The following is a 108,993-nucleotide window of genomic DNA, read 5'->3' as shown; positions in this document are numbered from 1 at the left end:
TATCGCCGCTGTGGTTGACGGTGTAGGTGTCGTTGCCGGCGAGGCCCTTCATGACATCACCGCCGGTGGTGCCCTTGAGGGTGTCGTTGCCGCTGGTGCCGACGATGTCGCCCGGCGTCGGGGTTGGTGTGGGTGTCGGATCCGGGGTCGGGGTGGGCGTTGAGCCGCCGGCATAGCTGTCGGGGGCCTTGTCGGGAGAGAGACCACCCGTGACCATAGTGTTGTTGGTCATGGTCGGCATATGACCCTGGCTGTCGGCGCGAATATACTCATAGCCGTAGTAGCCCTTGACCACATAGTTGTTGGACCAAGTCACGTTGGTGATCGGCGAATTGGTGTAGGTGCCGAGGTTGTAGATCGGGTAATTTCCGGGCGACGACAGGTAGTTGTCGTGGATGTTGACCTTGTCGACGGCGCCGAAGGTATTGGCGACGAACACGGCGGAGACGCCATTCGGCGAACCGTTGTTGATGATGGTGTTGTGCACGACTTCGACATTGGAATTGCCGCCGAAGATCTGAATGCCGTCGAAATGGCCGCCATTATCGGACCGGAAGTCGTGAATGTAGTTGCCTTCGATCTTGGTGGCGACGTTACCTTCGACATTGATGCCGTTGGTGATGCCATAGATGTCATTGTTCAGGAAGGTGCCGGCGCCGGAAATCCCTCCGAGTGCCTTGCCCATGCCGTCGATATCGCAATTCTTGACGACGGCTCCCTGGATGCCTTGATCGACGCGAACAGGAGCGTAACCATCGAAGGTGATCTTGCAGTTTTGTACGGTAACGTTCGCGGCCCTGATATAGACCTGCCCCTTGATGTCTAGGCCATCGAGAACCGTACCGGCCTTCGTGACGATGATGCCGCCCGACGCGGTGAGCTTGACGCCATCAGGAAGTCCGGCAGTCGCTGCTGTAGGAAACGTCATGATAAATCCTTCTTGGTGAGTTTAAGGATGGCTAAATGAGACAGGTCGAGAGAATGGGCTGACGCGACTTATGCAGACAGCGCCGTTGTTGACCTGATTGGGAAAATGCGCCGGCCAATGTGGCCTTCGATGCTACTTGGAATGCCAGCATTCCGTCGGCCGATATGACAGCCGAAAGGATCCTGAAGCCGGACGTTTCGAGACGAACAGCTGAGACACGGTGACGTCAGACGCGCCCCGCATCGGACATTTCAAGAATTAATCTCAAGCAGTGACTTGCCGGTGCACGAACGCCAGAGAACATCGCAAAGAAGATCCGGCGACTTCCATCCCTTGATCGCTGTTCGGAAAAGCGAACAGCGAATTGCTAGTTAAGAGATGAGAGGAGTGTGTTGATTAGCAGGCAGGTGAATGGATGGTCATGTTTTCCCCTTTTATAGAATCGTTCTTGCAATATACGCATCGTTAATTTGCCTTATGATGCGTATATTTTCCCCTTAGAAACGCCTACATTCAATTCGTTGCTTTACTATTGTTATTATATTTTGTTTTATAATTGATAGTCCGCATGAAAATGACTTGGTATTTACATGCGGTCTATGGCCCTTGCTTATCAAGCTGGTCGTGGTGCGGTCTTGTGATGGTCGGACACTTCGTTGATAAAATCTGCCAGCGATGGGAAAATGAGCGGTCAATACGGGAAGCAGATCCAATAATGTCAACAATATGACGAATAATTGTTCGAATTCTAGAGATAAAAATGGCTTTGTCTTGGTTCTGTAAGCCCGGTTTGGACGTATATAGTGGCGAATGACTTGGCGTTCAGTTTTGAAGTATCTTCATCGCGAGTGATGTCCCACTTTCGCTGCATCTAGAAAGCGCTCGTCGGATCTTGAAGGCTCGCCATCGGCATGGCTTAAGTTGGCAGATGGTTGTACTTCGACGACCAAGTTATCCTTGAGTTTGTCATTGCCTTTATAGGCTATCGCGAGGGCCTCGCAGACTGACGGTAAACAGTGCAGGCGCGGGAATCGGCAGCTTCGCACGCCAATTGGGGAGCGGAAGAGCGGGGTGGTGACACCGTCACCGAAAGCACTGATTGAACACAACCGCGCAATAAGACAAAGCGTTGCTCATATGTCTGTCGCTGGTCATCATGATGCTCCGAAGAAGCGCATATCCTGCTTCCGCCGCAGTTGAAGCAACGGAGATTCCTCGGACAGCTCCAATTGGCCAACGCAAATTTCCTCTCCCTTGTTCACGTGCGCCGTCAGCTTGCAATCTGCAGCAAGATAGAATGGAGCCGGCGCCCTGGAGCTCAACGAGGCGGCGGGCCGGAACTCTGCCGTGACTCCGGAAATCGTGTGATGATGCCCGCCCATGCTCAGGACCGTCCCGGCGGAAAGATCCTCTGTCGCAACAGCGACTAGGTCATAGCGGGGCTGATAGTCCGCGCCATATCCGGAGGCGTGATGAATCGCGGCATCGAGGATGCTTGTGGCTGCTTCGAGGCCAAGGAGATGACGTGGCAAGTAAATCATCGCGGTCTCGGCGGTGCGGCTGACGATATGGCCTTTCTGGGCAAGAATGTCCCAGCTATTCGCGTCATCGCAACAGACGACAACGAAGACGCCGCCAGCGAAGCTAATTTCGTCAGGCTTGCGCAGACAGTGGAACACGTCCAGGCGTCTGGTTCCCGTCAGGATTCCGCCAGCATCGCGTTGCGAAAAAATGGTCGGCACTTCGCTGATCCGTGCGAGGGGAGCATGCAGATCGTAGCGATCAGGCTGCAGTCCAGTGGCGTTGGCAACAACCATGAGCTCGCATAGATCAGGCACAGCTCTTTGGGGAAAACCGGAAATAGCCGCGTGTCGTGCGCTGAGTATCTCTCTGACGTCATGGTTGCCGAGATCCCAATGACGGGCAAGATCGATATCGTCCGCCAAGCGTCCATTGCTGCTCAATTGTCGCGACGAAGGGTCGAACACGAAATCGTACTCGCTGGATTTCCCCGCCGCGACAATCTGAAAGCCCATAACCTCCGCCCATGTCGCCAAGCCGATGAGCAGACTGGGTTGATCCCCGTCAACGGTTGTGACAATCCGGCCACGATCTTGTGCGAGAGCCTTCAATCCGGGCCCGATGACGCTGTCCAGCTCCTTTGTCACAAGGGCGAGGTGCTTGTTCGCCTCGATGGCGATAAGCGCATGACGCGCCGCGGCGACTGGCCGCCCGGTCGCCTCCACGACAACATCGAAGGGCAGGTCAGCTACAAGTGCGAAATCGGATGCGGCGATGTAATCCCCTCGATCCCAGGCAATTCTCGCATCCTTGGCGGATGTGCAATTATGAATTCGTCGCGCCTCTATGCCAGCCCCCTTCAAGCTCAATGCCGCGCTTTCTGCAGTCAGGTCGACGGCGACCCGGGCATTCATGAGAGGCACCCGCTGTGCTTGACTCAGAAAGCTTTGCCCAAATCCGCCGGCTCCAACGATACATGTTTCGACAGGACATTTAGCTTTTGAATAATAGGCATGATAATTCATGGCGCGTTCCCTTGAGCGCGATCCGAACGTGGCATCGACGCATCTTGTTATGTTGGGTGGAGAGTGAAATCAGCCTGAGACGTTACCGCAGCATGCGGTAGGCGTTCAGGAAGAAGTTCGGAGCTCCAAAGTTTCCGGATTTAAGCGCGAGTGCGAGATCAGGACCTGAGAGTGTCCGCGTCCAAGGAACACCTGGATCAATTTCCGGCCCAATCGCGAGAGCTTTCGCTCCAAGTGCATTCACAACGGCGCCCGACGTTTCTCCACCGGCGACGATGAGACGTGTGAAGCCGCGTGGGGGCAGGGAGCGCGCAATCTCGGCAAGAGCTTCTTCCACCATCTCGCCGGCCTTCGCGCGACCGAGGCGATGTTGGACTTCCCGCACCTCATCGGGTGCCGCTGTCGAGTAGATTAGCATGGGCCCATGAGCCTGCTGCGTGCCGATCCAGTCGAGTACGGTCCGTGCATTGAGAGCGCCGGATGCGAGCGCCAGAGGATCGATCCGGAATGCCGGTATGCCATTCGCCAGAGCTACTTCGACCTGCTGTTTTGTGGCACTGGAACAGGAGCCGGCCAAGATAATCTCTCTACCCGCGGGCGCTTCGAAGGTATTGACGCCAGGCGCAAAGAGATTTGCGCCAGCGAGATAAGCTTCTGGCAAGCCCATGGCTACGCCGGATCCGCCTGTGATCAAAGCGAGATCCGCACTTGCCAGACCGATGGCGCGAAGATGGCTGTCAGTCAAAGCGTCGACAACCACGACCTGATGACCCATCGACTGCTCTCGCATGAATGCCGCTCGAATCGCTTCAGGTCCAGCCTCGACGTCCTCAAAAGGAACAAGACCCACCGAAAGCCTTGTCTGCCGTTGCAATACTCTGACCAGATTGGAGTCCCGCATTGGTGTCAGCGGGTGATCCTTCATGCTGCTCTCATGCAGTGGCATTCCGTTGACGAACAGGTGTCCTTTGTAAACTGTTCGTCCATTGGCTGGGAATGCAGGACATGCGACGGTAAAACCGCTGTTCGTGAAGGCGAGAAGCGCCTCGGCCGCCGGCCCGATATTGCCCTCGTCGGTGGAATCGAAGGTGGAGCAGTACTTGAAGAAGAAGTGCTGTGCCCCGGCATTACGGAGAGCTTCGGCCGCTGCCAACGTCTGATCGACGGCCTCTTGGACCTGAATCGTTCTGGACTTGAGTGCAACGACGACGGCATCAGCCGCGGAAAGTTCTAGACTGCGATCAGGCACACCAATGGTTTGAATGGTGCGGAGCCCCTCACGTGCGAGCATGAGAGCCAGGTCGGTCGCTCCAGTCAGGTCATCCGCGATGCACCCTAATCTCATGCCCTGCTCCTATCGGGGTTGGACGACGCGCAATCTCGTGACCACGTCGCAAGCCAACCCAATCCACCCTCCGTGAGATGGCGCGGCTTGTATTCGGCGCCCACCCAGCCGTCATAGCCTATCCGATCGAGCGCTCGACAGATCTCGGCATAGTTGACTTCGCCCTCATCCGGTTCTGCTCGGCTGGGAACCGCGGCAATCTGCACGTGACCAATGAGCTCGCGATGACTTTCGAGGCGTCGAATGAGATCACCCTGCATGATTTGCGTGTGATAGCAGTCGAACATGATCTTCACATTGGATCGGCGGACCTGTCCTATGATGAGTGCTGCCTGTTCGACGCGTGAAAGGAAGTACCCGGGCCTATCGCGGTGATTGATGGGCTCGATCAATACCGTCACCTGGGCCTGGGCAGCTTTGTCGGCCGCAATTCTCAAGTTTTCGATGAACGTACGCTCTGCCGTTGCAAGCTCATCCGGGGACACGACCCCGGCCATGCAGTGAACGGCATCGGCACCGATTTCCATTCCATACGATAGAGCCTGATCGACAGCCTGCTGAAATTCGTCTTCTCGACCTGGCAGAGCTCCCAGTCCGAAATCGCCTGCAGGAGCGTTACCGACGGGCGTATTGAGCCCAAGCATGGTCAGTCGGTTCTGCATGAGTGCATCACGCATGGCAGCAGCAGGCACCTGGTAGGGCCAGTGCATTTCGACGGCCTTAAATCCAGCAATGGCCGCGGCAGATACCCGGTCGAGCTCGGGGCGGTCGGAGAAGAGAAAGCCGAGATTGGCCGAGAAGCGGGGCATCGATCTATCTGCACGTGTGAGAATGGTTGTGGGAGATCGTGCATGACTCTTCGTCGGCGGTGTCGCCTAAAATGGCCCGATCGAGTTTGAAATGATGCACGAGATCACGGACCTGAGCACGGCTGAGAAGTCGTGGATTGAGGCCATGCAAGAGAAGGCGAAGTTTCGCTGTTTCTTCCAGTTCCTCGGTTGCATAGACCGCAGATTCGAGATCCTTGCCAGCTACAACCGGCCCGTGGTTCGCAAGCAGGACTGAGGTATATCGCCCTGCAAGTCCGCGGATGGCACCCGCTACCGCAGGGTCTCCCGGGCGATAGTATGGGACCAGCGCGGTTCGACCCACGCGCATGACGTAATAAGCTGTCATGGGAGGGAGAGCGTCCTCCGGATTGACGTCCGGGAGCATCGAGACCGCGACCGAGTGTGTGGAATGCAGGTGGACGATAGCCCCCGCATCCTTACGTGTAGCGTAGAGAGCTGTGTGTAGCGGAAGTTCTTTTGTTGGCGCGTTACCTGAAATGAGGCGACTGGAAGCATCGAGACGGCTCAGTTGCGCCGGGTCAAGGTTGCCGAGCGAACTGTTCGTTGGCGTCGTCAGCCAGCCCCCATCACTGAGACGCACCGAGATGTTGCCAGACGAGCCGGCAGTCAGTCCGCGATCGAACAAAGAGCGGCCAAATCGGCAGATTGCTTCGCGCAACTGGCTTTCGTCACTCATATGGACGGCCTCGGCATTGGGGTGAAACGGTTCGCGGTTATCGTCCGAGGCTCATGACCAAGGAGTCGGCGTGGGAGGCTAGATAGCGTTTCTGACGCGCTCCCAAGTTCTTGCCATGTGGGCCGTCAGCACTTGGGACAGGCGGTCCGCATCGCGGGACTCGAGGGCGGCGATCATCTCCTCGTGCTCAGCGACGGCTCCTGCCCATTTTTCGGGCCCTTCGTTTCCGATGTACCGGATGCGGCGCAGCCGAGCCTGTAGAATTCCATGCACGTATGCCAGCGCCTCGTTCTTCGAGAGGCGAAGAATGGCCGAATGGATGTTCTGGTTGAGCTTGAAATAGGGGAGGCGGTCGCGCTTTGCATACATCTCCATCATCTGGTCGTGCAGCTGCCGGACCTCTTGAATATCCGCATCGGTCGCATTTTCGCAGGCGAGCCGGCCGGCCAGACCCTCAAGGTTCCCAAGCACGATAAGGCTGTCCTGTACGTCTTTGGGGCTGAACTGGCGCACCACGGCGCCACGACCCGGCGACAATTCGACAAGACCCTCGCTGGCGAGGAACTTAAGCGCTTCTCTCAACGGCGTCCGCGAAACGCCAAGGCGGGCGCCCAAATTCCCTTCATGGATGCGGGTTCCAGGTGCGAGTTCGCCTTCGATGATCATGTCGCGAACCCGAGCCACGATCGCATCATGCAGGCTGAGCCGTGCGATCGGGCCACGCTCTTCGGTATCTGAGGTTAGCGCGGCGGGGGAGGAAAGTGTTGGGTGATCCATTCTCTGGCCATCCATTTGCTCGTTCCGGTGGAATATAGGCCGTAACGGGGCGCTTCGCATCTTTTATAGTTAAATGCTGAATTGACGTAAACTAAATTCTGCATACAGAATGCTTGCGTGCAGAAATTGCCATTGTTAGTGTCCTAAGGTCATTTCATATGAGGTCGTCGTGACTCCTCCCTCCCTCCAGAAGCCGACCATTGCGTTTGCCATGGGCGACCCCGCGGGGATCAGCCCGGAACTGGCTGCCAAGCTCATTGCATCAGAAGAATTTCGTGCCGACGCGAACTTGGTCGTCTATGGCGACCGAAGGATCCTGGAGGAGGGGGCAAGGGTCGCAGGGGTCCAAATAGATGTGGACGTGGCTTCCTCGGATGATGTTATTCCGGAAAGCCCTCGTCGCCCGATCTTCGTTGATCTCGGGAATCTCGCTCTAGAGCAGGTCGTGCCTGCAACAGCGACCCTTGAGGGCGGGCAGTTCGCGACTGCGAACTTCCGCCATGCGCTGCTTCTGGCGGCTTCCGGCCGGGCCGATGGCGTCTTCTTCACGCCCTTTAACAAGAAGGCGATGCGCTTAGCCTATGAAGGTTATGACGACGAAATCCGCTTTGTGCGGGACGTTCTCAAGTCGTCAGCGGATGCAAGTGAATTCAATGTTCTGGGGCGGCTCTGGAACGCTCGCGTGACTTCACACATACCGCTCTCCAAAGTGGCATCTGCTATTTCCGAGCGGTCGATCCTGCGCGCGCTCACTCTGGCTGATGGATGCATGCGCGCTGCGGGGTTCAACCCACCACGGATCGCTGTTGCAGGTCTCAACCCTCATGCCGGCGACGGCGGAAATTTTGGGCGCGAGGAAATCGATGTCATTGAGCCAGCTGTTCTCAAGGCGGCAGAGCAAGGGCTTGCTGTTCAAGGGCCGTTCCCATCTGACACTGTTTTTCTGAGAGCAAAGAACGGCGACTTCGATGCGGTTCTGACCATGTATCATGATCAGGGCCAGATCGCGATGAAGCTGATGGGCTTTGATAGGGGTGTCACGTTGATCGGTGGCTTTCCATTTCCGATCTGTACGCCTGCTCACGGCACGGCCTACGAGATTGCCGGTCGCGGCATTGCCAATCTTGGAGCGAGTCAAGAGGCGCTTCGTCTGGCTATCCGTATGGGCTCCGAAGTTCGTGCACGCAGACAGAGCACGGGAGGCCCAAGAAATCAGCTGGAAGGAGTTGCGTAGCAAACACTGTAATCCTTGAACCGACGCCATCGGTTGGATTTCAACACTAAGGGAGGAAACAATGCCAAAGAAGACACCGTGGATGATTGCGACCGCTATCACGGTTGCAGTCGGCAGTATGGCTCATGCGGACTGGAAGCCGACAAAGCCAGTCGAATTCATCGTAACTTCCAGTCCTGGAGGCGGCACCGACAACTTCGCTCGTGTCGTCCAGTCGATCATCTCCAAAAACAATCTGATGGATCAGCCGGTCGTCGTCACCAACAAGGGTGGTGGCAGCGGCGCTGAAGGCTATGTCTATGCGAAGGTCGCCACTGGGGACGCATATAAGCTCACGTTCGGCACGAACAATGAGTATCTTTTGCCGTACGTCGCAAAGCTCGCCTATAAGGCCAGCGATTTGACGCCTGTCGCTGCGATGGCCATGGATGAGTTTCTTATATGGGTTAACGGAAACTCTGAATACAAGGACGCAAAGAGCTACGTTGAAGCGGCAAAGGCGAAGCCGCAGACCCTGAAAATGGGGGGAAGTCAGTCGAAAGATACTGACCAGACACTCACGAGTTTGATTGAAGACGCGACGGGCGCGAAATTTATATATGTTCCCTTCCAGGGCGGCGGCGCAGCCGGAGTGCAGCTTGCTGGCGGCCATATCGACTCGAACACGAACAATCCGAACGAGAATGTCGGACAATGGAAAGCCGGGGCGGTCAAGCCGCTCTGCGTTTTTAGCCCCACACGCTTGGCAGAGGGGCCGAAGGTGACCGCCGATATGGGTTGGGCGGATATTCCGACTTGCAAGGAGGCCGGCGTCCCGATCGATCAGTTCCAGATGCCGCGTACAGTATGGCTTCCGAGCAATGTTCCTCAGGATGCGGTTACCTTCTACGCCGATCTCCTTAAGAAGGTCAGCCAGACTCCCGAATGGAAGGAGTATATCGAGCGTACGTCTCAGACAAACCGCTTCCTTGTCGGCGAGCAATTGAAAAGCTTCATCGCCGACGACGACGCCAAGAACAAGAAAGTCTTCGAGCGGGAAGGCTGGATCGTCAAATAAGTTCGATTGATCGGAAGGGCCGGCGTGGCGGTGTCCTCGCCGGTTCACCGAATAGGGAACAGGCAGAGGACGATACCATGATTTCTCGTTTCAAGGCTGAGATCGCCACTGCAACTCTGACGGCCAGTCTCGGACTCGTCACCGTCATTGGTGCTCTTGAATTTGGGATCGGCTGGGGAGATGCAGGGCCGGAATCCGGCGCATTTCCTTTCTATATCGGACTGCTCGTTATAGGTGCCAGCCTCGGCAATCTCGCTCAGATGGCAAGAGACAGAAGCGCTCTGCAAGCCGTTTTCCTGGATCGAGAGCAGGCTCATCGTGTTGGATCGTTCCTGGTCCCGATGCTCGCGTTCGTCATCCTCGCCGTAACTCTCGGACTATATGTGGCGACCGCCCTCTATTTGGCGTTCGTGATGTGGCGACAGGGTGGCTATCACTTGATTGTGTCGGCCGCATCGGGCGTCGCAGCTGCGATCCTTTTCTACGTCGTGCTCGAATACGCGTTTCAGGTCCCCTTGTTGAAAGGCCCACTCGAAAGCGCACTGGGCCTTTATTGATACGACAACGTTCTGGCGGAGAAAGCCCGTGGAAAATTTTGCTTCGCTTTTGCATGGCTTCAGCGTCGCGCTGACGACGTATCACATTGCGCTGATGATCGTTGGCGTTCTGCTTGGCATTCTCGTCGGAGTGCTGCCTGGCCTAGGAGCCCCGAACGGCGTCTCGCTCCTGCTGCCGCTGACATTCACGATGGATCCGGTCTCGGCCATCATCCTTCTCACGAGTATGTACTGGGGCGCGCTCTTCGGCGGCTCTACCACGTCAATCCTATTCAATATTCCGGGAGAGCCTTCGTCCGTCGCAACGACCTTCGATGGATATCCGATGGCGAAGCAAGGACAGGCGGCGCAAGCGCTCACTCTGGCCTTTCTGTCCGCCGGATTCGGAGCGCTTGTAGGCGTCATTCTGATTACGGTTCTGTCGGGTTGGGTCGCCAAGTTCGCTCTTAAATTCAGTTCGCCTGAGTATTTCGCTGTCTATTTTCTCGCTTTCGCCAGCTTTGTAGGTCTCGGCGGAACGTCTCCTTTCAAGACGATCGTATCGCTGGGCCTTGGTTTTGCCTTTGCCGCAGTCGGGATGGACACCGTGTCAGGTGCATTGCGTCTGACATACGGTTTCAGCGACCTGCTGGGTGGCATCAGCTTTCTGATTGCAGTGATTGGCCTGTTCGGCATCGGAGAGCTCATGCTGACGATGGAGGAGGGACTTCGTTTCGATGGAATTCGCGCGCGGGTTCGGCCGCGCGATGTCATCAAGACCATTGCGACAATGCCGCGCTACTGGGTCGCGCTTCTGAGAAGCAGCGCGATCGGATGCTGGATGGGGATCACGCCGGGCGGGCCGACTGCGGCATCCTTCATGAGCTACGGTCTCGCCAAGCGTTTGTCTCGCCGGAGGGACGGATTCGGCAAGGGAGAGCCGGAGGGCGTTGTCGCTCCCGAAACGGCGGACCATGCTGCAGGAAGCAGTGCGATATTGCCTATGTTGGCGCTCGGTGTTCCTGGCTCAGCGACGGCAGCGGTCATGATGGGCGGCTTAATGATCTGGGGCCTGAATCCGGGACCGATGCTCTTTATCGAGCGTCCGGACTTCGTCTGGGGTTTGATCGCCAGCATGTATCTCGGGAATATTGTGGCCGTTTTGGTTGTGCTGACGACCATCCCGCTGTTCGCATCTATCCTTCGCATTCCGTTTGCCATCATCGGACCCATCATCGTCGTGGTCTGCTTTATCGGTGCCTATACTGTTGCGGGTCGCTCTTTCGATCTGTGGCTGGCATTGGTTTTCGGGCTTGTCGGCTACCTCTTCAAGAAGCTCGACTACCCCATAGCGCCGCTCGTCTTGGCGATGGTGCTGGGAGACAAGGCTGAGGACGCTTTCCGACAGTCGATGATCATGTCGAGAGGGTCCTTGTCCATCTTCTGGTCGAACGGGCTTGTCGGCACGTTGATCACTCTGGGTTTGGTGCTGGCGTTCTGGCCCTTGGTGAGTGCCGCTCTCAGAAAGCGTGCGAAATCTGATGCCTCGTCCGTCATCGCTTAAGTCGGAAGCGGCTTTTGGCGTTGGAGCACGGCACAGGAGCTTTGGAAATGCTAGCTGATTCACGTGCGGTCGCGTTCCTCGGCATCGGCCTTATGGGATCTCGACAAGCTAAACGGCTGCTCGATGCAGGTCACAAGGTCATTGCATGGAATCGTTCCCGCGAGAAAGCCGAGGCACTTCGGTCCTTTGGCGCCGATGTCGTCGATACCGCCGCTGAGGCAGCCCGTTCCGCTGATGTTCTGATCCTCATGCTCGAGAACGGGCAGATTGTAAGGGATGTTCTATTCCTGCAGGGCGCTGCAGATGCGTTGCGACCCGGCTGCACCGTGATCGACATGAGTTCGATCAAGCCGTCAGAGGCCAAAGACCACGCTCGGCGCCTGGCCGATCGAGGCGTCCACCATATCGATGCTCCCGTTTCCGGCGGAACACTCGGGGCGGAGCAGGGGACGCTGGCGATCATGGCAGGAGGCGACGCCGACGTATTTGCCAAGGTGATGCCGATCTTGAGCGTCATGGGGCATGCGGTGCATGTCGGACCGCATGGAGCAGGCCAGCTAGCAAAGCTCGCCAATCAGGTGATCGTGGGGGTTACGATCGGGGCGGTTGCCGAAGCGCTTCTTCTGGCGGAGCGAGGCGGTGCAGATCCGGCCAAAGTTAGGGAAGCTCTCCGTGGCGGATTCGCCGAAAGCCGAATTCTCGAACTCCATGGCCGACGGATGGTTGAGCGGGACTTCGAGACCAAGGGACGCTCTGTCACGCACTTGAAAGACCTCGATAATGCCCTCGACGCTGCAGAGGGAATTGGCATCGAGACACTGCCTTACACGGCCATCACCGCCGACCTTTTCCGATGTCTCATTCAGAATGCGGGGGATCTGGACCATAGTGGCCTACTCGTTGAACTCGAACACCGGAACAGCAAGGCACAATAGCTGGTCGAGCGAATGAACGTAGCCTGCGTCCCGGATTGCTCTTTGGAAGCCAAAGGTGGGCTGTGCTTAGGGCAGGGGAGGGTACAGTGGTGAGGTCCAGCGCCTAGCCCTCGTCGTGCAGACAATGCTTGCAAGGTCGGCTCGATCGTAGTTTTAGATGACCCATGAATGAGATACGGGCCTCTGTTCCTCTCTTATCGATCTTCCTGGTCTTCTTTCGCATCGGACTATTCAGTTTCGGTGGCGGCTTATCAGGTTGGATTTACCGAGACGTCGTCACGGTTCGAGGCTGGATGAGCGATGCGGATTTTCTATCCGGCTTGGCGCTAGGACAGATCTTGCCTGGGGCAAATGTCACAAATCTCTCGATTTACATTGGACAACAGCTTCGTGGATCGACCGGGGCCCTCTGCGCCCTGCTAGGTCTCCTGGTAGGTCCGTTTTTTGCAGTGATCGGTCTGGTGACAGCCTATGATCGGATCGTCGGTCTGTCGTGGATTCAGAATGCGATGAGCGGCGCCGCCGCCGCGGCAATCGGGCTTTTACTGATCGTTGCCGTTAAAGGGGCCGCTCAAGCCAGCCGGCGAGCTTCCTCATTAGTGATCCTTGCCGCGACTTTCGTCGCCGTTGGGCTTCTTCAATGGCCATTGGTTCCTGTGGTGCTCTGTCTCGCACCCGTTTCGATAGGCCTGGCATGGCTGAGGGTGGGCTCGGATGCGTGACAATCCACTCTGGGCCCTCATCGTCGTTTTCGTGCCGTTCTCCCTGGTCTCTGTGGGAGGCGGGCCGAGCATCTTTGCGGGTATTCAGCATCAATCTGTCGAAGTGTATCATTGGGTTACGGCCCGCGAATTCGTCGAGCTGTTTGCCATTGCGAGGGCCGCCCCAGGGCCTGGCTCCATGCTCGTGACCCTTTTGGGCTGGAAGGTTGCTGGCTGGACTGGCGCCATCGTCGCTACGCTTGCCCTGTTCGTCCCATCATCTGTTCTATGTTATGGCGTGTCTCGTGTATGGAACCATTATCGGGGGCGCAATTGGCATACGGCCCTTGAAAATGGGCTTGCGCCGATTGGCGCTGGTTTGATCCTGGCAGGCGTTTTTGCCATCTTCAGGATTGCCGGAGCAGGCATTCTGTCCTGGGCTGTGGCTGGAAGTTCAGCGATTGTCCTGGCATGGCGACCCAAGCTGAATCCTCTGCTGATACTCTTGGCGGGAGCAATCGTTTTTGTCGTCATCCAGGCGAGAGTTCCGGGACCTTAACGTTGACTTGGTCGACGGCAAGCTGCCTGAGAGGCCGCTCTCATAAAGGGCGGCTCTGCAGAAACCTCCATCCAGTAATTTTGCAGGAGTGGCTTGGGCCCTACGAGCCTTCTAAAGTAAAACCAGCTTTAAGCACGACCTGAAAGTGACGGATCTCGCCATTCTCAACATGGCCACGCGTCTGCATGACTTCAAACCAGCGCAAATTTCTTAGTGTCTGATCTGCACGTTTGATCGCAGTCTGGATTGCATCTTCGATGCTGTCTTTCGATGAACCGACTAGCTCAACCACCTTATAGACGTGTTCTTCAGACATCGGATGCTCCCTGATGTGCCAACCAGGGAAGCTAGAGCGGCAAAGAAGGATGTCCATCAATGTGAGAAGTCATCGTTCGGCAGAGAGGTCACCATGAATAACTGGATGTAAAACATATCGACACAATTGATGCACCTGACAACATATTATCGGAAATTTCGGGATGTTATACGAAGAGTTGGGGTCCGGTCCCACTCCGATATGTTTGCCGAATCTTGGTTATCATAGCCCTTGGGATTTTTAGAGAGCATGTCGTTCGGTATAGTTCCAGGCTCTCCTTGAGATTCGTGCGCCTTATACAAGGGCTCATCACGTTCGCTGACACTGCGCAACAAATCCGACAGATCGAGGAAATACTCGGCGACAAGATGCACGACGTCTCCCTCGCGCTGGACCTTGCCCCGGCAGCCAATCATTCGAGACGAGAGGAGGAGCCGCCGCTGTTTTTCGAACAAAGCTGACCAGATCACAATATTGGCCACGTCGGTTTCGTCCTCGATGGTCATGAAGGTGACGTCCTTAGCGGAGCCAGGTCTCTGGCGTACCAGGACGAGGCCTGCCACAGTCACTCTTTGCCCATCCCGAACCTGCCGAAGATCGGCGCAAGTCACCATGCGGCGTAGGGCGAGTTCCTGCCTCAGGAAGGCGAGGGGATGCTGGCGTAGAGTCAGCCCCTGCGCACGATAGTCTTCCACGACTTCACGACCCTTGGTCATGGGCGTGAGCGCGACAGCCGGCTCAGTCGCCTCCAACCGGACAGCACGATCGCGTGTATCGGCGGCCGCAAAAAGCGGCATTACCTGATCCGCGAGCCCTCGGATTGTCCATAGTGCGTCACGCCGGTTCAAACCAATCGATCCAAAGGCATCTGCATCGGCTAAGTGCTCGAGAGCTTGAGCTGGAATACCTGTCCGCCGCCACAGATCCTCGATTGAGGCGAAGACCTGTTTGTCTCGCTCCGATGGGATCAAGTCTGCATCGACATTGGCGAGACCCAGGACCAGGCGAAAGCCGAGGCGCACGGCAAGGAGCGACTTCTGAGACGGTTTCTCTAACGTGCAGTCCCAATGAGAATGATTGATATCCACGGGCCGAACCTCGACACCGTGATTGCGCGCATCACGCACGAGCTGTGCGGGCGCATAGAATCCCATTGGTTGTGAATTGAGAATCGCACAGCAGAAGACGTCAGGGTGGTGGCGTTTCACCCAGGCCGATGCATAAGCGATCTTTGCGAAGGATGCTGCATGACTCTCAGGAAAGCCATAGGAACCGAAGCCTTCAAGCTGCTTGAAGATGCGTTCGGCGAAATCTCGGCTATAGTTCCGCGCCAGCATGCCGTCGATCAACTTTTTCTGAAATTTCGCGATGTCTCCACTGGCTTTGAAAGTCGCCATGGCGCGCCTGAGCTGATCTGCTTCCGAAGGCGTAAAGCCTGCACATACGATGGCGACACGCATCGCCTGCTCTTGGAAAAGCGGCACGCCCAAAGTTTTACCGAGGACATCTTTGAGTTCCGGCGTGGGATAGTCAGGTTCCTCACGACCTTCCCGGCGGCGCAGATAGGGATGCACCATGTCACCCTGGATCGGGCCAGGACGGACAATTGCCACCTGAACGACGATGTCGTCAAAATTTCTCGGCTTGAGCCGCGGAAGCATTGACATCTGCGCGCGGCTCTCGATCTGAAAGACGCCAATGGTGTCGGCTTTCCGGATCATTTCATATGTTGGGTCATCATCGTCAGGGATTGTAGAAATATCATATTTCTTATCCTTGTAGGTGCACAGAAGATCGAAGGCGCGCCGCAAGCAGCTGAGCATTCCCAATCCTAAGACATCGACCTTCATGAACTTGACGGTCTCGATGTCGTTCTTGTCCCATTCGATGACTTGCCTATTGTCCATCGCAGCCGGTTCGATCGGCACCAGATCGTCGAGACGATTCTGTGTCAGCACAAAACCGCCTGGATGCTGAGAAAGATGACGCGGAGCACCGATGAGTTCCCTAGCCAATTCCAGCGTCATTCGTAACCGCGGATCTTCGAGATTGAGGTTGAGATCAAGCGCTTCTTTTTCGGATACGTCGCTGCTGCCCCAACCCCAGACGAGCCCAGACAATCCTGCCGTCACGTCCTCGGACAAACCCAGTACTTTTCCGACTTCACGCACAGCGCCACGAGCGCGATAGCAGCTTACCACCGCCGTGAGAGCAGCTCGGTTCCGACCATAGGTATCATAGATCCATTGAATGACTTCCTCACGGCGGTTGTGCTCGAAGTCGACATCGATATCTGGCGGCTCGTCTCTCTCTTGCGAGACGAAACGCTCGAACAGAAGTCTGCGCTCAGTTGGATTAATCGCTGTAATGCCAAGCACGTAGCAGACAGCGGAGTTTGCAGCTGAACCACGCCCCTGACATAAAATGTCGGCTGACCTAGCGTATGAGACAATGGCGTGGACTGTGAGGAAGTAGGGGGCGTAATTCAACTCCCGGATCAGACCGAGCTCATGCTCGATGGCTTTTGCTACGTCGCTAGGAATTTCGCTGGAATAGACGCGACGTGCACCTTCCCAAGTCAGGCGCTCAAGTTTCTCGTAAGCTGTTTCGCCTGGTACAGTTTCCGATGGATACTGGTAACGTAGCTCGCTCAGTGAAAATGAGCAGCGGTCAAGAATGTCCCGGACGCGATGAAATGCTTCGGGGTGCCGCTCGTAGAGGCGCTCCATCTCAACTGGATCCTTGAGGTAGCGGTCGGCATGACGCTCCAATCTATAGCCCGCCTCATCGATAGTGCACCCTTCGCGGATACAGGTGACGACATCTTGCAAGCGTCGACGGTCAGGATGATGATAAAGCACATCTCCAATAGCGATCGTTGGCACTCTGTTCGCTTTCGCAGCCTGTTCAACATGATAAAGCCGCAGATATTCGTTGGGCGCGAAGCGGCGGATCAGGGCCATGTAAGCCCGATCGCGAAATGTATCTTTCAGCCTCTTGAGATTGGCGACAAGAGTTTCATTCTCCTCATCACCGAGCAGAATTGCGAGCAGGCCTTCATTCCAGATAACGACGTCCTCCCAGGCCAGATGGCATTGCCCTTTGCCTCCGCGGCTCTTGCCTAGGCTCAGCAATCGGCACAGTCGCGAATAGGCTGGACGATCGGTCGGATAGACGAGGAGTGACGTGCCATCTGTGAGATCGAGCCGACACCCAACGATCAAGCGAACACCAGTCTCTCTTGCCGCCTCATGAGCACGCACAATGCCGGCCAGTGAATTGCGGTCGGTAATGCCTAGTGCGGAAAGGCCAAGGAGCCTTGCCTGCTCGAACAATTCAAGCGGGCTTGAGGCGCCGCGCAGGAACGAGAAATGTGTCGTGACCTGAAGTTCAGCATACATCATGAAAACAGCCCGTGCAGCCACCAGCGTCCACCTTCGCTCGCGGGTGCATCACGGAAGATCCAGAAACGACTGCCATGCTCCGCTTCGATCCGGTAATAGTCGCGGATGATCGAGCCTTGGTTGCCATTCCACCATTCCATTGTGATGCGCTCGGGCCCATCCGCCTTGATCACCTTGTGACGGATTTTGCGCCAGACAAAAAAGGCAGGTGGGTGATCCGGGAGGAGGGCCATGGCCACAACTTCCTCAGGCGGATCGAGAAGGCGCGTTGGGTGTGGCAGGGATTGTGGCCAGTCTGCTCCCGTGGGAGGTGCCAGAGCGGGTATTTTCCGTACCATGCGCTCCGGAACAAGGCTCTGCACCGGAGATATCCGGTAAATATTGCTGCCTCCCACCTTGACGGCGAGGCGGTCTATCAGCTCTCCCATATCAAAATCGGAATCATCGCTTTCAGTCATGCCATGCGTTTCTGTCTGCTGTTCCGCAAGTGGTTCGACCTTGCTGGCCAGAAGAGCGATTTCTTCAATGCCGAAGCCGGGATCGATGGTCTCCAGTCGTTCGCTGAAAAGCTTTGCAAGATGGACAGGCGCGCGCGTTGCTCGAGCCGTACCAAATCTTAAACATGCCCCTTGCTGATCGATGCGCCGTACCATGAGGTCGAGACGACGTACGCCTTCGCTGCGCAGCTCCAGCTGTTTGCAGAGCGTCTCGCAGAGATGCAGCACGACGCGCTTGAGGTCGTCCAGGTGGCCGATAGGTTCAGCAAACACCGTCGAGACAACCGGCAGGTCTTTCGGAATGATGGGATTGATCGGCTCGAAGATATGGCCCATGGCCTGATCTAGGCGAAGGGCCACGTCCTGCCCAAAGCGCCGTACCATGGGAGCGCGCGGTAGGTTTTCAAGCTGTCCGATACGTTCGATACCGAGGCGATGCAGGGTATCGAGCTTGTCGGCGGAAAGCCGCAGCGCCCGGACATGGAGCGACCTGATCGTGTCATCGGCCCGTCCGGATGGTACGATACCGCCCAAGCCGCAGCGCGCGACAGCCCACGCTGCTCCAGGGACGTCGGCAATGGCTCCTTTCGCAGCAATGCCCTGGCCGTCGAGACGGTTGATCAGATCGCGGAGCAGTGCCTCTTCGCCTCCGAAGAGATGGGTCGTGCCGAAAACGTCAATCCATAGCCCGTCAGGGAGATCCAATCCGACGATCGGCGAATAGCCGATCGCCCACTGGGCCAAACTGCGCAAGGATGCGTCATCCTCTTCCGGTTTCGCATCGATCGTATGCAGATTGGGCACCATGGCCTGCGCTTGGGCTAGAACCATGCCGGCATAGATGCCGAGCTTCTGAGCGGTCTGACAGGCCGCATGCACGACGCGACGCGATCCAACAGCATGAACGGTCACAAGCGGTTTATCGCGTGGCGGATCGCCGAATTTGCGCCTGATCCGGTCGGTCGGCCAAGTCGGCAGGTAGAGCGAGACGACCCTTCGCATCACAGGCCTCCAGAATCCAAGAGCGCGGCTCTGCACCACGACAGCGCAGGAGTTCGATGTGCCATCGAGAAGGGCCCAGCCCCGGAGCTGGCAAAGCCTGGGACATGCAGGGTGAGATCCGCCAGCGGGTAGTCGCCGCAGTCGGCAAATGGGTCTGTTCCTTCTCCGCCACGGTTCGCCAGCGACGTAATGCGAGAGCTGTGACACCAGAGGATTCTGCAGCGAGTTGAAGCCGTCGTGACGAAGTCAGGCCGAGCCGAGTGACTTCACCGATGACAGCGGCAAGCCCCTTTTTGCGCAGTCCTTCCTCCATACTCGGCAGGATGTCGCGCTCGCGAAAAGCTTCTGCATAGATCACGCGGTCAGGATGAAGACCGGCTCCGGCCAGGCTTGGGGCAAACAAGTCACGCCGGTTAAGGCACCATAGCACCGGCCCCTTGAGCCGGGCCGCAATGCCGGCCACGAAGAGCGTCGCAGAGCCGGCAAACTCAGCTGCCATTCCGCCATCTAGCACTTCATGAAGGGTGCCCTGGGCAAGCCCATGGCCAGGAAGGTGTTGGTCGAGTTCAGCCAAGCCAAAGGGCACATGAAGTTTACGCTCATGCCTCGTCGCTAGGCTTTCGAGCGTCTGCCGTAACTCAGCCAGCACTGTCTGTTGCCCGGCACGCATGCGCCTTGCCTGTCCCCATTCGCTTTCGAAGATGTTCCTATTATGTTCTCATTTACCGCAGAGTCAATCTGTCGCAGAAGGGCTGTTAATTCTGGGGAGAAGACTGTAACTTTCACGGCAAAGGAGCCAAGCTCAAGAGGGAAGGGGCTGTGCGAGTTCATCAAAGCGTGACGGGATCAGATTATAAACCGGGCGCCGCTCGTCAGCCCTCCGTTTCGGAATTTTCGCGCTGAAGCGGATGTAGCTGATCTATGAATTCCCTGGTTGTCAGTCTGCTCACTTTCGCCGCCATCTTTGGCGGGGCTCTACTGGGCATAGGTCTAGCCCGAGTGTTGCCAGCACCTCATCTCAATACCGAGACACGTACGGCGGTCTCGGTATCCATGGCAGTCGTCGGCACTTTGGCGGCGCTCGTTCTTGGGCTGATGATCACGACCGCAAGTTCGGCTTTCTCTGCGCGGTCAAACGCGATCGACACGCTCGCGGTCGATATTGCCAAACTCGACCGGATTCTGTCGAGGTTAGGGCCGGGGGCCTCGAGTATCCGCGAGGATTTGCGGAGTTATGCAAAGGCAAAGGCCGAGGAACTCGCCGCCGTCGTGGACAAACGCGACATTGCCTTGCGAAATTTGACCGTTCTCGAAGGGATTAGCGATCAAGTCAGTCAACTTTCAGCAGAGGATGCGCGCTTCCGCCATAACCAATCGCAAGCGCTTCTCCTCGTCGATTCTATTGCTGATGCAAGGTGGCGCCTCGTCGAAGATGCAAGCATTTCGATTCCGCTCCCCTTTCTGATCATCGTTATCTTCTGGCTTTCATTGCTGTTCGCAAGTTTCGGTCTCTTTGCGCCAAACAATGCAACCGTAGTGATTGCACTTTTCCTATGCGCAGTCGCCATATCGGGGGGCATCTTCCTCATTCTCGAACTTGGCACTCCAACTCGCGGCTTTATTCGAGCATCTGTTGAGCCGCTTCAGTTGATGATCAAAGATCTAAGCAATTAACCTGCGTATTTAGCACATACCATCGAAGGCGAGGGCATGACCTCTTTTCCGCACAGACCTCCCGTGCACGTGCCACATGAGATATCCGAAGCTGCTGTCAGTACCTGATGGAACCTAGGCCACTTATAAGCATTGTTTGGCCTCTGTCAGATATCTTGGAGTTTCCCCATGCGTCGGATCCTGATTGCCTTTGCCGCAACCACCTTATTGGCGGGAACGGCTGCTGCACAAACGGCTGTGACCACGACAACGGAGAACTTCGTGACAGCCAAGCCGACCGATGTGCTCAGCTACAATCTGATTGGTTTGAACGTCACCAACGAGGCCAACGAGACGATTGGCGAGATCAAGGACCTCATCCTCTCGCAGGGTAATCTCGAGGGTTACATCGTCTCGGTCGGAGGCTTCCTGGGAATAGGTGAGCACTATGTCATCGTGCGCCCGAGCGCCATTAAGGTCAGCTATGCCGAAAACGATGGGAAATGGCACGCGGTGATGAACGCCACGAAGGACCAGCTTAAAGCGGCACCCGAATTTAAGTACGAAGGTCGCTGGAAGCGTTAATCTCGGCAATTCGCTGCCATAGTGACAGAAAAGGCCCCAAACGGGGCCTTTTCTCATTCACATTCTACCACGTTTGCCGATTGTACCAATCATCGACGTCGCGACGGATCTGGTCTCGCGCAAGGCCATAGCGCTCCTGGATCTTGCCCTCAAGCTGGTCGCGCTGGCCATTGATGACGTCAAGGTCATTGTCGGTGAGTTTGCCCCATTGCTCCTTAACGTTGCCCTTAACCTGCTTCCAGTTACCCTGAACACGATTCCAATCCATTATGTAGCTCCTTTGCGTTCTCGCACACTGAAGCTTTAACGTCATAGAGCGGACAAGGTTTCTCCATTCGCGGCAGATCAGTACCCTATGCTCTGCTGCTCGAAGGCAGACAATCCGCACGGTAGCTCATGCCGTCGTGAGCCGCCGCCGCCGGCTACTTCAATTTTGCCTGTACTTTCGCGAGGCCGGCATTCGCGCATTCTTCATCCAGATGTCCGCCTGGAGCGCCACCAACGCCTACGGCCCCGATCACTTCGTCGCCGGCTTTCACCGGAACACCGCCGCCGAGCAGCAGGAAGCCTTCGATGGCTGCCAAGTGCCGAGCCCCCGGATTCTTGTCGGCATTCTCCATGATGGTGGTCGTGTTGGTACGAGCGGATGCCGCCGTGTAGGCCTTGGCGCGGCTCGCCTCGACCGTATGAGGACTAGCCCGGTCCGCCCGAAGTACCGCTCGGACGAGACCAGCGCGGTCCACGACAGTTGCGGTCACGTTGAAATTCTTGGCTGCGCAAGCCTCAACAGTGGCCTGGGCAAGTTCCTGCGCAACACCGAGGGAAATATTCTTCTCCTGGAGAATCTGGGCGCTCGCGGCGGCCGGAACAAGGACAAGAGCCGCGACAGCGGCAAGGCGGATTTTCGACATGAAGCTTCTCCGTTGGAACCTCGTCGGTCCCGGCTTGTTCGACAATCCGACCTTAACCAGATGATCCGTGGCGGGTTATCCGTTTGAGTCCCGAGCTGCTTCCGTAGGACTACGGAGGCATATCGCCCACACCGCTGCTGAGAACCAAGCGCACCATTTCGGCGACGGAGGTCGTACCGAGCTTTTCTGCAAGATTGGCACGGTGGGTATCGACGGTGCGTGGCGAAACACTCATAGCCCGCGCGATCTCCTTCGTTGTCCATCCACGGGCTATCAGATCGAGGATCTCGCTCTCTCGCTGAGTCAGGCGGGCTAGGAGCGTGCGTGCCTCGTTCGACTCGTCGATCTCGCGCCGCTGCAACTCCAGCTGCGCAAACCCGGCTTCAATGGCTTCGATCAGGACCTGTTCATCGACAGGCTTTGTCAGGAAATCGACGGCACCGCCTTTGAAGGCGCGCCGACACGCATTCACGTCGCCGTGGCCGGTGATGATGACAACCGGCATGCGCTCTCGCTCAGCCGCGAGCCGCTCCAGGAGCTGGAGACCGGAAAGTCCCGGCATCCGCACATCGACAACGATACATCCGATGGACTCCCTATTCCGGCGTTCCAGAAAGGCGAGGGCGCTCGGAAAAGGCTCAACGACGAACCCGACCGTCTTCAGGAGAATCTGGAGCGCCTGACGGACATCCTCATCATCGTCGATCAGAAAGACAGTGCGGCGAGGCGTTTTCATTCGGCGGCCTCTTTCGGGCTTTCTGCAAGCAGTGGCAGGTGCACTGTGAATATTGCGCCATCCACTGGGCCGTTTGCTGCCGTGATCCGCCCGCTGAAATTCTCGACCAGGCGCTCGCAAAGGGGCAGACCGAGCCCCATACCCTCGGGCTTGGTGGTGAAAAACGGCTCAAACAGGCGCGGCAGGTCGGCAGGGGGGATGCCTAGCCCCCTGTCCGTGACGATAATCGCGGCCCCGTTGCTATCGATGGCCGTCGCCATCAGCACCGTCCGCCGCTCCTGCGGCATGGTTTCGATGGCATCTGCGGCATTCCGGACGAGATTGTGCACGACCTGTTCGATGGAAACCCTATCGATCATGGAGATCGGCTCATCCGGGGTGAGGGCAAGTTGCAGGATAATGCCTCGTCGTCCCAGATCGCTCCGTACGAGATCTGCGACGTTGCGGACGAGCTGATTGAGGTTCGTAGGTTCGGGCATCGGCCCACTGTTCGACACATAGGCGCGAAGCCGGGCAAGGATATCGCCGGCCCGCTTGGCAAGGTGGACATTTGCCTCTAGCGCGTCAACGATCTCGCTGCGCTCCCAAAACTCGGAGCGCGCGACCCGAAGTCCCGCTTGGCTCCGACTGAGGATCGCGGTCAGAGGCTGCGTGAGCTCATGGGCGATGCCGGAGGCCATTTCTCCCACGGTGTTCACGCGCATGGCATGCGCGAGGCGGGCCTGATGCTCATGGAAACTTGCCCGTTGGCGGGCCTCTTTGGCGGCTCTGCGCTCGCGCAGGACGACACCCGCGAGCAACACCCCGATTCCGGTGATGGCCGCCACGAGCACGGCGGAGAGTGGTGGCAGAAGCTCGCCTAAAGTTGGGCGTCGGACAACCTGCAGCAAGAGCGGCTGTGACCGACTGCCGAGCGCCTTTTCGAAGGCCAGACCTGGCACGAGCCAGGCAGAAGGGCGTGTCACGCCTAACTGGACGAACTCTCGTCCCGAAGGGTCGCGCAAGGCGAGGCGGGTTTCTGGTGGCAGTTCTCCTTCCGTATCCACAAGCCGCCGCCCATCGACAGTCATAATCAAGGCACTGGCCCGCGACCCGTCGCCAGGAAGCCTTTTAACCAGATGGTAAGATGCATCGTCGTCAGGTTCGGTCGTCACGGCGGTCTGACCCGGAACCAGCTCGGCCGCGATTGTTGCGAATTTGCTGCTCTTCAGCTCGTCGAGCCAGGACCTGCGCGTGCTGAACACGAGGTCCGAAGGAGAGACGATACGGACCACGTCGATAGCGGTAATTCGAGGATAGAAGCGCAGAACTGCCTCGGAGACGGCATCCAGGGTCGCAGACGACCGATCAGGGGTTGCCAGCACGGCTGCCAAGCTCGTCAGGTGCGCATCATGCTGGTCCGCTCGCTGGGAGACAATGCGGTGCAAAGTGCGGGCTTCAGTCTCGAAGTCGTCGCGAAGCCGGACGAAGTTCACAGCGGCCACAGCAACGGCCGCTGTGGCCGCCAAGGCCAACCAAGTCGCGAGAGCGCCTGCAACACGACTATTCACGAACATGGATGAAGGCATGGGCGAAAAAGGAACATCCTGGGAGCCTAACGTCATGGTATCTTTTAGTCGACGGAAGGGTCAGAGCGTCGTCAGGGTGTGTTCGCAAAAGAAGCGTCCATAATGTCCAGCTGACAAGAAAGGTACGGCCGTAGCGAGGAGTTTCACGGATATCAATGCAGGTTCCATAATATATCTTATGCGAAATGGGTCTAATGCTGCAACCTTCCCCAGCCCAAATTGGATTGGCTCCCCTCCATAGCTGCTGTGAGTATCATAGTAGGTCCGTTAGGTGATGATGAGCTTGTCGCCAGCGATACGCTGCCCGACCTCGACCGTATCGGTCCTATGCATTTTCCAAATCCATACGGTTCAGTGGCTGCACGCTTTGGTCATCCAGATACCGCTCCAACGCGCCCGGGTTGGCACCCGCGTCCACCAAGCCGATATAGCCGTCCGGACGCACCAGATATACGGCGCCGCGCCTGATACCTGCATCGGCTGTTGCGGGCCGCCAGGAGAAGACGTGCAGCGCCAACCCCCGTCTCTCGCAAAGCTCCGCGATTCCGGCACTGCACGTGCCATAGACGTGAACCTGCCAATCGCACGATCGCAGCGGTGCAAAGTTATCGCCCCGCCCGTTCGATCCATCACCGGTCGCGACCCAAGGCAGGCGGTCGCCGCCTTTAACATGTCCAGCGTCGCCCATGCTCAAGCGGCTGCAGCGATAATTCACCCCAATTTGCGAGATCGTTCGGAACATGAAGCGACGGATGAATGAGAGCGAGACCAACGCAGGCAGCAGGCGTGGTACCACCTTGATGCGAACAAACCGCGCTAGGGAGCCGGGGCTGTTCACAAACGTAAAGGCTCGATCGGTCGTCGCCACCAAGCGACGAGCGAAGGCGATCCGCTCCGGCTCATAGGTGTGCAGCAGGGACACATTTGCTCGCTCCTGCAGGACAGCCACCAGTTTCCATGCCAGGTTTACGGCATCTCCGATGCCGGTATTCATGCCCTGCCCGCCGACCGGACTGTGAATATGCGCCGCATCGCCGAGCAGAAACGCGCGGCCCTGCTGGAAGCGGTCTGCTACTCGATGATGGACATGGTAGGTTGAAAACCAATTGACCTGTTTGACCTGGATGCTCAGCCGCTCGAACAGGCGCTGGCTCACATCATGCCAGGACGGCGCCCCGTGCCGAGCTTCCGCCTCAGCTCGCACCGTACCGATCAGACGAGCTCGTCCTGAGCCCGCCATCGGAAAGACGGCCAGGAGATCGACATCATCCAGGGCCACGTGCAGTTCGTGGTCCATCACCGGTCCTGTCGCATCGACGTCCGCTACGTAAAACAGATACCTGTATGTGCCGCCTGGAAAGCCGATTTTCAGAGTTTCACGCACTGTGGAATGCGCCCCGTCACAGCCGGCGACGTATGCCACCTCGCACGCCTCTTCAATCCCGTTCGGTCCGCGCAGGCGTGCAAGCACATGGTTGCCACGCTCTTCAAAACCAAGGAGTTCAGTTTCGCGTTCGACCTTGGTGCCTGCTTCAGCCAAGCGATCGATCAGAAGTTGCTCGTGTTCATCCTGCGGAAAGATAATCAGATAAGGAAAGGGGCTGAGCCCCTGCCCGATTGCGCCGAGGCTAACGTGCGCAGCTTTCCGGCCTCTCACCCATAGATTTACAGCGGCGAACTTCAATCCCCGCGTGACAACCGCCTCCGCCAAGCCAAGTTGATCATAAAACTCGAGCGTCCGCGCGTGGACCACCAGAGCGCGCGAAGTCGTGCCGGGACCTGCCGTTTTGTCGATGATACGCACGCGCAGACCGAACCGGCGCAGGCATAGGGCCAGGATCAGACCCGTCGGCCCCGCGCCCACAATGAGTACTTGCGTATCAGACATCGGCGGACCTCTCGTAGTCGGTGTTCGTCCAAATATCCACCTCCGTAGGCGGATCGTCTCTTCCTTCGACCAAGAGCATGTCTGGGCAAGTGTACCCTTTTCAGGAAGTTAAACCGGACACGAACACGCGATCATACAACGTAGATTTTCAATAGATGCGACAGATCGACAAGTCCGGCGGCGGGTGGGAACCAAGGGGGGATATAGGTCTCTTCTTTCAGCAGATATCGCGAATTCGTTCTGGGGAGAGGTTGCCATGCGTACACTCTCGCTTATTGCAGTGCTTACCGCCGTTACGCTAACCGCCACGACAGCCAGGGCTCAGACCAGCCAAACGACCCAACCGGATCAAACAGGCGCTGCAGCCTCGTCTTCTACGGCGCCCTCGACTGTTCCCAGTCCGAGCGAGCAGAATGTGCTGACCATCGATAACTCGCTCTTGCAGCTGGATCAGACGCTGGGATCCGCTGAGCAGTCCGAATTCGATGCTGATCAGCAGCTGCTCGCCCCGGTCCCTGCCTTGGTCCCTGCTCCACCGCAGATCCCGATCGGATCGGACCTCGGGTGTCCAAAAGGCTCTATCGGTTGCTGAGCACAGCCTATGCAGAACATAGTTCCGGTCGACAGACCAGAACGAGGTGGTCCCAATACACGCCCTCGCCCAGGACGTGGTGAGAAATCTCAAACTTGGCTGCTCTCATCTCATCCAGAATTTCGTCAACCGGCTTGAGAGTTCGATAAGGCCGCCCTTGATCGACGAGTTGCCGCATCTGCGCGTCGTAATGCTCGCGAAGGGCCTCGATCTTCGGCTCGCCGCACATCGTGCTGACCACGAATACACCGTCCGGCCGCAGAACCCGGTGGATTTCGGCGAGGCATTTCGACCTCGTTTCACCGAGAAGACAGTGAAAACAGTTTCCGTCGACAACGAGATCGAATGTCTCGTTTTTGTGGAAGGGCATCGCACCGACCGTGCCCTGCCTGAACTGGCCCTCCATTCCCGTCTTCTCGAATATCTCCCGGGCCCAGGAGATGGCCGTCGCGGAGAGATCGATCCCATCGATCCGATAGCCTTGCGCGGCAAAAAGAGCAGATACCATGCCGTTCCCGCAACCCAGCTCGAGCAGTCGAGCTGGAGGCTGCGGAAAATCCGGGAGTTCCCGAAGATGTGCGATCGAGTCGATCCACCCGGCCTGACGTCGCGCGTGATTTGGGCCGCCCCAGCCCGGCTCATTCGTGAGACGTAGACGAAGGTACTCGACCTCCGGATCGGCAACCATGCGTCCGTCGAAAACAACTTCCGTCATAAAGTGCCTTCCGCAGCCTTATCCCTGCCTGGCCCCGGGGAAACCGGATACTAAAACTGCTTACTCGCAAATTCGATAACGGTCACTCGATCCATGCTTCTGAATATCGACATGAAGGTGATCGGTATGCGCTGGGTCGGAACCTGGTCCAAGGATGGTCGTAAACCAGCCGCACGCTGCCTTCCGCAACACTGCCATCGCTTGGTTCCGCCTGCCATCGCTTCCAGGCTTGATCTCGAGCTTCGATCCGTCGGCGAGGTCGAACGAGGAAATATCGATGGCCTCGCCCTCTGCATGAGCGGACAGCTTGCCGGATGGGGAACCGTTCCGGTTTCTGCACTCGAAGCCAGGCCCCGTGCTGACGGACAGCAAATCGCTGCCCAAGCTGCCGCTGATCGCTGCTGCGGCAAGCTCCCCGATCCACTGCCCGAAATTTTCGGCGAAGGCGCAAGCAAGGATAGGACGCTGAGCCAGGCTGACAGTTCTCCCAGGGCGAGTTGCAACGGGGACGGATATCAAGCGAACTGGCTCATCGATTCGGCAGAGCTGGTTTCCAGTTTTTGGTGGCTCGACATGCTCGACACCAAAACCAGCTTTCTTCAGGCGATCCAGGCAGCCTCCGATATCGATCGCTGGCGTTTCCGCAGATGCCGCTTCCGGCGTGTTGGGTTTCGGTGTCCCGGTCGGCGAAGGTTCAGGAGAAATCGGTCGGGGAGGCGGCAAGGGAACTTCGGCCGCGGAGACGGAGACCGCCGATGCCCAGACGAGAAACAGGCCTGAAAAGACTGACAGGAGCGGGGTTATGGCCCCTCGCCCGCTGGAACCGATACAACCGATCATATGGTTGTTTATAGGTCGATCCAGCCCGATCTCGACTCCGATGCCGGTGAAGTCTGCGGCCGATGCATTCGACATCTAGGAAAAATACGTGAGAAATATTGACGAAGTTTTTGAAAAGCTGAAGAAATCTTCATTTCGGCAAGGCTTCCACCTTCGTCCGGAGGAGCGGACGTACGTAACGGAGAAGGGGCTCGACCTCGTCAAGGCCCACGCAAGGGATTTCATCGATAAGCGCCTGGCGCCGGCTTACCCAGCGAGAGACGGAAAGCAGACCCCATTTCGCGGCCACCCGGTCTTCGTCGCGCAGCATGCGACGGGCACCTGTTGTCGCTCATGCCTGGAGAAATGGCATGGAATCCGGCACGGACATGCCCTCGACGATAGCCAGAAAGCCTATATCGCCGGAGTGGTGGAGCGATGGATCCGCGCCGAAATGGCTTCATGAAACTGTCCTACTCGCCTTGCACATACCTGACCATCGGTTGCTGCGGTTGATTGCCGCCTTCAAACGGCCGTAAGCAGAGCCATGATCCTGCGCGACTTTCTCCTCATGCTTTTGGTGTGCCTCACGTGGGCGGCACATACCGTCGTTAGCAAGATCGTCGTCTCGGGCATGGAGATCCCACCCCTTTTTTATGCCGCCATTCGCTACGGGATTGTCGCTCTTGCCACCGTTCCATGGCTTCTACCCATCCCTAAGCCCGGCTGGCGCATGGCTATCGTCGGATTTCTCATGGGTGGCGGCGGGTTTGCGCTGTTCTTCCTCGGCATCAAGACTGCAACGCCTTCGAGCGCTGCCATCGTAGGCCAACTCGGTCTCCCAATGACCGCTCTTCTCTCCGTCGTCATGCTGGGGGAAAAGATCCACTGGAGACGCGGCGCAGGCATCGCCCTCACCTTTCTCGGCGGCCTCATCGTCATGTGGAACCCAGGCGAGCGATTTCCCATCTCCGGCGGTCTGGCTTTCGTCCTTGGATCGGCTTTCGTGTCGTCCCTTGCCGCAGTCATGATGAAGCAGATTACCGGCGTGAAGCCATTGCAGTTTCAGGCTTGGGTCGGTTTGGCGTCGGCGGTCCCGCTCGCGGCTCTTTCATGGGGGCTGGAGACGAGCCAGATCTCGCTTGCATTTCACGCAGGCTGGCCTTTCGTTGCGGCAGTGATGTTTTCCGCTCTGATTGTCTCGCTCATTGGCCATACGATCTACTACGACCTGATCAGGAAGTATCCGGCCAACCTCATCGCACCGCTTCTCATCATGAACCCGCTGATGACGGTCGTCTTGGGCATTTTGATCACCGGCGACCACTTCGATCTCCGTATGGCGATAGGAACAACGCTTGCGCTGTGTGGCATTCTGATCATCACGCTCGGCGGCAATCGGCTCATGCCCTTAGCGAGGGGGTTCGCCAAACGGCTGCGGTGATGCGTCGGCAGGTCCCCTACTAGCCCGCGCCCTACTCTGTCGTTATGGCTGATGCGCAACGAGACCATCGCTGGAGCACGATCGATCCCATGAACGGCCCGATGAAGCCCTCCCGAGACGTTGCACGTCTGATCGAGATCATGGCCGCCCTGCGGACGCCGGGAAGCGGTTGTCCTTGGGACCTGGAGCAGACCTTCGCATCGATCACTCCCTATACTCTCGAGGAGGCCTATGAGGTGGCGGATGCCATCGAGCGTGGGGACCTCGGCGACCTCAAGGAGGAGCTGGGCGATCTGTTGCTTCAGGTTGTTTTTCACGCGCGTATGGCCGAAGAACAGGGGGCGTTCGCCTTTCCTGACGTCGTGGAGGCGATCACCCGCAAACTGATCCGCCGGCATCCCCATGTCTTCGGCAATGCCCGTGACCTCAGCCCGGCTGAGGTGAAATCACTTTGGGATGAAATCAAGCGCGAGGAGAAGTCCGAGAGGCAGGCGGATCGGATGCGTCTGGGATCGGCTCCGCTCTCCGCGGCGAGCGAATTTCTCGGCGATATTCCCTCAGCCTTCCCTGCCCTCACCCGTGCCCACAAGCTCACCACCAAGGCGGCAAAGGTCGGCTTCGACTGGCCCGATCCAGCCCAGGTGATCGACAAGATTCATGAGGAGCTAGACGAGGTGAAGGAGGCGGCCGCGTCGCAAGAGAAGGATCGGGTGGAGGATGAAATTGGCGATCTTCTTTTCGCCGTCTCCAACCTTGCCCGGCATTACGGCATCGACCCTGAAAGCGCTTTGCGCCGAACGAATGCCAAGTTCGAGCGCCGCTTCAGGCAGATCGAAACCGGCTTGCAGCAACAGAAAAGGACGCTCGATGAAGCGTCTCTCGAAGAGATGGAAGCCTTGTGGGTCGAAGCGAAGCGCCGCGAGCGGGATCCCGAGGCGTCATAACACCTTCGCCTGAGGGAACCGGTTCAGGAAGCGGGGCTCCTTGCCGGCTACGAGGCGCACCTGAAGGATCGAATGGCCTGTTTCGGTCGTCCGACGGTCCAGGATTTCGGTGTTCTCGTGGAGCCAGGCGAAGCCCTGCCCGTCTTCCGGCGCGATATCGACCTCATAGCTCGATCTGCCGGTTGCAAGATGCTCCTCGATGGCCGTGAGGAGGTCCGGGAGACCCTCCCCCGTCAAGGCCGAAATGAGAATAGGACGCCCCTCCTCCGATGTACGGTGAGAAGTCGTGTCCAACCGTTGGCGGTCATCGGGCGAAAGCAAATCGGCCTTGTTCCAGACCTCGACAATCCGTCTCGTATCGTCGGGATCGATGCCGAGCTCTCTCAGGACGAGCGCCACATCGTCGGCCTGCGCCTCGGTCTCACCGTGGGATACGTCTCGGACATGGAGCAGGATATCCGCCTCGATGACGTCCTCCAGGGTCGCTCGAAAGGCCGCGACCAGCATGGTCGGCAGTTCGGAAATGAATCCGACCGTATCGGAGAGGATCGCCTTCTCCCCATGCGGCAGATCGATGGCCCGTGAGGTAGGATCCAGTGTGGCGAAAAGCATGTTTTCCGCCAGAACGTCGGCAGCCGTTAGGCGATTGAACAGGGTCGATTTGCCGGCGTTCGTGTAGCCGACAAGGGCGACGATCGGATAGGGCACTCGGCGACGGCTGGCCCGATGGAGCGAACGGGTCTTTACGACCGTTTCCAATTCCCGCTCGATCCGCGTCATCCGCTCCTGAATCATGCGGCGGTCCGCCTCGATTTGCGTCTCGCCAGGGCCGCCAAGGAACCCGAACCCGCCTCGCTGACGCTCCAGATGGGTCCAGGACCGCACAAGCCGCCCTTTCTGATAGGAGAGATGCGCCAGCTCGACCTGGAGTGTGCCTTCCTTGGTCCGGGCCCGACGGCCGAAGATTTCGAGGATAAGGCCCGTGCGATCGATCACCTTGGCGCCCCAGGCTTTCTCGAGATTGCGTTGCTGGACGGGGCTGAGTGCGCAATCCATGACCACCAAGCCGATGTCCTCGGCCCGTATCAATCCGGCCAGTTCTTCGACCTTGCCGCTGCCGATATAGGTGGCAGGCCGAGGAGCAGCGAGCGGAGCCATGATCGAATCGACGATATGAAGGTCGATGGCCCCGGCCAATCCGGTCGCCTCATCCAGCCTTGCCTCGGGGGGGCGCGGATTATCCGCCCCCTCCGGTTGGTCAGAGCCGGCGGAAAACCGCCTTCTCCGGGTCAGGTATGGGCCGACGACGAGCGACCTCGTCCCTGCCGCAACCTCCTTTTCAGGCTCGGCAAGCTGCGCCAGACGCTGTTCACCCGGAGAAAGGGGTTCCGTCACTTCAAGCCTTTTCGCTCGCCTCGTCGATTTGGTCGAAGAGTTGAACAGGCTGTCCCGGCATAATTGTGGAAATGGCGTGTTTGTATACCAGTTGAGAATGACCATCCCTGCGCAGGAGAACGCAGAAATTGTCGAACCAGGTCACCACGCCCTGGAGCTTGACGCCATTCACGAGAAAGATCGTGAGAGGTACTTTGTTCTTTCGGACGTAGTTGAGGAAGGTGTCCTGAAGGTTCTGCGTGCGATCGCCCGCCATTGAAGTTGCCTCGTCAGCCCGTCGCCGCCGATCTTGGCTTTGGGGCCGCCTCTATATGGTTGTCCGCCCGAGGGCAGTGGTCGACCGGCGCACTTATTACAGGGCGAACCATAACGTTAAGCAAGAGGTCTCCCTCTTCTTATATTCAAACTTGACGTAATTTCCCGTGGATCGCGCCTATCCGCCAATTCCGAGCGACTTCAACTTACGGTGTAGCGCGGAGCGCTCCATGCCGATGAACTCGGCCGTTCGGGAGATATTTCCGCTAAACCGCGCGATTTGGGCGAGCAGATATTCACGCTCGAAAATTTCCCGTGCGTCGCGCAGAGGCAGACTCATCAGCTTCTCTCCCCCTGCCCCGCCCGGGGTGGAAGGCACCAAGGTCCCGATCTCGGACGGGAGCATGTCCGCGGTGACCGCGGCCTCCGGATCTCCAGAGATGAGAATCATCAGCCGCTCCACGTTGTTGCGCAGTTGGCGCACATTCCCAGGCCAATCGTGGGATTGAAGAACGGCCATCGCGTCATCGGCGATCCGGCGCTTCGGGAGGCCCGTGGCGGCGGAGATCTGGTCCATGAAGAACTCGATCAGTTCAGGGACATCCTCCCGTCGCTCTGCCAGGGACGGCACTCGAATCGGCACGACGCTGAGGCGATGAAACAGATCCTCCCGCAGACGGCCCGAGGCGATCTCGGCCGGCAGATCGCGGCTCGAAGAGGAGATGATGCGAACATCCACGTGGACGCGCGTGGTGCCTCCGACCCGTTGGAAATTCTGGTCCACCAGAACGCGCAGAATGCGGTTCTGGGTTTCACGGGGCATGTCCGCGATCTCATCGATATAAAGCGATCCGCCGTGCGCTTCCTCAAGCGCTCCGACCCTCCGCCCGCGACCGTCCTCGCCTTCCGTGCCGAAGAGCTCAGCCTCCATATTCTCCGGCGTGATCGTTGCGGCCGAGAGCACGACGAAGGGGCCATTGGCTCGCATCGATAGGCCATGAATGGTGCGTGCCGTCAGCTCCTTGCCGGAGCCGGGGGCCCCGGTCACCAGAATCCGGGCATTGGTCGGTGCTGCCCTCTCGACAGATTGGCGCAGCTGATTGATTGCGACGGAGCGCCCGGCGATTCGGCTCGCCTGCACTGACCGGGCGCGCAGGTCACGGACCTCACGCTTGAGCCGCGAGGCTTCGAGCGCGCGCTCTGCGACCAGCACGAGCCGATCAGCCTTGAAGGGCTTTTCAATGAAATCATAGGCCCCCAGTTTGATCGCCGAGACGGCCGTCTCGATATTGCCGTGGCCTGAAATCATCACCACTGGCAGATCGGGGTGCTGCTGCTTGATCAACTCCAGGACCTGAAGTCCATCCAGGCGACTGCCCTGCAGCCAGATATCGAGAAACACGAGATGTGGGCGGCGCGCCTCGATAGAGGCAAGGGCCTCGTCCGAGGTTCCGGCCGTACGCGTACGATGTCCTTCGTCCTCCAGAATGCCGGCGACCAGCTCGCGGATATCGGCTTCATCGTCCACGACAAGAATATCAGCGCTCATAGGCCCGCCCCCCGTGAATTGGCCGTGGCGGCCCCATCCGAAGTCTTTTCCAATGCAACATGTGTCGTCTTTGGTATCCACATACGAACCTGTCCACCCCGTCCGTGAGGGTTATCGACAAGGTCCATGCCTCCCCCGTGCTCTTCCAGAATTTTGGCAACGATCGGGAGCCCCAGTCCGGTTCCGCCGTCCCGGGTCGTCATGTAGGGCTCGAGCAGCCTTTGTCGGCCCTCAACCGGAAAGCCTTTGCCGTTATCGGTGATCGCGAGGATCAGGTAGGCTGGGTGCGTGTCGTCCAGAAGGACGGAAATCCGCCCGTCTCCGCGCTCTTCGTCCGGCACGGCCATGATCGCTTCCGTTGCATTCTTGACGATGTTCGTGACGGCCTGCGACAGAAGCCGCCGGTCGAATGGCGCGACGACCGGCCTTTGCGGCAACTCGTCCACGAACTGGATCTCAGGATGGGCGATCCGCATCATGAAGACGACCTGTCGGATCGTCTCGACAAGATCCTCGTCGCCGATGGTCGGCTTCGGCATTCGCGCGAAGGACGAGAACTCGTCCACCATCCGCTTGATGTCGTCCACCTGCCGGACAATGGTGGCCGTGCATTGGTCGAACACCTCCCGGTCTGTCGTGATGACCTTGCCGTATTTGCGGCGGATGCGCTCGGCGGAGAGCTGGATCGGCGTGAGCGGATTCTTGATTTCGTGTGCGATCCTGCGCGCAACATCGGCCCAGGCAGAGGTGCGTTGTGCCGATACGAGGTCCGTGATGTCGTCGAGGGTCACCACCAGTTCACGCTCCTCGCTGCGGATATGTTCGCTTGTGACGCGAACGTTGATGGTCCGCTCCTTGCCTTTGCGGGCCATCTGAATCTGCTTCTGGGTCAGGCGTTGACGGCCGTGCTGCATCTCCTCGATGAGGTCCGCTATCTCAGGGAGGACGGCAACGATCGGTCGTCCCAGCAATTCGTTCGCGGAGGCCGACAACAGGGCCTCTGTCGAGGGATTGACGATCGTGATCTGTCCCTGCCCGTCGATGCCGATGACGCCGGCCGAGACGCCGCCCAGAACGGCCTCCGTAAACCGCCGCCGGCGGTCGATGAGTTCGCTCGCTGCCGTCAGTCCATCATGTTGGTGGCGCAGCTCCGAGGTCATCTTGTTGAAGGTTTCGCCCAGATGCGCGAGGTCCCCCTCCCCGCGTCGGACTGGAACCTGAACATAGAAATTCCCGGTCGCCACCTGGTCGGTGGCATGGATGAGACGGCGGATCGGCGCGACGAGACGGTTGGCGAAGTTCAGGCCGAACCAGATGGCCGACAGGAGCACGATCAGGGCAATCAGCGCGAACATCGACGCGAAAGCTACTTGAATCCCGACCTTCTTCTGTTCCAACGCCTCGTAGAAGGCCACGCCCGCTTCGGCGACGGGGGGGAATTCCACCGCCCGTGGATCGACTTCACGGGCCACGTAGAGAATGCGCCCGCCGTGAGCCTGTAATTTCAGGATCGAACGAAACACGTTGCCGCTGCGAGGAAAGAGGCAGAGCGCCTCGTTCTCGCTCGCCTCGCGGAGATCGTCAGGCTCGGGAGGTTGTATCCCTTCGATGGGCTTCGCTTCGAGCTTTTCGACAACCGTGCCGTCGGGCTCCAGCAGCTCAACGAAGGGGAAGCCCAGGAAGACCGCGCGGGAATTCATGAAGTCTTTGAAGACCTTGCGGTCCGCATCGTAGAGGACCTTCGCGCGGTTCAAATCCGCCGCCATCAGCTGCGTCTCGCGCGCGAGGGTACGGCACTGGAGTTCGCGATAGGATCGCGCAATCTCCACCGTATTAACCATCAGATCCTTTATGGAGCCCGTGAACCAGGGATCGAGTCCCCGCTCCAGTGTGACTGTCGCGACAGCCGCCACGAGAATTGCCGGGAGGACCGCCACAAGGCTGAAGAGTCCCACGATCCTCACGTGCAGCCCGGCTGCGGCCGCTCCGGCGCGGCGCTCGTGCATCAGTCGCTTGGTTTGCCAGGCGACGATGCCCAGAAGCAGCAGAATGAGGACGCCATTAAGGATAAAAACCCAGATCACCACGTTGTGTGTGGGGAGAATCGGGGTCAATCCGGCAAGCACGAGGAACGTCGTGAGGGCCGATGCCAGAGCCAGCAGAACGGCGGTCGCGCCCAGCCATCCGAGACTGCGCTGGACCAGGTCGCCTGTCTGGCGTTGCGCTGGATTGTCTTGTTGTATCAAGACCGGTGCCCCACGATTGAGGCGCTTGAGAAGGTGCGCCTTACAGATGGGTGATGCACCAACACAACACTGTGGTCAAATTATTACATCCGAAGGGATGACCCAGCTCAGCGTCCGCCCGATCGCACGACCTGAAGCTCCAGGTCCCGGACTTTCTTCCGCAGGGTGTTCCGGTTGACGCCGAGAAGCTCAGCGGCGCGGATCTGGTTCCCCCGGGTAGCCGCCAGGGCGACGCCGATCAGCGGACCTTCGATCTCTCGGAGGATACGGTGATAGAGGCCGGGCGGCGGCAGAGTATCCTTGAAGCCGGAAAAATACTCGACCAGGTGGCGCTCAACCGCATCGGAAAGTCCTTCCGAGATGGCGGACGGTGTCGCGGGTTTGCCCGTGGGCTGCGGCATTGGCAGCGGCTGGGCATCGAGTTCCGCATCAATGATGGCGCCCGTGATCGTGTCCTGCGGATAGAGAGCCGCCAGCCGCCGGATCAGATTTTCGAGCTCGCGGACATTTCCCGGCCAGCGATAGCGCTTGAGACGATCCATGGCTTCGGGGTCAAGCTGCTTACGGGCGAGACCTTCCTTCTCGACCAGGGCGAAGAAGTGCCGGGTCAGATCCGGAATGTCCTCCACGCGTTCCCGCAAGGGCGGAAGTCGCAGCGGAACGACGTTGAGGCGGAAGAACAGGTCCTCTCGGAAAAGACCCTGCTGGATCAGCACCCGCAGGTCCTTGTTGGTGGCCGCGACGATGCGGACATTGGTCTTGATGGGAATGCGACCGCCGACGGTCGTGTATTCGCCTTGCTGCAGAACACGCAGCAGCCGCGTCTGCGCCTCCATGGGCATGTCGCCGATCTCGTCCAGGAAAAGCGTCCCGCCCTCCGCCTGCTCGAATCGGCCAGTGCTGCGAGCCATCGCCCCGGTGAAGGCTCCCTTCTCATGGCCGAACAGATCGGATTCGATCAGCTCTCGCGGAATTGCCGCCATGTTCACGGCCACGAACGGCCCTTGGCGGCGTTTGCCGTAGTCATGGAGGGCCCGGGCGACGAGTTCCTTGCCGGTGCCCGACTCGCCCGTAATCATGACCGTCAGGTCGGTCGGCATCAGCCTGGCAAGGGCGCGGTAAATATCCTGCATCGCGTGGGATCGGCCGACGAGGGGAATCTCCCCCTCCTCCGACGATTGCGGCTGATGGAGCGGGGTCCGGGGCTTGGCCAGGGCGCGTCCCACCACAGCGACAAGTTCCTTCAGGTCGAAGGGCTTCGGCAGGTATTCATAGGCTCCGCGCTCGGAAGCCTTGATCGCTGTCATGAAAGTGTTCTGGGCGCTCATGACGATGATCGGCAATTCCGGCCGCAGCTTCTTGATGCGCGGCAGGAGGTCGAACGCATTCTCATCCGGCATCACCACGTCGGTGATCACGAGGTCGCCCTCCCCTTGGGCGACCCACCGCCACAGAGTGGCGGCATTGCTGGTGGAGCGTACCTCGTAGCCGGCGCGGGACAATGCCTGGTTCAGCACGGTCCTGATGGCGGCATCGTCGTCAGCAAGAAGGATCTGTCCGCTGGGCATGGTCGGAGCCTCACAATTCGGCCTCGCGGCCATCATTGGCGCGATGCATGGGCAGGAGAATTCGGAAGGTGGTTCGGCGGGGCGCCGGGTCGCATTCGACGATGCCGCCATGGTCTCCGACGATCTTGGCGACGAGGGCGAGCCCGAGGCCGCTTCCCTGCGCTTTCGTGGTCACGAAAGGATCGAAAAGATCGCTCGCCAGATCGGGCGGGATGCCTGGCCCGTTGTCGCTGATCGAAAGGTCGATCGGCAGGCTGACCTTTTCCCGCGCGCCCGGGACCTGAAGGCGGACACCAGTGCGAAATGCGGTAGATAGAACAATTTCGCCGTCCGTCGCGTCGATGCCGATGGCCTCGGCGGCGTTCTTTACAAGGTTGAGGACCACCTGGATGAGCTGATCGCGATTGCCGAGAACCGGCGGCAAGGAGGGGTCGTAGTTCTCGACGAAGCGGATGTGACGGGCAAAGCCGGATTGAGCGAGGCGCTTCACGTGATCTAGCACGCCATGGACGTTGACAGGACCCCGCTCGACGGGGCGCTCTTCGCCGAAAAGCTCCATGCGCTCCACGAGTTTCACGATCCGATCGGTCTCGTCGCAGATCAGGCGCGTCAGCAGCCGATCGTCATCGGCAGCGGATTGCTCCAGGAGCTGTGCGGCGCCGCGGATGCCGGACAAGGGATTCTTGATCTCGTGGGCGAGCATCGCGCCGAGCGCCGTGATGGAGCGTGCAGCCCCGCGATGCGTGAGCTGACGATCCATCTTGTCCGCGATGGTGCGCTCCTGAAGCATGATGACCACATCGTCGCTGTCATCGCCGAGTGGAGTCGCGAAAACATCGACGATCCGCTCCGCGCCGATCCTGGGGCTGCCGATATCGACCCGATGCTCGCTGACGCTCGCTCCCCTCTGCCGGACATCCTCCGCCAGCCCCACGACGGGCGAGCCGAAGGGCACGAGATCGGCGAGCCTCTGACGCTGCATGACGCGCAGGCTGATCTCGAAAAAGGCTTCTGCGGCCGCATTGGCATGCCGGATGCGCCCGTCGATACCGATCGTCAGGACGGGCAACGGCAGCGCATTCATGATGTGATCGTTGATATTCTGTCCGATCATCACGCGGCCTCGCGGATTGGATCTGCGTAGAGACCACCGAGGATGTCGCTCACGACCTTCGGATCGTCCGACGTGACGAGAGCGAGCCGGCGCTCCGCATCCACATGGAAGCCGGCAGCCGATGCGACGTCGGCATAGGCTGCCAAGTGCTTGCGGGCATGACGGATACCGACGTGAAGGCCGTAGAGCGATAGAAGCCCGTCATAATGCTCGAGCGCGACTTCCGTCCTCGTTTCCGGCGTCACATCCGGGACAGGCTGTCCGTTCAACGCCGCGCCGATCTGCCCGACGAGCCATGGTTGCCCCATCGCCGCACGTCCGATCATGACCGCGTGAGCGCCGGAGGTCTTCAAGGCGCGACGGGCCTGGTCGAGGGAGCCGATATCCCCGTTGACAACCACCGGCAGACTGACCGAGGCGGAAACGCATGCGACGGCAGCCCAGTCGGCCTCTCCCTTGTAGAATTGCTGCCGGGTTCGGCCATGGATCGTTACAGCCTTTGCGCCGAGGGCTTCTGCACGCCGGGCCAGCTCCGGCGCATTGATCGTCGCCTCGTCCCAGCCTAGGCGCATCTTGACGGTAACGGGAACGTGGGCGGACGAGACGGTAGCCTCGATCAGCCGGCAAGCATGGTCGAGATCACGCATGAGCGCGGAGCCGGCATAGCCGCCGATCACCCGCTTGGCCGGGCACCCCATGTTGATGTCGATGATGTCGGCACCGGCATCCTCTGCGACGCGGGCTGCCTGCGCCATCCATTCAGGATCACAGCCCGCGAGTTGGATCACATGCGGCGTGATCCCGCCCCCTTCCGCTCGAAGGCGGGCTTCGGCTGAACCCTGGACGAGTTCGTCTGAGGCGACCATCTCCGAGACGACGAGCCCTGCCCCCATGCGCCGCGCAATCTTGCGAAAGGCCGCATCGGTAACTCCCGAAAGCGGGGCGAGCACAGCCGGAACCTCGACCAGTACCGGACCGATCGCCAGAAGAGCTTCGCCTAATTTTTGATCAGAATTCATTGTGCCTAATCAATAGCCAGAATCGAGAGCGATGCAAGCGCCTCGGTTGAGGCTGGATTGCGCCTCGTGGAGCCATCGCCTTGGTGAAGCACCTGATTTGCCTTATGAGCACAACGCCCTTACGACAGCTCATCTTTGATGGAGGCCACGAATCCGATGTCCGTTGCCGCCCTTATCGTCGCTGCCGGGCGTGGCTCTCGGGCGGGAGAAGGCGTTCCGAAACAGTACAGATCCCTCGCCGGACGATCGGTCCTTGCACGGACCCTCGAAAAATACCTGTCACATCCGGGCATCGCGCGGATCATCACGGTGATCCACCCCGATGACAGGGTTCCTTACGAGCGCGCGGTCGGCGAAGTCGGGTGCCGGACGGAACACCTATTGGCTCCTGTGGCGGGAGGTGACACCCGCCAAGTCTCGGTGCTCCACGGTCTGGAGGCGTTAGAGAGTTTGCGGCCCGAGATCGTGCTTGTTCATGACGCCGCTCGCCCGTTCGTCGATTCGACCCTCATCGACCGAGCAATCGACGCCGCGGGGCGTTTCTCTGCGGCGGTCCCGGGCATCGCGGTCACCGATACGATCAAGATCACCGATGACAGTGGCAAGGTCGTCTCGACCCCTGACCGGGCGAGGCTTCGCGCCATTCAGACGCCCCAGGCCTTCCGATTCCAGGCGCTGCTGGACGCCCATCGAAAGGCGCACGCTTCAGACCTGAAGGACTTTACCGACGATGGAGCCTTGGTCGAATGGGCCGGACGTCCGGTCCTCGTCTTTGAGGGCGATCCTCGCAATACCAAACTGACCCACAACGCAGACTTCATCAGCGCCGAGAGGCGCCTGACCGAGAAATCCATGACTTACCTCACACGCTTCGGTACCGGCTTTGACGTTCATGCCTTTCAAGAGGGCGACCATGTTTGGCTCGGCGGAATCAAGGTTCCGCATGACAAGGGTGTCGTGGCCCACTCCGATGGCGACGTGATCCTGCATGCCCTGACCGACGCCATCCTCGGTGCTCTCGCAGACGGCGACATCGGTACGCACTTCCCTCCGAGCGACCCGCAATGGCGCGGCGCCTCGTCGGACCGCTTCGTTGAGCATGCCGTCGCTCTCGTGAGGAAACGAGGTGGGATCGTCGATCACCTCGACGCGACTCTCCTTTGCGAAAAACCCCGCCTTGGCCCCTACAGGGAGGCGATGAGGCAGCGGATCGCCGGGATTTCAGGTCTCAGGCTCGATCAGGTTTCGCTCAAAGCCACGACCACGGAGAAGCTGGGCTTCACCGGTCGCGGCGAGGGGCTTGCCGCACAGGCGGCCGCAACCATTCGCCTGCCGGAGAACGATTGATGATGGGCAGCCTTAAGGAACGCGCCGGTCTGATCATTGCTGCCTATGCAAAGCGGGGATGGATGCTCGCAACAGCAGAATCCTGCACGGGAGGCCTCGTCGCCGGTGTTCTGACGGAAATCCCCGGATCATCAGCTGTCGTGGAGCGAGGTTTCGTCACCTATTCCAACGAAGCCAAGGCGGAGGCAATCGGTGTCCCCATGGACCTCATCATTGTGCACGGCGCCGTAAGTGAGCCTGTCGCGCGCGCGATGGCGGAAGGAGCTTTGGCCAATTCGAGAGCCCAGGTCGCGGTGGCAATCACTGGCGTTGCGGGGCCAACCGGAGGAAGCGCCGCCAAACCTGTCGGGCTCGTCCATTTCGGCCTCGCACGAAAGGGAGCATCGACGATCCACCTGGAGCGACGCTACGGGGATCTTGGCCGAGAGAATGTCCGCCATCGCGCCGTAGAAGATGCTTTGAGCCTGCTGGAGCAGGCACTGACCTGATCAGGCCTTGGCCGTGAGGGATGAGGGCCGGTAGATCTCGTCTGCTCGCTCCTCGAAGGCCTCCGCAAACTTGCGGAACGCCTTGTCGAAGACCGCACCCATCAGGACGCCGAGCGCGAAGCTCTTGAACTCGTAGGTGATATAGAACTCGACGTCGCAACCCGTCGGGGTTTCCCGGAAGGTCCAACGGTTTTCGAGATGTTTGAAAGGACCGTCAATGTATTCCACCTCGATGCGCAGTCTCGGGTGATCGAGCTCTACGCGGCTTATAAAGCTCTCCCGAATGGCCTTGTAGCCGACCGTCATGTTTGCGACGAGCGTCTCGATCCCCTCCCCGCTCTGGGCTCGGCGGACGATGCGAAGGTCCTCACAGAGAGGCAGAAATTCCGGGTAGCTTTCGACATCGGCTACCAGAGCGAACATCTGTGCAGGCGTGTGCTTGACGGATCGGGTCGAACGGAAGGACGGCATGTCAGGCGGCCTCAGGAAGAGTTGACGGCAGGCCGTCGGCAAGCTCCCGCACGGCGTGTGACGAACGAAGGATGATGCATTCCTGATCCGGTCTCAATGCCCGGAGGCGTGCCAGAATCCCCGGTCGGTTGCGGGATGGATATTTCCAGATGTCGCGGATGAAGGTCACGTAGTCCCAGTTGAAATATTCCGGACAGCCCTCGGCGAGATCGGAGCGTTCCTGGCGATAGTGGCGGGTCAGGCGTCCTAGTGCCCGATAGAGGCACAGCCAATTGGGAAGATCGAGCCAGATGATCGTCGTCGCTCGGGTGATCAGGCGGTCGGACAGATCGAAATACTCGCCGTCCATGACCCAGGCAGGTCGCGCTGCAAGCTCATCTGCCTGGCGATCCCATGCCTCGTCAGACGGCTTCACCCAACCTGGACGCCAATACTCCCGATCGAGATGGACGAGTGGGAGGTCAAGAGCCTCCGCAATGCGCCGGGCCAGTGTGGTCTTGCCCGCTCCCGGTGAGCCGATGACGAGGATTCGGCGCATCCGGAATGCCTCAGAGCTTGGAAGCCCCAAGGCGGGCGGCTTTCAGGCGCGCAAAATCATCACCCGCATGATGCGACGAGCGCGTGAGCGGCGTCGCCGAGATCAACAGGAAGCCCTTGGCATAAGCCGTGGTCTCATAGGCCTTGAATTCGTCAGGTGTGACGAAGCGGATTACGGGATGATGCTTTTTCGTCGGCTGGAGATACTGACCGATGGTCATGAAGTCGACATCCGCAGAGCGGAGGTCGTCCATGAGCTGAAGCACCTCGTTTCGCTCCTCGCCCAGGCCGACCATGATGCCGGACTTGGTGAAAATCGTCGGATCGAGCTCCTTGACCTGCTGAAGTAGGCGGATCGAGTGGAAGTACCGGGCACCGGGCCGGACCTTCAGATACTTGGACGGCACCGTCTCGAGATTGTGGTTGAAGACATCGGGCTTGGCTGCGACCACGACCTCCAGGGCGCCGGGCTTGCGGAGGAAGTCAGGCGTCAGGATCTCGATGGTGGTCTTCGGGGATCGCGCCCGGATCGCGTGGATCACGTCCGCGAAATGCTGTGCTCCACCGTCGGCAAGGTCGTCCCGATCCACGGACGTGATGACGACGTGCTCCAGACCGAGCTTTTCAACGGCCTTGGCCACATTCTCCGGTTCGTTCGGGTCGAGTGCGACGGGAAGACCTGTCTTCACGTTGCAGAAGGCGCAGGCCCGCGTGCAGGTGTCGCCCATGATCATGAACGTCGCGTGCTTCTTTTCCCAGCACTCTCCGATGTTCGGGCAGCCGGCTTCCTCGCACACCGTCACGAGCTTGTTCTCGCGGACAATGCGGTTGGTCTCGGCCCATTTCGGCGAGCCGGGCGCCTTCACGCGGATCCAGTCCGGCTTGCGCTGCTGGACAGGCTGGTCCGGCCGGTGCGCCTTTTCCGGGTGACGGGGACGGTTGTCCTTGTTCAGAAGGTCGAGAACGACGGCCATGAAACGGAACCTTGAGGGCAGAGCCTTATGCGAAAGGCATATGCCGATGACTTAAGGGTTTCGGCGCCCTTTCGCAAATGCCGCCAAGCGCAGCGGAGACCTTCGGCAGGAGCAACCCTTTTCTTTTCAGGGCGCCGCACCGTCATTCGCGGGCAATATGCCGGCTTTGAATGATATGAACACCGGCGCTTTTCAGGTCCTGAAGCGCCCGCTCAAGGGAGCCATTGGTGTCGATGGCCCGGCAGGCATCCTCGATGACGTAGGTATCGAAACCCGCTGCTTTTGCGTCGAGGGCCGTCCAGGCGACACAGAAATCGGTCGCCAGCCCCGTGCAGAAGAACCGGCTGAAGCCTCGCTCGCGCAGATAACCGGCTAGTCCCGTGGTCGTGCGGCGGTCGGCCTCGAGGAAAGCCGAATAACTGTCGATCGCCGGGTCAAAACCCTTGCGAATGACGAGCTGGGCATGGGGAATGTGAAGATCGCGGGAGATCTCGGCCCCCGGCGTATCCTGAACGCAATGGTCCGGCCAGAGAATCTGGGTTCCGTAGGTAAGTTCTGCCGTATCGAAGGGCTTCTTGCCGGGATGGCTGGACGCGAATGACGTATGCCCTTTGGGATGCCAGTCCTGCGTCAACAGCACGTGTCGGAACGCCTTGGCGAGCCGGTTGATCGGCTCGATCACCTCATTCCCGCCCGGTACCGCAAGGGCCCCACCAGGAAGGAAGTCGTACTGCACGTCGGTGACGATCAGAACGTCTCCGTCCGTCGGTTGGATCATCCCAGCCTCAGCCATGGCCACTCTCGCTTAAGAGACAGTCGTCCGAAAAAGAAAAGGGCAGCCGGATTGCTCGGCTGCCCGATTGCCATGAAAGCTTTGCCTATTGCGGCAGCTTGTCGTCGATGCCCTTCACATAGAAGTTCATGCTCAGAATCTGCTCGTCGGAGAGGGCGCCGTCGCCCTTGCACTCGACCTGCGAGCCATCCTGCTTCAAGACCGGGCATTTGAAGGGGTTGAGCTTGCCGGACTTAATGGCGGCCTCGGTCTCCTCAGCCATCTTCTTTACGTCGTCAGGCATGTTCTTGTAGGGCGCCATCACCACCATGTGGGCTGCGAGGCCGCCCCAGGTATCCTCGGATTTCCAGGTGCCGTCGAGAACGGCCTTGGTGCGCGCGATATAGTAATCCGACCAGTTGTCGACGATGGCGGTCAGTTGAGCCTTGGGAGCGAACTGCTCCATGTCGGAAGCCTGGCCGAACCCGAACTTGCCGCGCGCCTCCGCAGCCTGGAGCGGTGCCGGGCTGTCAGTATGCTGTGCAATGATATCCACGCCCTGGTCGAGCAGGGCCTTGGCGGCATCCGCCTCCTTGGCCGGGTCATACCAGGAGTTGGCCCAGACGACCTTGATCTTGATGTTCGGATTTACCGACTGCGCGCCGAGGAAATACGAATTGATGCCCGAAACGACTTCCGGGATTGGGAAGGCGCCGACATACCCGATGGTGCCGGACTTCGACATCTTGGCGGCAATCTGGCCGATGATGTAGCGGCCCTCGTGGAACTTCGCCGCATAAGTCGAAAGGTTGGGAGCCCGCTTGAACCCCGTTGCATGCTCGAACTTCACGTTCGGATACTTCTTGGCGACCTTCAGGGTCGGCTCCATGAAGCCGAAGGAGGTCGTGAAGATCAGCTTGTGGCCCGTGCGAGCGAGCTGTTCGATCGCGCGCTCGGAATCGGCTTCGGGAACGCTCTCCACATAGGTCGTCTCGACCTTGTCGCCGAAGGCCTTCTCGACCGCCTTGCGACCGATGTCGTGCTGGTGGCTCCAACCGTAGTCGCCGACCGGTCCCACATAGATGAAGCCGATCTTGAGCTTCTCCTGAGCTCCGGCGCTGCCAGCCGAGAGGGCCAAGGCGGTCACGCCCGCCACGGCGCCGAGGATGGATCGAAATGACATGTTAGCTCCCCTGGGTTTCGATATTCAGGCTTTCGTCGCAGGTCTCAAATCTTCCCGCAAGTGTCTCTGTGCTCACAATATCATCGCTTTGTTCACCGGTCAGGCACGAAAGGGGAACCAAGCGAACCGGGGGCACCGATGGCCCTGCCGTGGCGGATCGAGAGCAGCAGAAGAGCAAGGATCGTTGCGAGATACGGGACGGCGGAGAGAAGTTGCGACGGAACGCCGAACTGAGCCGCTTGAGCATGAAGCTGCAACACCGTCGCGGCGCCGAATATATAGGCACCGACCAATACCCAGCCGGGTCTCCATGCCGCGAAGACCACCAGTGCCAGGGCGATCCAGCCACGACCGGCGGTCATCCCCGAAGACCAGAACCGGGTATAGACAAGGGAAAGATAGGCCCCCGCCAATCCGGAGCAGGCGCCACCGAAGAGGATCGCGAGGAGCCGCATCCGGAGAACGGGAAGTCCCAGACCATGGGCCGAGGTATGGTTTTCGCCGATAGACCGAAGGGTGAGGCCGGAGCGAGTTTTGCTCAGGTACAGGGCAACCGCGACAGTGAGCAGCATCGACGCGTAGACGAAAAGATCCTGTTCAAAAAACAGGCGACCTATCAGGGGGATATCGCTAAGGCCCGGAATCGAAATCGGCTCGACCGGATTTCGACGGGCTCCCACGAACGGCGCGCCAATCAGGCCCGACAGCCCAAGACCCAGGATGGTGAGCGCCAATCCGGACCCCACTTGATTCGCGGCGAATCCTAAGACCGCAAGGGCGAACACCGCTGCCATCGCCACGCCTGCCAGCATGCCGGCGGCGACGCCCAGGAAAGTTGAGTCGAAGGTAACGGCCGCCGCGAAGCTGCAGGCCGCCCCCATGGCGAGCATGCCCTCGACCCCGAGGTTGAGAACGCCCGAGCGCTCAGTCACCAATTCCCCAATCGCGGCGATGAGGAGTGGCGTCGAAGCCGTGACGATTGTCAGGAGAATGGCCTCGAACATCGTCATTTGCCTCCTCCCCGACGAATGATGCGAACGCGATAGCTCACCAGAGCGTCGGCGGAGAGCACGCAAAGAAGAAGAATGCCCTGGAAGGCCTGCGTCAGGTCGAGCGGCAGCTTGAGCAGGATCTGCGCGCTTTCGCCACCAATGAACGTCAAGGCAACGACCAACGCTGCCACCAGAATGCCGAAGGGGTTGAGCCGCCCCAGAAAGGCAACGGTGATGGCTGTGAAGCCATATCCCGGCGAGATGGAGGGCTGAAGCTGACCGATTTGGCCTGCAACCTCCGAAATTCCGGCAAGGCCGGCCAAGCCACCGGAAATGGCGAAGACGGCAAGGGTGGTGTTCTTGGAGCTGAAGCCCGCAAAGCGCGCGGCCCGCGGTGCATCGCCCGTCAGACGGAGGCGATAACCAAAGAGGGTGCGTCCCACCACGACGGCCGTCACGATCACCGCCAGCACTGCAAAGACCGTGCCGTAATGGACCCGGCTCGCTTCACCGAGGGTCGGCAGGGTGGCTGCCGGATCGAACGTCACCGATTGCGGAAAATTGAATCCCTTCGGATCCCGCCAGGGACCACGGACCAAATAGTCGAGCAGGAGCTGTGCCACGTAGACGAGCATGAGGCTCGTCAGGATTTCATTGACGCCGAAGCGGGTTTTCAGGAAGGCCGGGATCAGACCGTAAAGGGCCCCGCCAATGATGCCGAGGAGGAGCATGGCCGGAAGGACCCAGATGCCGGCGTCCGTGCCGTGGGTCCGGAGCGCCAGCCAGCTGCCGAGGATTGCGCCGACCACGTATTGGCCCTCGGCACCGATGTTCCAGAGATTGGCGCGAAAGCAGTAAGAGAGGCCGATGGCGATGAGCGCCAGCGGGGTTGCTTTGACGAGCAGCTCCTGCAGCGCCCACGGATCGCTCAAGGGCTGAACGACGTAAACCTGAAACGCGGCGAGAGGGGACCGCCCGAGGAGCCAGATGACGAACCCGGCAATGAGAAATGCCGTGATGAAGGCGAGGATGGGAGCCAGAGTGCGCATGAACGGGGCAACGGACGCGCGCGGCGTCAACTCAAACCGCATGAGACGCCCCGTGCAACTGCGATTCTCCAAGCATTTCGAGACCTACGGCCTCCTTGGTCCACTCGGTAATCCCTCTCAGTGGACTTAAGCGTCCTTGATGGATGACGGCCATTTTGTCGGCGATCTCGAAAAGCTCGTCCAGATCCTGGCTGATTACCACGACCGCACTGCCCTCCCCGGCCAGATCGACAAGAGCCTGTCTGATCAGGCGCGCGGCGCCGGCATCGACACCCCAGGTCGGTTGATCGACCACAAGCAGTTTGGGGCGTCGGATGATCTCGCGACCGATGACGAACTTCTGGAGATTGCCGCCGGAGAGCTTGCGTGCCTGAGGATCAGGCTCGGGTGTGCGCACATCGAAACTCTTCACGATCGATTGCGCGAGACGCTTTGCTGCGTTCAGCAGAATGAAACCGGAATGGCTGACCTCTGCGGCAGCGTGCGAGATCAGCGTATTTTCACTCAGTCGATGGGTCGGCGCCGCCGCATGGCCGAGCCGTTCCTCGGGCACGAACGCAGCCCCGAGACGCCGCCGCGAGTCGATGTTGGATGTCCCGCAAACCTGGCCAGCGATCCGGATCGTTTCCGCAGCAGCAGCCAGCCGTTCTCCCGAGAGCGCGGCGAATAACTCGCTCTGGCCGTTGCCGGCTACGCCTGCGATACCCACTACCTCTCCGGCTTGGGCAAGCAGGCTAATGGCCTCCAGGGACTGACCGTGCAGACCTGGAGCCGATAGCGAAAGATCACGAACCTCCAGCATGCTGCCCTTCGGCTCATGAGGGGTGCCCGAGCGGACTTCCCCGATCTCCGTGCCGACCATCATGGCGGCAATCTCACGCGCGCTCTTGGCGCGCGGATCGAGGGTTCCGATCACACGTCCGCCTCTAAGAATGGTCGCCTGCCGGCAGAGGCGGCGCACCTCTTCGAGCTTGTGTGAGATGTAGAGAATTGAGCAACCGTCCGCCGCAAGCTTGTCGAGTGTAGTGAAGAGATGCTCGGCCTCCTGCGGGGTCAGGACCGAGGTCGGCTCGTCGAGGATGAGAAGACGGGGATTCTGAAGCAGGCAGCGCACGATCTCGATGCGTTGCCGCTCACCGGCAGAGAGTGTCCAAACGGCCCGATCCGGCTCGAGGGCGAGTCCGTAGGCACGGCTGATGTCGCCGAGACGATTCCGCACGCGGGACAGGGTCCAGTCGTCCGAGAGGGAGACAGCGATGTTTTCGGCGACCGTCAGTTCATCGAACAGCGAAAAATGCTGGAAGACCATTCCGATGCCGAGCGCCCGCGCCTCGACCGGAGACCCGATCGTGACGGGTTGGCCCTCCCAGAAGATCTCACCGGCACTCGGTTCGATCACGCCATAGAGGATCTTGACCAGAGTGGATTTTCCGGCGCCGTTTTCTCCAAGAAGCGCGTGGACTTCACCCCGATCGATCGCCAAGTCGATATGATCGTTGGCCAGAAGGTCCCCATAGCGCTTGCTGATGCCTCTAAGCGCGACGAGGGGCGGCGATGATGAAACGTCTGCCTTCACGCACTGCGACTCTGGCTGAGAGGGTTATGGGGCCGTCGACAGCGCCTACATGTCAGCTTGCTCCGCCTGGGACAAGCAGGTTTCGTCGTCGACTTCCGCCGGGTAAGGGATCATAGGGAGGAGCCGGGCCGGTCGGCAATGGCGAATGCTCGGTTTATTGTGGGTCCCGGTCCATAAAGTCCCGAAGGAGAGTACGTGTCCGAACGAACCCATGACATCATCGTCGTCGGTGCCGGCGCAGCAGGACTTTGCGCGGCCCTCGCCTTCGCCCGCGACGGCTACAGAACCGCGCTGGTCGGCACTCTCGATGCGCGGCGGGACGGCCGCACGGTGGCGCTGCTGAATGGATCCGTCCGCCTCCTCCTAGCGCTGGAGGTCTGGCCCGACGTGGCGGTGGATGCCGCCCCATTGGAAACCATGCGCATCATTGACGATACCGGGAGCCTCTTTCGGCCACCTCCGGCATCCTTCCGCGCATCGGAGATCGGGCTCGACGCTTTCGGCTGGAACATCGAGAACGCGACGCTTGTCGAAAAACTCGCCGGAGCCGCTAAGGCACAGGACGATCTCAGCCTCCTGCCACAACAGGCGTCAAGTTTCGCGGCCACCGAGGCCGAGGCAGCCGTCACGCTCGCGGATGGAACCATTCTGACGGCCAGTCTCGTCGTGGCGGCAGATGGGCGAAACTCGCGTTTGCGCCAGGCGGCAGGCATCGAGACCCGGACCTGGTCCTATCCCCAAGCGGCAGTGACCGCGATCCTGGCGCATGACCGCGATCATCGGGACACCTCGACCGAGTTTCATACCCGCCACGGCCCGTTCACGCTGGTCCCCCTGCCCGGTCGCCGCTCAAGTCTCGTGTGGGTCGCCCAATCCGACGAGGCAAAGCGCCTCCACGCCCTTGATGATGCGAACTTAGCCTTGGCCATCGAGCGTCAGGCCCAGTCGATCCTCGGTTCCGTCCGCCTCGACGGCCCTCGTGGCCTCGTGCCGATGAGCGGATTATCAGTCAATCGGTTCCAAGCGACGCGGCTCGCGCTTGTCGGTGAGGCAGCGCACGTTTTCCCCCCGATCGGGGCGCAGGGCCTTAATCTCGGACTCCGCGACGTGGCAGCTCTGCGCGATGCCGTCATCGATGCAGGTGACGAGGGAGGCGAGCCGGGTTCGGAGGACGCCCTGAGGCGCTATCAGCGAGGCAGGGACGTGGACGTGCGCCTGCGGACTGCCGCGGTGGACGGGCTGAACCGCACCCTTCTCGCTGGTTTCTTGCCTGCCGATTTTTTGCGTGGAGCGGGACTGTTGGCGATTGCCAGCGTGGGCCCGCTCCGCCGCGCACTCATGCGCGAGGGAGTGCTCCCGCGGATCGGCACCCCTCGTTTGATGCAGGATGCCTCTCCGAATCTAGCATGGGAGGAGCAGTCGGCCCGCGCGTGAAGGCCGCTGGTCCTAAGGGAATAAATCGTAAGGCGGTGCGCCGATGCGAATGACGTAGAGGAGTGCCGTCAGCGAGAACATGGATGCGACGGTGCCTACGAGGACGCAGGCTGAAGCACGCTCAACGCCCACGTTGTACTGCGTCGAAATGACAAAGATGTTCAAGGCCGGCGGCAGCGCCGCCATGGTCGCCGCTGCGTAGGTCCAGGCCGGACCAAAATCACCGAGCGCCGAGAGCAGGACCCAGACTAGGAAAGGGTGCAGAATCAGCTTGATGATGACGAGAGCTGGGACTTCGCCGGGAATGCGCCACAATGGCCGCAGGGCGACGGTGACGCCGAGAATGAACAGCGCGCACGGAGCGGCAGCTCCTGAAAGCCAAGTAACCATCAGATTCAGGGCAGAGGGCAGCTCCAGGTGGAGATAGCTCGCGGCGACGCCGAGTGCCGTCGCGACATTGAAGGGGTGCGTGACGACGCGCCATAGGATTCGGCGGATGGTCGCACCCAGGGACAGCTTGTCGAGGCCCGCGACCGACATCAGCAGGGGCACCAGGGAAAAGAGCAGAAGATTGTCGAAGACGAAGATCAGGACGACCGGCGCGCTGGCCGCCGGTCCGATGGCCGCCAGCACGAGGGGCGGCCCCATATAGCCGATATTGGAATAGGAACCAGCGACGCCCTGCATGACGGATTGCGCCACATCCTTCGTATGGCGCCAGCCGGCTGAGAAAGAGAGAAGAAAAGCGCAGAATGTCGACGTGGTCGTTGCTGCCACGAAAGTCCAATTCGTCAACTGGTCCAATGACTTGTCGGCGATGAGCCGGAAGAACAGGCAAGGCAGCGCGATATAGATGAGAAAGAATTGCATCCAGGCGAGCCCGGCCTCAGGCTGCTTGACGATCCTGCCACAGAAGAAGCCAAGGCCGATCAGCCCGAAAAAGGGCGCAAGAAGGTTCATCAGCCCGATCAGATCGGACATTGCAGGCTCTCCCCGGCATCTGTGTCAGGGGCCGTTCTGGCGGGATTCCCGAAGCTCGGCAATGCCGTGGGAAGCAAGCTTTGGGTTCCTAGATTGCAACCCTCGCTCCGTTCGGCAGTATCGGGAACGTGACGGCCATGGATTTGGCGTAACGGTCCGCACCCTTTATATGCAGGGCATGGAGTTCAAGTCATGAAAGCGGGTTTCGCCAAATTCACGATCGGCCAAGTGGTGAAGCATCGGCTCTTCGAGTTCCGGGGTCTGATTTTCGACGTGGATCCCGAATTCGACAACACCGAGGAATGGTGGCTTTCCATCCCCGAGGACATCAGGCCTCGGAAGGATCAGCCCTTCTACCACCTCTTCGCGGAGAACGCCGAGTCCGAGTACATCGCTTACGTCTCCGAGCAGAATCTTGTGCCGGATCCGTCGGCCGAGCCCCTCCGCAATCCACTCATCGAGGAGATGTTCGACCGAGACGAGCGCGGCCTCTATCGCGCGAAGCCTATTCTCGCCCATTGATGTCCCACCCATTGTTGCCCCTCCAGGCGGCAAAAGAAAACGCCGGGCCTTGAGCCCGGCGTTTCTGTCTTAAAAACAGGAAAAAGTCTTACGGCTTGGGAGCCGGCGTTGCGGGAGCTGCCGGGGCGGCAGGCGCCGCTGAAGCATCTCCGCCGAGCTTCTTGCGGAGCTCCTCGCTCTTCTTCTCGAGCTCTTCCTGAAGCTTCTTCTGCTGCTCTTCCAGAACCTTCGGGTCGATCGGAGGACCATCGAAGGCCTTGCCGAAGCCGGCGGCCGGCACGGCGAAGGTTACGAGGCGACCGGCCTGATTCTGGACGCTGACGTTGAGATTCTGGCCCTTCTTCATGGCAGCCACGAAGTCGTCCTTCACCTCGGCCTCGGCGAAGCAGCCGTTGGGGAAGCAAACCGCATACTTGCCATCGGTCGGCCCGCCCTGGTCCACGGCGAAGCGGATGCCGGGCTGCAGGAGCAGGCCGAGCGGCATCAGGAAGCGAACGATCTTCTTGTTCTGCGGACCCTTCACGTCATAGAGGGCGACGGCCAAGACCGGCTGCCCCTGATCCGACACGAAGTCGCGGGTCGTGTAGCAGATTTCGGAATTGGTGCCCTGGTCCTTGCCACAGACCTTCGTCCAGTCCGGCTGCGAAGGCTCGGCCTTCACCTGAACGACCATCGGTCCGTTGCCCTGGGGCGCCTGAGCTCCCTGGGCCGGCTGTCCTTGCGGGGCTGCCGCCGGAGCGGCAGGCTTCGCGGGTGCCGGGGCCGCCGGTTTCGTCTGCGCCAAAGCGGGCGCCGCGCTCAAGATAAGGGCAACGGCCGTGGCAAGGCTGCGGGTGCCCCCCAGGCTCGCGAAGCGGGTCGCGAATGACATGTCGTAGATCCTCTTTTCAGTCAAAAGGTCGGCTTCTGTATGGGCCGTATAATCGGCGCAGTATGGAACCTTCAAGGGAGCGGTTGAATCTTTGCCGATTAAGGCGAAGACATGACGTGTGGCGCTCCTTTAACCTTTCGCGGATTAGGTTTCCAGTCGCCCCGTTCAACTTTCTTTATAATATTCCACCCTTACGCTTGCTCCGGGACCGAGGGAGACATGAGCCGACAACGCTGCGGAATTCTGCGGAATCTGGTCGTAGCCGTCCTCGCCTGCATCATGGTGGGAGCGGCGGTTGCGGCCGAGGTGCCTCACCACGGCATCGCGATGCATGGCGCCCCTGCGTTGCCCGAAGGCTTCTCCCATCTCCCCTATGTCAATCCGGACGCCCCCCGCGGCGGGCGAATCACCCTGGCCCTCCAGGGAAGCTATGACAGCCTCAACCCATTGATCGTTCTCGGGGTCGCTCCCGACGTCGTGCCACGCTATGTGCTCCAGAGCCTGATGATGCGCTCGGCCGACGAGCCGTTCACGGTCTACGGCCTCGTAGCGCGCTCGGCGGAAATGCCGGACGACAGAAGCTTCGTGACGTTCAACCTGGACCCAAAAGCGCAGTTTTCTGATGGACGCCGTCTGACGGCGGAGGATGTTCGCTTCACGTTCGAGCTTCTGAAAAAGCACGGAAAACCCTTCTATCGCTCAAGCTTCGGCCAGGTGCGGTCCGTCGATGTGGAAGGGCCCTATCGAATCCGCTTCGATCTCTCGGGCTCGAACGATCGCGAGTTGCCGCTCAATATCGCGATGATGCCGATTTTCGCGGCTCATGCGACCGATCCGGAGACCTTTGCCAATACCACCCTGAAGCCGCCTATCGGGTCCGGTCCGTTCGAGATTGCGGAGGTGAAGCCGGGAGAGCGCGTCGTTCTGAAGCGTCGTTCCGACTATTGGGGCAAAGATCTGCCAATAATGCGCGGCCTCTACAATTTCGATGAGATCCGATACGATTTCTATCGAGATGCCAATACGATGTTCGAGGCTTTTAAGGCGGGACTTTATGACTTTCGCCTTGAGGGAGATCCCGATCGCTGGTCGACTGGATACGATTTCCCGGCTGTGAAGGACGGCCGCATCGTCCTGGAAACTTTGCCGATTCGCTCTCCGAAGGGCATGAACGGCTTCGTATTCAACACCCGTCGTCCGCTCTTTGCCGATCCGCGGGTCCGCGAGGCGCTCGGCCACCTCTTCGATTTCGAGTGGGTCAATCGGAACCTCTATTACGGTCTGCTCACGCGCTCGGACAGCTATTTTGCCGGTTCCGACCTGTCCTCCACGGGGCATCCGGCCAACGAACAGGAACTCGCCCTTCTGGCTCCGTTTCCCAGAGCGGTTCGACAAGACATCTTGGAGGGCCACTGGAAGCCGCCGGAACCCGACGGGTCCGGGCGGGACCGGGAAGAGGCCCGTCGTGCCCTGCAAATTCTCGAAGAGGCCGGCTGGAACTTGGACGGAAACACTCTTCGCCGGAAGGATACGGGAGAAGCTTTTTCCTTTGAGCTGCTGGTGAATTCCCGCCAACAGGAACGCCTTGCCCTCAACTTCTCTCAATCCCTGTCGAGAATCGGAATCGTTGCCCGGGTGCGTCTCGTCGATGACGTGCAGTACTGGCGACGTCTGTCGACTTTCGATTTCGACATGGTGCAGTGGGTCTGGCCAGCTTCCGCCTCTCCCGGCAACGAGCAGCGGAATCGCTGGAGCACGGCAGCGGCCCAGCGTGGCGGCTCTCTGAACTATTCTGGGGCAGCCTCATCGGCGATCGACCGGATGATCGATGCTCTTTTGGAGGCAACGACACGCGACGATTTCGTCTCTGCCGTCAGATCCCTGGATCGTCTCCTTCTTTCGGGATTCTATATTGTGCCGTTATTTTATCTGAACGATCAATGGCTTGCACATCGAAGCGACCTGAGGCGTCCGGACAAGCCCCCTCTTCTCGGAACGACGATCGACTCCTGGTGGCGGCAGGCGCGATAGGATGAATACCTTCGGGTTAGCTTGGCTGTTCCGTTGCCATTCATGTCCAGGGTGAAACAATCCCTGGTATCAGGCGTTGGAGGCATATCCCAGATGTGCCCCTAAGTTTTGCTGCAGGATGCCGATATGAACGGAATGCAGAAGGTTCTCGTCGTCGACAATGGCGAACGCGAACCGGACAGTGCCTTGTCCGCCGAGCTTGCGGGTATGGGTTACGCCAGCGTGACGACCTCCTATGAGGCGGCGGACGATGTCTTGGCGGTGATCCCGAATCCCACGGCGGTCGTGCTGCAGATGTCTCAACATGCCGACTGGTCCGAGCGCCGCCGATTTCTAGAGCTTGCCCATCGCCTCCGCAGGACCCTGTCGCCGAGCGGGGTTCCGGTCCTGATTGCCGGCGGCACGAGCGGCGCTCTCACGATGCTCCAGAACGAGCTTGGCTCACAGGCCGTCGCCGGTCCCGACCTCTGAGCGTCAAACGCCGATCAGGCCGAAAGCCTCTTCTTCCGTCGGTCCAGCATCATCGCCGAACCGAACGAGCGCTGCCGTCAGGCCGGTATTCGCCAGGGACCTGTAGACGGCGATCGAGCTGCCCGGTCCTCCTCCCGTGTGTCCTATAACCTCGCCCTTCGTCGTTTCCCCCGCCATAACTCCGAGCCCATAGCCCGGCTTCAGCCAGGAGCGTCCGGGAACAGGTCCAGGTAGAAAGTGAGCGCTCCGCAATTCCTCAAGCAATTCGACTGATAGGAACTGCGTAGACAGAAGCCGATCCAACAGAAGAGCCGCATCGGCCACTGTACCAACCACAAGCCCGTGATAGACCCAGCCCGGATGATACCAATCCGCTTGGCCCATCTGAACGCCCTGTAGATCTGCCGCGTTCTCCGCGACCCTTGCGCTCTCGATCGTCAGAGGATCAAAGACGAGTCCGCGTAGAGCCGAGTCGAGGCGGGTCCGAGAGGTCTCCTTGATCAGGCGTGCCACGAGAGCGTAGCCGATATTGGAATAGGCCCATCCATGCCCCGGCTCATAACGCAGCCGTTCCGCGTCGCACCGGTCTGCAATCTCCGCGAAAGTCCATGGCAGATCCTGCCGCTCGACGGCTTCATGGTAGGCCGAGAGCCCGCCATAGTCGGGGAGACCGGCGCGGTGCTGGAGCAGGTGCCGAAGGGTATAGCCCTTTGATGAAACGGGCTCGTCGAGCGTCAGGAGGCCTTTCGCCACGAGGCGCAATGCAGAGGCGGCTAGAATGGTTTTCGTAAAGCTCCACCACGGGACGGTCTGATCCGCTTTCCGTGATGCAATCACTTTGCCCTGATAGACGAGCGCCCATGGGCTTCCTTCATGGGGCGCTGCCACCGGTCACGCTGCCTTCTTCTCGGCAATGCGGACGAGACTACGCAGGATCGAGGTCGTCGCCTTGATCCTTTCGTCGGCGCTTTCCACATCGCGGATGAAGACGATCTTCATGTCCGGCCGCACCTTCGCGAAGGATGCCTGCTCAGCCACATAGGAAACGAGACCCGCAGGATTGGCAAAGGAGTTGTCGCGGAACGAGACGATGATGCCCTTGGGGCCGCCATCGACCTTCTCGACATTGGCACGCCGGCAGAGAACCTTGATCGACATGATCTTGAGAAGCTGGCTGACTTCCGACGGCAGAGGGCCAAAGCGATCGATCAGTTCCGCGCCGAAAGCATCGATCTCGCTGTCAGTCTCTAGGGTGGAGAGACGGCGATAGAGACCAAGGCGCAGTTGCAGATCCTGGACATAGGTTTCCGGAATCATCACCGGCGCGCCGACGGCAATGGTCGGTGACCATTGATCCTCGGTCGGTTCTTCGATGCCGGCCTTGAGCTGCGCAACGGCTTCTTCGAGCATCTGCTGATAGAGTTCGTAGCCCACTTCCTTGATATGACCGGACTGCTCCTCGCCGAGAAGATTGCCGGCGCCACGGATATCGAGATCGTGGGATGCCAGCTGGAAGCCGGCGCCGAGCGTATCGAGGCTCTGCAGCACCTTGAGGCGACGCTCCGCCTGGACGGTGAGCGGTTTGTTCGCTGGAACGGCGAAGAGCGCATAAGCGCGCGTCTTCGAACGCCCGACACGGCCGCGCAGCTGATAGAGCTGCGACAGGCCGAACATGTCGGCTCGGTGGACGATGAGCGTGTTCGCCGTTGGGATATCGAGGCCTGATTCCACGATCGTAGTGGACAACAGGATATCGTATTTCCCCTCATAGAACGCCGTCATCACGTCCTCGAGCTGGCCGGCGGCCATCTGGCCGTGCGCCACCGCCACCTTGGCTTCCGGCACTTCCTTGTCCAGGAACGCCTTGATCTCTCCCAGATCGTCCAGGCGCGGCACCACATAGAATGCCTGGCCGCCGCGGTACCGCTCGCGCAGCAACGCTTCCCGAATGAGCAGCGGATCGAACGGGGTCACGAAGGTCCGGACTGCCAAACGATCGACAGGCGGCGTCGTGATGAGCGACAATTCGCGGACGCCCGTCAGCGCGAGCTGAAGCGTCCGAGGAATAGGCGTCGCGGAGAGTGTGAGGACGTGGACTTCGGCGCGCAATTCTTTCAGGCGCTCCTTGTGAGCGACGCCGAAATGCTGCTCCTCGTCGACGATGATCAGCCCCAGGTCCTTGAACGTGATCGACTTGCCCAGCAGGGCATGCGTGCCGACCACGATGTCGACTGACCCGTCAGTCAGTCCCTCCTTGACCTTTTTCAGCTCCGCGTTCGGGACAAACCGCGAGGCCTGCGCGATGTTGAGAGGCAGGCCGCGGAAGCGGTCCGTGAAGGTCTTGAAATGCTGCCGTGCCAGAAGGGTCGTGGGAACGACCACCGCAACTTGCTTGCCGTTCATGGCCGATACGAAGGCGGCGCGGAGCGCGACCTCTGTCTTGCCGAAGCCCACATCGCCGCAAACGAGGCGGTCCATCGGGCGGCCCGACCCCAGATCGTCGAGAACCGCGTCGATGGCGTTGAGCTGATCTTCCGTCTCCTCGTATGGGAAGCGCGCTGAAAACTCGTCGTACAGGCCCGAAGGCGGCGGCAGGCGCGGAGCATCCTTGAGAATGCGCGAGGCGGCGATCTTCATGAGTGCACCGGCCATTTCGCGGATGCGCTGCTTCATCCGCGCCTTGCGGGCCTGCCAAGCGCCGCCGCCGAGCTTGTCGAGCTGGACTTCCGTCTCTTCCGATCCGTATCGGGTCAGAAGTTCGATGTTCTCGACTGGGAGGAAAAGGCGGTCGCCACCGGCATAGTGCAGTTCAAGGCAATCGTGCGGCGCGCCTGCCGCCTCGATGGTCTTGAGCCCCTCGAAGCGCCCGATGCCATGGTCCACGTGCACCACGAGATCGCCCGGGGTCAGGGCAGCAACCTCGGTGAGGAAGTCCTGCGGTCGCTTGGACTTGCGCTTCTGGCGCACCAGGCGGTCACCGAGGATATCCTGCTCGCTGATGACAGCGAGGTCGCCGGCCTCGAAACCGGATTCGAGGCTCCAGACACCGACGCCGATCTCGATACGCGGCAGCGCCAGAGCGTCGGAGAGCCTCGGAACGAGGCTTGTCTGGCGCAAGTCATGGTCCTGGAGCACATGCGTCAGACGCTCGCGGGAGCCTTCCGACCAGGCCCCGACGATCACCCGCTTGCCGGCGGTCTGGAGAGCGCGGACATGCTGGACCACAGCTGCGAAGACATTTCCGCTCTCGTCGGCCCGCTCGGCAATGAAATTCCTGCCGCGCCGGGCTTCGCAATCGATCACCAGATGCTCGCCCGATTCAGGAACCGCAAAGGGCGTGAGGCGGGCCAGAGGCAGCGTGGATGTCCGGGAGGCCCATTCGTCCGGCTTCAGATAAAGAGCGTCCGGCGGAAGTGGCCGATAGGGCGCGACGCCCGGCTGGTTCTGGCCGAGACCCTCGCGACGGGCGTCGTAATAGTCCTGGACCTGCGACAACCGCTCGGCCGCAGCGTCGTCGGCGAGGGCATCGAAAACGATGGGAACGCCAGCCACGTAGTCGAAGAGCGTATCGAGGTGGTCGTGGAACAGCGGCAGCCAATGTTCGAGGCCCGGATACCGCCGCCCCTCGCTAATCGCCTCATAGAGGCGGTCATCCCGCGTCGGCGCTCCAAACGCGGCCACGTAGGTCTGCCGAAAGCGTTTGATGCTCTCAGTGGTGAGCTGAACCTCGCTCATGGGAACGAGATCGAGCGAGCGGAGCATTCCGACGGTGCGCTGAGTCTCGGGATCGAAGGATCGGATCGACTCCAGAGCATCCCCGAAAAAGTCGAGACGAACGGGATTGGGCAGTCCGGCCGGAAACAGATCGATGATACCGCCACGCACCGCGTATTCGCCCGTGTCGCGGACGGTGCTCGTGCGCAGGAAGCCGTTGGTTTCCAGCCAATTGATGAGAAGGGTCGTGTCGACCACGTTCCCCGGAGCTGCAGAGAAGGTCTCCGCGGCAATCCGCGTTCTGGGAGGGACACGCTGGACGAGGGCATTGACCGTGGTGGAGAGGATACGCGGACGCTCCTCGGAGGTCTTCGACCGCGTGAGACGCGCAAGGGTGGTCATCCGCTGCGCGGTAATGGCGGTATTCGGCGACACGCGGTCGTACGGCTGGCAGTCCCAAGCTGGGAACGGCAGGATCTCGATCTGCGGCGCGATGAAGCCGAGGCTGTTGGCGAAGTTCTGCTGGCGGAGCCCGTCTCTCGCCACATGAACGAGCACGGCCGGCCCCTCGATCGTGCCGGAGAGGCTCTTGGCGAGATCGGCAACGGCGAGTGCATCGAAGCCATCCGGAACGCTCGAAAGCGTCAGGGACTTGCCCTTCGCGAGGGTGTCGACGGCACGGATCAAAGCGGGTTTCATCGGAGAATAGCCAAAATAATGCAACGCGGGCCCGCAGGCCCGGTTCGAATGACAACGGATTTGAGGCTCAGACGTGAATCGGGCTGGTGTGGGAATGGAAGCCCTTTAGCCGCCGGAACACTGCGGTGTCATAGTTCTCGGGCGTCGATGCCTCGCCGGTGATCCAGGAAAGGAGGTCCCGGTCCGGCACCTCGATCAGCCGCTCGAACTCCGCGAGGTCCTCCTCCGACATGCTGCCGATTTCCTCATCGGCGAAGCGGCCCATGATCAGGTCCATCTCGCGCATGCCGCGATGCCAGGATCGAAACAATGTGCGCCTGCGCCGAACGTCGAGGTCTGCACTCGTGCGTGTGGTTCCGCTCATGGATATTCTCCATTTGTTCGATGAAGGGCGTCGCGTCGGGGCGGCTTGGCCGCTATATAACCATCCTGACCCGAGTTGCCACCGTTAGAATGTCATTGCGCCCATCCATTCTCGATCCATTTTTCGCTCCGGCTACCACCCTGCCGGGAGTGGGACCCAAGATCGCACCCTTGCTGGACCGCCTGCTCGGGGAGCCGGGCCGTCCTGCCCGCGTCATGGATCTATTGTTTCATATTCCCAATGGCGGCGTTGCCCGGGAGATGAAAGGCTCCATCGCTGACGCGCCGGTCGGCGAGCCCGTAACATTATCGGTGACCGTAGCAGCACATCGCCCGCCGCCGCCAGGTCGCCGCGCGCCCTATCGCATTCTTGTCGAGGACGAGACGGGCGACGTGGTCCTTGTCTTCTTCAACGGACAGAAGGCTCGCCTGGAGAAGCTCCTGCCGCTCGGCGAGCGTCGCTACGTTTCCGGAAAGATCGAGCTGTGGGACGGCATGCGTCAGATGGTCCATCCCGACCGCATCCTGGATGATCGTGGAATCGAGAACCTGCCGGCAGTGGAAGCTATCTATGGCCTGACCGAGGGCCTCTCCTCGCGAATGGTCGGGCGCTACATGAGCGCTGCCCTTGAACGACTTCCGACCCTGCCCGAATGGCAGGATCCGTCCTGGCTGTTCCGCAACGCATTGCCGCCGATGGCGCAGGCTCTGGCACTGCTTCACCGCCCGGACGATGCCCGCGCACTGTCCGAAGAGGCGCTGGCGAAATCGGCACCGCGTCGTCGGCTTGCTTATGACGAGCTCCTGGCGTCCCAGCTCGCCCTGGCGCTCGTCCGCAGCCGGATGCGCCGCCTGCCGGGACGTGTGAATGCGGGCGATGGGCATCTGGTCGAGCGGCTGAAACGCGCCCTGCCCTTCGGACTGACTTCCTCTCAGCAGAAGGCAGTCGACGATATTCGCCAGGACCTTGTCGCCGACAAGAGAATGCTGCGGCTGCTCCAGGGCGACGTGGGATCAGGCAAGACCGTGGTCGGGCTTCTTGCCATGGCGAGCGCCATCGAAGCCGGGCGTCAGGCCGCCCTCATGGCGCCGACGGAAATTCTGGCACGCCAGCACTTCGAGCGGATCGCCCCCATGGCTCGTGAGGCGGGCCTGTCCATCGCGCTCCTGACGGGGCGTGAGAAGGGTGCGGAACGGCGCGCAATACTTGCCGGGCTTGCGGACGGTACCATTCAGATTGCGGTCGGAACGCATGCGCTGTTCCAGGAAGGCGTCGCGTTTCACGATCTCGGCGTGGCGGTCGTGGACGAGCAGCACCGCTTCGGTGTCCACCAGCGCTTGGCGCTCGGGAGCAAGGGACAAGCGGTCGATATCCTGGTGATGACGGCGACTCCGATTCCACGGACGCTCGCCCTCACCTATTTCGGCGACATGGACGTCTCCGTCCTAAACGAGAAGCCCGCCGGCCGTAAGCCGATTGCGACCAAACTCATTTCGATCGAGCGTATCGACGAGGTAGTCGGCGCTATCGGCCGCGCCGTCGCCAACGGCGATCAGGTGTATTGGGTCTGCCCGTTGGTGGGCGAGTCCGAGACTGTCGACCTCGCAGCCGCCGAGGAACGTTTTGAGGAGCTGAAGAGCGTCTTCGGTAACCAAGTCGGCCTCGTCCATGGAAAGCTTGCCGGCCGCGACAAGGACGCCGCCATGGAGCGGTTCTCCAAGGGAGAAACGAAGATCCTTGTGTCCACGACCGTCATCGAAGTTGGTGTCGATGTACCGCAGGCTTCCGTCATGGTGATCGAGCACGCAGAGCGTTTCGGATTGGCGCAGCTCCATCAGCTGCGCGGGCGGATCGGTCGCGGCTCGCGCTCTTCCACATGCCTTCTCGTCTACAAAGGGCCACTTGGTCAGACCGCACAGGCGCGGCTGGAGATGATGCGCCAGACGGAAGATGGATTCCGGATCGCTGAGGAGGATCTACGCCTACGTGGCGAAGGCGAGGTGCTGGGCACTCGCCAATCCGGCTTGCCGGGCTTCAGGCTCGCCCGCGTCGAGGTGGACGGCGATCTGCTCGCGGCGGCACGAGACGATGCGAGGCTCATCGTCGACCGGGACCCTGAACTGATCAGTGAGCGCGGCCAGGCCCTGCGCGTGCTGTTATATCTCTTCGAACGCGACTCCGCGATCAAGCTGCTGCGCGCGGGATAAGTTTTATACGACAGCAGATAGATCGATGTGATCCGGCACCAAGCCATTGTGATATCGCGTATAAGCAGCCTCGTAAGCGGCCTCCATATTTTGGGTAAAGCGTTCCGTGTCGAAGAGAGGGCACGTTGCTAAATTCTGTGCAAGCTTTGATTTGATTGTAGTCAGCAATGAAGGTTCACAAGCCAGTCTGACAGCAAGTGCCGTGTATTCTTCGTCTGAATTCGCGATCAACTCTGGCAGTCTGGTCGCTGTGAGCAGGCTGGCGCCGATCCGGCTGGCAAAGGACTTACCGGCTCGTGTTAAAACCGGCAGGCCTACTCTCAGCGCGTTACTTGCCGTCGCGCCAGCATTGTACGGGTGAGTGTCGAGGAACAGATCGGCAAGCTTGAGACGCGCCAAGTGATCCTCAAGCGGCGTTCTGTTCGCGAAAATTAGCCGGTCGGGATCGACAGCTCGCTTCTCCGCTTCTAATCGCAGATTCTTGACCGCGGCTTTGTTGCTAGCATAAAGCCAAAGAACACTTCGGGGCGCAGCTTTTAAGATGGAAGCCCATAAATCGAAATTTTCCGGAGTGATCTTGTAGTTGTTATTGAACGAGCAATAGACGAATTTATCCTCTGGTAAGCCAAATTCTGTCCGATAAAAGGGTTTGTTCGATATTTTTTGCTTATCATCGTTACACTGATAGCAACTCAGATAGAGAATTTTCTCGCTATAGTTCTCCCTGGCGCTAGGGGGAACTATCATCGGATCCGCCACTAGATAGTCCACGTGGCGCGTCCCCAGGGTTCCGAGATAACCTAGGTAACTCAATTGAATCGGCGCCGCACGCTCGGCAAATATATCAGGGCGCGCATCACCGCTAAGACCATTCAAATCGACAGCAATGTCGATATCGAGCGTCCTGGCGAGAGATGTGATCTCACGATCGGATCTAGAATGAACGTCGATGAAATGCTCGACCGAACCAGCAATTCTATCGCGCCAAGCGTCGCGACACTTCGGACCGAATGAAAAGCAGTGGATCTCGAATTTTTTCCTGTCATGGCGCTCGAACATGCCCGCCAGCAGGTGAGATACGGGATGGTCGCTGAAATCGGACGAGAAATAGCCAATCTTAAGTCGTTGGCTTTTGCTTTTCTTAGCCAGCGGCGGCAGCAGCTGTCTGCCTGGGTGTTTGTCCGTCATATAAAGTTCAGCGGCTGCTTTATGTAGCTGTGGATCATCGACAAGTGACAGCGCAATGAACGGAACGACAATCTTCCGCTGCGCGGAAAGCTCTTTGGTCAGAAGATCGACCTGTGTTCTAAAATGCTCCCAGCACCCGATGTGGGCCTTCCCATGGATAATATCGCCGAGGAGATAATCAGAGCGCGGACTAAGAGAGAATGCCATTTCGAAACACGCGAGTCCTTCCTCGACACGTCCCAAATAAGTTAAGGCAGCTCCCTTGAAGTGATACCCCTTGGCAAAGTTAGGCTGAATTTCGATTGCTTGATCGATACATTTTAGCGCTTCCTGTGATTGCATAAGATTTGAGAGCAGGACGCTTTTGAGATGATATGCGTCCACAAATTCGGGCTGAATTTCGATTGCCCTGTCCAAGCTTGCTATGGCTTCCGAAAAACGTTTGAGCAATGTCAGAATCTCGGCTTTGCAATAGTGCGCGCTCGTATAATTGTACTGACTCGCAATCGCTTGTTCGTAACTGACCAGAGCGTGCTCAAGCCGACCGAGCTTCGCCATCGCACCGCCGTGATTAAATGCGGCCTTTGCATAGTTGGGTCGAATGGTCAGCGCATTGTCGTAGCTTGAAATGGCCTCCTCTAGCCGATCCATCTCCTTTAATAGATTGCCTCGATTAAAATAAGCTTCGGCGTGGTTAGGCCTAAGCATCAGAGTAGCATGGTATTGGAAGAGTGATTCTTCATGCCGATTAAGACGACTTAGTGCTATAGCTAAGTTAAATCTCGTTTCGGGATGCTCGGGGAATATTTCCACCGATCGAGATAGATATAAGACGCACTCTTCTACATCACCGAGTTGATAAGCCGCAGTGCCGATGAGGCGTAATAAGTCTGGATTTCTTGGTTCTGCTTGAGCGATTCGCAGATAAATAGCCTTGGCCTGATCGATATGCCCCGCTCGGTGCAGTGATAAGGCCTGTTGAAGTAGATCAGCTTGTTTATATTCAACCATTTACCGAATGGTGCATCCATAAAAGAGATGTCACTAATACGATATACCATTTAATTTGAATTTTAAAGATACCGGTCGCTCGAAGAAAATGCCGATGACCGAAGATGTCATCAGCTGACGAGACAGAGTGCCAGCTTACGGAGAGATCACTCCACCGTCACCGATTTCGCGAGATTGCGTGGCTGATCGACGTCTTTGCCCATGAAGACGGCGGTGTGATACGCAAGCAGCTGGATCGGCACCGCGTGCACGATAGGCGCGACGATGGGGTGGGCCATCGGCATGACGATGGTCGCCATCGTATCGAGTCCGGCTTCGAGAGCGCCCTTCTCGTCCGTGATGAGAATGATGCGCCCGCCACGAGCGGCAACTTCCTGCATGTTCGACACGGTCTTTTCGAACACGGAATCGTGCGGGGCGATGACGATCACCGGCATGGCTTCGTCGATGAGTGCGATCGGACCGTGCTTCAATTCACCGGCCGCATAACCTTCCGCGTGAATATAGGAGATTTCCTTCAGCTTCAGGGCTCCTTCGAGCGCCAGCGGATAGGATGTCCCACGTCCGAGATAGAGAACATCCTTGGCCTTGGAGACCTCGCGCGCGAGGATCTCGATCTGATGTTCGCGCTTGATGGCCTCGCTCATGAGTCCGGGAACGCCGATGAGGGCATCTACGATTGTCTTCTCATCTTCGGCGCTAAGCGTCCCGCGGGCCCGTCCGGCGGCGATTGCGAGCGCAAGGAGCACCGTGAGCTGACACGTGAACGCCTTCGTCGAGGCGACTCCGACCTCCACGCCGGCGAGCGTCGAGGCGATCACATCGCTTTCGCGCGCCATCGTCGAAGTGGGAACGTTCACGACTGACAGTACATGCTGCCCCTCGGCACTCGCATAGCGCAGGGAGGCCAGCGTGTCGGCGGTTTCGCCGGATTGCGACACGAAGAGAGCAAGTTCGCCCGGCTCCATCGGCGCTTCCCGGTAGCGGAACTCGGACGCCACATCGATCTCGACTGGAATACGAGCCAGCCGCTCGAACCAGTATTTCGAAATCAGACCGGCCAGATAGGCCGTACCGCAGGCAGAGATCGAAATCCGTTTCAGGTCCTTGAAGTCAAATGGAAGATCGATGGGCAGCTCGACCCGACCGGCCGTGCAGTTCACGTAGTGTGCAAGCGTCCGGCCGACGACCTCTGGCTGTTCATGGATCTCCTTGGCCATGAAGTGCCGGTAATTGCCCTTGTCTGCGATGAATGAGCCGGAAAGAATTTTATGACGCGGGCGATGCACCAGCTGGCCGTTCTCGTCGTGAATATCGACGCTCTTGTGGCGCAGGATGGCCCAATCTCCATCCTCGAGGTAGGCGATCTCATCCGTCAAAGGTGCAAGTGCGAGCGCATCGGAACCGAGATAGGTCTCGCCATCCCCATAGCCGATAGCAAGCGGCGCGCCGTGACGCGCACCGATCATCAGATCGTCCTCGCCAGAGAAGATAAAACCTAGAGCGAAAGCTCCCCGCAGGCGCGGCAGAGTCACGGCCACTGCCTCTATCGGCGGGCGTCCCTGGCGCATCTCGTAGGTGACGAGTTGTGCGACGACCTCTGTGTCCGTCTCGGTCTCGAAGCGCATCCCCTTCGTCTCGAGAAAGGCCTTCAGCTCACGGAAATTCTCGATGATGCCGTTATGGACGACCGCCAGTCTGTCGGTGGCGTGCGGATGGGCATTGGTCTCGTTCGGCTTGCCATGTGTCGCCCAACGGGTATGCCCGATGCCGATCACGCCGGACAGCGGCGCCTGCGACAGCTTGACCTCGAGGTTACGCAGCTTTCCTTCCGCGCGACGGCGGTCCAGTTGGCCGTTCTCCAGAGTTGCGACGCCGGCAGAATCGTAACCGCGATATTCAAGCCGCCTGAGAGCCTCGACGATCTGCTCGGCAACCGGTTCATTGCCGACGATTCCAACGATTCCGCACATGTGGAGTCATGTCCCTTGAAGGCTCTTCGCCCGTTAAGCTTACGGTTCTGCTACAAAGGCGAGAGGGTTACCTCAAATCAACTTCCATGACCGATTGTGACATATAGCATCATTTCGACTTCGAAGCCTTTGACTTGAGCCGGAAATTCCGTGCCCATTCCTCTTTCGTCACCTGCCGCCCGCGGGCGAGAGCAAGGGCATCCTCGGGGATGTCCTCGGTAATGACCGACCCGGAACCCACGAAAGCTCCCGCTCCGATCCGCACCGGCGCCACGAGCGATGAGTTCGATCCGATGAAGGCGCCGTCCCCGATTTCAGTCCGATGCTTGTTGAACCCATCGTAATTGCAGGTGATCGCACCGGCGCCGATATTGACCTCGGCCCCGACGCTCGCGTCGCCGAGATAGGTCAGGTGACTGACCTTCGCGCCTGCTCCGAGCTGGGTATTCTTGATCTCGACGAAGTTGCCGATCTTCGCTCCTGCGCCGACGGCGGCTCCTGGCCGCAGACGTGCGAATGGGCCGATGCCGGAATGCGACGCGATCGTCGCCCCTTCCAGATGGCTGAAGCTGTGAATCACAACACCGTCCTCGACGACGACACCCGGTCCGAACACCACATGCGGCTCGACGACCACATCCCGACCGAGCTTCGTATCGTAACTCAGAAACACGGTCTCAGGCGCTACGAGGGTCGCGCCGTCGATCATCGCCCTCTGACGTAGCCGCCCCTGAATCATCGCTTCGGCCTGAGCGAGCTGTGCCCGGTCGTTGACGCCGTGGACCTCCTCCTCGGAGACGACAATGGCCTCCGCCTTGTGCCCGAGCGTGCGGGCAATCGCTACCGCGTCGGTCAGATAGTATTCGCCCTTGGCGTTCTTGTTGTCGATCCTGTCGAGCAAGCTGAGCGCCACATCACCCCTGAGCGCCATGAGACCGCCGTTGCAGAGGCGAATCGCCCGCTCTTCTTCGCTTGCATCCTTGTGCTCGCGAATATCCATGAGTTCATTGCCGGACAGGATGAGGCGGCCATACCCCGTCGGGTCCTTGGCCTCGAAGCCGAGCGACACGACGGCAGCTCCTCGCGAAAGCGGCTCCCGCAATCGCGCCAATGTCTCGATGCTGACCAGGGGCGTGTCCGCATAGACGACGATGACGTCGTCCGGCTGCCGCGCCAGGGCGTCGCGCGCACTCAGAACGGCATGTCCCGTGCCAAGTCTGTCTTTCTGAATGAAGATCTCCGGATCGGCGAAGTGCCGACGCGCCTCTTTCGCTACGTCATCCCGATCCGGTCCCACGACCACAGCGATCCGATCTGCGCCCGCTGCGGCGACGGCGGCGAGGACGTGTCCGAGCATGGAGCGGTTGGCGATCGCATGCATGACCTTCGGTGTTTTGGATTTCATGCGCGTCCCCTCGCCGGCCGCGAGAACGACGGCGAGGCAGGTCCGGGACGACGCGTTCATGGGGGAAGAGGGTGTCATAGGGTTTCGTTCCAGCTGCGGTTTGCAGGGCTGCTAGCCCATTCCGGGGTATTCCGGCAATCATCCGTTCATTAAAATGCTCAAGTCACCCACCAATTCGTTTCCTTCAGCCCTATCTTTGCTGATATGTACGGGCTCACCTCTGCCCGGCTTATTTGCCCCGTTCACACATGAGTTCTGCCGTGCCTGTTTCGAAGGCCCCGCGCCTCTTCCATCCCCGTCGGCGCGACATGCTGGCCTATCTCGGCGTGTCTCTCGCCGGCCTCGCATATTCGTCGCCTCTTCGAGCCCAGACTTTTCAGGCGACCATACAGGCGCGAATGGGAGACGGTCAGCGGTTTGATCCGGCAGTCGTGGTGGATATCGCGCGCCAACTGGCGAAGAAGCCCTTTGTTGCGCCGCCGAACGATCTGCCTGACGTCTTCTCGAATCTCAATTACGAACAGTATATCGGCATCAAGTCGTCGCAACAGCCGATCTGGATCCAAGAGGGGCGCGGCATCGCCGTCGAACCCCTCCATCGCGGGTTCGTGTTCACGAACACGGTCGACATCTTTCTCGTGGAAGACGGCGCCGTGCGCCGGATCGGCTATGATCCGACGAAGTTCGATTTCGGCCGTATCAATGTTCCGGCTAACCTTACGGATATCGGTTTTTCCGGTTTCCGGCTCATAGGGGTCTCCCCTGACACCCCTCCCTTCGATTTCGCAATCGTTCAAGGTGCGACGTTTTTCCGCGCCATTGCACGAGGCCAGAACTTCGGAGCGATCGCCCGGGCCCTCACCCTCAAACCAGCGGATCCGAAGGGAGAGGAATTTCCATCCTTCCGGGCGTTCTGGCTCGAGCGGCCCGCCATCGGCAGCAACAGCCTGACGGCGCATGGAATCATCGACTCGGAATCCGCGTCCGCCGCCATTCGCATGACCTTCCGGCCTGGCGACATGACCATCGTCGATGTCGAGCTGACCCTCTTCCCGCGCGTCAATCTGGATCACGTGGGGCTCGGCGGGATCGGATCGACCTATTTCTATGGACCGAATGACCGTCGCAATGCGGATGATTTCCGCCCTGCCGTTTATGAATCGACGGGCCTTCAGATGCTGAACGGCAAGGGGGAATGGCTCTGGCGGCCGCTTCAAAACCCCGACACGCTGCAGATTTCCGCCTTCGTCGACGAGTCTCCGCGCGGCTTCGGTCTGATCCAGCGCGATCGGTCCTTCGAGACGTTTCAGGACGATGAGGCCCGCTTCGAACGCCGGCCGAGTCTTTGGATCGAGCCGTTGGGCGATTGGTCCCAGGGCAGTGTCCAACTCCTTGAAATTCCGACGGACGCCGAGATCAACGACAACATTCTCACCTATTGGCGCCCGAAGGCTCCGATGGCTCCCGGCTCCGAAGTGCCGTTTGCCTATCGGCAATATTGGTGCTGGACCCCTCCCGAACGGCCGCCGCTTGCGACGGTCACGGGAACGCGGGTGGGTCGAGGCTCGACCGGGCGTCGCAGGAAGTTTGCAGTCGAGTTCGTAGGGGATACTCTGGGTGACAATCTCCCCCAGGACCTTAAATCTGTCCTTACGGTCAGCCCAGGTTCATTTCATAACCTTAAGGTTTGGCCTTATCCGGAACGAAAGGCGGTCCGTGTAGTCTTCGAACTTGACCCGGGTAACGAAAACACGTCTGAGATGCGCCTCATTCTCGAAGCTGGCGGGAAGCAGATTAGCGAAACATGGCTCTATCGTTGGACACCATAGGTCCCGACACGAAGAATACCGCGAAGGGGCGGCTGGAACCCGCTATGCCGCCCGAGAATCGTCTCGAGATGCCGACTCAATCGCTCGGACGGTGGTCTGCCTCCCAGGAGCGCAAGCCGGTCGTCGACCGTTCCCGCTGGCGGACCTATCTGGCGCGTTTGTTCGTTTTCGGCGGCGGCCTGATCCTGACCGGCTACGGCACCTATGAAATGTACCAGGTGGTGTCGGTCAGCCGGACTACCGTGCTGCAGTGGCTGCTGGTTGCGCTTTTTACCGTCAACTTCTCATGGATCGCCGTCGCCTTCACGAGCGCGCTTCTGGGTTTCTTCGCGCTTCTGTCCCAGTCCCGGGGTCGCGGGCCCCTACCGACGACCCTGTCGTGCCGGACGGCTATCGTCATGCCGGTCTACAACGAACAGACATCGCGAACCTATGCGGCACTCGAAGCGATCCATGAATCGGTCGAGGCGACCGGACTCGGCGCTCATTTCGACTACTTCATCCTTTCGGATACCACGGATCCCGAGGCGTGGATTGCGGAGGAGCGCGCGTTCCTGGCTTTGCGCCAACGCTTGGGGCCGCAGGCGCGTTTCTTCTACCGGCACCGGGAGAAGAACCATCATCGCAAGGCGGGCAACATCGCGGACTTCGTGATGCGCTGGGGTGGCCATTACGAGCATATGCTCGTCCTCGATGCGGACAGCCTCATGACCGGCGAATGCATCGTGCGCCTTGCTGCGGCGATGGAGGCCGATCCCGATGCGGGCATCATTCAGTCGCTGCCGCTGATCATCAATCGCAACACCCTCTTCGCCCGCCTGCAGCAGTTCGCAGCCCGGGTAACGGGGCCGGTGATCGCCATGGGCCTTTCCGTATGGATGGGACGGGATGGTAATTACTGGGGGCACAACGCGATCATCCGCACCAGAGCCTTTGCCGACCAGGCAGGTCTGCCGGATCTCAAGGGCAGGCCACCGTTCGGCGGTCACATCCTCAGCCACGATTTCGTCGAGGCGGCTCTTTTGCGACGGGCCGGCTGGGACGTGTATATGTTGGCGGATCTCGATGGGTCCTATGAAGAAAGCCCTCCATCGCTGATCGATCTCTCCGCGCGAGACCGTCGCTGGTGCCAGGGCAATCTCCAGCATATGCGAGTCATCGGCGCGAAGGGCCTGAAGCTGCCGACGCGACAGCACTTCGCCACGGGGATCATGTCCTACCTCGCATCCCCCTTCTGGCTGTTCCAGCTGATCGTCGGTATCGCGCTGGTCCTGCAAACGACCTATATTCGGCCCGAATATTTCGCTCGCGACTTCCGGCTGTATCCGATCTGGCCGCGGTTCGATCCCGAGCGAGCGCTGGCCCTGTTCGCTCTGACGATGGGGATTCTGCTTGCTCCCAAGATCTTTGGCACGCTCCTGATGCTCCTGCGGGGTCATGAGCGCCGGGCCTCCGGCGGCGGCATCAGGGTCGTGCTATCGTCCCTGATCGAGATCATCCTCTCGGCGCTTCTGGCGCCGATCCTGATGCTGATTCAATCCGGTTCGGTGTTCCAGATCCTTCTCGGACGCGACACGGGATGGCAACCCCAGCGTCGTGACGATGGATCGATCCCCTTGCGGGACATTGTCCGCCGCCACCGTTGGCACACCGTCCTCGGCCTCTTGAGCGGCATTTCGGCTTTCATGATCGCGACGTCCCTGTTTCTCTGGATGTCACCGACGATCCTCGGCCTGCTGCTGGCAATCCCCCTCTCCTGGCTCAGTGGCCAGCTGGGAGCAGGATTGGCCCTGAAGCGCCTTGGCTTACTGAGGACGCCAGAGGAGTTCAGGCCCCCGGCGATTGCGATCAGGGCCAACGAACTGCAGCAGCGAAATGCGACCTTCGGGTACGACGATCAGGATGGTCTTCTGTCTCTCTACTGCGATCCCGAACTGCGCGAGCGGCATGTGGAGATGCTATCGCCGACTTCTCGCAGGAAAAGGGGCGAGATCGAAACCGACCGCGCCTTGGCGGAGGCGAAGCTGGGCGATGCCGAGACGATCGAGGATGTCCTGGCCTGGCTCAAGCCCAAAGAGCGGATCGCCATCCTCAAGGACCCGGCGCTCCTGACACGTCTCGTCGGTCTGAAGTCCGGCACAAGTGCGATCAAGGCCGCCGAATGAGATGATCCCGATCAGGCGAGAGCCTGTTTAGGATCTGACGCATCCATTCTCTTCGCATCGCTCGCCAGCTCGCTGGTCAGCCAATCCCGAAACGCTTGAATCTTGTGTGCCCGGCGGCGGGCCTTGGGATAGACGATCCAATAGCTTCGATCTGCTGTGACAACGAGATCGAAGGGCTGGATGAGACGACCCTCCGCCAGATCGCCGCGGAAGAAAAAGGGATTGACGAGGGCAACGCCCTGCCCCGCCATGGCGGCCATTCCTTCGAATTGCTGGGCCCCCAGAGAAAAATCCGGGCGGTTGGACAGGTCGATACAGGAGACGCCGGCGGCCGTGAACCAGTCCTGCCACCACGGATCGCTCGGCGCGATCAGGGGGAGGTTCAGCAGATCTGCCGGCTCCCTCAGATTTGCGCGCCGCAGGAGGTCTGGGCTGCAGACCGGCGTAAACTGGTTTGGAAAGAGGAAATGGGATTCCAAGCCCGGCCACGTGCCGGTACCGCTGCGAATTCCAAGATCGAAATCGCTTTTAGAGAAATCGACCAGTTGCGAGTTGACGTCGATCTGGACGGCGATTCCGGGATGGAGCTGCTGAAAGCGCCCAAGGCGAGGCACCAGCCAGTTGGCTGCGACCGTCGTCAGAGTGGTGATGCTCAGCGTCGCCTGTACCGCCTCGTCGATTCCGTCGAAGGCTGCTCGCAACAGGTCGAAAGCTTCCGTCACGGACGGAGCCAATTGGCTTCCGTGGGCTGTCAGGGCCACATGGCGTGCGTGACGCACGAAAAGCGGCGCTCCGACACGATCCTCCAGCATTCGGATCTGGTAGCTGACCGCCGCCTGGGTCATCCCTAACTCCTCGGCGGCCCTCGTGAAGCTCTGGTGGCGAGCCGCGGCCTCAAAGACCCGAACGGCGCTCATCGGCGGAAGTTTAAGAGAATTCTTGGACATGGCTAACCCATAAGCCTGCCTTATGGCAGACATCTGCCTTTCGCTTTGTCAAGACTCGGATGTGGGCGCATCCTCCAACCAGTCGCCGAAGGGAATTCCATCGGCTCCGTAACAATCGGATGATCGCCATGAGATACGAGGACGTGCGTCGCTTGCGCGGCGTCGAGGGCGTTTGGTTTCGCCTGAAGCTGTGGTGGAAGCCTGCAACGACATGTCTGCAGGCTCCGCTGATTTCCAACTTCAGCCACCTTTCCGATCACGAAAGACGCGATATCGGCCTGCCAGAGCAGGTCCGGTATGCGAACTGGCATGAACTCAAGGAGCGCGGCGGCTTGTCCTGATCAGGATGTCAGGCGGCTTGGCTTCAGGTCGCCGGTCTGCTCAAGGAGAGAATGCGCGGTTGCCGCAATATGCGCCTCGATGCGCTTCAGATCCCGGACGATATCCAGCTGGAGCGCCGAGGTGTCACCGACGACCTTTCCTGAGCGAAGCTGTTCGAAATGCCGTTGCGTAATCGCTCTTTCCAGATCGCGAAAACCTTCCTTCTCGGCCACCAGGCGGCGGGCAGATCCGATGTCCTGGAACATCAGAACGGAGGCCGCGAGCTGGAGATGCTCCAGCAGCTTCGCGTGCATATTGTCGATGTCGGCGAGGCTATCCTTCGGCAGGCGCAGATGATTCTTGATCCGCTTGGCCGCGAGTTCCATCAGATTCTTGTCGATGATGTCGCCCACATGCTCCAAATTGATCGCGAAGGCCAGGATATCGGATAGGCGCTTGGCCTCCTCGTCGCTGAGGGCCTCGTGGTTGATGGAGCTCAGATAGCGGCGTACCGCGCTGTAGAGACGATCGACTACGTCGTCCGTGCGGCTGATCGCATCGACGCGAGACACGTCACCTTCATGGAAAAGGTCCTGGGATCCGCGCAGCATCGTCTCGACGATATCGGCCATCCGCAGCACTTCCCGCGCCGCATTTGACAGCGCCACCGACGGCGTATCGAGAGCGTCGCTATCAAGATATTGCGGGACACTCGGATCCGACGCTCGAACCTTCTCCGGGAAGAACCGGAGCAGCAGGGTTGCGATCCAGGGCAACGGCAGAATGAAGATCGCCGCCAGCACGACATTGAAAAGCGTATGAAAATTCGCCGCCAACCGCGATGGGTTGGGGTCGAACATGTTCATATAGGTCAGGAGCGGGTCGATCAGCGGCAGAGCCACCGCGCAACCGATCACTCGCATCGCTAGATTACCGAACGGAACGCGGAGCTTCACGGGGTCGCCGCCTGTCCCCTCCAGCAATGGGTTGAGGGAGCTGCCGAGATTGGCGCCCAGTACCATAGCCAACGCCGAATGCGAATCGATGACCCCGGCGGATGCGAGAGACATGATGAAGAGGATCGCGGCGACGCTCGAATGGGCGGCCCAAGCGAGTGCCGCAGCGAGGAGGACGAGGATCAATGGGTCTGGCGCGATAGATGCCAGCAGGCTCTTGAGCACCACAGAGGATTCGATCGGCCGAATCGTCTCGGTCAGCAGATGGAGCGACAACAGCATCAGCCCGAGACCGATGACGACGCGGCCCAGATCCCGAGCACGGCTCGATGAACCGCGGCGGAAGCCGATATATCCGCCGAAGATCAAAACCGGGAAGATGAGGCTGATGTCGAAGGACAGAACCTGAACGATGAGGGTCGTACCGACATTCGCTCCGAGCATCACTGCGAGCGCCGGCACGAGGTCAACTGCCCCACCGGCCGTGAACGACGCGACCATCAGAGCCGTCGCCGTGCTGCTCTGAAGCACCGTCGTGACGCCGAGTCCCGCAAGGAAGGCGTGAAGGCGCGTTTTCAGCCCGACACCCAGGATCCACCGCAAATCACTGCCGAACGCGCGCTGCACCCCGCTGTTGACCATGTTGATCCCCCATAGAAGGAGGGCGATCTCTCCCAGGAGATGAATCAGGACGGCAGTCGCGGACATTCATTCCTCACGGTTGCGGCAGAATCCAAACGTTCTGCATAGTCCGCTTACGCCGCAGCCGCAATCAGGTTGCCGGCTAATAATGAAAACTTGTTCCAAAATCCGGGGAGAAATCGCGCAGCTCAAGCCTTGCTGGCCGGAGAGCGGTCTTGGTGCTCCGGAGAACCGGAGCCGCTCAGATTGGCGGGAGATTGAGCCACTGTGCTAGCGCCGAAACGATGAGATTGACCGACAAAGCGGCCAGGATGACCCCCATGACCCGACGAAGCACATTCGTCCCGCCGCGGCCGATGAACTTGCCGATCACATCGCCGAGCATGAAAATTGTCAGAAGCAGGGCCAGAACCACACCGAGCACGGCGAAGGTGGTCATCTGCTCTGCAATGGTGAAGCGGTTGTTATCCGTCAGGATGATGATGGACAGCATGGCGCCCGGCCCGGCAATGATCGGTGTGCTCAGAGGATAGACTGCCACGTTGAGCGGGTTGGCGGATAGCGATGTGGCGCTGGTCGTAGCCGGCGGCTCGGAGAGCACCATCGAGATAGAAAACAGGAGGAGAATGAGCCCGCCTGCGATCTGGAAGGACATCAACGAAATTCCCATCGCGTGCAGGAGATATTGGCCTGCAATTCCAAAGAAAATCAGGATGGAGAAGGCAAATCCGACAGCCATCATCGCGGCGCGACGTCGTTCGCGTCCGTTGAGCTCCGCCGTCGCACCCAGAAAAAGCGGAAGGTGACTGATCGGGTCAAGCATCGCCCAGAGCGTAAAAAACTGGTTCAGCAGAAGGTTTTGGTCTTCAAGCATGAGAGGGGGCTCACATCGGAATGCAGCCGAGAATCGCAAGCATCTCTCAGTTGCCATTGGAGAAGCCGCTGTGACAGGAAAGGATGCCTTACGCAATGCGACTTCCGGCGGGCGACTACGGCACCGCCGGTACAGGCGGAAGACCCACCTGAGCGAGGAACCTGCTGTCCGTTCCCCGCGATCCGCTAGGTACGGCGCTCCGGTGCAGTCAAGGGAAGGCCTAACATGGCGCGACGCCTGAGCCATGGCGAAGCACGGTAGCGCGGATCGCCATAGAAAGCATGGCACGCATCAAGGACGGCGAGGATCCTGGCAGGGCCGAGTTCGTCGCCGAAGCGCAGGGAGCCTCGTGGATATCCAAGTCCCATTTCCGTAGAGACATTGATGTCTTCAGGGGAAGCGATGCGCTGTTGGGCGATTTCGGCAGCTACATTCACCATCGAGGCAATGATCCGCTGCGCGATGAAGCCTGGGCTGTCGTGAATGACCGTGACGGCCGTGCCGTCCGCCGCCAGAAGACCATGCGTCGCCTCCAAAACGTCCGGAGCCGTCGCCGGCGTATGCATCAGGGTCCTACGACGATCGAGATCGAACAGGCAGTCGATAGCGACGCAGCGAGTCGGATCGAGGTTCTCCGCGAGCGCCGAGGTCGTAGCATCCGTTCCTAAGGGCGTCAGAATGGCAACGGCATCGGGAGACGGCTTTATACCCGTTTCGATTTTCGCACCCGCCTTCTCAAGGCGGAGCCGGAGAGCTGAAGCCTCTGTGGGAAAACGACTGGAAATCCAAACGGGACGCGAGAAGTCGGCTGGCGGAGGCTTAGGTTCCGGCGCCTTCTCAGCCTTGCCGTTGACGTAGCGATAGAAGCCCTGCCCTGCCTTACGCCCCAGCAGTCCGGCGGCAAGCCGTTGGGCCGTCGTGACGACCGGACGGTGCCGCGGCTCCTCATAGTATTGGTGGTAAATCGACTCCATGACCGGATGCGAGACATCGAGGCCGGTCAGGTCGAGGAGCTCGAAAGGTCCCAGGCGAAAACCGGCGGCTTCCGTCATGACACGGTCGACGTCGGCAAAGTCAGCGATGCCTTCGGAGACGATGCGAAGCGCTTCCGTTCCAAAGGCACGGCCCGCGTGATTGACGAGGAAACCGGGCGTATCGAGCGCGCGAACAGGCTTGTGCCCGATCCGGTGCACGAGCACGGTCAAAGCCGTCAGTACGGCTTCCTCGGTCCTGGCACCGCCGATGACCTCTACCAGACGCATCAGTGGGACGGGGTTGAAGAAATGCAGTCCTGCAATCCTCTCGGGAAGGCGTGCTTTCGCGGCAATCCCGGCGATCGACAGGGACGACGTATTGCTGGCGATAATGCATGTCTCGCTCACGGCGCCTTCAAGGCCAGCGATAACCTCGTGCTTGATATCCAGTCGTTCTGCGACAGCCTCGACCACTACGTGGCAGGCTGCGAGATCTTGATAGAGTTCCCCTTTCCGGATCAGACCAACGGCCTTCGCCGCCTCGTCCTCGGAAATCGTCCCTTTCTCCGCCTTGCGGCGGATCATGTCGGCACAGAATGTCAGGGCCTCAGCGACGGCCTCCGGTCGTGCATCGGCGAGAACGACCCGAACTCCTGCCTCCGCTGCGACCTGCGCGATTCCCCGTCCCATGATCCCGGCGCCGACAATGCCCAGCGTCAGGTCGGAGCGCGACAGATCGAACATCATAGTCAGCGGCCTGTGAAAGACGGAGCACGCTTCTCAAGAAAGGCAGCCATGCCTTCCTTCTGATCGGCGGTTCCGAACATGAGCTGGAAAGTGTTGCGCTCGAGCAGCAGGGCCGCTTCGAGCGGAAGGTCGCTGCCTTGCAGAACCAACTCTTTGATCTTGCGAGCGGCGAGTTGCGGCATGGCAGCAATTTGGCGGGCCAGGGCAAGTGCACGATCGAGCACCTCCCCATCCGGCACAACCTCGCTGACCAGTCCCATGGCCTCCGCCTCACGTGCAGCGATGGGCTCGCCCGTCAGCAGGATCTTCATCGCCTTGAACTTACCCACCGCCCGGACCAAGCGCTGCGTGCCCCCGGCTCCGGGGATGATTCCGACCTTGATCTCAGGTTGTCCGAACCGAGCTCCCTCGCCCGCGATGATGATATCGGCGTGCATGGCGAGTTCGCATCCGCCACCAAGGGCATAGCCGTTCACAGCGGCGATCAGAGGCTTGGGAAAATCTTTGAGAGGGGCCCATGTTCGTTCCCCGGCGCGAAGCATCATATCGACCGGCTCTGCGGTTGCCATCGCCTTGATGTCGGCGCCGGCCGCGAAGACCTTGTCGGTTCCCGCCAGGACCGCGCAGTGTACCGTTTCATCCTGTGCGATCTCGATGAAGATCTCCGCCAGCCGCTCACGCACGGCGGCGTTGAGCGCGTTTCGGGCCTCGGGGCGGTCGATGCGAATGCAGGCGACCTGGCCCGGGAGCCGTTCCAATTTGACGTCCACTGACTTCCCCCTATCGCCTACGCACTCTTCGGCACGACCGCAGTCGCCTCGATTTCGACCAGAGCTTCCTTCTCGACCAGACGGACGACCTGGACCAGGGCCATGGCGGGATAATGGGTGCCCAAGACCTCCCGATAAGCTCTCCCCAACTCGCGTAGCTGCGCAAGATAGTCGTCGATATCGACCACATACCAGGTCAGACGCAGAATGTGTTCCGGACCCGCTCCGCCTTCAGCCAGAATGGCCATGATGTTCGCAAGGGTTTGACGCGCCTGCGCCACGAATCCCTTCGGAAAAACACCGCTCTCGTCCCATCCGACGATACCACCCGTGACGAGAATCCTGCCCTCGGCCATCATGCCATTCGAATATCCTTTGGGCTGCGGCCAGTTCTTCGGATGCAAGACCTCCACGCCGTCCGGAGGGGTAGATCGCGACTTGGTGCTGATTGCTGATGTCATTGGCAGATCTTCCAATAGCGTTCCAACGCCGCGCGCAAATCGTCAGGCAGCGGGACGGAGCGATGGGTTTCGAGGGATGTGGTTACCATCACGAAGCGCGCGGTGAGGATCGGCTCCTCGGCTCGGGTCGCATGGATATGGAAAGTGAGCGACGATCGTCCGATTCGATCCACCAGGACCGTGCAATCGAGGCAGTCGCCCATGAAACCTGGCTTAACGAACTCGGCACCGGCGCTGGCGAAACCGAGCCCGGTGCGCCTTGGCCCGATCATCTCGTGATAGTCGATGCCGAGGCCCTGGCAAAACCAGTCCTCGACGACGCCGTTGAGCAGGTCGAAATAGCGCGCGAAATAGACGATTCCGGCAGGGTCGCAGTGTGAAAATCGGACAGGCACCCGCGTTTGCCAAGCACTGCGTGCGACCAAGGTGTCTGAGGCATCCGCCATGCTGGTATCGTTTATTGGAGCCATTCCGTCACGCCGTAGCTCGGTGCGTTGCGGATCCGGCATGTTGCCGGGCTGCGAACAACTTCAGCATCTCGCGGGCGATGATGATCTTTTGGACCTCGGTCGCTCCCTCATAGATGCGGAGTGCGCGGATATCGCGATAAAGCTCCTCGACCTTCATACCCTTTCGAACGCCGGCGCCTCCGAAAATCTGCACGGCCTTGTCGATGACGTTCTGGGCGGATTCCGTCGCATGAAGCTTGGCGAGCGCCGCTTCACGCGTCACGCGGGGTGCTCCTTGGTCCTTGGTCCACGCGGCGCGATAGACGGCGAGCGCCGAGGTATCGACGAGAGTTGCCATATCAGCGAGGGTTGCTTGCGTCATCTGCAGATCGGCCAAGGGAGCTCCGAAGAGCCGTCGTGACGCCGAATGGGTCAGAGCTTCGTCCATCGCGCGCCGCGCAAATCCAAGTGCTGCGGCGCCGACTGTCGATCGGAAGACGTCGAGTGTTCCCATAGCGACCTTGAAGCCCTCGCCCGGTCCGCCGATGCGGTGACTGAGCGGAATACGACATCCTTCGAAATGCAGGGTGGCAAGCGGATGCGGAGCGATGACCTCAATACGCTCCTGGATCGTCAGTCCAGGTGTTCCGGCATCCACCATATAGGCGGAAAGCCCCTTCGCGCCCGGCCCCTCTCCAGATCGCGCGAAGACGACGTAATGATCGGCGATCCCACCGTTCGAGATCCACGTCTTGATGCCGTCGATGCGAACATGGCCTGTTCCGTCCGGCGTAGCGGTGGTGCTCATCGCAGCCACATCCGATCCGGCCTCCGGCTCGGAAAGGGCGAACGCGGCAATCGCTTCCCCACGCGCGACACGCGGAAGATAGAGGCCCTTCAGCGCATCGGATCCGAACAGGGTGACAGCCCCGGTGCCAAGTCCCTGCATGGCAAACGCGAAATCCGCAAGACCGTCCCGATAAGCCAGGATCTCACGAGCGAGGCAGAGGAGGCGCACGTCGAAGGTCGGAGTCATGCCGCCGTAGTCATGTGGAACGACGGCCTTGAGCCATCCGTCCTCGCCCAGCCGCTGCACGAGTGCACGGCACGAGCCGTCGACATCGTCATGGTCGATGACCTCGTCGAGGGCGGTGTCCGCCCATTCGCTTAAAGCATGAGCGAAGCGCCGGTGATGCTCCTCGAAGAAGGGCCAGGACAGGAAGCTTTGATCGATCATCTCAATCTCCCTGAAAGACGGGCTTTTCCTTGGCCGCAAAGGCCCGATAAGCGCGAGCGAAATCCTCCGTCGTCATGCAGAGCGCTTGAGCGACGGCCTCGGCTTCGATCGCTTCTTCGACCGACATGGCCCATTCCATGGCCAGCATGCGCTTGGTCATCGTATTGGCATAGGTCGGGCCGCTTCCGATGGCCTGCGCGAGCTTGCTCGCTTCATCCAGCAGGCTTTCAGCGGCAACCAGACGACTGAAGAAGCCCCACCTCTCTCCCTCCTCCGCGCTCATGAAGCGGCCCGTGTAAAGGAGTTCCGAAGCACGCCCCTGCCCGATGATCCTCGGCAGGATGGCACAGGCCCCCATGTCGCAGCCGGCGAGACCGACCTTGTTGAAAAGGAACGCAACTTTGGCGTCAGGCGTCGAAAGACGCAGATCCGACGCCATGGCAACGATTGCACCTGCGCCTGCGCAGATGCCGTCAACGGCCGCGATCACCGGTTGCGGTGCGGCTCGCATGGCTTTGACGAGTTCCCCCGTCATGCGCGTAAAGGCCGTCAGGCCTTTTGTGTCCATTTCCACCAGCGGGCCGATGATTTCGAAGACATCCCCGCCGGAGGAGAAGTTCCCGCCAGCCCCCACGACGACGATCGCCTTCACGGCGTCGTCCTTGGCGCAGGCATGGAAAAAATCGGTGAGCTCCCGATAGCTTTCGAATGTCAGCGGATTCTTTTTCTCCGGGCGGTTGAGAGTCACCGTTGCAACGGGGCCACGAACAGACAGGAGGAAATGACGCGGTGAATACTCAGCCAATGGCAGCGTAATCGGGTTGGCAAAGTGGGTCATCAGGCTTCTCCCGATACAGCTCGGCGCGCGGAAAGTTTCGTCTTGGCGAGGAGGCGCATGAGGTCACGCTGCTCCTTCTCGGTCAGGTCACCGAAAAGCTCTGCGATCCAGCTCTCATGCTCGGCGGCCATCGTCCTGAACTCGGCCTGTCCGGCCTCAGTCAATCGGATGATCTGCGCCCGCCGGTCGAGCTCCGATACCCGACGCTCCAGATGGCCGGATGCAACGAGCCGCTCCACGAGGCCCGTCAGATTGCCATTGGACACCATCATGCGCTTGGACAAGTCCGACAGCGTCATCCCGTCAGGCGCCTTGTCGAGCTGCGCCATCAGATCGAAACGCGGCAGGGTGACATCGAAGCGCTCGCGCAGGCGCCTGCGCACCTCGCCCTCGATGAGATTGGAACAGGTCAGCAGGCGCAGCCAGAGACGCAGCTCGTCGCGGTGGTCCTCCGGCATCTCCACGGCCTTGGTCTCAGCATCGAGAGGGATCGCGTGATCGCTCATCTCAGATCTCTCCCCCCGCTACGGCGATGGCCTGTCCTGTGACGGCCGAAGCTCCGCGGCCGCACAGCCAAAGCACTGTGTCGGCAACCTCCTGCGGCGCCACGAGCCGCCCCTGCGGGTTGTGTTTCACGAACTCTTTCAGAGCTTCTTCACGGCTCCGACCGGTCTTGTCGACGATCCGATCCAGGCTTTTGGAGACGAGATCCGTGTCCGTATAGCCCGGACAGACAGCATTGATCGTGACCCCGGTCTGCGCGGTTTCCAGCGCCAACGCGCGGACCAGTCCGATGACTGCATGCTTTGCGGCACAGTACGCGGTGACGTAAGGATAACCCTTCAAGCTGGCCGTCGAGGCAACGGCCACGATGCGCCCAAATCCTCGATCGACCATAGGCTTGAGAACGGCTTGGGCTGCATTGGCGACACCTAGCAGATTGACATCCAGCATTTGCCGGAAAATGTCGGGACCAGTCTTCAGAAATGGCGCCGAGGCGGCCGCTCCGGCATTGGCAATCAGGAGATCGATCGGGCCGCTCCCCGCAGCCGCTTCCTCCACAGCCTTTCGAACAGCTTCCGCGTCGGCGACGTCCGCGACAGCGGCCCGATGAGCTTCTCCCTGATCGATGAGTTTTTCCAGGGCCTCACGGTTACGCCCGAGCACGGTGACCGTTGCACCGGCACCGGCAAGGGCTTCGGCGATGGCACGGCCGATTCCGCGCGTCCCTCCCGTAACGAGGGCATGCTGACCCTGGAACTGCAATCCGCTCATGTCATTCTGCGGCGAGAGACGCTTCTCCCGCCTCCATTTTCAACTCGGCCCGTGTCTTCGGCCTGGCCTTCAGCTTGAGATCCTCGAAGTCCTGCCGATCGCGAACAGAGTTTCGGAAAGCCTGCTCTTTACCCGCGAGATATTGCGGCGGGCAATGGATATTGCCTGCGCCGTACCAGGCGGCAGCCTTCATGGTGAAGAAGGGATCCACGAGATGTGGACGGCCGAGCGCCACGAGGTCGGCGCGACCGGCAGCCAGAATCGTGTTGACCTGATCAGGCGTGGTGATGTTGCCGACGCACATCGTTGCAACCAGCGCCTCGTTGCGAACCTGATCGGAGAACGGCGTCTGGAACATGCGGCCATAGATCGGCCGCGCCTCGCTCACGGTCTGCCCGGTGGAGACATCCATCAGATCGACCCCGTGCTCTCCGAAGGCGCGTGCGACTTCGACGGCATCGTCGCCGCTAACGCCGCCCTCGGCCCAATCCGTCGCGGAGATGCGCACGGACATTGGCTTATGGGCCGGCCAGACTTCCCGCATGGCGTCGAAGACTTCTAGCGGGAAGCGCAGCCGGTTGTCCAGAGAACCGCCGTATTCGTCGGTGCGCCTGTTCGTCAGCGGAGAGATGAAGCTCGCCAGCAGATAACCGTGGGCGCAGTGGAGTTCGAGCATGTCGAACCCGGCCCGCGCACCCCGCTCGGCGGCGGACACGAATTGTGTCTTGACCTCATCCATCTCAGCGCGGCTGATCTCGCGCGGCACCTGGCTGTCCGGAAAATACGGGATGGCCGAGGCTGAGCAGATATCCCACGCGCCCGTCTCGAGAGGCCGGTCGATCCCCTCCCACATCAGTTTCGTGGCCCCTTTACGGCCTGCATGCCCGAGCTGCAGACAGATCTTGGTTGCGGAATGCCCATGCACGAAATCGACGATCCGCTTCCAGGCTCTCTCCTGCTCATCGTTCCACAGGCCCGTGCAGCCCAGGGTGATCCGGGCTTCCGGGGAGACGCAGGTCATCTCCGTAAAGATGAGGCCGGCACCGCCTGTTGCGCGGGAACCGTAATGGACGAGGTGCCAGTCGCCGGGGACGCCATCCACGGCCGAATACATGTCCATCGGAGAGACGACGACCCTGTTTGCCACGGTCATGTCGCGCAGGCGCAACGGCTGGAACATCGGCGCCGCCGGTTCGTCGACGGAGACATCGAACCCGGCCTTGCGGACCTGTCGTGCAAACATCCGGTCGACATCGGCGACGAAGTCGGGAGCACGCAGACGCAGGTTGTCGTAGGTGATGGCCTTGGAACGCGTCATCACCCCGAACGAGAACTGGACGGGATCGAAATCCCAGAACCGGGCGACATGCTCGAACCAGACGAGGGACACATCGGCCGCGTGCTGGGTTTTCTCCACTTCCTCGCGTCGCCCCGTCTCATAGACGGCAAGCGCACCATCAACGATCTGGTCGCGAAGCAGCGCCTCATAAAGAGCGATGGCATCTTCCATCGCGAGCTTGGTCCCGGAGCCGATCGAGAAATGCGCCGTCGCCTTGGCATCGCCGAGCAACACCATGTTGCCGCGCACCCAGCGCTTGTTGCGGATCATCGGGAAGTTCCGCCAAATCGAGCGGTTCGTGAGGATCCTGTGACCGCCCAGGAACCAGCCGAAGATCTCTTCCATCAAAGCGGCCGCCTCGGCCTCACTTTTCTGGCCCAAACCTGCGCGCTCGAATGTCTCGGGATCAGTCTCGAAGACCCAGGTCGAGCGGTTTGCCTCATACTGGTACGCATGGGCGATAAAGGGGCCCCACTCGGTTTCTTGGAAGATGAATGTGAAGGCGTCGAGCGGCTTCGTCGATCCCATCCAGGCGAACTTGTTCGGGCGCAGATCCACCTCGGGCTGGAAGTAATCGACAAAGCGCTCCCGGAAGCGGCTGTTGATGCCGTCGGCGACGACCACCAGATCGGCGTCCGCGAAGGTGCGCTCGTCATCTATCTCAGCTTGGTAGTGGATGGTCACGCCAAGCTCCGCCGCCCGATCCTGGAGGATCAGCAGCAGGGTACGGCGGGAGCAACCGCAGAATCCGTTTCCGCCGACACGATGGATGGTTCCCTTGAAATGGATGGCAATGTCGTCCCAGTAAGCGAATTCCCGCGTGATCCGCTCATAGCTTGGCCGATCGTATTTCTCGAAATTGTCCAGAGTCGCATCGGAGAACACGACGCCGAAGCCGAACGTGTCGTCAGCCCGATTGCGTTCGTAGACCGCGACGTCCGCATGCGGCCATTGCTTCTTCATCAGGATCGCGAAGTACAGCCCCGCTGGACCGCCGCCGACGATTGCCACCTTCATGGAACCATATCCCAAACCAATTCGAATTTATTTTAAGCTTAAAATAAATAGTGATCAAGCCACGGATGCTTGACCACCGGATTCCCTAGCCGTTTCCGCCATTTGGCGGAGAGCGAAGCGCTGAAGCTTGCCCGTCTGCGTCTTCGGCAGAGCTTCGACGTAATCGATTGCGCGCGGGTACTTATAGGGTGCGATCTCGGCCTTTACGTGCTCCTGGAGGACCTTGGTGAGCTCTGCGCCCGGAGCGAACCCATCCCGTAGGACGACGTAGGCTTTGACGATCATGCCGCGACCATCGTCCGGCGCGCCCACGACGCCACACTCGGCGACCGCAGGATGCGTCAGGAGCGCCGCCTCGACCTCCGGACCCGCGATATTGTAGCCGGAGGATACGATCATGTCGTCGGATCGGGCTTGGTACCAGAAGTAACCGTCCTCATCCAGGAGGTAAGTATCACCGCTGATGTTCCAGCCGTTCTGAACGTACTTCCGCTGCCGGTCATCGGCGAGATAACGACAGCCGGTCGGGCCTCGAACCGCGAGCCGTCCGATCGCCCCCGGTGGAAGATCGCGCCCTGCATCGTCGACGATCTTCGCTTCATAGCCCGGAACGGGTTTCCCCGTTGCGCCAGGAAGGATGTCGTCCTCCTTGGCGGCAATGAAAATATGAAGCATCTCCGTGGCGCCGATTCCGTCCATTAAGCTGATGCCGGTCGCGGCCTTCCAGGCTTTGAATGTGTCCTTCGGAAGAGGCTCGCCCGCAGAAACACATTTCCGAAGGCTCGAGACGTCGTGATCCTTCAGCTTGGAGAGCATTGCCCGGTAGGCGGTGGGCGCCGTGAAGCAGATCGTCACGCGATATTGTGCAATCGCCGGCAATAGATCATCCGGCCCGGCCTTCTCCAAAAGTACCGTCGAAGCGCCGATCCGCATCGGAAACAGGACGATGCCGCCGAGCCCGAATGTGAAGGCAAGTGGCGGTGAGCCGATGAAGCGATCTGTCTGATCAGCGCGCAGGACGTTAGCGGCATAAGCATCGCAAACGGCCAGCATGTCGCGGTGGAAATGCATCGTGCCCTTCGGCTCGCCGGTCGTGCCGGACGTAAATCCGATGAGACAAACGTCATCGGCTGCGGTATCGACGGCCTTGAACTCAGGCGAGGCATCGACGAGCATTGCTTCCAGGCTATCCGCCGATCCATCTCCCCAGTAGACGACATGCGCGAGCCCAGGCGCCATTGCGTGAGCTTTCTCCATCTCGTCCTTGAGACGATGATCACAAAAAGCGATCGTGATCTTGGCCTTGTTGATCGGATAGGCGATCTCCCTGGCGCGCAGGAGCGGCATGGTCGCAACGACCACGCCGCCAGCTTTCAGGACAGCCAGATAAAGCGCGACCATCATCGGATTGTTGGCAGAGCGCAGGAGAACGCGATTTCCCGTCACGAAGCCGAGCTTATCGACCAACACGTTGCAGATACGGTTCACCCGCTCCTGAAGGGCGCGGTAGGTCAGAGTCTCGCTTGGGCTGAGAATACAGATTTCGTCGCCCCTGCCCTCTTCCACCCAACGGTCTAGAAACGCCGCCGCGCAATTGAGGCGCTCCGGATACTGCAGCTCCGGCCGGTCATGGAGAAAGACCGGCCACTGATCCTGTGGTGGAAGGTTGTCCTTTGCGAAAGTATCGACGTGTGCCGTGTAAGCCATCGTCCGTTCCTCTGTCCGATCGATGCGGACGGGCGTCGTTCGTTGCGCCCGATTCTGCGGAACAATCCGCTTGAAGAAATCTGAAAATTATTTAAAGCTTCAAATAATGCTTGGCAATCCCGATCTGCATTGAGGGCAATCCGGCACCCGTCGAAAAGGAGTGTTCGGCCGGCCCGAATTACGCCAGATTACAGCCGAGCATCGACGGGGCTTCCTCTGAGTCCCGATAGAACAACGATGCAGTGCGGCCCTACCGCGCGCAGGGAACAGCCATTCGGGAGTACATGATGAACCTGACAATCAAATGCCTGGGCTTCGCAGCCGCCATGGGACTTGCGGCGTCGCCGGCCCTGGCACAGGAGAAGCTGAAGATCGGCCTCGTGCTGACCCTGTCCGGCCCGTCGGCCGTGCTGGGCCAGCAGGCGCGCGACGGCTTCCAGCTCGCTGTGAAGGATTTTGGCGGCAAGCTCGGCGGCCGTGACGTCGACGTGATCGTGGTCGACGACGAACTCAAGCCGGATGTGGCCGTCACCAAGGTCAAGGGCCTGATCGAGCGCGACAAGGTCGACTTCGTCGTCGGACCAATCTTCTCGAACGTCGCCGTGGCGATCCAGAAGCCGATCGTCGATGCCAAGACGTTCTATATCAGCACCAATGCCGGCCCTTCCAACCTGGCAGGCAAGAGCTGCAGCCCGTACTTCTTCGCGACCTCCTACCAGAACGACCAGAACCACGAGGTTCTGGGCAAGGTCGCCCAAGATCGCGGCTACAAGAAAGTTTATCTCCTGGCGCCGAACTATCAGGCCGGCAAAGATGCGCTCGCCGGCTTCAAGCGGCACTACAAGGGTGAGATCGTCGAAGAGTCCTACGTTCCGCTCAACACCCTCGATTTCCAGTCCGAGCTTGCCAAGATCGCCTCGATGAAGCCCGACGCGATCTTCACATTCATGCCGGGTGGCATGGGTGTGAACCTGGTGAAGCAGTACCGTGCCGCCGGACTCGCCGACCGTATTCCGTTCCTGTCGGCCTTCACCGTCGACGAGTCGACCCTGCCGGCGCAGCAGGACGCTGCGATCGGCATGTTTGGTGGCTCCAACTGGGCTCCCAACCTCGACTTGCCGCAGAACAAGGCGTTCGTGAAGGAATATGAGGCGGCCTACAACGCCGTGCCCGGTTCCTACGCGATGCATGCCTACGATGCCGCCCTTCTGATCGACAGCGCCCTGAAGGCGACAGGCGGCAAGACCGAGGACAAGGACGCGCTCCGCGCGGCCCTGAAGAAGGCCGACTTCAAGTCGCTGCGCGGCGATTTCAAGTTCGGAAACAACGGCTTCCCCATCCAGGACTTCTATCTGGTGAAGATCGCCAAGCGCTCGGACGGCAAGTTCCAGACCGAGATCGAAGAGAAGGTGTTCGACGACTATACGGACGCCTATGCCAAGGAATGCACGGCGACGAACTAAGTTGACCTTGATCCTGATGGTCCTGTCCTGCATGCCAGGACGGGACCATCGTACCGCGACGGACCTCATGACGGTCGGGCCGAGGCCCGGCGGGTCCTTATGTCGCCTGTGAAGTGCCGATGACAGCGACCCTTCTATTCATCCAGGCTCTGAACGGCCTTCAGTTCGGGCTGATTCTGTTCCTGATCGCCGCCGGGCTGACCCTGGTCTTCGGCGTGATGGACTTCATCAACCTCGCGCATGGGGTCCAATACATGGTCGGCGCCTATCTGGCGGCCGCCTTCACTGCATGGACGGGCAATTTCGGCCTCGCCCTGCTGTTGGCCTTGCCGACAGCCCTCGCTTTCGGGCTTCTTCTCGAAGTCCTGGTCTTTCGCCATCTCTATGATCGCGATCACCTCGACCAAGTCCTCGCAACGTTCGGGGTCATCGTCTTTCTGAACCAAGCCGTAAAATTCGTATGGGGTGCTGCTCCCCTCAACGTCCCTGTCCCCGAGATCCTGTCCGGCTCCGTCGAAATCACGGACGGCCTGCTCTATCCGGTCTATCGGCTCGCGATCATCGCCGCAGGCCTTGCCGTCGCTCTCCTTTTGTATGTTTTAGTCAGCCGAACTCGCGTCGGCATGTTGGTGCGAGCCGGTGCCACGAACCCGGAAATGGTCTCGGCGCTCGGCGTGAATATCCAACGTCTCTTCATGGTCGTGTTCGGGTTCGGCGCAATGCTGGCCGGCTTTGCCGGCGCGATGGTCGCACCGATCCTGTCGGTCGAGCCCGGCATGGGAGACAATATCCTGATCCTCGCCTTCGTGGTCATCGTGATCGGGGGCATCGGTTCGATCAGAGGTGCATTCCTGGCCGCCATTCTGATCGGTCTCGTGGACACGGTCGGGCGCTCCTTTGCGCCGAACATCCTGCGGTTCTTTCTGGACCCCGCGACGGCGAGCCAAACCGGACGCGCCATCGCGCCCATGCTGATCTATATCTTCATGGCCGCCATCCTGTTCTTCCGGCCTTCCGGCCTCTTTCCAGCGAAGCGCTAGGGTGATGCCATGACGGAACTCATCCACGCACACCCTTCCTCGTTCGCTCCTTCCCCGTCTCGGATCGAACGCGTCCCACTTGTGCTGTTCGCCATCCTCGCGCTTGCTCCGCTCCTAGCTCCGCTGACCGGTGCGGAAGGTTACGTTCTGTCCCTTCTGTCTCGTGTGATGATCTTCGGACTGGCAGCCATGTCCCTCGATCTCATTCTGGGTTACGGCGCGCTGGTGAGCTTCGGCCACGCGGCCTTCCTTGGCATCGGCGGATATGCGGTGGGCATCCTCGCGAGCCACGGTAGTGAGGATGCGCTCATCCAAATCCCCCTGGCGCTTGCGGCCTCGGCTCTCTTCGCGACCGTGACCGGAACGATCTCCCTGCGCACGAAGGGCGTGTATTTCATCATGATCACCCTGGCCTTCGGCCAGATGCTGTTCTTTCTCGCGACGTCCCTCGCCGCCTATGGCGGCGACGACGGCATGACGCTGGCTTCCCGGAGCCTGATGGCAGGCACGTCCATCCTCAAGAACGACCGCGTCTTCTATGGTCTCGTCCTTTTCTGTCTCCTGGGGACCTATCTCCTGTCGCGGGGCATCGTCGCGTCTCGCTTCGGGCGTGTCCTTCGTGGCACGCGGGAAAACGCTGTCCGCATGGAGGCCATCGGCTTCCATCCCTTCCGGTATCAGCTTCTGGCCTATGTCATCAGCGGCATGATGGCGGGCCTCGCAGGATTCCTGCTCGCCAACCAAGCGGAGTTCATCAGCCCGTCCTATATGACGTGGCAGCGGTCGGGTGAATTGATCTTCATGGTAGTACTCGGCGGCATCGGCAGCCTCCACGGTGCGATCATCGGCGCGGCTGTCTTCCTGCTGCTGGAGGAATTCTTGCCGGAGATCCTCCATTTCGCGGCCTCTGCGCTGGGCAGCGACCTTCAATCCCGCCTCGTGGAAAACTGGAAGATGATCTTCGGTCCGCTTCTGATCCTCATCGTGCTTTTCGCGCGCGGGGGGATCACGGGCCTTCTCGGGCGAGGACGGCATGGCTGACGCGTTGCTCGAACTGAGAAACCTGCGGAAATCCTATGGCGCCCTCGTGGTGACAGACGACGTGAGCCTTTCGGTTCCCACAGGCGAAGTCCACGCGATCATCGGGCCCAATGGCGCTGGGAAAACCACCCTGATCCATCAGATCTCCGGCCTCGTGCCCTCTGTCTCGGGGCAAGTTCTATTCGACGGACAGGATGTGACCCGCCTTCCGATGCATGAGCGTGTGAGACGTGGACTGGCCCGGTCGTTTCAGATCACCTCGGTACTGCCCGGTTTTTCCGCGCTGGAGAATGTCTCGCTCGCGGTTCAGGCGCGGTCCGGCTCGAGCTATCGTCTGTTCGGGAACGCCGCGCGGGAGCGGCAACTCAACGAGCCCGCCATGGAATGCCTGAATCTCGTCGGGCTCGGGGCACGGGCTCAGATTCAGGCTGGCCTCCTGTCCCATGGCGAGAAGCGGCAGCTTGAACTTGCCATTGCGCTCGCGACTGAGCCGAAGCTCCTTCTGCTCGACGAGCCACTGGCCGGGACGGGCCATGACGAATCCCGTCGCGTGCTCGACGTTCTGCAGCGCCTGCGAAGCCACACGACCATTCTGCTCATCGAGCACGATATGGAGGCGGTGTTCTCCCTCGCCGACCGGATCAGTGTCCTCGTCTACGGGCGCCTGATCGCCACGGATACGCCGGAACGGATCCGGGCCAACCCCGAGGTTCGCTCCGCCTACCTTGGTGAGGAGGAAATGGCCTGATGCTCTCGGTCCGTAACCTGCAAGCCTCCTATGGCGCCGCCCAGGTCCTGTTCGACGTCTCGCTCAATGTCGGTGCGGGCGAGGTCGTGACCCTGCTTGGCAGGAACGGCATGGGCAAGACCACCACGATCCGCGCCATTATGGGCCTGCTTCAGCCCCAAGGTGGCGAAGTCCGCTTCGATGGAGGCACGGTCACCGGTTTTGCGCCCTATCGGGTCGCCAAAGCCGGCATCGGGCTTGTTCCCGAGGGGCGGCAGATCTTTCCGACACTTTCGGTCGAGGAGAACCTAGTGGCCACGGCGTCAACCCGCTTGGGCTCGCGCCGCTGGACCCTCGATGCGGTCTACGACCTCTTTCCCCGCCTGAAGGAGCGCCGTCTCAATCTCGGAACCCAGCTGTCCGGGGGTGAACAGCAGATGCTCGCCATTGGCCGGGCCCTGATGACCAATCCGAAACTCGTCATTCTCGACGAGGCGACCGAAGGGCTCGCTCCGTTGATCCGCCTGGAGATCTGGGACTGCCTGAAACGGTTGCGTGCAGAGCATCAGTCGATCCTCGTGATCGACAAGAACGTCAATGCCCTCGCAGCCTTCGCCGACAGGCATGTCATCATCGAGAAGGGGCGTTCGGTCTGGACCGGCACGAGCGCCGAGCTCATGGCTGACACGACCCTGAAGGACCGGTATCTGCACGTGTAGGGGGCGCCGCCATGACCGAACTGGATCTGGAAGCCGAATACAACAACCGGGCACGGGTCGCGGATCACATGGTCCATATGGACGGCTGGCACCGGGATGCGGCCGCCTATCGGGCTGCGGCATTGTGCGAACTCGACCTCGCCTATGGCCCAGGCCCGCGCCATCGCGTCGATCTATTTCACCCACCAGGAGGTGACGCGGGCGGCCCTGTCGTGATGTTCATCCATGGCGGTTATTGGCAGGGGCTGGACAAGTCGTCGTCGAGCCACCTCGCCCGCGGAGCCAACGAGCGCGGCCTGACGGTTGCTGTCCCGAGCTATGATCTTGCGCCCCATGTCACGCTAAGCGGGATCGTGGCCGAGATGGAAACAGCCGCCGATTTTCTCATGCAGAGATCGGGGCGCTCCTTGATTGTCGCAGGCCATTCCGCTGGCGGTCATCTGGCCGCATGCCTGATGGCGCGCAGCGTAAAGTCATTGAAACGGCCGATCCGGGCAGGCCTTTCGATCTCGGGATTGTTCGACCTCGTGCCGCTCGTTTCGACCTCCGTCAACCGGGCGCTTGGCTTGACGATCGAGGAGGCGCGCCGCTTGAGCCCGATCTATGACCAGCCTCCGGCGGACACGCGCTTCGTTGCCGTGGTGGGCGGGGCCGAGAGCGCCGAATATCGTCGCCAATCCCGGGACTTCGTGACTCAGTGGAATGCCATGGACGCGCTGGGCTCGGTCCATGAGGTGGCGAACGCCCATCATTTCGACGTCATGGCCGGTCTCGCCGACCCCGACGATCCGCTGGTCGACATGCTCATCGGCCTTGCCGATGCTGCCTGACGTTGCGGGTCGGACTGGAGTCAGGTCGCCCCTCACTTCTTCTTGTTGTAGACGTCGAGGGTCACGGCTGCCAGCAGCACAAGCCCTTTGATGACCTGCTGATAGTCGATGCCGATACCGAGGATCGACATGCCGTTGTTCATGACGCCCATCACGAAGGCGCCGATGACGGCTCCCGTCACCTTGCCGACACCGCCATAGGCGGAGGCCCCGCCGATGAAGCATGCGGCGATGACATCGAGCTCGAAACCGAGGCCAGCCTTGGGTGTCGCTGTATTGAGGCGCGCGGCGAAGATCAGGCCCGCGAGCGCCGCAAGCACGCCCATATTGACGAAGGTCAGGAAGGTCAGCCGTTCGGTTTTAATGCCGGAGAGCTTCGCGGCTTTTTCGTTGCCGCCCAGCGCATAGATTCGCCGCCCGATGGTCGTCCGGTTCGTCACGAAGGCGTAGAGCGCCACCAGCGCGAACATGATCACCAGAACGTTCGGCAGGCCACGATAGGTGGCAAGAAGGTAGCTGAAGCCGACGAGAAGAACCGCCAGCAGCGCGTTCTTGAAGAGGAAGAACCCGAACGGAGCCGTTTCAACGCCATGCTTCTCCTGGCTGGCCCTGGCGCGATAGCTGAAATAGATCAGCGCCGCGGCGACGATGACGCCTAAGGCCAGTGCAGTCATGTTGAGCGTATCGCTCGTTCCGATATCGGGGATGAAGCCCGAGCTCAGTTTCTGGAACGTAACTGGGAAGGGGCCGACCGAGCGGCCACCGAGAAGCGAGAGCAGAAGTCCCTTGAAGACGAGCATTCCGGCGAGCGTCACGATGAAGGACGGGACCTTCAGGAACGCGACCCAATAGCCCTGAATGGCGCCGATGAGTGCTCCGACCAGGAGACAGATCACGATGGTCGGAATGAAATGGAAGCCGAACTGGACCATCAGGACGGCGGCAAGACCACCAATGAAGCCCACGATCGAGCCGACAGAAAGGTCGATATGGCCGGACACGATCACGAGGAGCATGCCGAGGGCCATGATGACGATATAGCTGTTCTGCAGCACCAGATTGGTAAGGTTGAGCGGCTTCAGAAGGGTACCGTCAGTGACCACCTGGAAGAAGGCCATGATGACCAACAGCGACACCAGCATGCCGTAGTCGCGAAAATGCGTCTTGAGGAAGTTCCCGTAAGATTCCCGCTTGTCGACGCTCAGTTTGCTCGCAATCCCGGTATCCATCTCAACGCCTTCCCGATTTCACGATGGCATGCATGATCTTTTCCTGGGACGCCTCCGCCGCAGGGAACTCGCCGATGATCGCTCCCTCGTTCATCACGTAGATCCGGTCGCACATTCCAAGCAGCTCCGGCATTTCGGACGAGATCAGCAGCACGCCCTTCCCGGCATCCGCCAGGCTGTTGATGATCGTATAGATTTCGTACTTCGCCCCGACGTCTATGCCTCGTGTGGGCTCATCCAAAATAAGGATCTCGGGGCTAGCGAAGAGCCATTTGCTCAGAACCACTTTCTGCTGGTTTCCGCCGGACAGGTTCACCGCCTGCTGATAGACGTTGGCGCTGCGGATCCTGAGCCTGCCGCGATAGTCGTTGGCGACTGCAAGCTCTCGCATGTCGTCGATGATCATATTTGTCGAGACGCCCGAAAGATGGGCCAAGGTCACGTTCTTGACGATGGTCTCTTCGAGAACGAGGCCGTAGGTCTTCCGGTCCTCGGTCACATAGGCGATCCCGTTCGCGACCGCGCCGCTCACCGTGCTGACGTCGATATCCTTGCCATGGAGCATCGCCCGGCCGGTGATGTGCTGGCCGTAGGTCCGTCCGAACAGGCTCATGGCGAATTCCGTGCGGCCCGCTCCCATCAAGCCGGCGATCCCGACGATTTCACCCTTCCTGATATGGAGATTGACGTCCTTCACGACCTTTCGGTCCGCGTGGATCGGATGGTAGGCGCTCCAGTTCTCGACCGCGAAGATCGTCTCGCCCACGTGGGATTCACGCTTCGGATAGCGGTCCTCCATGGCCCGGCCGACCATACCCCGGATGATGCGATCCTCGCTGATCGCTTCCTTACGGCAATCGAGAGTTTCGACCGTGCTGCCGTCCCGGAGCACCGTGATCGAGTCGGCGACCTTGGAGATCTCGTTGAGCTTGTGTGAGATCAGAATTGAGGCGATGCCGTGCGCCTTGAACTGAAGGAGCAGCTCAAGAAGCGCGTCGCTGTCCTTCTCGTTGAGGCTGGCGGTCGGCTCGTCCAGGATCAGCAGCTTGACCCTTTTCGAGAGAGCCTTGGCGATCTCCACCAATTGCTGCTTGCCAACACCAAGGTTGGTGACAAGCGTATCGGGAGATTCCTTCAGCCCTACCCGCTTCAGAAGCTCTTTGGTCCGAGCAAAGGCCAGGGACCATTCGATGATTCCGTAGGTCGCCTGCTCGTTTCCAAGGAAGATGTTCTCGGCGATCGAGAGAAGCGGCACCAGAGCCAGTTCCTGGTGGATGATGATGATCCCGAGCTTTTCGCTGTCCGCAATGCCTTTGAAGCGCCGCTCCTCCTCCTCGAAGATGATATCGCCGGAATAGGTCCCATACGGATAAACGCCGCTTAGGACCTTCATCAGGGTCGATTTGCCGGCGCCGTTCTCTCCGACCAGAGCATGGATCTCACCAGCCTCGACAGTGAGGTTGACGTTGTCCAAGGCGTTGACGCCTGGAAACGTCTTCGTGATCCCTCGCATCTCAAGGATCGCAGTCATCGCCTTCCTTTCGATCAAGCATCTTAATGGAAAACGGGCCCCGCCGAGATGCGGGGCCCGCTCGCCGTTCATCTCACTTGATCTGGCCTTCCTTGTAGTAGCCGCTGTCGACCAGCACCTGCTTCCAGTTGGAGGCATCCACGCTGACCGGTTTCAGCAGATAGGATGGAACCGTCTTCATGCCGTTCTCATAGGTTTTGGTGTCGTTCACCTCGACCGTCTTGCCGGCGAGAATGGCGTCGACCATGTTCGCGGCCACCTTCGCGAGATCCCGCGTATCCTTGAAGATCGTGGACGTCTGCTCCTTGGCGAGGATGGATTTCATCGACGGGACTTCGGCATCCTGCCCGGTGACGACCGGCATGGGCTGCTTGGGCGTGCCATACCCGACGCCTTTGAGCGACGAGATGATGCCGATGCTCAGGCCATCATAGGGCGACAGTACCGCATCAACACGCTTGTCGTTGTAATAGGCGCTGAGCAGGTTATCCATGCGAGCCTGGGCGACGGCGCCGTCCCAGCGCAGGGTCGAGACCTTGTCCATCCCGGTCTGGCCGCTTGCCACCACCAGCTTGCCGCTCTTGATGTACGGGTCGAGGACCGACATCGCGCCATTGTAGAAGAAGAACGCGTTGTTATCGTCGGGTGAGCCGCCGAAGAGTTCGATGTTGAATGGCCCCTTGCCCTCTTTTAGACCGAGCGCCTTCTCGATATAGCCACCCTGGAGCACGCCGACCTGGAAATTGTCGAAGGTCGCGTAGTAGTCGACGTTCTTCGAGTTGCGGATCAGGCGGTCATAGGCAATCACCTTGATGCCCTTGTCCGCAGCCTGCTGGAGCGCATCTGACAGGGTGGTTCCGTCGATGGCTGCAATCACCAGGACCTTGGAACCCTTGGTGATCATGTTCTCGATCTGGGCGAGCTGGTTCGGAATATCGTCTTCGGCATATTGAAGATCGACGTCATATCCCTTTTCCTTCAGGGACTTGACCATATTGTTGCCGTCGTCGATCCAGCGGGCTGATGATTTCGTCGGCATGGATACGCCGATCAGGCCCTTACCTTGAGCATGAGCAGCGCCGGCAAATCCGAGCGCCCCAAGGGCAAGCGCGGCTATTGTAGCTGTAAGCTTCTTCAAGTTCGTTCTCCCTGTGCTTCAAACCGCGCGCCACTGGCGAGTCGGTTGGTCCATGGGCCCCAAGTCAGCAAAATTTCTCGTGCACGCCCGGCTGTCGGAACGCTTGTTCTCAGCGAGGCGCCGAAGGGACGCCCTTCTCCCGGGGCGCTGACCTCCTGGACAGGCGAGACGACGGTAATGGATCGCCTCGGCATCGGTCATTAATACTATAATACAATCACACCCATGCAAGTTGCCTCACTCTTATGGAGGCAGCCGCCGGCTCTATTGCCCCCTCGGCGAGAGGCGCAGACCGGATGTGATGCTAGCATCCGAATTCGCCTCCGAAAATGCATGAAGACTGACCGTGGTGATCGCACCGGCCTGGGTGGTGATCCCGACCCGGGCCGCCGTCTGGACGATCAGGGTAGAGATGGCATGGCCTGCCCCGGCAGCGTCCTTCCGCTCGATGGCATCGAAAACTGCCTGATGAAGCCTCATCACCACCGTGAAGCGCTCCACACTGGAGACCGGCGAACTCACGTCGAAGGAGGTGGCAAGCGCCGCCCCGATCACGGAGCCGATGGATTGGAGGAAAGGATTGCCGGAAGCCTCCAGGATAGCCTGATGGAACGCCAGATCGGAGCGGGTAAAGCCGCGTCTGTCGTCCCGGCAGCGCGCCATGCCGATCAGGGCGTCGCGCATTCGCTCGAGCTGCTCCGGTGACCGGCGAATGGCCGCGGTTGCGCAGGCAAGGGGTTCGAGGGCCTGCCGGATTTCGAAGAGCCAGCCCAGAAACTTGGCATCGACGCCGATCTCAAGGTGCCACTCCAGAATGTCGGCATCGAACATGTTCCAGTTCTCGCGCCCCAGCACGCGGGTACCGACCTTCGTCTTGGACTCGATGAGCCCCTTGGCCGCCAGTGTTTTCAGTGCCTCCCTTAAGGCCGTGCGGGAGACACCGAAATATTCCATCAGCTCTGCGTCGCCCGGCAGAGTGCTTCCGACGGGATAGCGCCCCTGCATGATGCTGTGACCAATGCCATGGGCGACGAGATCATGCGCCGACCGAGTTCGGGAGGCAGTCCGATAATCGCTCATCGATGTCATCATGCGGCCTCCCTACGCCCTGCTGGAACGGCCTGATGCAGCGGAAAGTCCGCGCTGCAGAACAATGAATGCAAACAGAAGGGCCCCGATCGCGATTTTCGTCCACCAAGAACTCAAGGTCCCCTCGAAGGTTATGTATGTTTGGATGAGGCCTTGAATCAGCACACCGACCAACGTCCCGATAATTGTACCGTAGCCACCCGTGAGAAGCGTACCGCCGATGACGACCGCTGCGATCGTGTCCAGTTCGACACCGGTCGCCGCGAGGGAATAACCCGCCGAGGTGTAGAATGAAAAGACGATGCCTGCGAGTGCCGCAAGGAAACTCGACAGCATATAGATCCGGACCGTTGTCCGCCCGACGGGCACACCCATCAGCTCCGCCGATGTCCGATTGCCGCCCAAGGCATAGACGTTCGCGCCGAAGCGCGTGAAATGCGCCAGCACGATGCCCGCGGCAAAAGTCAGCAGCATGACCAGGGCGATGAAGGTCAGGCGCCCTCCTCCCGGCAGCATGAATGCGATATCCGTGATCTGACTATAGGCAGGCGCGTTGATCGGGATCGAGTCCGTCGTGAGTACGAAGCACATGCCGCGCGCCAGGAACATGCCAGCCAGCGTCACGATGAAAGCCGGGATCTGGAAGGCATGGATCAGAAAACCCATTCCGGCCCCGAAGAGCGCCGCGATGCCGAGGATCAGGACGAAGGCCAGATAGGGATTGATGTCGTATTTCTCGATGCCGACGGCGAGGAAAACTCCCGTAAAGGCAATGACTGAGCCGACCGACAGATCGATGCCGCCTGACAGGATCACGAACGTCATTCCGACGGCGACGATCCCCAAAAAGGCGTTGTCCGTCAGCAGGTTGGCTATCACTCGCGTAGAGGCGAAACTCGGAAACTGAGCAAGACAGATCAGATAGCCGACGACGAAGACGGCGAGCGTGATCAGAACCGGGAGATGGCGTCGTATCATGCCTTGCTCCTCACGGCCGTGCGGAGGCCAGACAGGATCGGTGATTGCGCCAGAAGGACGGCCAGCACCACCACGGCCTTGACGATGAGGTTGTATTCCGGCGGATAGCCGCTCAGCAGGATGCCCGTATTCATCGCCTGGATGATGAGCGCACCGACCACCGACAGGCCGAGGCTGAAGCGTCCCCCGAAGAGGGACGTGCCACCGATCACCACCGCCAGAATGGCGTCGAGCTCAAGCCAGAGACCTGCATTGTTGGCATCCGCCCCCCGGATATCCGCGGTTACGATCAACCCGGCAATGGCAGCACATAGGCCGCACCACATATAGACTGCGATGATCACCGCCTTGGTACCAATCCCGGCATAGGCACTGGAGCGCACATTGGCTCCGATGGCTTCGATGAACAGTCCGAGGGCCGTATAGCGGACCACGAGATGCGTCACGAGCAGCATCACGACCGCGATGACGACGGGCATCGGAAGCATGAGGATTGAGCCACTGCCGATTGCAGCAAACCCTTCGCTGACGAAGGTGATGATCTGCCCTTCCGTAATTAGCTGGGCGAAGCCCCTGCCGGCGACCATCAGAATGAGAGTGGCAACGAAGGGCTGGATCTCCAGAACCGCGACGAGGAAGCCGTTCCATAGGCCGCACGCCAGCCCGATGCCCACCGCAGCCGACAGGACCACCGGAAGCGGATAGCCTTGCGCTGTCAACGTGGCAGCCATCGCCCCCGCGATGGCCATGACGGCGCCGACCGAGAGGTCTATTCCTCGGGTGGCGATGACGAGCGTCATGCCCAATGCCAGGATCGCCACGGGCGCGCCACGGTTAAGCACGTCGATAAGACTGCCGAAGAGGCGCCCATCCTGGATGCGTATGGCAAAGAAGTCCCGGAAAACGAGCCAGTTCACCAGGAACACCGCCACAAGGGCCACAGCTTGGGGAAGCCCTTTGGGAACGCTGCGAGGAACACTGGCCTTGACGACGACGCTCATTCAATGACCCGCAATGGTTGTCATGATGCCGTCGGCGCTCACGTCCGAGCCGATCAGTTCGCGCACATGCCGACGGTCGCGCAGCACGATCACCCGGTCGCTGTAGGCCGCGATCTCCTCCAGCTCGGAAGAGATGACGAGGAGCGCGAGACCATCCTCGCAGAGGCGCTCGATCAGGCGAATGATCTCGGCATGGGCCCCGACGTCGATCCCACGGGTCGGCTCATCGAGGATGAGGAAGCGCGGCTCGGTCGCCAGCCAACGGGCGAGCAGTGCCTTCTGCTGGTTGCCGCCGGAGAGAAGGCCGATAGGCTTCTCCGCATCTGGGGTCCGAATATCGAGCAGCTTGATGAACCGGTCCGCGATCTCGTCCTGCACGCGCCTCGGCAAGGGAGAGAGCCATCCGCGCCGCGCCTGAAGAGCGAGGATGATGTTTTCGCGTACAGACAATTCCGCGACGATCCCCTCGGTCTTGCGGTCCTCGGGAGTGAATCCGAACCGCAGCCGGGCCGCATCGCGGGGCGAAGCGATACGCACCTGCTTTCCGTCGATGAAGGCCCGCCCGCTATCGGCCCGCTCGATGCCGAAAACGAGCTTCGCAGTCTCGGTACGTCCCGATCCAAGGAGCCCAGCGAGGCCGACGGCTTCACCAGGCCTGACTTCGAGGTTGAAAGGCTCGAGAAAGCGGCGCTTGCCGTAATCCCTGAATGCGACGAGAGGCTCCCCCGCGACGGCGCGGCGGTGCTCGCGATGAAGAGCCTCGGCAGCGAGTTCTCGTCCCAGCATCATGGAAACAAGCTCAATCCGAGGCAGGTCGACAATCGGGCGCGAACCGACGAGCCGCCCATTCCGGAGAATGGTGACACGGTCGCAGACGGCATAGACTTGGTCGAGAAAATGCGTGACGAACACGATCCCGATGCCGCGCTGCTTCAATCCGTTCAGAATTCCAAAAAGGGTCGCGACCTCCTGCGCATCGAGGCTGGCGGTCGGCTCATCGAGGATTAGCACCTTCGCCGAAAGATCGACGGCACGCGCGATGGCGACGATCTGCTGGACCGCAACGGAGAAGCTTCCGAGAGGATTAGCAACCTCGATATGAAGTCCGTAGCCGGCAAGGAGATCGGAGGCGCGGCGCCGCATTTCCCGCGTGCGGACGAGTCCGAACAGATGCGGTTGTCGGCCGATGAAGAGGTTTTCGGCCACCGACAGGTTCGACAGTAGATTGACCTCCTGGTAAACGGTCCCGATGCCGAGAGACAAAGCGTCCGCGGGATTTTGCGGTGCGATATCCTGCCCATCGAGCTGAATGGTGCCCCCGTCCCGCCTGAAGACGCCGGTCAACACCTTGATCAGGGTCGATTTCCCCGCGCCATTCTCTCCGAGCAGGCCGTGGATTTCCCCCTTTTGCAAAGTGAAATCCACATGATCGAGCGCCTGCACGCCCGGGAATCCTTTTGTAAGCTCCCGAATTTGAAGAAGCTGCAGATCGTCTCTGCCTGGCTGCAACATTCCCTCTCCGCGTCGCGTCGGTTCCGCCAGTGCGGCGGGTAATCGGGGCAGGCACGTCCACCTGCCCCTTTAAGCGACGATATCAGTAAAGGTCCTTGCGCTTGCTGTATTCAGCCTGCGCGGTCTCAGGCGTGAAGACCTTCGACTCCGTCTGAATCCATTTCGGAGGTTGCTTGCCGTCCTTCTTGAAGGCAATCAGCGCGTCCAAGGCGGGTCCGGCCATGTTGGGGGTCAGCTCCACCGTGATATTGGCTTCGCCATCACCCATGGCCTTGAAGATGTCCGGAACGCCGTCGATGGAGACGATCTTGATGTCCTTGCCAGGCTTCAAGCCGGCTTCCTTGATCGCCTGAATGGCGCCGATCGCCATATCGTCGTTGTGGGCATAGACCGCGCAGATGTTCTTGCCGCCTCCCTCCGCCTTGATGAAGCTCTCCATCACCTCTTTGCCCTTGGTGCGCGTGAAGTCACCGGACTGGGTGCGGATGATCTTCATGCCGGGATTGGCGGCCACGACCTGATCGAAGCCCTTCTTGCGGTTGATCGCCGGGCTCGAGCCGACGGTCCCCTGCAGCTCAACGACATTGCACTTGCCGCCCGTTTCCTTGGCCAGCCACTCACCCGCAACCTTTCCCTCATAGACTGTGTCGGAGGTTACTGCCGTCAGATAGAGGGACTCGTCTTTCGTATCGATGGAGCGATCGAGAAGGACCACCGGAATCTTCGCGTCCTTGGCTTCCTTGAGCACGGCATCCCACCCAGTAGACACGACGGGAGCGATGAAGATGGCGTCGACGCCCTGGGCGATGAACGAACGCACCGCCCGGATCTGGTTTTCCTGCTTTTGCTGAGCGTCCGAAATTTTCAGGTCGACGCCCCGTTTATCGGCCTCGGTTTTCGACACCTTCGTTTCTGCCGCCCGCCAGCCCGACTCGGATCCCACCTGCGAAAAACCCACGGTTAGTTTGTTTTGGGCATGAGCTGCACCTGCCGAAAGCAGCAGCGCGGCCATGCCGATGGACGTCAAAAAGTGAGTGACCTTCATGCCTTCCTCCCGAAAATTTCCGGTTGCTCTTTGACTTCAGCAGCCTTAACAGCTGCTTATTAATACTATTATATGAAATTTAACGCCGATTCAATCGGCCGCGGCTGCGGACTCCTTTGCGGGCCCGTGTTCAGAATGGACGGAGAGGAAATGACTGAGGACAGGAAGCGCTCATTGCGAAGCCAGGCTTGGTTCGCTCGCCAGGATAAGATGGGCTTCTATTATCGCTCGTTTCTCAAGAACAGCGGCTTCCCCCAGGACCAGTTCGAGGGCCGGCCTGTCATCGGGATCTGCAATACCTGGTCCGAACTGAACCCCTGCAACTCGCATTTCCGCACCATCGCCGAGCATGTCCGCTACGGCGTGCTGGACGCGGGCGGCTTTCCGCTCGAGTTTCCGGTCTCCTCGCTCGGCGAGGTGACGATGCGCCCAACCGCCATGCTTTTCCGCAACCTCGCCGCTATGGACGTGGAGGAAGCGATCCGCGCACACCCGCTCGACGGCGTGGTGCTGCTGATGGGCTGCGACAAGACCACGCCGGCGCTGCTGATGGGCGCCACCTCTGCCGACCTTCCGACCATCGGAGTTTCCGGGGGCCCGCAGCTGCGGGGCGTCTATCGCGGCAAGTCTATCGGATCGGGGACCAACATCATCTCGATGAGCGAGCAGCTGCGCGCCGGCGAGGTGACGCTCCAGGAATTCCATGAAGCCGAAGGCGCCATGAACCGTTCTCATGGTCACTGCATGACCATGGGAACGGCGTCCACCATGGCCTCCATGGTCGAAGCGCTTGGCGTGGGGCTACCTGAAAATGCGGCCATTCCGGCAACGGACGCACGCCGGAATCACCTCGCACGCATGGCCGGCCGGCGGATCGTCGACATGGTCAGGGAAGACCTGGTCCTCTCGAAGATCCTGACCCACCAGGCTTTCGAGAATGCCATTCGGACGCTTGCGGCCATCGGAGGATCGACCAACGCCGTCGTCCACCTGCTGGCGATCGCAGGTCGGGCTGGTGTCGATCTGACTCTCGACGATTTCGACCGGCTCGGGCGGGACATTCATTGCCTTGTCGACCTCATGCCATCGGGGCAGTTCCTGATGGAGGATTTCTACTATGCAGGCGGGCTGCCGGCCGTCCTGCGGACGCTCGGGGAGCGCGGGCTCCTGAACAAGGGGGCCCTGACCGTGAACGGCCAGCCGATCTGGGAGAACGTGAGGGAGGCCCCCTGCTGGAACAGCGCCGTCATCACACCGTTCGAGGAGCCCTTCAAGCCGGATGCAGGGATTGCGATCCTGCGAGGCAATCTGGCGCCGAACGGGGCCGTCATCAAACCGTCGGCCGCCTCGCCGGAACTCATGAATCATACCGGCCGAGCGGTCGTGTTCGAGACCATCGAGGAGCTTCACGAGCGTATCGACGACGAGGATCTCGACATCGACGAGACCTGTATCATGGTGCTCAAGAATTGCGGCCCGAAGGGCTATCCGGGCATGGCCGAGGTCGGCAACATGCCCCTACCCCAAAAACTGCTGCGCAAGGGCGTGCGCGACATGGTGCGGATTTCCGACGCCCGCATGTCGGGCACGGCCTATGGCACGGTTGTCCTGCATGTAGCGCCGGAGGCGGCCGCAGGCGGGCCTCTGGCACTCGTTCAGAGCGGCGATCTGATCACTCTCAATGTGCAGGAGCGCAGCCTGCACCTTCATGTGGATGCTGCCGAGCTGGAGCATCGTCGCGCCGCCTGGATGCCGCCGACGCCGCATGCGGAACGGGGCTATGCCAAGCTCTACGTCGATCACGTGCTCCAGGCGGATAAGGGCGCCGATCTCGACTTTCTCGTGGGCCGTACGGGCTCGCCTGTGCCCCGCGACAATCATTAGAGCCAAAAGATCTATCGGGAGGATTCCGTCTTGCCTCAGCCCTCTTTCACTCGCCCCTATCGCGGCGTCTTTCCTGTCGTGCCGAGCATTTTCGACGAAAGCGGCAAGCTCGACCTCGAAGGCCAGCTGCGGGCTGTCGACTTTATGATCGATGCTGGCTCGGACGGCCTCTGCATCCTGGCGAACTTCTCCGAACAGTTCGTCCTGACCGATGACGAGCGGGAAGTCATCATGCAGAAGGTGCTTGATCATGTTGCCGCCCGCGTGCCGGTTATCGTGACAACCACCCACTTCGCGACCCATATCTGCGCGGAGCGCAGCCGCCGTGCTCAGGACGCCGGCGCGGCCATGGTCATGATCATGCCGCCCTATCACGGCGCGACCATTCGGGTTTCAGAAAAAGGGATCTATGAATTCTACAGGGCCGTATCGGATGCCATCGACATCCCGATCATGATCCAAGACGCGCCTGTCGCAGGTACGCCGTTATCGGCCCCCGTCCTCGCCCGCATGGCGCAGGAAATCCCGAATGTCGCCTATTTCAAGATCGAGGTCCCGGGCGCTGCTGCAAAGCTGCGGGAACTCCTCGCCCTTGGGGGTGATGCCATCGAAGGCCCTTGGGACGGGGAAGAGGCGATCACGCTCATGGCAGATCTCGATGCCGGCGGGACCGGCGCCATGACCGGGGGAGCCTATGCCGACGGCATCCGACAGATTATCGATCCTTATGCCGCCGGGCGTCGGGAGGACGCCATGCAGGCTTACGAGCGTTGGCTCCCGTTGATCAATTATGAGAACCGTCAATGCGGATTGCTGGCCTGCAAGGCCTTGATGAAAGAAGGCGGCGTCATTCGCTCGGATACCGCACGCCTGCCGCTGCAGCCGATCCATCCGGACACCCGTAAGGGTTTGATCGAGCTCGCACGTCGGTTGGATCCGCTCGTGTTGCGATGGGGCTGATAGGATATGAGCCGGTCTCTGGGTCGCTATGCGTGAGGACTTAGGGGAGCGGTCACTCTCAGCCGCCCCTCTTCACGTGTTTTTGTTAGGAATAATATCAAAAATTTGACCCTCGATAGAGAAGTTGCATCATTACTTCTTGACGTAAAGTAATTTATAGGTTTTTAGCGCCATCTCCTGGCGCTTCTTCTTTTCCGGCATGTCTTTTACGATCGCCCGGCGTGAACCATCGCTTTGGAATCGAGGGTTATGACCTTGTCGACCGACCTTTCTTCCGAGGCCGAGGCGTCTAAGCCTTCCTCAGCATGGTTTCGTCGAAAGCGCTCTTCAACGCGCTGGCTTCAGCATTTCATCGCCCTTGTATGCCTCGCCATTCTGGGTCTCGAGGGCTGGCGCGATTGGACCGAGTATGAGGAGACTCTCGAAGATACAGCGATTAATACGGCCAATCTCGCTCACTCTTTGAAGCAGCACGCCGAGGATACGTTCGAGATGACGGACTACGCCCTCTCGGCCGTGGTCGAGCTGGTCCAGGTCGACGGAACATCTCCCGAGGCGATGGCGCATCTTCACTCGATTTTGGTCAATCGGGTTTCCCTGCTGCCTCGCCTGAAGGAAATCAGCGTCTATGGCGCTGATGGTCAGTGGCTCACAAGTTCTTCGCAGGCCCTTTTCCCGGACAAACCCAACCAGGCAGATAGCTCCTTCTTTGCCTATCATCGAGAGAGCCTGAGCCGCCGCCCCTATTTTGCTCCGCCAGATCGCAATGTGCCCCTTGGCGAACGGACGACGTCAATTTCCCGGCGTTTCACGAACCCGGACGGCTCCTTCGGCGGGATCGTGGTGGCAAGCATCGACCCGAGCTATTTCGCCCGCTTCTATTCTCGGTTCGTAGTCGGTCGTCAGGGGGCGATCGTCCTCTCCGCGAAAGACGGCACCGTCCTGTCACGCTACCCATTTCTCGCGGACTTTGCCGGAGCCGACCCGACAAGAGCCAATCCCGTTATCGAGCACCTGAATCGCACTCCGGCAGGAACATATCGATTCGTATCGCCTCTCGATGGTCTCGACAGGATTGGCGGGTTCGATAGCGGGACCAATTTTCCGTTCGTAGTCGTCGCCTCCGCAGGGCGGGACGACGCCTTAGCCTCTTGGCGGAGCGAAGTTCTCCTGCGCGGCTCCGCGATCGGCACCCTTGTCGCCTTCATCGGACTTCTCGGCTGGAGCTTGGTCAACCAGTTGCGGCGGAGGGAAACGGCTGAAGCCAAGCTGGCGGTACTCGCGCGGATCGACGGCCTGACCGGATTGGCAAACAGGCGCAGCTTCGATGAGCGGCTGGCACAGGAATGGCGCCGCTCCATCCGCGAGGGAACTCCTCTCTCGCTTCTCCTCATCGATGTGGACCAGTTCAAGCAGTTCAATGACCTCCACGGACACCAAGCCGGCGATGACTGCCTTCGGGCAGTAGCGCATGTCGTTGATCAGATCGCCCGTAGACCGGCCGATCTGGCAGCCCGATATGGTGGAGAGGAGCTCGTTCTGTTGCTTCCCGCGACAGACGAAGAGGGCTCGGCGCAGATCGCCGAGAGGCTACGCTCTGATGTTGAGGCGTTGGCGCTTCCGCATCCCAGAAACGAGCCCAAATGCGTCGTGACGGTCAGCGTCGGGATTGCAACTCTGAACCCGCAGCCGGGTTCATCGGGGGACCGTTGCGAGGCTCTGATCACGCTGGCAGACAATGCCCTGTACGACGCCAAGCGCCAGGGGCGGAACAAGGTGGTTATGGCCCACCGAGAACTTGCCGTCTAAGACACAGCAGATGGGCAGCTAAAGAACGCGTTGAGGAGCGTAACGGAAGTTATTGATCTTCCGTGATTTCTGTCGCCTTCGACCACGCAGGCCCTATGGAATGGCGACCCCGGCAGGGTTCGAACCTGCGACCTGCCGCTTAGAAGGCGGCTGCTCTATCCAGCTGAGCTACGGGGCCATGCCGGAGGCGCGCTCGACCCTCAATGGGTCCAGGGACCGACGCGGTTGAATTTGAAATTATCCGAGTAGGACATGGTACGCCGCTTCACCTCTTGCGGCTCCTCGACGCGGTACGCGATCCCTTGCCTTTTGGCGTAGGCAACCGCCTCTTCCTGCGTGTCGAACCAGAGACGGAGCTGCTGCCGGGTATCGCCGGAGCTCGTCCAGCCCATGAGAGGCTCGATCTCGCGGGGCTTGTCCTGCTCGAAAACGAGAAGCCACTGCTTGGTACGGGCGAGGCCGGATTGGGTAGCGGCCTTGGCTGGCTTGTAGATCCGTGCGGGCATCGGGCTTCGATACTCTCTCAAAGGTCATTCTCGGCGACGTGGTCGGGGCGGCAGGATTTGAACCCGCGACCCTCTGCTCCCAAAGCAGATGCGCTACCAGACTGCGCTACACCCCGCCTTCGTCACCAGAGTGGGTTGTTGGCTATCACGTGGATCAGGCTTCAGCAAGCGTTCAATGTCAGCGCTTGAACAGCGGATGTTCCACACGGTCGCCAGGCTTGATGCCGAGCCGTGAGGCCGTCCCGGCATTCAGCTCCAGGACCGCCAGAACGGGCTCCCCGGAAGGAATGGTCCTCGTGGACAGGGGTTCCGTATTGGCCGCGATACGGGCAATTGTGCCATCGGGCCGGATGAACAGCATGTCGAGAGGCAGGTAGGTATTCTGCATCCACATAGCGACCGGCTCGACCCGACCGAAATCGAATAGCATGCCATGATCCGCAGGCATGCTGCGGCGGAACATCAGGCCCTGAGCCCGATCGGCATCGTTGCGGGCCACCTCGACCTGAAAAGCCTGGCGCTGACCGCCCTGCGCCTGAATCGTGAGGGCTTCTATGGCCTGCTGAGCGTAGACAGCCGTCGCAGCCATCGCCCCGAGTGCCAGGGCGATTACGAAAGATCGTGTTCTTTGCAGCATGCGCGCGCCGTCAGTGAGAATGCGGCAGTGCCATGTCGGCGAGGCGCACCTCGGCCGCCATGAGGCCCTTGGACCCGTCACCGAAGCGTACGAAAACCCGTTCGCCTGGCTTCAGCTCGGCAATTCCGTAGCGACGGAGCGTCTCCATATGGACAAAGATGTCCGGCCGCCCCTCCCCTTGGGTCAGGAAGCCGAAACCGCGGAGACGGTTGAACCATTTGACGATGGCAGGCTCCAAACCGCTGGTCGGTACGACTTGGACATGGGTCCGGGGCAGAGGAAGCTCGGAGGGATGGAGCGCCGTCGATTCATCCAGGGACAGGATCCGCAGCGCCTGCAATCCCCGAGGGCGCTGAACAGCCTCGACGACGATGCGGGCTCCCTCGTTGGCCGCCTGATAACCGTCCCGGCGAAGGCAGGTTACGTGAAGGAGCACATCCGGCATGCCGTTGTCGGGGACGATGAAACCGAAGCCCTTGGCCACGTCGAACCATTTGATTCTGCCGCTGACCTGGACAAGGTCGAGGGATTTCTCCTCCGGAACACCGTCTGCCGCTTCGCGGCGCCCCTGATCGATCGGGGCCGAATCTCCCCGCGCGTGGAATGGGTTGGAGCTGTAATCGTTAGACATGAAGAAACCCGCACTCGAATCAGAACCCCGACTCTTAACGAGAAGATAACATTGTCCTGAATCTGGGAAAGCCAGAAACGCCCGGGATGGCGTAATGTTTTTCTTAGCCGACGAATTAAGTGGGCTCTAATGAGGGGCGAATTCCGACAGCACCTGGCCAATTTCCGCGTGAATGACCAGATCTGCCGCGTCGTCGAGGGGCGTCGGCTCGCGATTGATGATCACCAGGCGCGCACCGTTTTCCTTGGCCATCAAGGGAAGGGAGGCCGCGGGATAGACCACGAGAGAGGATCCGACGACCAGGAAGACGTCGCAGGAGAGCGTCAGCTTGAGCGCCTTGCGCATGGCTGCCTCCGGCATCGCCTGGCCAAACGAGATCGTGGCCGACTTCACGATACCGCCGCAGGCTTCGCAGACAGGGGCATCGCCTGCATCCTCGAAGCGGGACCGGACCCAGTCGAGGCCATAGCGTATCCCGCAGGAGAG

General features: G+C 60.1%; 96 protein-coding genes and 2 tRNA genes (1 of these 98 cut by a window edge). 31 read left to right on the top strand and 67 right to left on the bottom strand.

Annotation, left to right across the window (positions count from 1 at the left end):
* The 6 genes from K9B37_RS02370 to K9B37_RS02345 all read right to left on the bottom strand — a co-directional run.
* Nucleotides 1-928: right-handed parallel beta-helix repeat-containing protein (locus K9B37_RS02370; protein WP_224311174.1), on the bottom strand; the 928-nt coding region annotated here is incomplete at its 3' end.
* A 1,154-nt stretch (nucleotides 929-2,082) separates the two neighbouring features.
* Complete coding sequence (locus K9B37_RS02365; RefSeq protein WP_224311173.1) at nucleotides 2,083-3,474, bottom strand: NAD(P)H-dependent oxidoreductase; 1,392 nt, start codon at nucleotides 3,472-3,474, stop codon at nucleotides 2,083-2,085.
* 82 nt (nucleotides 3,475-3,556) lie between these two features.
* A complete protein-coding gene (otnK, locus tag K9B37_RS02360) occupies nucleotides 3,557-4,819 on the bottom strand; it encodes a 3-oxo-tetronate kinase (protein ID WP_224311172.1) in 1,263 nt (420 codons plus the stop codon).
* Entirely contained in the window at nucleotides 4,816-5,628 is an 813-nt protein-coding gene (locus K9B37_RS02355) for a hydroxypyruvate isomerase family protein (protein WP_224311171.1), read from the bottom strand. Before K9B37_RS02355 ends, otnK begins: the two co-directional genes overlap by 4 nt.
* A gap of 4 nt (nucleotides 5,629-5,632) precedes the next feature.
* Nucleotides 5,633-6,346 carry a 3-oxo-tetronate 4-phosphate decarboxylase gene (otnC, locus tag K9B37_RS02350; protein ID WP_224311170.1) on the bottom strand — a complete coding sequence of 238 codons (714 nt, stop codon included), beginning with the start codon at nucleotides 6,344-6,346 and terminating at the stop codon, nucleotides 5,633-5,635.
* 78 nt (nucleotides 6,347-6,424) lie between these two features.
* Nucleotides 6,425-7,123, bottom strand: a complete 699-nt coding sequence (locus K9B37_RS02345; RefSeq protein ID WP_224311169.1) for a GntR family transcriptional regulator — start codon at nucleotides 7,121-7,123, stop codon at nucleotides 6,425-6,427.
* Between the two features lie 211 nt (nucleotides 7,124-7,334).
* Here K9B37_RS02345 and K9B37_RS02340 point away from each other — a divergent pair, with 211 nt between their 5' ends.
* The 7 genes from K9B37_RS02340 to K9B37_RS02310 all read left to right on the top strand — a co-directional run bounded on the left by K9B37_RS02340 (nucleotide 7,335) and on the right by K9B37_RS02310 (nucleotide 13,709).
* The gene (locus K9B37_RS02340; RefSeq protein WP_224311205.1) at nucleotides 7,335-8,357 is read left to right on the top strand and encodes a 4-hydroxythreonine-4-phosphate dehydrogenase PdxA; all 1,023 of its coding nucleotides are present in this window, start codon (nucleotides 7,335-7,337) and stop codon (nucleotides 8,355-8,357) included.
* A gap of 61 nt (nucleotides 8,358-8,418) precedes the next feature.
* Nucleotides 8,419-9,414 carry a Bug family tripartite tricarboxylate transporter substrate binding protein gene (locus K9B37_RS02335; RefSeq protein WP_224311168.1) on the top strand — a complete coding sequence of 332 codons (996 nt, stop codon included), beginning with the start codon at nucleotides 8,419-8,421 and terminating at the stop codon, nucleotides 9,412-9,414.
* Between the two features lie 77 nt (nucleotides 9,415-9,491).
* Nucleotides 9,492-9,971: a tripartite tricarboxylate transporter TctB family protein gene (locus K9B37_RS02330; protein ID WP_224311167.1), complete on the top strand. Its 480-nt coding sequence runs from the start codon at nucleotides 9,492-9,494 to the stop codon at nucleotides 9,969-9,971.
* A 28-nt stretch (nucleotides 9,972-9,999) separates the two neighbouring features.
* A complete protein-coding gene (locus K9B37_RS02325; RefSeq protein ID WP_224311166.1) occupies nucleotides 10,000-11,514 on the top strand; it encodes a tripartite tricarboxylate transporter permease in 1,515 nt (504 codons plus the stop codon).
* 47 nt (nucleotides 11,515-11,561) lie between these two features.
* Entirely contained in the window at nucleotides 11,562-12,449 is an 888-nt protein-coding gene (locus tag K9B37_RS02320) for an NAD(P)-dependent oxidoreductase (RefSeq protein WP_224311165.1), read from the top strand.
* Nucleotides 12,450-12,613: 164 nt separating this feature from the next.
* Nucleotides 12,614-13,171 carry a chromate transporter gene (locus K9B37_RS02315; RefSeq protein ID WP_224311164.1) on the top strand — a complete coding sequence of 186 codons (558 nt, stop codon included), beginning with the start codon at nucleotides 12,614-12,616 and terminating at the stop codon, nucleotides 13,169-13,171.
* Nucleotides 13,164-13,709 (top strand): chromate transporter, encoded by a 546-nt coding sequence (locus K9B37_RS02310; protein ID WP_224311163.1) that lies wholly within the window; start codon nucleotides 13,164-13,166, stop codon nucleotides 13,707-13,709. Before K9B37_RS02315 ends, K9B37_RS02310 begins: the two co-directional genes overlap by 8 nt.
* A 100-nt stretch (nucleotides 13,710-13,809) precedes the next feature.
* Here the strand turns inward: K9B37_RS02310 and K9B37_RS02305 are convergent, their stop codons facing one another.
* The 4 genes from K9B37_RS02305 to K9B37_RS02290 all read right to left on the bottom strand — a co-directional run bounded on the left by K9B37_RS02305 (nucleotide 13,810) and on the right by K9B37_RS02290 (nucleotide 19,427).
* Nucleotides 13,810-14,025 carry a dodecin gene (locus K9B37_RS02305; protein WP_224311162.1) on the bottom strand — a complete coding sequence of 72 codons (216 nt, stop codon included), beginning with the start codon at nucleotides 14,023-14,025 and terminating at the stop codon, nucleotides 13,810-13,812.
* A gap of 146 nt (nucleotides 14,026-14,171) precedes the next feature.
* On the bottom strand, nucleotides 14,172-17,429 hold the full coding sequence (locus K9B37_RS02300) for an error-prone DNA polymerase (protein ID WP_224311161.1): 3,258 nt from the start codon (nucleotides 17,427-17,429) through the stop codon (nucleotides 14,172-14,174).
* Complete coding sequence (locus K9B37_RS02295; protein WP_224311160.1) at nucleotides 17,426-18,928, bottom strand: DUF6504 family protein; 1,503 nt, start codon at nucleotides 18,926-18,928, stop codon at nucleotides 17,426-17,428. The genes K9B37_RS02300 and K9B37_RS02295 overlap by 4 nt, the downstream gene beginning before the upstream one ends.
* Nucleotides 18,846-19,427: an ImuA family protein gene (locus K9B37_RS02290; RefSeq protein ID WP_224311159.1), complete on the bottom strand. Its 582-nt coding sequence runs from the start codon at nucleotides 19,425-19,427 to the stop codon at nucleotides 18,846-18,848. Before K9B37_RS02290 ends, K9B37_RS02295 begins: the two co-directional genes overlap by 83 nt.
* 422 nt (nucleotides 19,428-19,849) lie before the next feature.
* On the opposite strand from K9B37_RS02290, the gene K9B37_RS02285 reads away from it, so the two are divergent.
* Together K9B37_RS02285 and K9B37_RS02280 are read left to right on the top strand one after the other, a co-directional pair.
* Nucleotides 19,850-20,602 carry a bestrophin-like domain gene (locus tag K9B37_RS02285; protein ID WP_224311158.1) on the top strand — a complete coding sequence of 251 codons (753 nt, stop codon included), beginning with the start codon at nucleotides 19,850-19,852 and terminating at the stop codon, nucleotides 20,600-20,602.
* A 168-nt stretch (nucleotides 20,603-20,770) separates the two neighbouring features.
* On the top strand, nucleotides 20,771-21,166 hold the full coding sequence (locus K9B37_RS02280) for a PRC-barrel domain-containing protein (protein WP_224311157.1): 396 nt from the start codon (nucleotides 20,771-20,773) through the stop codon (nucleotides 21,164-21,166).
* Nucleotides 21,167-21,230: 64 nt separating this feature from the next.
* On the opposite strand, the gene K9B37_RS02275 is transcribed toward K9B37_RS02280, so the two are convergent.
* The 7 genes from K9B37_RS02275 to K9B37_RS24835 form a co-directional block, all read right to left on the bottom strand.
* Entirely contained in the window at nucleotides 21,231-21,434 is a 204-nt protein-coding gene (locus K9B37_RS02275; protein ID WP_224311156.1) for a CsbD family protein, read from the bottom strand.
* Between the two features lie 154 nt (nucleotides 21,435-21,588).
* Nucleotides 21,589-22,077 (bottom strand): GlcG/HbpS family heme-binding protein, encoded by a 489-nt coding sequence (locus K9B37_RS02270; RefSeq protein ID WP_224311155.1) that lies wholly within the window; start codon nucleotides 22,075-22,077, stop codon nucleotides 21,589-21,591.
* A 109-nt stretch (nucleotides 22,078-22,186) separates the two neighbouring features.
* Nucleotides 22,187-22,813, bottom strand: a complete 627-nt coding sequence (locus K9B37_RS02265; RefSeq protein WP_224311154.1) for a response regulator transcription factor — start codon at nucleotides 22,811-22,813, stop codon at nucleotides 22,187-22,189.
* A complete protein-coding gene (locus tag K9B37_RS02260) occupies nucleotides 22,810-24,381 on the bottom strand; it encodes a sensor histidine kinase (protein ID WP_224311153.1) in 1,572 nt (523 codons plus the stop codon). Before K9B37_RS02260 ends, K9B37_RS02265 begins: the two co-directional genes overlap by 4 nt.
* A 325-nt stretch (nucleotides 24,382-24,706) precedes the next feature.
* Nucleotides 24,707-26,269: an FAD-dependent monooxygenase gene (locus K9B37_RS02255; RefSeq protein ID WP_224311152.1), complete on the bottom strand. Its 1,563-nt coding sequence runs from the start codon at nucleotides 26,267-26,269 to the stop codon at nucleotides 24,707-24,709.
* A 599-nt stretch (nucleotides 26,270-26,868) separates the two neighbouring features.
* Nucleotides 26,869-27,576: a class I SAM-dependent methyltransferase gene (locus K9B37_RS02250; protein ID WP_224311151.1), complete on the bottom strand. Its 708-nt coding sequence runs from the start codon at nucleotides 27,574-27,576 to the stop codon at nucleotides 26,869-26,871.
* A gap of 60 nt (nucleotides 27,577-27,636) precedes the next feature.
* Nucleotides 27,637-28,416, bottom strand: coding sequence for an extensin-like domain-containing protein (locus K9B37_RS24835; protein ID WP_224311204.1), 780 nt, complete (start codon nucleotides 28,414-28,416; stop codon nucleotides 27,637-27,639).
* 88 nt (nucleotides 28,417-28,504) lie between these two features.
* Here K9B37_RS24835 and K9B37_RS02240 point away from each other — a divergent pair, with 88 nt between their 5' ends.
* The 3 genes from K9B37_RS02240 (at nucleotide 28,505) to mazG (ending at nucleotide 30,783) form a co-directional block, all read left to right on the top strand.
* Nucleotides 28,505-28,861 (top strand): DUF4186 domain-containing protein, encoded by a 357-nt coding sequence (locus K9B37_RS02240; protein ID WP_224311150.1) that lies wholly within the window; start codon nucleotides 28,505-28,507, stop codon nucleotides 28,859-28,861.
* An 81-nt stretch (nucleotides 28,862-28,942) separates the two neighbouring features.
* Nucleotides 28,943-29,839, top strand: a complete 897-nt coding sequence (locus tag K9B37_RS02235; protein ID WP_224311149.1) for a DMT family transporter — start codon at nucleotides 28,943-28,945, stop codon at nucleotides 29,837-29,839.
* A gap of 101 nt (nucleotides 29,840-29,940) precedes the next feature.
* Complete coding sequence (gene mazG / locus K9B37_RS02230) at nucleotides 29,941-30,783, top strand: nucleoside triphosphate pyrophosphohydrolase (protein WP_224311148.1); 843 nt, start codon at nucleotides 29,941-29,943, stop codon at nucleotides 30,781-30,783.
* Here the strand turns inward: mazG and hflX are convergent.
* The 7 genes from hflX to dusB all read right to left on the bottom strand — a co-directional run bounded on the left by hflX (nucleotide 30,778) and on the right by dusB (nucleotide 39,929).
* Nucleotides 30,778-32,178, bottom strand: a complete 1,401-nt coding sequence (gene hflX / locus K9B37_RS02225) for a GTPase HflX (protein ID WP_224311147.1) — start codon at nucleotides 32,176-32,178, stop codon at nucleotides 30,778-30,780. The genes mazG and hflX overlap by 6 nt on opposite strands.
* A gap of 1 nt (nucleotide 32,179) precedes the next feature.
* Nucleotides 32,180-32,434, bottom strand: a complete 255-nt coding sequence (gene hfq, locus K9B37_RS02220; RefSeq protein WP_224311146.1) for an RNA chaperone Hfq — start codon at nucleotides 32,432-32,434, stop codon at nucleotides 32,180-32,182.
* A gap of 177 nt (nucleotides 32,435-32,611) precedes the next feature.
* The gene (gene ntrX, locus K9B37_RS02215; protein WP_224311145.1) at nucleotides 32,612-33,982 is read right to left on the bottom strand and encodes a nitrogen assimilation response regulator NtrX; all 1,371 of its coding nucleotides are present in this window, start codon (nucleotides 33,980-33,982) and stop codon (nucleotides 32,612-32,614) included.
* Entirely contained in the window at nucleotides 33,979-36,228 is a 2,250-nt protein-coding gene (locus K9B37_RS02210) for a sensor histidine kinase NtrY-like (protein ID WP_224311144.1), read from the bottom strand. The genes ntrX and K9B37_RS02210 overlap by 4 nt, the downstream gene beginning before the upstream one ends.
* A 107-nt stretch (nucleotides 36,229-36,335) precedes the next feature.
* Nucleotides 36,336-37,796, bottom strand: a complete 1,461-nt coding sequence (gene ntrC, locus K9B37_RS02205) for a nitrogen regulation protein NR(I) (RefSeq protein WP_224311143.1) — start codon at nucleotides 37,794-37,796, stop codon at nucleotides 36,336-36,338.
* A 10-nt stretch (nucleotides 37,797-37,806) separates the two neighbouring features.
* The gene (locus K9B37_RS02200; protein ID WP_224311142.1) at nucleotides 37,807-38,910 is read right to left on the bottom strand and encodes a two-component system sensor histidine kinase NtrB; all 1,104 of its coding nucleotides are present in this window, start codon (nucleotides 38,908-38,910) and stop codon (nucleotides 37,807-37,809) included.
* Entirely contained in the window at nucleotides 38,910-39,929 is a 1,020-nt protein-coding gene (gene dusB, locus K9B37_RS02195) for a tRNA dihydrouridine synthase DusB (protein WP_224311141.1), read from the bottom strand. Before dusB ends, K9B37_RS02200 begins: the two co-directional genes overlap by 1 nt.
* Nucleotides 39,930-40,085: 156 nt before the next feature.
* Between dusB and K9B37_RS02190 the strand changes: the two genes are divergently transcribed.
* Entirely contained in the window at nucleotides 40,086-41,276 is a 1,191-nt protein-coding gene (locus K9B37_RS02190) for a bifunctional 2-C-methyl-D-erythritol 4-phosphate cytidylyltransferase/2-C-methyl-D-erythritol 2,4-cyclodiphosphate synthase (RefSeq protein ID WP_224311140.1), read from the top strand.
* A 2-nt stretch (nucleotides 41,277-41,278) separates the two neighbouring features.
* On the top strand, nucleotides 41,279-41,764 hold the full coding sequence (locus K9B37_RS02185) for a CinA family protein (RefSeq protein ID WP_439651666.1): 486 nt from the start codon (nucleotides 41,279-41,281) through the stop codon (nucleotides 41,762-41,764).
* Here the strand turns inward: K9B37_RS02185 and K9B37_RS02180 are convergent, their stop codons facing one another.
* The 8 genes from K9B37_RS02180 to K9B37_RS02145 form a co-directional block, all read right to left on the bottom strand.
* On the bottom strand, nucleotides 41,765-42,235 hold the full coding sequence (locus tag K9B37_RS02180; RefSeq protein ID WP_224311138.1) for a type II toxin-antitoxin system RatA family toxin: 471 nt from the start codon (nucleotides 42,233-42,235) through the stop codon (nucleotides 41,765-41,767).
* 1 nt (nucleotide 42,236) lies between these two features.
* A complete protein-coding gene (locus tag K9B37_RS02175; protein ID WP_224311137.1) occupies nucleotides 42,237-42,773 on the bottom strand; it encodes an AAA family ATPase in 537 nt (178 codons plus the stop codon).
* A gap of 10 nt (nucleotides 42,774-42,783) precedes the next feature.
* Nucleotides 42,784-43,746, bottom strand: a complete 963-nt coding sequence (gene lipA / locus K9B37_RS02170) for a lipoyl synthase (protein WP_224311136.1) — start codon at nucleotides 43,744-43,746, stop codon at nucleotides 42,784-42,786.
* Between the two features lie 142 nt (nucleotides 43,747-43,888).
* Nucleotides 43,889-44,539, bottom strand: coding sequence for a bifunctional nicotinamidase/pyrazinamidase (gene pncA / locus K9B37_RS02165; RefSeq protein ID WP_224311135.1), 651 nt, complete (start codon nucleotides 44,537-44,539; stop codon nucleotides 43,889-43,891).
* Nucleotides 44,540-44,624: 85 nt separating this feature from the next.
* Entirely contained in the window at nucleotides 44,625-45,701 is a 1,077-nt protein-coding gene (locus tag K9B37_RS02160; RefSeq protein WP_224311134.1) for a BMP family ABC transporter substrate-binding protein, read from the bottom strand.
* Nucleotides 45,702-45,793: 92 nt separating this feature from the next.
* On the bottom strand, nucleotides 45,794-46,711 hold the full coding sequence (locus tag K9B37_RS02155; RefSeq protein WP_224311133.1) for an ABC transporter permease: 918 nt from the start codon (nucleotides 46,709-46,711) through the stop codon (nucleotides 45,794-45,796).
* On the bottom strand, nucleotides 46,708-47,784 hold the full coding sequence (locus K9B37_RS02150) for an ABC transporter permease (protein ID WP_224311132.1): 1,077 nt from the start codon (nucleotides 47,782-47,784) through the stop codon (nucleotides 46,708-46,710). Before K9B37_RS02150 ends, K9B37_RS02155 begins: the two co-directional genes overlap by 4 nt.
* Nucleotides 47,774-49,318, bottom strand: a complete 1,545-nt coding sequence (locus K9B37_RS02145; protein WP_224311131.1) for an ABC transporter ATP-binding protein — start codon at nucleotides 49,316-49,318, stop codon at nucleotides 47,774-47,776. The genes K9B37_RS02150 and K9B37_RS02145 overlap by 11 nt, the downstream gene beginning before the upstream one ends.
* Nucleotides 49,319-49,513: 195 nt before the next feature.
* Here K9B37_RS02145 and K9B37_RS02140 point away from each other — a divergent pair, with 195 nt between their 5' ends.
* A complete protein-coding gene (locus K9B37_RS02140) occupies nucleotides 49,514-50,752 on the top strand; it encodes a UbiH/UbiF family hydroxylase (protein ID WP_224311130.1) in 1,239 nt (412 codons plus the stop codon).
* A gap of 12 nt (nucleotides 50,753-50,764) precedes the next feature.
* On the opposite strand, the gene K9B37_RS02135 is transcribed toward K9B37_RS02140, so the two are convergent.
* Nucleotides 50,765-51,733, bottom strand: a complete 969-nt coding sequence (locus tag K9B37_RS02135; protein WP_224311129.1) for an AEC family transporter — start codon at nucleotides 51,731-51,733, stop codon at nucleotides 50,765-50,767.
* 192 nt (nucleotides 51,734-51,925) lie between these two features.
* Between K9B37_RS02135 and hspQ the strand changes: the two genes are divergently transcribed.
* Complete coding sequence (gene hspQ / locus K9B37_RS02130) at nucleotides 51,926-52,255, top strand: heat shock protein HspQ (RefSeq protein WP_224311128.1); 330 nt, start codon at nucleotides 51,926-51,928, stop codon at nucleotides 52,253-52,255.
* Between the two features lie 88 nt (nucleotides 52,256-52,343).
* Here hspQ and K9B37_RS02125 read toward each other — a convergent pair whose 3' ends face one another.
* Nucleotides 52,344-53,126 carry an invasion associated locus B family protein gene (locus K9B37_RS02125; RefSeq protein WP_224311127.1) on the bottom strand — a complete coding sequence of 261 codons (783 nt, stop codon included), beginning with the start codon at nucleotides 53,124-53,126 and terminating at the stop codon, nucleotides 52,344-52,346.
* Between the two features lie 219 nt (nucleotides 53,127-53,345).
* Here K9B37_RS02125 and K9B37_RS02120 point away from each other — a divergent pair, with 219 nt between their 5' ends.
* Together K9B37_RS02120 and K9B37_RS02115 are read left to right on the top strand one after the other, a co-directional pair.
* Nucleotides 53,346-55,157 (top strand): extracellular solute-binding protein, encoded by a 1,812-nt coding sequence (locus K9B37_RS02120; RefSeq protein ID WP_224311126.1) that lies wholly within the window; start codon nucleotides 53,346-53,348, stop codon nucleotides 55,155-55,157.
* A 126-nt stretch (nucleotides 55,158-55,283) separates the two neighbouring features.
* Nucleotides 55,284-55,628: a hypothetical protein gene (locus tag K9B37_RS02115; RefSeq protein ID WP_224311125.1), complete on the top strand. Its 345-nt coding sequence runs from the start codon at nucleotides 55,284-55,286 to the stop codon at nucleotides 55,626-55,628.
* Between the two features lie 3 nt (nucleotides 55,629-55,631).
* Here the strand turns inward: K9B37_RS02115 and K9B37_RS02110 are convergent, their stop codons facing one another.
* The 3 genes from K9B37_RS02110 to K9B37_RS02100 form a co-directional block, all read right to left on the bottom strand.
* Nucleotides 55,632-56,516, bottom strand: a complete 885-nt coding sequence (locus tag K9B37_RS02110) for a serine hydrolase domain-containing protein (RefSeq protein ID WP_224311124.1) — start codon at nucleotides 56,514-56,516, stop codon at nucleotides 55,632-55,634.
* A gap of 3 nt (nucleotides 56,517-56,519) precedes the next feature.
* Nucleotides 56,520-60,041 (bottom strand): transcription-repair coupling factor, encoded by a 3,522-nt coding sequence (gene mfd / locus K9B37_RS02105; protein ID WP_224311123.1) that lies wholly within the window; start codon nucleotides 60,039-60,041, stop codon nucleotides 56,520-56,522.
* Nucleotides 60,042-60,108: 67 nt separating this feature from the next.
* The gene (locus K9B37_RS02100) at nucleotides 60,109-60,405 is read right to left on the bottom strand and encodes a succinate dehydrogenase assembly factor 2 (RefSeq protein ID WP_224311122.1); all 297 of its coding nucleotides are present in this window, start codon (nucleotides 60,403-60,405) and stop codon (nucleotides 60,109-60,111) included.
* Between the two features lie 89 nt (nucleotides 60,406-60,494).
* Here K9B37_RS02100 and recG point away from each other — a divergent pair, with 89 nt between their 5' ends.
* A complete protein-coding gene (gene recG, locus K9B37_RS02095) occupies nucleotides 60,495-62,612 on the top strand; it encodes an ATP-dependent DNA helicase RecG (protein ID WP_224311121.1) in 2,118 nt (705 codons plus the stop codon).
* A 3-nt stretch (nucleotides 62,613-62,615) separates the two neighbouring features.
* Here the strand turns inward: recG and K9B37_RS02090 are convergent, their stop codons facing one another.
* The 3 genes from K9B37_RS02090 to glmU all read right to left on the bottom strand — a co-directional run bounded on the left by K9B37_RS02090 (nucleotide 62,616) and on the right by glmU (nucleotide 68,267).
* Entirely contained in the window at nucleotides 62,616-64,811 is a 2,196-nt protein-coding gene (locus K9B37_RS02090; protein ID WP_224311120.1) for a tetratricopeptide repeat protein, read from the bottom strand.
* A 146-nt stretch (nucleotides 64,812-64,957) separates the two neighbouring features.
* Entirely contained in the window at nucleotides 64,958-66,784 is a 1,827-nt protein-coding gene (gene glmS, locus K9B37_RS02085) for a glutamine--fructose-6-phosphate transaminase (isomerizing) (RefSeq protein WP_224311119.1), read from the bottom strand.
* Nucleotides 66,785-66,893: 109 nt separating this feature from the next.
* A complete protein-coding gene (gene glmU / locus K9B37_RS02080) occupies nucleotides 66,894-68,267 on the bottom strand; it encodes a bifunctional UDP-N-acetylglucosamine diphosphorylase/glucosamine-1-phosphate N-acetyltransferase GlmU (RefSeq protein WP_224311118.1) in 1,374 nt (457 codons plus the stop codon).
* Nucleotides 68,268-68,449: 182 nt separating this feature from the next.
* Here glmU and K9B37_RS02075 point away from each other — a divergent pair, with 182 nt between their 5' ends.
* Nucleotides 68,450-70,018 carry an OpgD/OpgG family glucan biosynthesis protein gene (locus tag K9B37_RS02075; protein WP_224311117.1) on the top strand — a complete coding sequence of 523 codons (1,569 nt, stop codon included), beginning with the start codon at nucleotides 68,450-68,452 and terminating at the stop codon, nucleotides 70,016-70,018.
* The gene (mdoH, locus tag K9B37_RS02070) at nucleotides 69,994-72,183 is read left to right on the top strand and encodes a glucans biosynthesis glucosyltransferase MdoH (RefSeq protein ID WP_224311116.1); all 2,190 of its coding nucleotides are present in this window, start codon (nucleotides 69,994-69,996) and stop codon (nucleotides 72,181-72,183) included. Before K9B37_RS02075 ends, mdoH begins: the two co-directional genes overlap by 25 nt.
* Nucleotides 72,184-72,194: 11 nt before the next feature.
* Here mdoH and gcvA read toward each other — a convergent pair whose 3' ends face one another.
* Nucleotides 72,195-73,130: a transcriptional regulator GcvA gene (gene gcvA, locus K9B37_RS02065; RefSeq protein WP_224311115.1), complete on the bottom strand. Its 936-nt coding sequence runs from the start codon at nucleotides 73,128-73,130 to the stop codon at nucleotides 72,195-72,197.
* Nucleotides 73,131-73,258: 128 nt separating this feature from the next.
* Here gcvA and K9B37_RS02060 point away from each other — a divergent pair, with 128 nt between their 5' ends.
* Nucleotides 73,259-73,471, top strand: a complete 213-nt coding sequence (locus K9B37_RS02060; RefSeq protein ID WP_224311114.1) for a hypothetical protein — start codon at nucleotides 73,259-73,261, stop codon at nucleotides 73,469-73,471.
* On the opposite strand, the gene K9B37_RS02055 is transcribed toward K9B37_RS02060, so the two are convergent.
* The 12 genes from K9B37_RS02055 to K9B37_RS02000 all read right to left on the bottom strand — a co-directional run bounded on the left by K9B37_RS02055 (nucleotide 73,472) and on the right by K9B37_RS02000 (nucleotide 86,737).
* Nucleotides 73,472-75,115 (bottom strand): Na/Pi cotransporter family protein, encoded by a 1,644-nt coding sequence (locus K9B37_RS02055; protein WP_224311113.1) that lies wholly within the window; start codon nucleotides 75,113-75,115, stop codon nucleotides 73,472-73,474.
* 175 nt (nucleotides 75,116-75,290) lie between these two features.
* Nucleotides 75,291-75,923 (bottom strand): MarC family protein, encoded by a 633-nt coding sequence (locus K9B37_RS02050; protein WP_224311112.1) that lies wholly within the window; start codon nucleotides 75,921-75,923, stop codon nucleotides 75,291-75,293.
* Between the two features lie 185 nt (nucleotides 75,924-76,108).
* The gene (locus K9B37_RS02045; RefSeq protein WP_224311111.1) at nucleotides 76,109-77,644 is read right to left on the bottom strand and encodes a 3-hydroxyacyl-CoA dehydrogenase; all 1,536 of its coding nucleotides are present in this window, start codon (nucleotides 77,642-77,644) and stop codon (nucleotides 76,109-76,111) included.
* A gap of 2 nt (nucleotides 77,645-77,646) precedes the next feature.
* Nucleotides 77,647-78,414, bottom strand: a complete 768-nt coding sequence (locus K9B37_RS02040) for an enoyl-CoA hydratase-related protein (protein ID WP_224311110.1) — start codon at nucleotides 78,412-78,414, stop codon at nucleotides 77,647-77,649.
* A 17-nt stretch (nucleotides 78,415-78,431) separates the two neighbouring features.
* Nucleotides 78,432-78,875, bottom strand: a complete 444-nt coding sequence (locus tag K9B37_RS02035; RefSeq protein WP_224311109.1) for a RidA family protein — start codon at nucleotides 78,873-78,875, stop codon at nucleotides 78,432-78,434.
* The gene (locus tag K9B37_RS02030; RefSeq protein WP_224311108.1) at nucleotides 78,872-79,321 is read right to left on the bottom strand and encodes an acyl-CoA thioesterase; all 450 of its coding nucleotides are present in this window, start codon (nucleotides 79,319-79,321) and stop codon (nucleotides 78,872-78,874) included. The genes K9B37_RS02035 and K9B37_RS02030 overlap by 4 nt, the downstream gene beginning before the upstream one ends.
* 28 nt (nucleotides 79,322-79,349) lie before the next feature.
* Nucleotides 79,350-80,561 (bottom strand): acyl-CoA dehydrogenase family protein, encoded by a 1,212-nt coding sequence (locus K9B37_RS02025; protein ID WP_224311107.1) that lies wholly within the window; start codon nucleotides 80,559-80,561, stop codon nucleotides 79,350-79,352.
* Between the two features lies 1 nt (nucleotide 80,562).
* Complete coding sequence (locus K9B37_RS02020) at nucleotides 80,563-81,399, bottom strand: enoyl-CoA hydratase family protein (RefSeq protein ID WP_224311106.1); 837 nt, start codon at nucleotides 81,397-81,399, stop codon at nucleotides 80,563-80,565.
* Nucleotides 81,399-81,905: a MarR family winged helix-turn-helix transcriptional regulator gene (locus K9B37_RS02015; RefSeq protein ID WP_224311105.1), complete on the bottom strand. Its 507-nt coding sequence runs from the start codon at nucleotides 81,903-81,905 to the stop codon at nucleotides 81,399-81,401. The genes K9B37_RS02020 and K9B37_RS02015 overlap by 1 nt, the downstream gene beginning before the upstream one ends.
* Nucleotide 81,906: 1 nt before the next feature.
* Complete coding sequence (locus K9B37_RS02010; protein WP_224311104.1) at nucleotides 81,907-82,674, bottom strand: SDR family NAD(P)-dependent oxidoreductase; 768 nt, start codon at nucleotides 82,672-82,674, stop codon at nucleotides 81,907-81,909.
* A gap of 1 nt (nucleotide 82,675) precedes the next feature.
* Nucleotides 82,676-85,030 carry a bifunctional salicylyl-CoA 5-hydroxylase/oxidoreductase gene (locus K9B37_RS02005; protein WP_224311103.1) on the bottom strand — a complete coding sequence of 785 codons (2,355 nt, stop codon included), beginning with the start codon at nucleotides 85,028-85,030 and terminating at the stop codon, nucleotides 82,676-82,678.
* 54 nt (nucleotides 85,031-85,084) lie between these two features.
* Complete coding sequence (locus K9B37_RS02000) at nucleotides 85,085-86,737, bottom strand: benzoate-CoA ligase family protein (RefSeq protein WP_224311102.1); 1,653 nt, start codon at nucleotides 86,735-86,737, stop codon at nucleotides 85,085-85,087.
* Nucleotides 86,738-87,024: 287 nt separating this feature from the next.
* On the opposite strand from K9B37_RS02000, the gene K9B37_RS01995 reads away from it, so the two are divergent.
* The 6 genes from K9B37_RS01995 to K9B37_RS01970 all read left to right on the top strand — a co-directional run bounded on the left by K9B37_RS01995 (nucleotide 87,025) and on the right by K9B37_RS01970 (nucleotide 92,557).
* A complete protein-coding gene (locus tag K9B37_RS01995) occupies nucleotides 87,025-88,200 on the top strand; it encodes an ABC transporter substrate-binding protein (protein WP_224311203.1) in 1,176 nt (391 codons plus the stop codon).
* 119 nt (nucleotides 88,201-88,319) lie between these two features.
* Nucleotides 88,320-89,240 carry a branched-chain amino acid ABC transporter permease gene (locus K9B37_RS01990; RefSeq protein WP_224311101.1) on the top strand — a complete coding sequence of 307 codons (921 nt, stop codon included), beginning with the start codon at nucleotides 88,320-88,322 and terminating at the stop codon, nucleotides 89,238-89,240.
* Between the two features lie 9 nt (nucleotides 89,241-89,249).
* Nucleotides 89,250-90,281, top strand: a complete 1,032-nt coding sequence (locus tag K9B37_RS01985; protein WP_224311100.1) for a branched-chain amino acid ABC transporter permease — start codon at nucleotides 89,250-89,252, stop codon at nucleotides 90,279-90,281.
* On the top strand, nucleotides 90,274-91,029 hold the full coding sequence (locus K9B37_RS01980) for an ABC transporter ATP-binding protein (RefSeq protein WP_224311099.1): 756 nt from the start codon (nucleotides 90,274-90,276) through the stop codon (nucleotides 91,027-91,029). Before K9B37_RS01985 ends, K9B37_RS01980 begins: the two co-directional genes overlap by 8 nt.
* A complete protein-coding gene (locus K9B37_RS01975; protein ID WP_224311098.1) occupies nucleotides 91,029-91,727 on the top strand; it encodes an ABC transporter ATP-binding protein in 699 nt (232 codons plus the stop codon). Before K9B37_RS01980 ends, K9B37_RS01975 begins: the two co-directional genes overlap by 1 nt.
* An 11-nt stretch (nucleotides 91,728-91,738) precedes the next feature.
* Nucleotides 91,739-92,557: an alpha/beta hydrolase gene (locus K9B37_RS01970; RefSeq protein ID WP_224311097.1), complete on the top strand. Its 819-nt coding sequence runs from the start codon at nucleotides 91,739-91,741 to the stop codon at nucleotides 92,555-92,557.
* Between the two features lie 32 nt (nucleotides 92,558-92,589).
* On the opposite strand, the gene mmsB is transcribed toward K9B37_RS01970, so the two are convergent.
* The 8 genes from mmsB to ytfQ all read right to left on the bottom strand — a co-directional run bounded on the left by mmsB (nucleotide 92,590) and on the right by ytfQ (nucleotide 102,080).
* Nucleotides 92,590-93,786 carry a multiple monosaccharide ABC transporter permease gene (gene mmsB, locus K9B37_RS01965; RefSeq protein ID WP_224311096.1) on the bottom strand — a complete coding sequence of 399 codons (1,197 nt, stop codon included), beginning with the start codon at nucleotides 93,784-93,786 and terminating at the stop codon, nucleotides 92,590-92,592.
* 1 nt (nucleotide 93,787) lies between these two features.
* Entirely contained in the window at nucleotides 93,788-95,317 is a 1,530-nt protein-coding gene (mmsA, locus tag K9B37_RS01960) for a multiple monosaccharide ABC transporter ATP-binding protein (protein WP_224311095.1), read from the bottom strand.
* A 73-nt stretch (nucleotides 95,318-95,390) separates the two neighbouring features.
* Complete coding sequence (gene chvE / locus K9B37_RS01955; RefSeq protein WP_224311094.1) at nucleotides 95,391-96,455, bottom strand: multiple monosaccharide ABC transporter substrate-binding protein; 1,065 nt, start codon at nucleotides 96,453-96,455, stop codon at nucleotides 95,391-95,393.
* 264 nt (nucleotides 96,456-96,719) lie between these two features.
* Complete coding sequence (locus K9B37_RS01950; RefSeq protein ID WP_224311093.1) at nucleotides 96,720-97,547, bottom strand: FadR/GntR family transcriptional regulator; 828 nt, start codon at nucleotides 97,545-97,547, stop codon at nucleotides 96,720-96,722.
* Nucleotides 97,548-97,556: 9 nt separating this feature from the next.
* Entirely contained in the window at nucleotides 97,557-98,522 is a 966-nt protein-coding gene (yjfF, locus tag K9B37_RS01945) for a galactofuranose ABC transporter, permease protein YjfF (RefSeq protein ID WP_255616320.1), read from the bottom strand.
* The gene (gene ytfT, locus K9B37_RS01940; RefSeq protein ID WP_224311092.1) at nucleotides 98,519-99,523 is read right to left on the bottom strand and encodes a galactofuranose ABC transporter, ATP-binding protein YtfT; all 1,005 of its coding nucleotides are present in this window, start codon (nucleotides 99,521-99,523) and stop codon (nucleotides 98,519-98,521) included. Before ytfT ends, yjfF begins: the two co-directional genes overlap by 4 nt.
* A complete protein-coding gene (ytfR, locus tag K9B37_RS01935) occupies nucleotides 99,524-101,035 on the bottom strand; it encodes a galactofuranose ABC transporter, ATP-binding protein YtfR (protein WP_224311091.1) in 1,512 nt (503 codons plus the stop codon).
* An 82-nt stretch (nucleotides 101,036-101,117) separates the two neighbouring features.
* On the bottom strand, nucleotides 101,118-102,080 hold the full coding sequence (ytfQ, locus tag K9B37_RS01930) for a galactofuranose ABC transporter, galactofuranose-binding protein YtfQ (protein WP_305072120.1): 963 nt from the start codon (nucleotides 102,078-102,080) through the stop codon (nucleotides 101,118-101,120).
* A gap of 150 nt (nucleotides 102,081-102,230) precedes the next feature.
* Between ytfQ and K9B37_RS01925 the strand changes: the two genes are divergently transcribed.
* The 3 genes from K9B37_RS01925 (at nucleotide 102,231) to K9B37_RS01915 (ending at nucleotide 106,733) form a co-directional block, all read left to right on the top strand.
* Nucleotides 102,231-103,964 (top strand): IlvD/Edd family dehydratase, encoded by a 1,734-nt coding sequence (locus K9B37_RS01925; RefSeq protein WP_224311090.1) that lies wholly within the window; start codon nucleotides 102,231-102,233, stop codon nucleotides 103,962-103,964.
* Nucleotides 103,965-103,994: 30 nt separating this feature from the next.
* Nucleotides 103,995-104,924 carry a dihydrodipicolinate synthase family protein gene (locus K9B37_RS01920; protein ID WP_224311089.1) on the top strand — a complete coding sequence of 310 codons (930 nt, stop codon included), beginning with the start codon at nucleotides 103,995-103,997 and terminating at the stop codon, nucleotides 104,922-104,924.
* A gap of 249 nt (nucleotides 104,925-105,173) precedes the next feature.
* Nucleotides 105,174-106,733 carry a sensor domain-containing diguanylate cyclase gene (locus K9B37_RS01915; protein ID WP_224311088.1) on the top strand — a complete coding sequence of 520 codons (1,560 nt, stop codon included), beginning with the start codon at nucleotides 105,174-105,176 and terminating at the stop codon, nucleotides 106,731-106,733.
* A gap of 101 nt (nucleotides 106,734-106,834) precedes the next feature.
* Here K9B37_RS01915 and K9B37_RS01910 read toward each other — a convergent pair.
* The 6 genes from K9B37_RS01910 to K9B37_RS01885 form a co-directional block, all read right to left on the bottom strand.
* Nucleotides 106,835-106,911, bottom strand: a tRNA-Arg gene (locus K9B37_RS01910).
* Nucleotides 106,912-106,933: 22 nt separating this feature from the next.
* Nucleotides 106,934-107,239, bottom strand: coding sequence for an ETC complex I subunit (locus K9B37_RS01905; protein ID WP_224311087.1), 306 nt, complete (start codon nucleotides 107,237-107,239; stop codon nucleotides 106,934-106,936).
* Between the two features lie 39 nt (nucleotides 107,240-107,278).
* Nucleotides 107,279-107,355: transfer RNA gene (locus K9B37_RS01900), tRNA-Pro, on the bottom strand.
* A 62-nt stretch (nucleotides 107,356-107,417) separates the two neighbouring features.
* Entirely contained in the window at nucleotides 107,418-107,828 is a 411-nt protein-coding gene (locus K9B37_RS01895; protein WP_224311200.1) for a DUF192 domain-containing protein, read from the bottom strand.
* 58 nt (nucleotides 107,829-107,886) lie between these two features.
* The gene (locus K9B37_RS01890) at nucleotides 107,887-108,507 is read right to left on the bottom strand and encodes a cold-shock protein (RefSeq protein ID WP_224311086.1); all 621 of its coding nucleotides are present in this window, start codon (nucleotides 108,505-108,507) and stop codon (nucleotides 107,887-107,889) included.
* 126 nt (nucleotides 108,508-108,633) lie between these two features.
* Nucleotides 108,634-108,993, bottom strand: the final stretch of a protein-coding gene (locus K9B37_RS01885; RefSeq protein ID WP_439651663.1) for an SIR2 family NAD-dependent protein deacylase. 399 nt of this gene lie beyond the right edge of the window; only the last 360 of its 759 coding nucleotides appear in the window; the start codon falls outside the window, past its right edge — the gene reads right to left on this strand; it ends in the stop codon at nucleotides 108,634-108,636.

Source organism: Microvirga puerhi, from assembly GCF_020089865.1.
In the GTDB taxonomy this organism is placed as follows: domain Bacteria; phylum Pseudomonadota; class Alphaproteobacteria; order Rhizobiales; family Beijerinckiaceae; genus Microvirga; species Microvirga puerhi.
This window is presented reverse-complemented; position numbering and strand designations above follow the sequence as displayed.

What these genes read in the sequence shown, in the direction of transcription:
- K9B37_RS02365 (WP_224311173.1), bottom strand. Translation starts at nt 3,474, where the DNA reads ATGAATTATCATGCCTATTATTCAAAAGCTAAATGTCCTGTCGAAACA.
- otnK (WP_224311172.1), bottom strand. Translation starts at nt 4,819, where the DNA reads ATGAGATTAGGGTGCATCGCGGATGACCTGACTGGAGCGACCGACCTG.
- K9B37_RS02355 (WP_224311171.1), bottom strand. Translation starts at nt 5,628, where the DNA reads ATGCCCCGCTTCTCGGCCAATCTCGGCTTTCTCTTCTCCGACCGCCCC.
- otnC (WP_224311170.1), bottom strand. Translation starts at nt 6,346, where the DNA reads ATGAGTGACGAAAGCCAGTTGCGCGAAGCAATCTGCCGATTTGGCCGC.
- K9B37_RS02345 (WP_224311169.1), bottom strand. Translation starts at nt 7,123, where the DNA reads ATGGATCACCCAACACTTTCCTCCCCCGCCGCGCTAACCTCAGATACC.
- K9B37_RS02340 (WP_224311205.1), top strand. Translation starts at nt 7,335, where the DNA reads ATGGGCGACCCCGCGGGGATCAGCCCGGAACTGGCTGCCAAGCTCATT.
- K9B37_RS02335 (WP_224311168.1), top strand. Translation starts at nt 8,419, where the DNA reads ATGCCAAAGAAGACACCGTGGATGATTGCGACCGCTATCACGGTTGCA.
- K9B37_RS02330 (WP_224311167.1), top strand. Translation starts at nt 9,492, where the DNA reads ATGATTTCTCGTTTCAAGGCTGAGATCGCCACTGCAACTCTGACGGCC.
- K9B37_RS02320 (WP_224311165.1), top strand. Translation starts at nt 11,562, where the DNA reads ATGCTAGCTGATTCACGTGCGGTCGCGTTCCTCGGCATCGGCCTTATG.
- K9B37_RS02315 (WP_224311164.1), top strand. Translation starts at nt 12,614, where the DNA reads ATGAATGAGATACGGGCCTCTGTTCCTCTCTTATCGATCTTCCTGGTC.
- K9B37_RS02310 (WP_224311163.1), top strand. Translation starts at nt 13,164, where the DNA reads ATGCGTGACAATCCACTCTGGGCCCTCATCGTCGTTTTCGTGCCGTTC.
- K9B37_RS02305 (WP_224311162.1), bottom strand. Translation starts at nt 14,025, where the DNA reads ATGTCTGAAGAACACGTCTATAAGGTGGTTGAGCTAGTCGGTTCATCG.
- K9B37_RS02300 (WP_224311161.1), bottom strand. Translation starts at nt 17,429, where the DNA reads ATGATGTATGCTGAACTTCAGGTCACGACACATTTCTCGTTCCTGCGC.
- K9B37_RS02295 (WP_224311160.1), bottom strand. Translation starts at nt 18,928, where the DNA reads ATGCGAAGGGTCGTCTCGCTCTACCTGCCGACTTGGCCGACCGACCGG.
- K9B37_RS02290 (WP_224311159.1), bottom strand. Translation starts at nt 19,427, where the DNA reads ATGGCAGCTGAGTTTGCCGGCTCTGCGACGCTCTTCGTGGCCGGCATT.
- K9B37_RS02285 (WP_224311158.1), top strand. Translation starts at nt 19,850, where the DNA reads ATGAATTCCCTGGTTGTCAGTCTGCTCACTTTCGCCGCCATCTTTGGC.
- K9B37_RS02280 (WP_224311157.1), top strand. Translation starts at nt 20,771, where the DNA reads ATGCGTCGGATCCTGATTGCCTTTGCCGCAACCACCTTATTGGCGGGA.
- K9B37_RS02275 (WP_224311156.1), bottom strand. Translation starts at nt 21,434, where the DNA reads ATGGATTGGAATCGTGTTCAGGGTAACTGGAAGCAGGTTAAGGGCAAC.
- K9B37_RS02270 (WP_224311155.1), bottom strand. Translation starts at nt 22,077, where the DNA reads ATGTCGAAAATCCGCCTTGCCGCTGTCGCGGCTCTTGTCCTTGTTCCG.
- K9B37_RS02265 (WP_224311154.1), bottom strand. Translation starts at nt 22,813, where the DNA reads ATGAAAACGCCTCGCCGCACTGTCTTTCTGATCGACGATGATGAGGAT.
- K9B37_RS02260 (WP_224311153.1), bottom strand. Translation starts at nt 24,381, where the DNA reads ATGCCTTCATCCATGTTCGTGAATAGTCGTGTTGCAGGCGCTCTCGCG.
- K9B37_RS02255 (WP_224311152.1), bottom strand. Translation starts at nt 26,269, where the DNA reads ATGTCTGATACGCAAGTACTCATTGTGGGCGCGGGGCCGACGGGTCTG.
- K9B37_RS02250 (WP_224311151.1), bottom strand. Translation starts at nt 27,576, where the DNA reads ATGACGGAAGTTGTTTTCGACGGACGCATGGTTGCCGATCCGGAGGTC.
- K9B37_RS24835 (WP_224311204.1), bottom strand. Translation starts at nt 28,416, where the DNA reads ATGATCGGTTGTATCGGTTCCAGCGGGCGAGGGGCCATAACCCCGCTC.
- K9B37_RS02235 (WP_224311149.1), top strand. Translation starts at nt 28,943, where the DNA reads ATGATCCTGCGCGACTTTCTCCTCATGCTTTTGGTGTGCCTCACGTGG.
- mazG (WP_224311148.1), top strand. Translation starts at nt 29,941, where the DNA reads ATGAAGCCCTCCCGAGACGTTGCACGTCTGATCGAGATCATGGCCGCC.
- hfq (WP_224311146.1), bottom strand. Translation starts at nt 32,434, where the DNA reads ATGGCGGGCGATCGCACGCAGAACCTTCAGGACACCTTCCTCAACTAC.
- ntrX (WP_224311145.1), bottom strand. Translation starts at nt 33,982, where the DNA reads ATGAGCGCTGATATTCTTGTCGTGGACGATGAAGCCGATATCCGCGAG.
- ntrC (WP_224311143.1), bottom strand. Translation starts at nt 37,796, where the DNA reads ATGCCCAGCGGACAGATCCTTCTTGCTGACGACGATGCCGCCATCAGG.
- K9B37_RS02200 (WP_224311142.1), bottom strand. Translation starts at nt 38,910, where the DNA reads ATGATCGGACAGAATATCAACGATCACATCATGAATGCGCTGCCGTTG.
- dusB (WP_224311141.1), bottom strand. Translation starts at nt 39,929, where the DNA reads ATGAATTCTGATCAAAAATTAGGCGAAGCTCTTCTGGCGATCGGTCCG.
- K9B37_RS02190 (WP_224311140.1), top strand. Translation starts at nt 40,086, where the DNA reads ATGTCCGTTGCCGCCCTTATCGTCGCTGCCGGGCGTGGCTCTCGGGCG.
- K9B37_RS02185 (WP_439651666.1), top strand. Translation starts at nt 41,279, where the DNA reads ATGGGCAGCCTTAAGGAACGCGCCGGTCTGATCATTGCTGCCTATGCA.
- K9B37_RS02180 (WP_224311138.1), bottom strand. Translation starts at nt 42,235, where the DNA reads ATGCCGTCCTTCCGTTCGACCCGATCCGTCAAGCACACGCCTGCACAG.
- K9B37_RS02175 (WP_224311137.1), bottom strand. Translation starts at nt 42,773, where the DNA reads ATGCGCCGAATCCTCGTCATCGGCTCACCGGGAGCGGGCAAGACCACA.
- lipA (WP_224311136.1), bottom strand. Translation starts at nt 43,746, where the DNA reads ATGGCCGTCGTTCTCGACCTTCTGAACAAGGACAACCGTCCCCGTCAC.
- pncA (WP_224311135.1), bottom strand. Translation starts at nt 44,539, where the DNA reads ATGGCTGAGGCTGGGATGATCCAACCGACGGACGGAGACGTTCTGATC.
- K9B37_RS02160 (WP_224311134.1), bottom strand. Translation starts at nt 45,701, where the DNA reads ATGTCATTTCGATCCATCCTCGGCGCCGTGGCGGGCGTGACCGCCTTG.
- K9B37_RS02155 (WP_224311133.1), bottom strand. Translation starts at nt 46,711, where the DNA reads ATGACGATGTTCGAGGCCATTCTCCTGACAATCGTCACGGCTTCGACG.
- K9B37_RS02150 (WP_224311132.1), bottom strand. Translation starts at nt 47,784, where the DNA reads ATGCGGTTTGAGTTGACGCCGCGCGCGTCCGTTGCCCCGTTCATGCGC.
- K9B37_RS02135 (WP_224311129.1), bottom strand. Translation starts at nt 51,733, where the DNA reads ATGTCCGATCTGATCGGGCTGATGAACCTTCTTGCGCCCTTTTTCGGG.
- hspQ (WP_224311128.1), top strand. Translation starts at nt 51,926, where the DNA reads ATGAAAGCGGGTTTCGCCAAATTCACGATCGGCCAAGTGGTGAAGCAT.
- K9B37_RS02125 (WP_224311127.1), bottom strand. Translation starts at nt 53,126, where the DNA reads ATGTCATTCGCGACCCGCTTCGCGAGCCTGGGGGGCACCCGCAGCCTT.
- K9B37_RS02120 (WP_224311126.1), top strand. Translation starts at nt 53,346, where the DNA reads ATGAGCCGACAACGCTGCGGAATTCTGCGGAATCTGGTCGTAGCCGTC.
- K9B37_RS02115 (WP_224311125.1), top strand. Translation starts at nt 55,284, where the DNA reads ATGAACGGAATGCAGAAGGTTCTCGTCGTCGACAATGGCGAACGCGAA.
- mfd (WP_224311123.1), bottom strand. Translation starts at nt 60,041, where the DNA reads ATGAAACCCGCTTTGATCCGTGCCGTCGACACCCTCGCGAAGGGCAAG.
- K9B37_RS02100 (WP_224311122.1), bottom strand. Translation starts at nt 60,405, where the DNA reads ATGAGCGGAACCACACGCACGAGTGCAGACCTCGACGTTCGGCGCAGG.
- recG (WP_224311121.1), top strand. Translation starts at nt 60,495, where the DNA reads ATGTCATTGCGCCCATCCATTCTCGATCCATTTTTCGCTCCGGCTACC.
- K9B37_RS02090 (WP_224311120.1), bottom strand. Translation starts at nt 64,811, where the DNA reads ATGGTTGAATATAAACAAGCTGATCTACTTCAACAGGCCTTATCACTG.
- glmS (WP_224311119.1), bottom strand. Translation starts at nt 66,784, where the DNA reads ATGTGCGGAATCGTTGGAATCGTCGGCAATGAACCGGTTGCCGAGCAG.
- glmU (WP_224311118.1), bottom strand. Translation starts at nt 68,267, where the DNA reads ATGACACCCTCTTCCCCCATGAACGCGTCGTCCCGGACCTGCCTCGCC.
- mdoH (WP_224311116.1), top strand. Translation starts at nt 69,994, where the DNA reads ATGGCTCTATCGTTGGACACCATAGGTCCCGACACGAAGAATACCGCG.
- gcvA (WP_224311115.1), bottom strand. Translation starts at nt 73,130, where the DNA reads ATGTCCAAGAATTCTCTTAAACTTCCGCCGATGAGCGCCGTTCGGGTC.
- K9B37_RS02060 (WP_224311114.1), top strand. Translation starts at nt 73,259, where the DNA reads ATGAGATACGAGGACGTGCGTCGCTTGCGCGGCGTCGAGGGCGTTTGG.
- K9B37_RS02055 (WP_224311113.1), bottom strand. Translation starts at nt 75,115, where the DNA reads ATGTCCGCGACTGCCGTCCTGATTCATCTCCTGGGAGAGATCGCCCTC.
- K9B37_RS02050 (WP_224311112.1), bottom strand. Translation starts at nt 75,923, where the DNA reads ATGCTTGAAGACCAAAACCTTCTGCTGAACCAGTTTTTTACGCTCTGG.
- K9B37_RS02045 (WP_224311111.1), bottom strand. Translation starts at nt 77,644, where the DNA reads ATGATGTTCGATCTGTCGCGCTCCGACCTGACGCTGGGCATTGTCGGC.
- K9B37_RS02035 (WP_224311109.1), bottom strand. Translation starts at nt 78,875, where the DNA reads ATGACATCAGCAATCAGCACCAAGTCGCGATCTACCCCTCCGGACGGC.
- K9B37_RS02030 (WP_224311108.1), bottom strand. Translation starts at nt 79,321, where the DNA reads ATGGCGGATGCCTCAGACACCTTGGTCGCACGCAGTGCTTGGCAAACG.
- K9B37_RS02025 (WP_224311107.1), bottom strand. Translation starts at nt 80,561, where the DNA reads ATGATCGATCAAAGCTTCCTGTCCTGGCCCTTCTTCGAGGAGCATCAC.
- K9B37_RS02020 (WP_224311106.1), bottom strand. Translation starts at nt 81,399, where the DNA reads ATGACCCACTTTGCCAACCCGATTACGCTGCCATTGGCTGAGTATTCA.
- K9B37_RS02015 (WP_224311105.1), bottom strand. Translation starts at nt 81,905, where the DNA reads ATGAGCGATCACGCGATCCCTCTCGATGCTGAGACCAAGGCCGTGGAG.
- K9B37_RS02010 (WP_224311104.1), bottom strand. Translation starts at nt 82,674, where the DNA reads ATGAGCGGATTGCAGTTCCAGGGTCAGCATGCCCTCGTTACGGGAGGG.
- K9B37_RS02005 (WP_224311103.1), bottom strand. Translation starts at nt 85,030, where the DNA reads ATGAAGGTGGCAATCGTCGGCGGCGGTCCAGCGGGGCTGTACTTCGCG.
- K9B37_RS02000 (WP_224311102.1), bottom strand. Translation starts at nt 86,737, where the DNA reads ATGGCTTACACGGCACACGTCGATACTTTCGCAAAGGACAACCTTCCA.
- K9B37_RS01995 (WP_224311203.1), top strand. Translation starts at nt 87,025, where the DNA reads ATGAACCTGACAATCAAATGCCTGGGCTTCGCAGCCGCCATGGGACTT.
- K9B37_RS01990 (WP_224311101.1), top strand. Translation starts at nt 88,320, where the DNA reads ATGACAGCGACCCTTCTATTCATCCAGGCTCTGAACGGCCTTCAGTTC.
- K9B37_RS01985 (WP_224311100.1), top strand. Translation starts at nt 89,250, where the DNA reads ATGACGGAACTCATCCACGCACACCCTTCCTCGTTCGCTCCTTCCCCG.
- K9B37_RS01980 (WP_224311099.1), top strand. Translation starts at nt 90,274, where the DNA reads ATGGCTGACGCGTTGCTCGAACTGAGAAACCTGCGGAAATCCTATGGC.
- K9B37_RS01975 (WP_224311098.1), top strand. Translation starts at nt 91,029, where the DNA reads ATGCTCTCGGTCCGTAACCTGCAAGCCTCCTATGGCGCCGCCCAGGTC.
- K9B37_RS01970 (WP_224311097.1), top strand. Translation starts at nt 91,739, where the DNA reads ATGACCGAACTGGATCTGGAAGCCGAATACAACAACCGGGCACGGGTC.
- mmsB (WP_224311096.1), bottom strand. Translation starts at nt 93,786, where the DNA reads ATGGATACCGGGATTGCGAGCAAACTGAGCGTCGACAAGCGGGAATCT.
- mmsA (WP_224311095.1), bottom strand. Translation starts at nt 95,317, where the DNA reads ATGACTGCGATCCTTGAGATGCGAGGGATCACGAAGACGTTTCCAGGC.
- K9B37_RS01950 (WP_224311093.1), bottom strand. Translation starts at nt 97,547, where the DNA reads ATGATGACATCGATGAGCGATTATCGGACTGCCTCCCGAACTCGGTCG.
- yjfF (WP_255616320.1), bottom strand. Translation starts at nt 98,522, where the DNA reads ATGATACGACGCCATCTCCCGGTTCTGATCACGCTCGCCGTCTTCGTC.
- ytfT (WP_224311092.1), bottom strand. Translation starts at nt 99,523, where the DNA reads ATGAGCGTCGTCGTCAAGGCCAGTGTTCCTCGCAGCGTTCCCAAAGGG.
- ytfR (WP_224311091.1), bottom strand. Translation starts at nt 101,035, where the DNA reads ATGTTGCAGCCAGGCAGAGACGATCTGCAGCTTCTTCAAATTCGGGAG.
- ytfQ (WP_305072120.1), bottom strand. Translation starts at nt 102,080, where the DNA reads ATGAAGGTCACTCACTTTTTGACGTCCATCGGCATGGCCGCGCTGCTG.
- K9B37_RS01925 (WP_224311090.1), top strand. Translation starts at nt 102,231, where the DNA reads ATGACTGAGGACAGGAAGCGCTCATTGCGAAGCCAGGCTTGGTTCGCT.
- K9B37_RS01915 (WP_224311088.1), top strand. Translation starts at nt 105,174, where the DNA reads ATGACCTTGTCGACCGACCTTTCTTCCGAGGCCGAGGCGTCTAAGCCT.
- K9B37_RS01905 (WP_224311087.1), bottom strand. Translation starts at nt 107,239, where the DNA reads ATGCCCGCACGGATCTACAAGCCAGCCAAGGCCGCTACCCAATCCGGC.
- K9B37_RS01895 (WP_224311200.1), bottom strand. Translation starts at nt 107,828, where the DNA reads ATGGCTGCGACGGCTGTCTACGCTCAGCAGGCCATAGAAGCCCTCACG.
- K9B37_RS01890 (WP_224311086.1), bottom strand. Translation starts at nt 108,507, where the DNA reads ATGTCTAACGATTACAGCTCCAACCCATTCCACGCGCGGGGAGATTCG.